We start from the raw sequence: 115,343 nt of genomic DNA on the forward strand, positions 1-115,343 counted from the left end.
CTCCCGGCTTCGAGATGCTGCTGGTCGCGCGCGTTGTTCAGGCGTCTGGCACCGCCATCATGATGCCGTTGCTGATGACCACCCTGATGACCGTGGTTCCAGCGCAGTCCCGTGGGCGCATGATGGGGCGCGTGAGCATTGTCATTGCGCTTGCACCGGCGATCGGCCCCAGCCTCTCGGGCCTCATCATCCAGACGGCCGGCTGGCGCTGGATCTTCGGCATGATCCTGCCTATTGCGCTCGTCGCGCTAGTGGTCGGAGCAATGTGGATTCGCAACATCGGAGAGAAGTCACACGCGCGCATCGACATTCCATCCGTGATTCTGTCGGCGTTCGGCTTCGGTGGCGTCGTGTACGGACTGAGCCTCATCGGCGGCGGCAGTCATGACACGAGCGCTGCAGCGCTCGCAACCAATGCCGAGATCGACCGGTCGCTGACGATCTCACTCGTCGTCGGAGTGGTTTCGCTCGCACTGTTCGCATGGCGCCAGATCCGTCTGCAAGCTACCGACTCCGCGCTGCTCGATCTTCGCGTCTTCAAGAGCACCAATTTCTCGCTATCGATCGCCCAGATGATGTTGATGTCGATGGTGTTCTTCGGTGCAATCACCCTGCTACCCCTTTACCTACAGCAAGTTCTACTGCTCGAGCCGCTTGATGCGGGCCTCATTCTTCTGCCCGGCGCATTGGCGATGGGCTTCGCCGGCCCGGTCATTGGGCGCATCTACGACCGATGGGGCACACGCGTGCTGATCGTGCCCGGGTCGATCCTCACCAGCGGCATGCTCTGGGCGAGTACGACCTACGACGAGAACACTGCCGTCTGGGTGGTAGTCGCGGTGCAGACGCTTCTTTCTGTTGGCCTTGCCCTCTCATTCACGCCACTGTTCACCGCATCGCTCGCGTCGGTTCGACCGAGGTTCTATTCGTACGGCAGCGCCATCGTCAGCACCGCTCAACAGGTTGCCGGAGCAGCCGGTATTGCGTTGATGATCGGCATCATGTCGTCGGTGAGCGCCATGCAGACGCACTCGGGCACTGCCGCGGTCACCGCTGAAGCCGCGGGCATTCACGCCGCCTACCTCGTCGGCGCGATCATCTCGCTGCTCACCATCGTCGGCGCGTTCTTCATTCGCAAGCCTGCCGACGACCTCGACGCTGCGCCAGTTGCTCATTGACGCAGCGACGTCGACACAGACAAATACAGCTCTGCCCCCGCTGTCTCAGCGGGGGCAGAGCTGTATTTCGTGCCTTAGTTGGTGCCGCAGGCGCTTCCACCGCAGCATCCACCCGCGGATTCTGCGGGGGCGAGAAGGTTCTTCTCGTCGTCAACGGGCTTGAGGGCAACGGTCTCTGGCTGTGAAGTCATGGCTCCATAGTACGACCATCGGCCAAGCGCGGGGCCGCCGCAACACCATGCGCGTGCAAACGACAAACGCCCGCAGAATGATCCGCGGGCGTCGTCGAACTTGCGTCGTGGCTAGACACGACGCATGTCAGAAACCATGGGGCAGTCGAAGGGGTCGCGTGCTGCGAGTCCGACGCGGTTGAGGTAGTCGATGACGATCGCGTACGAACGCCAGAGCGTGGTCTCGGTATACGGAACGTCGAGTGTTTCGCACTGCTCACGTACGATTTCGCGAGCCTTCGCGAGGTGCAGGCGCGACATGCTCGGAAAGAGGTGGTGCTCGACCTGGTAGTTGAGGCCGCCCATGAGCCAGGTGGCCCACCATCCGCCGCTGACATTGCGCGAGGTGCGAACCTGCTTGCTGAAGAAGTCGAGTCGAGCGTCGGGCGCGATGATCGGCATTCCCTTGTGGTTCGGTGCGAATGCCGCGCCCATGTAGACGCCGAAGACCGCGAGCTGAACGCCCATGAACGCAAAGGCCATGCCGAGCGGCAGCAGCAGAAAAACCGGCACGATGACGATCGCGAGGCGCGTGAGAATCAACGTGATTTCAAGCGCACGGCCTTTGACCTTGCCCTTGGTGAAGAACAGGTGCTTCAGACCGAGGTAGTGCAGGTTGATGCCCTCGAGCGTCAACAGTGGAAAGAACAACCAGCCCTGCTTGCGAGTGATCAGGCGAACGAATCCGCGTGACTGAGCCGCGTCCTCTTCGAGGAATGAGATCGTGTCGACCTCGATGTCGGGGTCTTTGCCCACCCGGTTGGGGTTGGCGTGGTGACGGCTGTGCTTGGCATCCCACCACGACAAACTCATGCCCACGAACCCTGCCGCGAGAACACGGGCGAGACGGTCATTGGCGCGGCCGCTGGTGAGGATCTGCTTGTGCGCTGCCTCGTGTCCGAGGAAGGCGAACTGGGTGACGATGATGCCGAGTGCGGCCGCCATCAGCAGCTGAAACCAGCTTTCGCCGAGCAGAATGAACCCGGTGATGACGCCGCCAAGGGCAAGAACCAGCACGGTCGCGACAGTGCCGTAAAACCACGGGGTGCGTGCGAGCAGACCGGTCTCTTTCGCGACCTGCGAGATGTTCGTGTACGCACGGGCCACAGGGGGGAACGTGGTCGCACTCGCGTACGTCTGTCTGATTGGCCCGAGAGTGGATGCTGGTGCAACGGATGCCATCGCGGCTCCTCTGGTCGGCAGCGGCGACCCTGGAGCCAAAGCTGGTTGGGGCGGCCCGAAAGAGCCGTTGCGGCGAGCCTACGCGGGGGGTGATGCCGCAAGAGGCATGTCTTTGGCGATCTCACCTCGATTGCCGAGCGGGGCAGCCCATGCGATCACCAGCGCTCAATCACTCCGTTGCGGATCAACTCCGCGCCGAGCTGTTCCTCGAACGCATCAACTTCGTCATAAAAGGGGTCATCAAGTCTTTCTTCATTCATGAGAGCTCCGTTGCCGATACGTTGCCGTTGCCCTGGATCCGACCAAGGGCGACAGCCGCCTATGGGAAAGGGCGCCGTTGCGGGGCGGACGACTCGACCGCCCCGCAGCGGCGCATGATCGCTACTGTTCGACGGGTTGTGACGCGTCAGACTCGTGCGCCTGAAGGGCTGCGACCGAATCTGCTGTCGCGACAGCGATGCGGCGCGGCTTGGCTTTCTCGCTGACCGGGATCGTCACCGACAGCACCCCATTGTCATAGGACGCACTGATCTGCTCGGTGTCGACGCCTTGGCCGAGGTTGAGTTGGCGTACAAAAGTCGCCGCCTCACGCTCTCGAGTGATCCACTTCACATCATCGCCCGATGCGAGAGTCCGTTCAGCGCGGATTGTCAGCAATTGACCGTCGACGTCGATGTCAACCGAGCCGGGGTCGATTCCGGGCAGATCCGCGGCGAGCACATAGTGGTCGCCGTCGCGGTAGAGGTCCATCGGCATGCGCCGCGGTCCACCGCGCGACTCGAGAAGGGTCGACGCAATACGGTCGAGGTCACGGAACGGGTCGTAGTTTGCCATAGTCATCTCCTTTTCTCTTCGCTCGAACGATGCGCTCGAGCGCCGATTCAAAGTTGAGCCCACATGACTCAACTGCTCAAATATTAGCACTCTCGGCAGTCGAGTGCCAGAAATCCGTAGTCACAACATCGGCCCCCAACCCCGCCCGAAACAGACGCACGACGCTCCCCCAGCTACCGTGGGGGGATGACCTCCGACCGCGCCACCCGCCGCATTGAACTGACGATGCACAAGCCGTGGTTTGCGCTCTATGGCGGAATTCGCCCGACGCTCATCATCGAAGGCAGAGGCCAACCCGTGCAGTGGGGCGTGGGCACATGGCAGCTCGCCGCCGACGAGTCGGTGACGCTGGGCGTGTTTCTGTTCAACCGAATGTGGCGATTTGGCGAAGCTCAGTTCACGCTCGCACCCGAGGACCCCGCGAAGCTGATCTACGAAGCGCCGATCTGGCCTTTCACACGCGGACGCATGCGGTTGGGCTAGCTCGCTACCGTTAAGTGATGTCGACACCGACCAGCGCGATCCGAGTGCCCATACGGTTGGGGGCGCGCGGGGTTGTGTCGATGACAGGGCTCGTCGTCGCAACGCTCGGGGCAACTCTGCCGCAGGCGATGACTGCCCCGGTGCTTGGAATTACGGCAGATGCTTTCGGTGTGACCACGGGGGACGCCACCTGGGCTCTCACAATCACATTGGTTGTCGCCGTCGCCACCACACCGGTCATCGGGCGAATGGGAGACGCCTACGGCGCTCGACGGACGCTGCTGATGGTACTGCCGCTGGTAGCACTCGGCCTGTTCATCACGGCGATCGCGCCCACCCTCGGGTGGCTTATCGCCGGCCGCGCCATTCTTGGGGTCGGCGGGGGCGTGTTTCCACTGGCCATCGCCGCTGTGCCACGACTCGTACCGGAACACAACCGCGCGGGCGCTGTAGGTCTGGTCACCGCGATGTTCGCCACCGGGATCGGGTTCGGCGTGCTGGTATCGGGGCTGCTGGTCGATCACATCGGCATCCGCGCCACTGCCTGGGTGCCGTTTGCAATCGTCGTGGCGAGCTGGGTTGTTCTCGCTTCCGCTCTCCCCCACATTCCCCGCCGCCGCAACGTCCACGTGGAGCTGCGAGCAGCACTGTCGCTTGCAGTTGGCGTGATCGCCGTTCTTCTCGCCTTCACCGAGGCACCACGCTGGCCCTCGCCGTGGTGGTGGATCATCGCACTTGTTCTCATCGCGACCGTTGCGCTTTGCTACTGGTTCTTTCGCGAGCGCGTGAGCCCCGATCCTCTCCTCGGCGCTCCCACTCTGCGTCTGCGCGGAGTGTGGGCCACGCAACTGACCGCATTCTTGCTCGGCGCAGCCCTGCTCGGCATCTACGTTCTCATTCCGGCGTTCGCCGAGGCGCCCTCTGGCGACGAAGCAGGACTCTCTGCGTCAGTGACGCTCGCTGCATTGCTCCTGTTGCCGGCGACGATCGCCATGCTCGTGGTCGGTCCGCTGTCAGGTGTGCTGCGTCGATGGATCGGCACACGCGCGCCCGTCATTCTGGGAGCAGCCACGGCCGCCGCCGGTGCGCTCGTGATGATTATCGCGCCGCGCGAACTCATCACCCTGCTGCTGGGTACCGTTCTGCTCGGCGCGGGTATCGCGGCGGCGTCTGCCGGGCTCGTGAACGTGCTGATCGACCACGTCGATGAGCAGCACGTCGGTGCGGCCACGGGCCTGACTGTCGTCGCTCGGCAACTCGGAGGTGCGGTCGGCGCATCGATGATCGCGGCGCTGATAGCCATTCAGTCGTCCGAGCCGGATGGCGATGTATACGCGGCGGCGTTCAGCGCTATCACGGCGATCACGGTGCTCGCGGTTCTCTCGGCGCTATTGATTCCGAGCGGCACGACTTCAACGCTGCGGCGAGTACGCAGCCGACTCGCACGTTGAACAGCCCCATAGATACAGCGTTTCCTTAATTCATGGTTTGCTGTATTCTCAAATGGTGCTCGCCACCACCGCCTCCGTGACCCACACCGCCGCTCTCGCAAGGCTCGGCTTTGCACTCTCGGATGCGACCCGAGTGGGCATTCTGCTTGCGCTTCGCGCAGGCTCGGCGTACCCCTCTGACCTGGCCGACTCGCTCGACGTCTCACGACAGGTGATGTCGAATCAACTGGCGTGTTTGCGCGGGTGTGGCCTCGTCACGGCTACGCCAGACGGTCGACGCACGCAATACCGTCTCGCAGACGCTCATCTCGCACCAGCACTCGACGAACTACTGCAAGTGGTATTGCACGTCGAACCGGGCTGCTGCTCCACTGACGTCTGCACCTGCTCATGACCGCGGCCACCGGAACGCTCTCGGCTCAGCGCAAAGCAACCCTGCAACGACGAATCCGCTGGATCGTGTCGGCGACTATCGTCTACAACCTGATCGAGGCTGTCATCGCGTTGACAGCGGGCAACCTTGCGAACTCGGCCGCCCTAGTGGCGTTCGGACTCGACTCAACAATCGAGGTGCTGTCGGCCGCAGCGGTCGCATGGCAATTCACGCGGCGAGATCCAGAGCGTTGGGAGCGAGGAACACTGCGGGTCATCGCCGTCGCCTTCTTCGCACTCGCCGCGTATGTCACCGCCAGTTCGCTGTTCGCGTTGATCACCCGCGTTGACGTCGAACACAGCTCGACCGGCATCGCGATCGCCGCGCTCAGCGTGGTGATCATGCCGTTCTTGTCGTTTGCAGAACGTCGCGCCGGTCGCGAGCTGGGGTCGGCGAGCGCGGTTGCCGACTCGAAGCAGACGCTGATCTGCACATACCTGTCGGCCGCGGTCTTGGTCGGGCTACTGCTGAACTCGGTGTTGGGCTGGTGGTGGGCCGACGCGATTGCCGGTCTCGTGATCGCCGCATTCGCGCTACGCGAGGGCATCGAAGCGTGGCGTGGTGACGCGTGCGCGACATCTGTAGGGATGCTACTTGAGGACGAGCACGACGATGATCGCCACGATCACGATCACCACTGAGCACGCACACCGTGCGATCTAGCTAGCGGCGACTTCTTCCCACGTACACGGTGTTAGATGACATCCCTTCAGTCACGGGGTTCGCAAAGTCCACGACATGCGCAGCCGTGTCGTCGAAAACCTGATCGAGCTGAACCATGAAGTCCGCGTCTGGCGGGTCGTCTGACCAAAGCGCGAACACGCCTCTCGATGCGAGATGCCGGTCAAGTGCGCGCAAGCCCTCCGCCTGGTAGAGGTCGGCGTGCGTCGAGTCGAGCTGATGGCGCGGGGAGTGATCGACGTCGAGCAAGATTGCATTCCACGCCCTCTGGTCATCACCCGGAGCGTTGCGCATGACCTCGAAGAAATCGTCGCAGACCAGCGTGGTGCGCGGATCGTCCACAAGCTCGGCTGAAACTGGCAACAGCTTGCGCTCATGCCAGCCGATCACGGTATCGAGACGATCGATCACGGCGAGCGCACCCACCCGACTGTCACGCAATGCCGCTACCGCGGTGTAGCCAAGACCAAGCCCGCCTACCAGCACGTTGAGGTCGTCGCCACCCACGACGGCGAGTCCGAGATCTGCGAGCGCGATCTCAGCGACAGTGAACAGACTCGACATCAAGTACTCTTCCCCGAGCTTTACCTCATAGATCTCGTGCCCCGCCGCAGGCTCCCACCGACGCCGCAGGGTGAGATCCCCCATCGGCGTCGGTTGCCAATCAAGTTCTTCGAACCGAGTGATCACGTGATTCCTTCTCGAGCGTGGCTTGCGTTCGAACGCAGCACTACTTCGCCTCCGGCAGCACGACAGTGCCCGTGCGCACACTTTCAACCGCGGTGTCGAACTCGCTCGAGATATCGTCGCTTGCGGTGTACGTGAATCGGCTGACTACGAAAGCCACGACGAGATTGAGCACAAAGCCAGGCACGATCTCATACATCACGCCCGAAAGCGCATCGATGTTGCCCCAGATCACCACGGTGATCGCTCCCGTGAGCATTCCGGCAATTGCTCCGGCACTCGTCAGCTTGCGCCAAAACAGCGATAGCAGCACAATCGGACCGAATGCGGCCCCGAAGCCCGCCCATGCGTAGGCAACGAGGTCGAGGATCGACGAATTTGGGTCCCATGCGAGAATCACGGCGATCACCGAGACGATCAGCACGCCCGTGCGACCGAGGATGACCTGTGCTTTGGGGGTCGCCTGCTTCTTAGCCACGATCTTGTAGAGATCCTCGACGAGTGCAGACGACGAGACGATGAGTTGCGACGAAATTGTGCTCATGATCGCGGCGAGCACTGCTGCGAGCACGAACCCTGCGATCAGGGGGTGGAAGAAGATCTGTGCGAGCTCAAGAAACACGCGCTCGGGGTTTTCGAGCGTGAGTTCAGGATGCTGCTGAAAATACGCGATTCCCACCAGCGCCGAAGCCATCGCGCCGAGAACTGAGAGAACCATCCAGCTGATCCCGATGCGCCGACCCGCGACGGCATCGCCGGGCGAGCGCAGGGCCATGAAACGCACCAGGATGTGGGGCTGGCCGAAGTACCCGAGCCCCCACGCCGCAGCGGAGATCGCCGCGAGAACTGTGCCGCCAGCGAAGAGGCTGAACATGTCAACTTCGGTACTCACCGCCCGAATGGACTCGATCGTGTTGGAGACTCCACCCGTCTGGGTGAGCCCGATGATCGGCACGGCAATAAGCGCACAGAAGATCATGATGCCCTGCACGACGTCGGTGTAAGTCGCTCCGATAAAGCCACCGAAGAGCGTGTACAGAACTGTCACGCCGCCCACAATCAGCATCCCGATCCAATACTCAGAGCCAAAGGCGCTCTGGAAGAACACGCCGCCGGCAACCATTCCAGATGAGACATAGAACGTGAAAAACACGAGGATGATGACGCCCGCCACCACTCGCAGTACTCGCGACTTGTCGCGGAGGCGGTTTTCGAAGAAGCTCGGCACGGTGATGGAGTTCTTCGAAACCTCGGTGTATGCACGAAGCCGGGGAGCCACGAACTTCCAATTGAGCCACGCTCCGATGGTGAGACCGATCGCGATCCAGCCTTGAAAGAGCCCGCCGATGTAGAAGGCGCCCGGGAGCCCGAGCAAAAGCCATCCCGACATGTCTGAAGCGCCAGCGCTGAGCGCGGCGACGCCGGGGCTGAGTTTTCGTCCGGCGAGCATATAGTCGTCGAGGTCGCTGGTGCGCTTGTACGCCCACCAGCCGATCCCGAGCATGGCGGCCATGTAAATGACCATTGCGATTACTTGGAAGACTCCATCATCCACGATTGCGCCTCTCAGTTGCGCGAGGCCACGAACCCTCGGATCCCAGCAAACCGCTGCGGCGGGAACAAGAGACTCTCGCGGTCCCGAGGCTAGCGCACAACCACGCCGGGAGGCAGGGCTGCGGTAGCGTGCACTCGTGAAGGTAACCAGACTGCGCGTGTATCCCGTCAAGTCATTGGCGGGTCTTGATGTCGATGCTGCCGATGTACACCCGTGGGGTCTCGCGGAAGACCGTCGGTGGGCAGTTGTTGCCCCTGACGGAAGCCCCGTGACCGCGCGAGAGGCAAACCACTTGCTGTCGTTGCGTGCGACGACGCTCGACAATGGCGGATTGCGTATAGACGGCGCCACCGACTCGTTGCACGTCGACGCACCGGTCCACGCTGAGTCAGTCACAGTCGGACATGCTGGGCAGGGCACGGCGTTGCTAGCTGACGCTGCCGCCAATGCCTGGTTGAGCGCGCAGCTCTCTCGGCCACTCCGGCTGGTGTGGCAGTCCGACCCGAAACGCCGCGCGATTGATCCGGCCGAGGGCGGGCTCGCGGGCGATCACGTCTCGCTCGCCGACGTCGCTCCCTTGCTGCTCACCAGCGAGTCGTCATTGACGCAGCTCGACGAGTGGACCGACGCCGAGGCCGCTCCGCTCGATATGGTGCGCTTTCGACCGAACATCGTTGTTGACGGCGACCCAGCGACGCCGTTCGCCGAGGACTCGTGGTCACGCATCCAACTCGGTGACGTGCGTTTTCGCGTGCTTGGTCCATGCGATCGATGCGTGATGACGACAATCGACCCCGCCACGCTCGAGCGGGGCAAAGAACCCATCCGCACCCTCGCCAAGCACCACCGCTGGGATGGCAAGACCTGGTTCGGCATCTGGCTTGTTCCCGAACTGCGCGGTTCTCGGGCATCTGCGATGATTGCGGTCGGCGAGAAGGCCGTGGCGCACTAAGACCACCCGCCCAGTCGCAACCCACCGTTGCTCGCCTCACCGGTCATCCATTCACACAACATGAAAGCTGATCAGTGAATCCCACCCAGCTCAAGCGATTCATTACGATCGTGGATCACGATTTGCACGTTCCGCGAGCCGCGGCATCCCTCGATATCCCGCTCGCATCGCTCTATACGACCATCGACAAACTCGAGGCCGAGACCGGGCAGCCCCTGTTCTCGCGTGCGAAGGCGGGCTGGACGCTCACTCCTGCGGGAGTTCTGCTGCGCGAAGACGCTCAACGCTTGATCGACGAATCACCGCCCGAGGTCGAGAAGCCGAAGGTTCCCGCGGGCGGTAAGGCCAAGGCTGCGAAGGGCAAAGGGCGCGCGCCTTCGGTCAAGGGCCAGCCGAAGCCTTTTAAGAAGCGCCAAGGGCGCTGATCCCGCTGTGGAATGAGCGCCCCTGACGTCGAATGATGGCTCAGTACTTGTAGAAGCCTTCACCGCTGGCGACTCCGAACTTGCCCTTGTCGAGAAACTCGGTTTTCAGAATCTCGGCGAACTTGATGCTGCTCGGGTTATCGCTCGCCGATGACACGTTGTAGGCCGTGCGCAATCCGATGACGTCGTACATCTGGAACGGACCCGACTGCGCGCCCGTTCCCTTGCGCCACGTGTGATCGATCGTTTCGACATCCGCAACACCGTTGACGTACAGCGCACTCGCTGCGTTGAGCAGCGGAACCAACAATGAGTTGAGAACGTAGCCCGGCTGCTCCTTCTTCACGAGGATCGGATCCATGCCGGTTTCTTCCGCGTAGGCGACGACCGCGTCGTAGGCCTCGTTCGAGGTGCGCTCCGTGCCCATGACCTCAGCGACGTTCTGCACCCAGATGTTGTTGGCGAAGTGCAACGCCAGGAAGCGGTCAGGGCGTCCCGCCTCGGCGGCATACTGGCTGGGCACCATTGTCGAGGAGTTGGTGGCAAAGATCGTCTTCTCGGGAGCGACCTTCGCCAGGTCGCTGAAGACCTTCTTCTTGAGATCAAGAATCTCTGGAACGGCTTCGATGACAAGATCTGCGTCGACAACTGCCTCGGCGAGGTCGGAAGACAGCGAAATCGATTCGGCTGCTTTGGCAGCCTGACCCTCCTCAGCATCGGGCATCGCTTCGACGTACACAGACACCAGCTTGTTGAAGCGCTCTCGTGCAGCCTCAAGGGCTTCGTCGTTGATGTCATACACGGTCACGTTCTTGCCGTGGAATGCTGCTTGATATGCGATCTGGGCGCCCAAGACGCCGCCGCCCAGAACAGTGACGTTGTTCAGTGTGTTCATTGATGTATTCCCTTCGACTTGCCAGCGCGAAAAACGCATGACGATAGTGCCGGTGGCAGATGCCATCGGAAACATCGAGGATGAGAATCGGGCTCATCCTCTGATCCGCAGGGCTTCGGTGAGGCATCGAAGCTGGTGCGAGTACAACCATGGAATGCAGAATGTGCATCTCTGTGATCGCTACATTTCCAGGCTATACCCGCGCAGATTCTGGGCCGCCGTCACGGGCAGAGTTTCGCCACGAGCGTCATCGTTCGGTGACAGTGCCCGCTTCAACCCGCCAATGACGATCAGTCTTCACAGTGGCGAGCATTCGCCGATCATGAGTGACGAGCAACAGTGTGCCGTCATAGGAGTCGAGCGCCTGCTCAAGCTGCTCGATTGCTGGCAGGTCGAGGTGGTTCGTCGGCTCATCGAGCACGAGCACGTTGACGCCGCGAGCCTGCAGCAGCGCGAGCCCTGCACGGGTGCGCTCCCCCGGCGAGAGCTCATCGACGGGGCGATTCACGTGATCGGCTTTGAGCCCGAACTTGGCTAGCAGGGTGCGCACGTCGCCCGATGCCATCTCAGGAGTCAGACCTGCGATCGCCGTAGCCAGCGCCTGCGAGCCGGCGAGAAGCGCACGCGCTTGATCGATCTGGCCGATCTGCACGTTAGCCCCCAGGCTGGCACTGCCTTCATCGGGCGGCTGCGTGCCCAGCAGGGCGCGCAACAGGGTCGATTTGCCGGCACCGTTCGGGCCGGTGATGCCGATGCGTTCGCCGGCGTTGACCTGAAGCGACACGGGCCCGAGTGTGAAATCGCCTTGTCGGAACACCGCTTTGCTCAGCGTCGTGACGACAGAACTTGAACGTGGCGCAGAACCGATCGTGAATTCAAGCTGCCACTCTTTGCGCGGCTCTTCGACTTCGTCGAGGCGGGCTATGCGGCTTTCCATCTGGCGGACTTTTTGTGCTTGCTTTTCGCTTGATTCGGTCGCCGCTTTGCGTCTGATCTTGTCGTTGTCCGGCGACTTTTTCATCGCGTTGCGCACTCCTTGGCTCGACCACTCGCGTTGAGTGCGTGCCCGCCCCACCAGATCTGATTTCTTCTCAGCGAAATCGTCGTATTTCTCTCTCGCTTGGCGTCGCAACGTCGCGCGCTCTTCGAGGTAGGAGTCGTAGCCGCCGCCGAATACGCGGTTGGAGTTCTGTGCGAGGTCCAACTCCAGCACCCGTGTCACACATCGCGCAAGAAACTCGCGGTCATGACTGACCAGCACCACGCCGCCGCGCAGCCCTCGCACGAATGCTTCGAGCCGTTCTAGCCCATCAAGGTCCAAGTCGTTGGTGGGCTCATCGAGCAGCACGATATCGAAGCGACTCAGCAGCAGGGCCGCCAACCCGACGCGAGCTGCTTGACCGCCCGAAAGTGAGGTCATCATCGTCTGCTCGGGCGCGTCGCCGAGATCAAGGCCAAGTTCTGCGAGCACAACCGGCAAGCGCTCGTCGAGATCAGCCGCGCCGCTCGCAAGCCAACGGTCAAGGGCAAGCGAGTAGACATCAGCGGGGTCGGTGCCCGGGGCGGCCAGCGATTCGTCGCCGAGCGCAGCAGCGGCAGCATCCATTTCTCTTGATGCTTCGGCACAACCCGTGCGACGCTCGACGTACTCTGCGACGCTTTCGCCTGCCACACGCTCGTGCTCTTGGGGCAGCCATCCGACGAACGCGTCAGACGGTGCGAGCGAGATCGAACCCGACTGCGGCTCATCAATGCCTGCGAGCAGGCGCAGCAAGGTGGACTTGCCCGCACCATTGGCCCCCACCACCCCTACGACATCGCCCGGGGCAACGGTCAATTCGAGGGCATCGAACAGCGTGCGATGGCCATGTCCGCCCGCAAGGCCCTGCGCGACAAGTGTTGCGGTCATTGATTGATCATTTCACCCGACGGCGCCCCGCGATGACCGCCGCGACATACAAAGCGCCGCGGCGGCGCAGCGTCAGGCGGCGGGCAGACTCGGGTAGTCTGTGTAGCCCTCAGCGCCGGGTGCATAGAACGTGGCTGGGTTGGGCTCGTTCTCGGGGTGACCACCCTGCCAGCGTGCAACCAGGTCGGGGTTCGCGATCGAGGCGCGACCGACCGCAACGGCATCAGCTTCGCGACGCTCGATGAGCCCGTTCGCCTCTTCTTTCGTGGTGAGCTTTCCAAAGCCGCTGTTCGCAATGAACACACCCTCGAAACGGGCGCGCAGCGCTTGAACGAAGGCCCCTGCAGGTTCTGCGTGCAACAGGCTCAGGTAGGCGAGCCCCAGCGGCGCGAGGCCCTCCATGAGTGCCCCGTACGTCGCGCGCACATCGTCATCATCGGTCTCGAGCACACCCTGGATATTGTGCGCCGGCGAGATCCGAATGCCGACGCGTCCTGCACCGACCGCCTCGGCCACCGCCGTCGCCACCTCGATGACGAATTTCGCCCGTGCCTCAGGAGAGCCCCCGTAAGCGTCCGTGCGGCGATTCGAGTCGGGTGACAGAAACTGGTGCAGCAGGTAGCCGTTCGCGCTGTGCAGCTCGACGCCATCCATCCCTGCGGCGATCGCCCGCGTGGCTGCGGCCACGAACTCTTCTCGCACCTGCGCAAGCTCGTCGGTGGTGAGCGCGTGCGGCACGGGGAACGGCTTCTTACCGTCGGGCGTGCGAACTTCGCCGTCGATCGCGATTGCGCTCGCAGAGACGATGCGGTCGGTGCCGGTGATGTCGGTGTGTGAGACACGTCCACTATGCATGAGCTGCATCACGATGAGACCATCCTGCGCATGAACCGCATCGGCGACTGCGCGCCAGCCCTCAACTTGCTCGTCGGTGACGATGCCCGGCTGGCCCATGTATGCACGTGACTCCGCGCTCGGAAAAACACCCTCGCTGATGATCATGCCGTGGCTCGCCCGCTGAGCGTAGTGCTCAGCGACGATTGCGCCTGGCACTGCGTCCATTCCCGAGCGCAGGCGTGTCAATGGCGCCATAACGACGCGGTTTGCAAGATCAAGGTCACCGACGGTGAGCGGGGAAAACAGATCCACAGATGAGGTCCTTTCAGCGAAAATCGGCGCCATCAGATGCGGGCCGACACGAGGGGAAACAACCGGCGATCACGGGCTATTCCTTGCGATGGATGCTGCACCGTTGCCAGGCGCAGGCTTGGGCGCCCGATGTCTGACCCCCCTGCCACAATTAGAACATGCATTCGAACGGAGTCATCGGTTTCACCGACGCAGACTCGGCAGAACTCGCCGCACTGATCGGTCAAGTTGAGCAGACTCAACGTGAGATTTCTGCAGCACAAGCTGCCCAGACGCGTGCGCTTGCGCGTGCCGGCAACCTTGCGCGAAAGCAATGCACACGCGCGAGCACAAAGGTGCGTGATCATGACATGGCGCTGCGTGCGATCGCCGCCGAGGTTGCTGGCGCGATGCATACAAGCGACCGATCAGTGCAACGCCAGATCGGCGACTCCATCGAGCTTGTCGAGGACTACCCAGCGACACTCGATGCCTGGGGTGACGGCATGATCACCCGAGCTCACGTGCGCGTGATTGCAGACACTGGCACAGTGCTCCCACCCGAGCGACGGGCAGAGTTCGAAATTGTGGCCCTGCGAACGTGCGAGGGCGAAACGGCCGGCCGAGTGCGGGCACAGCTCGAACTGCTGGCAGAGCAACTGCATCCGCGCACCCTCGCGGAGCGCCACCACGATGCGCGCGAGAACCGCAAAGTGCGCATCCTTCCACTCGCCGACGGTATGTCAGACCTGTGCGCGACACTGCCAACGCTCCTCGCCGACGCGATCTATGACCGGTTGACACAGCAAGCCCGAAGCATCGTCGATGAACGCGCACAGGCCGCCACGGAACTTCGAGCAACGTCGGCCGCGACAGCCGCTACCGGCGAGGTCAATGCGAACAGCGCGATTCCGCGCGAGTTCGTCGCCTCCGACAACCGCACCGTCGACCAGGTGCGATCGGATGTGCTCGCCGACATGCTGCTCACCGCAGCGCCTGCAGCCGACCCCACGCGCACTGACGATGGGCCGGGAACGCTAGGAGCGATTCGGGCGAAGGTGCAAGTGGTGGTGCCCGCACTCACGTTGCTCGGGTCTGATGCCAATCCCGCCGATCTCGTCGGGCGCTCCCCCGTCGACCCCGACACCGCTCGTCGACTCGCAGGCGCGACACGTTCGCCTTGGGAGCGAGTGCTGACGCATCCGGTGACGGGAATGGTGCTTCATGTCGATACTTACCAGCGCACCGCCGCAATCGATCGCTTCTTGCGGGCGCGCGACCAGCACTGCAGATTTCCGGGCTGCCGAATGCCTGCGGTGCGTTGTGAGGTCGACCACACGCTCGATCACGCACTTGGCGGCAAGACTCACGTGAAGAATCTGGCCCACTTGTGCCAACGGCATCACAGTATGAAGCAATTCACCGCTTGGCGGGTGAGGCAACTGGGCGACGGAGTGCTTGAGTGGACCTCGCCCCTTGGCCGGAGCTATGTAGAAGACCCGCCCCATCTGGGCGTGCATTTTCGTCCGTCACAGATTGACCACGAGGGTGAATCGGATCCACCCGATCAAGACACGCCCGCTATTGCGGGGCCTGACCATTGGTGGCCAGGCGACGACGCGCCCGGTACCCCGCCTGACGACGCGTCCGACGGTTCAGTCGGTAGTGCGCCGTTCTGATCAGTCCCAGTCCAGGTAGTCCTCGATCGCCCACGACGTCGCACCGATGTGCGTCGCGGGGAACATGTGGTTGCCGCCTTCAACCGGCACGACGCTCACTCGGTCAGATGCAGACGCCTGCAATGCCTCACCGTTTGCCGGTGGCGTCAGCTCGTCGTCAACACCCTGAATGATCAGCACTGGCAGGCCCTCTGCCAGTGGCACCGGACCGCCCGCTGCTTCACGTGCATCTCGCTGCATCGCCGCAACTTCAGCGTCGTGCATACGCGCGGGAATTCCGGGAAAGTCGAGGGAGCTCGCCGTCTGGTCCGAGGACTCCACACCCATCAACAGCACACCGTTCACGCGGTCATGGTGATCCGCCGCCACCGAGCGTGCCACTGAGCCACCGAACGCGTGGCCGCCAACCCACGCATTCTCAACGGACAGGTGGTCCATGACGTCAATGACGTCTTGGGCGAGGTCAGACATCGTCACAGCGGCATCCATAGAAGGTCGACGCGAACCGACACGGATCACGCGGAAGTCTTCTTCGGCGACCGAATGCGCAAGTGTTCCCAGGTACGAGATGTTCAGGCCTTGGCCAGCAATCAATACAACAGCGGGCCCGTTGCCTTCGACGGCGTATGGAATCGCACGTCCCTCGGGTTCGAACGTCTGGGTTTCAGTCACAGCGCGGAGTCCTCTCGAAAGCGGTTTCATGCCGGTCGACCACGGCTAGGGATGAAGAAATTGACCAGATTTGATCCGCCGACATTCTCTCACAGCGCTCTCACCAGTCCCGCTGAACCCCAGCGCCAGTCGTGGTCAGCCACAACGGAGCACGTGACTGAGCGAGCCGTTCGAGAGCGGCTGGTAGTGTCGGCGCCCATGAGACGCCAGACCCTATTCCTGCCGACGATCGTCGTGAGTGCAGCGCTGCTCGCGTCGTGCGCTGGTAGTTCGGAGCCTACGCAGAAAACGGTGAGCTCAGACTCGACAAGCAGTAGCGGCGACACCTCGAGCACTGCGGAGTCGCAGGAGTTTCCCGATGTAGTCGACGCGACGCTTTCTGCGAGCGGTGACGAGTTCACGATCGCAGTCACGATCTCGTCGCCCTACGATACGCCGCAACGCTACGCGGATGGTTGGCGGGTGCTCTCCCCCGGCGGTGACGTGCTCGCCGAGCATCAGCTGGGACACGATCACGCGAATGAACAGCCGTTCACCCGCACTGGCGGCACGTTCGCGATTCCCGAAGGCGTCGACGAGGTGACCGTCGAGGGGCGAGACCAAGACAATGGCTACGGCGGCGCGACCGTGACGATCGAAGTGCCGCGCTGACTCTCTGACGCTCGCTCACCCAGGCGATCTCGGCGCAACCGCCACCGCCGCGGATTCGCCACCGCGGCCAGCACCGCCTCCGCGCAACGAGGGTAAGGTGGCGGGAGCCCAACGAAGGAGACGTATGTGCCGCGTGCTCGCCTACCTCGGCCCTGAGACACCACTGGAGAACCTCCTACTCAGGCCGCAGAACAGCCTGATCAACCAGGCACTCGACCCCGAACGGCACCCAGAGCTCCAGTTGGCCGGATGGGGATTCGGGATCTGGGGCGAGCACCTGCTGAAGCCAGAAGAACCCTTCATCTACCGCCGGCCCATGGCGGCCTTTTACGACGACAACGCCAGCCGGATGATCCCCAGCCTTCAGGCCAGCACGATGCTGGCGCACGTGCGGGCCGCGGCGTACGACTCGAAGGTCGTGATGGCCGACGAGAACTGCCACCCGTTCTCTTTCGAGCAGACCCCGTGGATCGTCGCCCAGAATGGCTACCTGCCCAACTGGCAGCTCCTGCAACGCGAACTGTTGCAGCACTGCGAGGATCGGTATCTCAAACAGTTGCGCGGGAACACCGACACCGAGTTCATCTACGTGCTACTCCTCTCGCTGCTCGAGGGTGACAGCAACGAGGACGTCCAACGAGCGATCGAGAAGCTCATCGAACTGATCGCCCAGGCTATGAAGGACCTCGACCTCGGCGCTCTGACCAAGCTGAAGATGGCCCTCGTGTCGGCAGACCGCATCATCGGTGTCAACGTCGGCCTCGGTCACCACGGTGAGGCCAATCCCGCCGGCGACTCGAAGGAGCTGCGGAAGTCAGCCCCCGACAGCGACGATTTCGCGCTCTCTATGCTCCTCGAGCCGATGTACCTACTGATGGGACGCAACTTCGACCACGACGCGACGACCTACGACTTTGAGGAGTGCGGCGAGGATGACGCGACCGGTGTCATATTCGCCTCCGAACCCTTGACCGAGGCTGACTATTGGTCGCAACTTGAGTTCGGCGAGATCGTCTTCCTCGAGAAACACGGCGAGCGCATCACCAGAACCATCAACACGCTGAACGTCTGAACGCGCTAGGTGTTCTTCTCACGGAGATTGTGAACAGCCTGGCGCCAAAGTACTAGCGCTGGTGACCTCACACACGTCGTGCTTGGCCTTCGGGTGCTTCCTGAACCGACGAGCGAATCACGCCGCCAGTCGGAACTGCATGCGCCCCCGAGCCCCGGCCCGCATGCGCACAAGGCTACGTCTGCAGCCCCGGGACCGCGCCGGAGTGGTCACGCTCCGGTCCTAGGCGATCACAGAACGGACGATCTCGGCGATACGCTTCTCAGTTGCTTCGTCGAGCGAATCGAAGTACCACGCAGCGGGCATCAGCAATCCATCTGTGGCGCCCGCTGGTGTGAGTGCGACCTTTTCGGTGAGAGCAAGGTTAACGCGATCATCGTTGCGCAAGGTCACCAGAGCAGGCGTACTCGCGGATAGTGCGTAGGCAGGCATGCCGTACCAGATGCGCGGCTTGAGGGTGGGAGCGGCGTTCATGATGAGCTCGTGCGTTCGTCGCACGAGCAACCGCTCTGGCTCATCCATCTTTGCGATTTTTTCGATGACCTGAGCGAGATTCTTGTCGTCTTTCGATGCCATCTGATGTCCTCTCATCAACCGATGCTGACCATCGGCGGGTGAAGTCGGCGCAATGATGCGCCACACCTCATCCGGACATGCCCCGAGCTATACGGGCCTCTCCGCAATGGTTCAGACGATCCGCGTCTGGAAGTGCAGTCGGCAGGATCCACTGCCACGCAGAGAATAACGCAGACGCAGGGATTACGCGAGCGATTGCCGGGCGCCTGCTCCCGCTGCCGTGAGCACTCAACAACCTGACAACTAGTTGTTGAAGCGGAACTCCACCGAGTGCCGTCAGCGATAGGCATCTGGGCTGGAGGCCTATCCTTCCCTCATCGGGAGGCCGTCGAACGATGGAGATCGGTCCGACCTCAACCGACCGTAGGTATGGACGCCGATCCGTTGCCCCTCGACAAGGAACTTCGCGCGCTCCGTCCCCTCCTTGACGAACCCTGCATGCATGGCGATGGCTGCGGATGCGGGATTGTTCACTCGATGCCCCAGCTCCAAGCGTTCGAGCCTCCGCGTCGTCAGCGCCCACTCGGCAACGGTCGCAGCAGCACGAGCCGACCAGCCGCGGCCGCGCGCGGCATCCGCCATCCAATACCAGAACCAGCCACTCCGATTCGCTTCATCGACGGTAACGCCGACAAGGCCGACCAGCTTGTCGCCATCGACGATGGCCCACGCTTCGTGCGGCGACTCGGGCTCGATGAGCCGATTCACATAGGCCTCAGCTTCGGTGATCGTCGATACGTCACCCTGACGCGCCATGTCCGCGTTCGAGGCGAAAGCTTCACACACGGCGGGCGCATCCGACGTGCGAAGTCGACGGAGCGCCACCGATGACGCTCCGTTCACGCGACCTTCAAGGGCGTGATCGACGCGATCTGCTCCCCCGCGAGGTCCTCGGCGCGGTCGAGTTCGTAGTGACTCTGCAGATTGATCCAGAACTCAGCAGACGTGCCGAAGTACTTTGCTAGCCGCAGTGCCGTGTCCGCGCTGATCCCACGCTTGCCGTGAACGATCTCGTTGATCCGCCGTGGTGGCACCCCGATGGCCACCGCAAGGCGGTTCTGCGTGATGTCGAACCCGTTGATGAAGTCCTCTATGAGCACCTCACCCGGGTGAATCGGGGGAATCTTGTCAGTGATAGTCAACGATCTCCACCTCCTCTGGCCCAGCATCGGTCCACACGAAGCAGATCCGCCACTGGTCGTTGATCCTGATGCTGTATTGACCGACCCGATCGCCCTTGAGCGCTTCGAGCCGGTTGCCTGGGGGAACACGGAGATCATCGAGCGACTCCGCAGACCCCACCTGACGAAGCTTGCGCAGCGCCACCGAATGAACCCGAGGATCGATCGACGGCACCCGCTCACGACGCCACAATCGCTCGGTGTCCTTGCTCCCGAACGATCTGATCACGCGATCAGGATATAACGTAATGCGTTAATAACGCTAGACGTTAAAGCGGAACTCCACCACGTCACCGTCTTGCATGACGTAGTCCTTGCCCTCAAGACGCGCCTTGCCCTTCGAACGTGCCTCGAGAACCGAGCCGGTCTCGACGAGATCATCGAAGGAGATGACCTCCGCCTTGATGAAGCCCTTCTCGAAGTCCGTGTGGATCACGCCAGCCGCCTGGGGAGCCTTCGATCCCTTCGGAATCGTCCACGCACGCGCCTCTTTCGGCCCCGCGGTGAGGTAGGTCTGCAGACCGAGTGTGTCGAACCCGATACGCGCGAGTTGATCGAGACCCGACTCCTCTTGCCCCGTCGAAGACAACAGCTCTGCAGCATCCTCAGGATCAAGATCAATGAGCTCAGACTCGATCTTGGCGTCCAAGAAAACCGCCTGCGCCGGAGCAACAAGAGCGGCGAGTTCGGCTTTGCGGCTGTCATCTGTGAGCACTGCTTCGTCGACGTTGAAGACGAAGATGAACGGCTTGGAGGTGAGCAAGCCGAGTTCTTTGATCGGCTCGAGGTCGATCTTGGATGCTGAAAGCAACTCGCCGCGCTCGAGCGCGCCTTTCACCTCAACTGCTGTCGCCAGCACCGACGGATCGAGCTTCTTGCCCTTGACCTCTTTCTCGTAGCGCGTGATTGCCTTCTCGACGGTCTCGAGGTCGGCGAGCTGCAGCTCGGCGTTGATCGTCTCCATGTCGTTCTTCGGGTTGACCGAACCCTCTACGTGCACGACGTCGTCATCGTCGAACCCGCGTACGACCTGGGCGATAGCGTCAGCCTCACGGATGTTGGCCAAGAACTTGTTCCCGAGCCCCTCGCCCTCACTTGCGCCACGCACGATGCCGGCGATGTCGACGAACGAGACCGCGGCGGGCAGAATGCGCTCGCTGCTGAAGATGTCAGCAAGCGTGTTCAACCGCGGGTCAGGCAGGTTCACGACACCGATGTTCGGTTCGATCGTCGCGAACGGGTAGTTCGCTGCGAGAACCGAGTTCTTCGTCAGAGCGTTGAACAGGGTGGACTTGCCGACGTTGGGCAGGCCGACGATGCCGATAGTAAGAGCCACGGGAGTTCAGTCTACGCGGCGCCATCAGCAGAGTTGACGAGTGCTTTCAGTCTGCGATGACACGGCGCGCCTAGCTGTGCACCACCAGCGCGCGGGTGAAGGTAAGTGTGTGCCCCTGGACTTCACCGCGATCGACTTCGAGACGGCGAACTCCTCGAACGCTTCAGCATGCGCCGTGGGACTCGTGCGGGTACGCGATGGCATGGTGGTGGAGCAGACAGGGTGGTTGATTCAGCCGCCTCCTGGGCACGACGAGTTCTTCGAACTGAACACCCGCATTCACGGAATCTGCGCCGACGACGTCGCTGATGCGGCAACTTGGACATCGCAGCTCAGTGCGATCGTTGACTTCGTCGGTGATGACGTGATCGTCGCGCACAATGCGGGCTTCGATATGGCTGTGCTCAAGCGCGCGTGCGCCGCCACTGATGATGAGGTGCCTGCCTACCGCTACGTCTGCAGCCTGCAGGTTGCGCGAAAGGTCTACCAATTGGATTCGTACCGGTTGCCGTTCGTTGCAGCCGAAGCGGGTTTTGCCGAGTTCGCGCACCACAACGCCATCGCCGACGCGCTGGCGTGCGCTCATGTCATGATCGACGCGGCTCGACGCCAGAGTGCCGAAAGCATCGAATTGCTCGCTGAGGCTACTGCGGTGAAAGTGTCGCAGATCACGGTCGCCGCAGCTCCCGCGAAAACAGTCTTCGCCGCCTAGCCGCAGCAGGGTCGTGTCGCAGCACATACTGCACATTTCGGTTTGGGCATGTCGGTTTGGCCTGGTTCTGGGCAGACTCAGACCATTGCGGCCAGCCGCGCGTGCGTTGTCTGAGGCGAGAGACACCATGGAGGCATGGACACACTCGCCGTATTGCTGATCGCCGTCGTGATGCTCGCTCTCGGCGCGACCGTTGGCGTCTGGGTCGGCAACATGCGCTCTTCTGCACGCGCGGCGACCGTGAATGCCGACCTGCACGCACGGATCGCAACTGCTGAGACCGCCAAGCATGGTGTGCTGGCACAGCTCGAACAGCAACAGCACCTGTACCGAGAGCTGTCGTTGCAGACTCGGCAAGATCAGGCCGCGCGAGAAGAACGCGAACGAAGAGACCAAACGGTGTTGCGCGCCCTCGCTCCCGTTCAAGAAACGCTCACTGCGATGCAGGGAAAGGTGAACGATCTCGAACGAGACCGCCAGGAGCAGTTCGGCACGCTGGCCGAGCAGCTAAGGCGCGCGCACGAGTCTGACGAAGCCTTACGCGCCACGACGGAATCGCTCGCGAGTGCGTTGCGTTCGGGCACCACCCGCGGCGTGTGGGGTGAGACTCAGTTGCGCCGAGTTGTCGAGGCGGCAGGACTCACCCGTTACGTTGACTTCGATCTGCAGACATCGATCTCGTCGGATGCCGGTGCGGGCCGTCCCGACATGATCATCCGACTTCCCGGTGGCAAAGCCATCGCGGTCGATGCCAAGGTGCCGCTCGACGCGTACATCGAAGCGAGTGCTATCGCCGCCACCGCCCAGGGCGCCGAGGGCGCTCAGCGCAAAGCACTGCTCGAAAAACACGTCAAAGCGGCTCGCAGTCACGTCGACGCGCTTGCGAAGAAGGCGTACTGGGCAGGGCTCGAGTCGAGCCCTGAATTCGTCATCTGCTTCATCCCGAGCGAATCGTTGCTCGCGGCCGCGCTCGAGGAAGATCCTTCGCTGCTCGACTACTCGTTCAGCAAACGGGTGGCGCTTGCTTCGCCAGTAAACCTTTGGGCGGTGCTCAAGACGGTCGCCTACACCTGGACGCAGCAAGACGTATCGCAAGAAGCTCGAGTGCTGTTCGATCTGGGTAATCAGCTGTACGAACGGCTAGGGTCACTTGCCACTCACGCCGACGATCTGCGCCGCGCAATCGAGCGCACAGTCACCAGCTACAACAACTTTGCTGGTTCGCTCGAGAAGCGCGTGCTGGTGACAGCCCGCAAGTTCCCCGGCATTGATCAGACCAAGCTTGATTCCGTGCCAACCCCATCGACAATAGAAGCCGCTCCCAGGCGTATGACGCAGCCAGAGTTGCTCGATGGGCTTGAACAGCTGGACGAGGCGACCACTGCGGTCTCGCGCTCAGCAGCGAGCGCGGAACTCGGCGATATTCGAGAGCGCCTGGCGCAAGCCAACGAGCAATAACGCATCTCTGCCGCGCCCTAGAGTCGAACCGGCGGCGCGAAGACTGTTCGGCGAAGACTGCGCCAGACTGCGCGGCGCGAGAAAGTGTGTCTATGCGCCGCCGGGCACGAAGCTCATCACGACGATGACCACTGCAGAGACGCCGACAAAGGCACCGATCATCCACCATGCGCTGGCTTCGTGGCCTTCTTCGCGGCGAACGCGAAGGAGCACATCGGGCCGACGCGCGGGGTCTGCGGCGCTCGCGATTACAGCCTGCGCGCCCGTTTGGGGTGCAGGACCACCGGTAGGTGTAGACATAGACGAACCCCCTCGAGTCACGAGATCAGTGGCGCAGCATCATCGATGCCTCTGCGATTCTGCCAGAGTTGTCGCGTCGATGAAGGATCGAACCGCGACGCAGGCCTAAAGCCACTTCGAGGTGAGGTGCTCCGAAGAGATGCGGCGAAGGGTTCCTGAGGCACCGCGCAGCACGACAGACTCGGTATAGACGTACCCTCCATCGCGGCGAACTCCGGCCACGAGCTGACCGTCGGTCACACCCGTTGCCACGAAGATCGTGTTGCTTCCGCGCACCAGGTCGTCCGCTTCATACACGTGATCGTCGAGTTTGAGTCCCGCATCGATGCCGCGTTGCTTCTCGTCGTCATCTCGCGCCCACAGCCGCCCTTGAATATGGCCGCCGAGAGACTTGATCGCACAAGCGGTGACAATGCCTTCTGGGCTGCCGCCGATGCCCACACACATATCGGTGCGTGCGTTGTGACGTGCGGCGTTGATACCGCCGGCAACGTCGCCGTCGCTCATCAGTCGTGTGCCCGCACCAGCCTGACGAATCTCTTCAATCAGCTGTTCATGACGCGGACGATGCAACACCGACACGACGAGCTCATCGACAGGCTTGCCGAGTGCTTTCGCCAGCAGACGGATGTTCTCACCGATGGGCAAGCGAATGTCTACCACGCCCACGCCGGCCGGACCGGTGACGAGCTTGTCCATGTAGAACACGCTCGAGGCGTCGAGCATCGTGCCGTGGTCGGATACCGCGATGACCGACAGGGCGTTGTTACGGCCGGCGGCAGTCAACGACGTGCCGTCGATCGGGTCAACCGCCACGTCGCAACGAGGGCCGCGGCCATTGCCGACTCGTTCGCCGTTGAACAGCATGGGCGCTTCGTCTTTCTCGCCCTCGCCGATCACGATCGTGCCGTCGAAGTTCACGGTGGTGAAGAACGCGCGCATTGCGTCGACGGCGGCACCGTCAGCATCCTCTTTTCGTCCCCGGCCGATAAAAGGAACCGCTCGAATCGACGCAGCTTCGGTGGCACGAACAAGTTCGAGTGCCAGATTTCGGTCGGGATGCAGCGGGCTCATGTCCGCGGTAAGACTCACCATGTGCCTCAGCATAGAGTTCCGCGCAACGATTATGGCCACCTTTAGCACCCGGACAGGCGAAGGAATTGCGATTCTTTCGCCCACGGCAGAAGTGGCGGATGCAGGCAATGAATCCACGAGCACGCGGGTACTTCGATAGAGTTCTTGTGCACCTGCCATCACGACCAAGGAGCCTTCATGCCCGTCGCAACCCCTGAGCAATATGCCGAGATGCTTGACCGCGCGAAGGCTGGTGGCTTTGCCTATCCGGCCATCAACGCGGCCAGTTCGCAGTCCGTCAACGCCGTCCTGCAGGGACTCACAGAAGCCGGATCAGACGGCATTCTCCAGGTCACCACCGGCGGCGCCGACTACTTCGCCGGTCACACCGTCAAGGGCCGCGCCACCGGCGCGCTCGCCTTCGCGAAGTTCGTGACCGAGGTCGCCAAGAACTATCCGATCACGGTGGCGCTGCACACCGACCACTGCCCGAAAGACGCACTTCCTGGCTTCGTGCTTCCTCTCATCGAAGCATCCGAAGAAGAAGTTCGCGCCGGTCGCAACCCGATCTTCCAGTCGCACATGTGGGATGGCTCAGCGGTTCCCCTCGACGAGAACATCGAAATCGCCAAAGACCTGCTTCCCCGCATGAAGAACATCAGCGCCATCCTCGAGGTCGAAATCGGCGTCGTCGGCGGCGAAGAAGACGGTGTGCAGCACGAGGGATCGAACGACGCCCTCTACACCACCGTGGCTGACGTGACGAAGGCCGTCGAGGCTCTCGGCCTCGGCGATCAGGGTCGCTACATTTCAGCCCTCACGTTCGGCAACGTGCACGGTGTCTACAAGCCGGGCAACGTCAAGTTGCGCCCCGAGCTTCTCGGCGAGATCCAGGCTGGTATCGCTGAGCGCTTCGGAACCGGCGAGAAGCCCCTCGACCTCGTCTTCCACGGTGGCAGCGGCTCCACGTCTGAAGAGATTGCACTTGCGGTCGCCAACGGCGTCATCAAGATGAACATCGACACCGACACGCAGTACGCGTTCACACGCTCGGTGGCTGGCTTCATGTTCGAAAACTACGAGGGTGTCCTCAAGGTAGACGGCGAAGTCGGCAACAAGAAGAAGTACGACCCCCGCGCCTGGGGCAAGATCGCAGAATCGGCGATGGCGGCTCGGGTCGTCGAAGCGACACAGCAGCTCGGCTCAGCGGGCAAGAGCCTCAGCGTCTAAGGCGACTGTCTCACAGGAATAAGACGAGGGCCGGATGCTGCAACGCAGCATCCGGCCCTCGTCTTTGCGTGTTTTCGAGCTACCCCACCGAGTCGAGAATCGCCTGCCAAACTCCCGGCGTGTTCATCAGGGGCACGAGCATGAGGAGCGCTGAGACACCGGTGAACACGAACGCTCCCACGAGCGGAATCCACCACGAGACGCGGCCGCGCGACATCGACATCCACGAGAGCACTGCCGTGACGAACCAGCCGAAAACCAACACCAAAGCAGCTGCGATACCCCACGACTGCCCGACGATGGTCGCGGCGAGATCGGTGTCGACGCCCATCATCGAGAGCATCTGCTCGGCGTACGGGTTGTACTCGACGAGCTCGGTGAACGAAGTTATTACCGTGATGAGTCCGTACACCAGCAAGCCGATGGTCGCCGCGCGGTCAAACGGGCGCCGACGGACCTCTCGCTTCGCGCCGCTATTCCCCGCTACCGGCGTTTCAGCGGGTACGACGTCGGGCGAGAGCTGCCCCTCGGGCACGTCGGCGACAACACCGGTGTCAAGCGCCTGGGTGATGTCTGGTTGCTTGATACGCGCCTGCTGCTCTTCGACCGTGGCGTATTCGCCATACTGTGGTCGAGGCCGAGGGTCGATGGCGTCGTTCATCAGCTGATCCGCCCGCCGAGGGCACGGTCGTCGCGCTTGCCTTCATTGGTGGAGCGCAATTCCTTGGGCAGCGAGAACAGCAGATCTTCCTCTGCGGTCTTCACTTCTTCAACGTCGTTGAAGCCCGCGTTGGCGAGGTCATCCATCACCTGCTGCACGAGCACCTCAGGCACGGAGGCGCCGCTGGTGACGCCCACGGTTTCAACGCCCTCGAGCCACGCCTGTTCGATCTCGTCGGCGTAGTCGACCCGATATGCCGCCTTGGCTCCGTACTCGAGTGCTACCTCAACCAGGCGCACGCTGTTGGAAGAGTTCGATGACCCCACGACGATCACGAGATCAGCATCCTTCGCGACCTTCTTGATCGCGACCTGGCGATTCTGAGTCGCATAGCAGATGTCGTCAGACGGCGGATCTTGCAACTGAGGAAAACGCACGCGCAGCCGACGAACGGTCTCCATGGTCTCGTCGACGGAGAGTGTGGTCTGCGAAAGCCAGACGACCTTAGAAGGGTCGCGCACTTCGATGCGGTCGGCGTCTTCGGGAGAATTCACGATCGTGACGTGGTCGGGGGCTTCGCCCGCGGTTCCCTCAACTTCTTCGTGTCCCTCGTGGCCGATCAGCAGGATCTCAAAGTCGTCACGGGCGAATCGCACTGCCTCGCGGTGCACTTTGGTCACCAACGGACAGGTGGCGTCGATAGCCAGCAGCCCCCGGTCCGAAGCGCTGTTGACGACGGCGGGCGACACGCCATGGGCGCTGAAGACCACATGCGCGCCAGCGGGCACTTCGTCGACTTCTTCGACGAAAATTGCGCCCTTCTGCTCCAATTCGGTCACCACATGAATGTTGTGAACGATCTGTTTGCGAACGTAAACGGGGGCGCCGAAACGTTCCAGAGCCTTCTCTACGGCGATGACTGCGCGATCAACGCCAGCGCAGTAGCCGCGGGGAGCGGCGAGCAGCACCCGCTTGGGTCCGGGCACGGCGATATCCTGAAGTGGTTCACGCCGGCGCGGAACACGAGGAATGGGCATGCTGATAGTCACCCCCCGAGTCTACGGCCGGTACCGAGCGCCAGCCTGAAAGGTGCCATGACGAGCTTCGAGCCCGGCCATATCGTCGGCGAACCGCCTCCCGCAGATTCGGTGCGCCCGAAAGACTCCACTAACGACGCTCCCACCTCGGTGTCGCGGCTCAACGAGACGATTCGCGGCTTCATCGCGAGCTGGGGATCGGTGTGGGTCGAGGGCGAGATCACGCAGTGGAACGTGCGCGGTGGCAGCGTATTCGGCCGGCTGAAAGATCTCGTGACCGATGCTGAGATCTCGATCCGAATCTGGTCTAGCACCCTGAATCGCCTTCCCGCCGATCTCAAGGTCGGCGACCACGTCGTCGCCTCGGTGAAAGCCGACTACTTTCCTAAGCGCGGCGATCTGTCCTTCGGCGTGAACGCGATGCGCCATGTCGGCTTGGGCGATCAGCTTGAGAGACTCGAGCGGCTTCGCGTGCAGTTGCGCGCCGAAGGGCTGTTCGACGACTCGCGCAAGAGACCGATCCCCTTCCTCCCTCACGTGATCGGTCTCATCACCGGCGAGCGCTCTGACGCAGAAAAAGACGTGCACCGCAACGCCGAGTTGCGGTGGCCTCAGGTGCGCTTTCGCACCCAGCACGTCGCTGTGCAGGGCGAGCGCTGCGTGCCCGAGACGATCGCCGCGCTCAAACTATTGGATGCTGATCCCGACGTCGACGTCATCGTGATCGCGCGTGGCGGTGGCGACGTTCAGTCACTGCTCGGCTTCAGCGACGAGAGGCTCCTGCGGGCGGTGGCGTCAGCATCCACCCCCGTCGTGAGTGCCATCGGCCACGAGAACGACCGACCGCTGCTTGACGACGTAGCAGACCTGCGGGCCTCGACACCCACCGACGCAGCAAAACGCGTCGTTCCTGACGTCGTCGAGCAGCGCACGCTTGTCGGCCAACTGCGGTCACGGCTCGCCATGCGATTGTCACAACGCGTCAATCACGACATCGCACAGCTTGAACAGCTGCGCAGTCGCCCGGTGCTGCGACAGCCGGAAGCTCTCGTGCATACGCGTGCCCAAGATGTGGAGATCATCACATCGCGGGGCCGCGAGCACGTCGCGCGCGCCCTGGAGACATCTGCTCGCCGCACCTCGGAGCTGCGAGCATCGCTGCGTGCGCTTTCACCAGCCGCGACACTTGAGCGCGGCTACGCGATCGCGCACTTGAACGATGGAGCGATCGTTCGCGATGTCAACCAGGTGCCGGAGTCGACAGCGTTCGTCGTCACCGTCGCCCGCGGCGCGTTTGCGGCGCGGTCTGCGGGAGAAACCGTGGCGTCGTCGGCGACACCGTGACCGAGCAGAAGCGCGAGCGCGCCGAAGTAGGATGGACAGCATGACCGAAGCGAATGGACCCGTCACCGACGTCACGGATCTTTCGTTCGAGCAGGCCCGCGACGAACTCGTGCGTGTTGTGGCGGAACTCGAGCAGGGTGCCCCCACGCTCGAGCACTCCCTTGCCCTCTGGGAACGCGGCGAGGCTCTCGCGGCGCGTTGCGAGCAATGGCTGGTCGGCGCGAAGCAGCGCCTCGATGCGGCTCGCTCTGGCGCGCTGGCCGAGGACGATCAGAAGTAATGGCGAATCAGCAGCGAATCGTCGCGGAGCTCGGCCGTCCCGAGACTCCGCAAGAAACGGCGAATCGCAAGGCAGCGTCGTCGCACGCGTATCGCTCAAGCCAGACCGCGCGCAACCTCATCGCCGCGTTGCTCATCACCCTCGTGCTCGTCGCCATTGTGATCTTCGGCGTTCCCCGCGGCAGCGCACCCGAGTCGGAGCCGATCGATGTCGCGGCGGTGGCTGAAAGCGTCGAAGCGGCCGAAGGCCAGCTGGTTGTCGTGCCTGACGCGCCGGACTCGTGGCGGGTGAACCGCGCGTACGTTGACCGCAACGATCTGAGCGCCTGGACTGTCGTATACGCGCCGACAGCTGGTTTTGTGCGCATCGCGCAGGGTTTTGACGCAGACGCGGCATGGACGACCCGCGTGCTGGGCGGCGCTAACTCCGGCGACACCGTCACCATCGACGGCATCGTCTGGACGCAGTACGACATCTCAGACCCCGACCGTGCCGGCGGCATCACCGCCGCGATGTCGACCCAGGTCGGCGACGACACCGTTCTCATCTACGGGGTTGCCGACGACGAGCTGCTCGTTCAGGCGGCCGAGTCGGTGTCAGAGTCCATCCACCAGCTTGAAACGGAGACCGAGTGAGCGAACACCCCAGCCCCGCACAGGTGTGGAGCGAGATGGAACGAGGCAACGAGCGCTTCATCTCGGGAGCGCCACAGCACCCGCGCCAGAATGTCGAGCGTCGCCACGAACTCGCAAGTGGTCAGCGCCCACGAGCTGCACTCTTCGGCTGTTCGGACTCGCGCCTCGCTGCTGAGATCATCTTCGACAAAGGTCTCGGTGATCTCTTCGTCATTCGCAACGCGGGTCAAGTGATCTCAGAGTCAGTGATCGGCAGCCTCGAGTATGCCGTTGCCGTGCTTGAAGTTCCGCTCATTGTCGTGCTCGGCCATGACGAATGCGGCGCGGTCAGAGCCGCGATCGACAGCGCGAACATGGACTCCGCTCCCCTGCCCCCGCACATCTGGCGGCTGATTGCTCCGATCGTGCCGGCCGTGCGTCGCGTGGTGCAAACCACCGGTGCTGACAAAGCGAACCCCGACACGATAGATGCCGAGCACGTTGGCCGCGAGCATCTTCGCGACACCGTCAAAGAGATCCTCCACTCGTCTGAACTCATCACAGACGCAATCGCTTCCGGGCGCCTCGCGATCGTGGGCGCGAACTATCAACTCGGCGAGGGAAAGGCCGTGGCCGATATCGCCGTCGGTCTTGAACTTGTCGCATCCTGACCACGCATTCACAAAGGAACAACGAAGTGACTGACATCGAATACCGCATCGAACACGACACCATGGGCGAAGTACGCGTGCCGAAAGACGCACTGTATTCCGCACAGACACAACGTGCTGTCGAGAATTTCCCGATCTCGGGTTCGGGTCTCGAGTCGACGCAGATTGCCGCGCTCGCGCGCATCAAGAAGGCTGCTGCTCTCGCCAATAAAGACCTGGGCACGCTCGACGGTGCCATCGCTGACGCCATCGCTGCTGCAGCCGACGACGTCATCACTGGTGCGTTCGACGCTCACTTCCCTGTCGACACCTACCAGACCGGCAGCGGCACCTCGTCGAACATGAACATGAATGAGGTGCTGGCCAACCTCGCTTCGCAGAAGCTCGGCGCACCGGTGCACCCGAACGACCATGTGAACGCCTCGCAGTCGTCGAACGATGTTTTTCCGACCTCGGTGCACATCGCTGTCACCCAGGCGCTGATCGACGACCTGATCCCGGCGCTTGACCACCTCGCCGTCTCACTCGAGGCCAAGGCAGAACTGTGGAAGACCGTCGTGAAGTCGGGTCGCACACACCTGATGGATGCGACCCCGGTCACGCTCGGCCAGGAATTCGGCGGCTACTCGAGGCAGATGCGACTCGGTATCGAGCGCGTGCAGGCCGTGATTCCGCACGTCAGCGAGGTGCCTCTCGGCGGCACCGCAGTCGGTACCGGAATCAACACCCCTCCGGGATTCCCGCAGAAGGTTATCGAGCTGCTCGCCGCTGAGACCGAGTTGCCGATCACCGAGGCCAAAGACCACTTCGAAGCTCAGGCGAACCGCGACGGTCTCGTCGAGACCTCTGGCGCGCTGCGCACCATTGCCGTATCGCTGACGAAGATCAACAACGACCTGCGCTGGATGGGCTCTGGACCGAACACCGGCCTCGGAGAACTGCACATCCCCGACCTGCAGCCGGGTTCGTCAATCATGCCTGGCAAGGTCAACCCGGTCGTCCCCGAGGCCACGCTCATGGTGTGCGCACGCGTGATCGGCAACGACGCGGCCGTCGCATGGGCGGGCGCCTCAGGCTCGTTCGAGCTGAACGTGGCGATACCCGTCATGGGCACCGCACTGCTTGAGTCCATTCGCCTGCTTTCGAACGCCATGCGGGTGCTCGCTGACAAGACGGTCGACGGCCTCGAGGCTAACGTCGACCGTGCAGCCGCCTACGCGGGCATGTCACCGTCGATTGTTACTCCGCTGAACAAGCTCATCGGCTACGAGGCAGCAGCGAAGATCGCGAAGCACTCGGTCGCCAAGGGCATCACCGTGCGCGAAGCCGTCCTTGATCTGGGATTCGTGGACCGCGGCGAACTTACGATCGAGCAGCTTGACGAGAAACTAGACCTGCTTTCTATGACGCACCCTGGATAATCAAGGGGTGAGCCGTACTAGACGGCCGATCTCGGCGCGCGTCAGAATTCTGGGAGCAATCCTCGGTGTGACGTGCGTCGGGCTCGCGATCGTCGGCAGCGTGACCTTCGTCGTACAGCGTGAACGCGTGTTCGACGAAGTCAACATCCGCTTGCAATCGCAGGTCGATCGCCTGACTACCGTCGCCGACCAGGCCATCCCCGCACCCGAGGAGACACTGGCGGATTCAGCGGACGAAGGCACTCAGCCAGTGGATGAGAACTTCACGCCGCAGTCTTTCGACGACCTTCGCTCGTACATGCGCTCTGTGGTCGCGCGCTTGGTCCCCGCGCGGAACGAAGCCGCGATGGCCATCATCGACGGCGAGGTAGCGTTCGTGCCGTCGACCCTGTCAGGTTTCACTCTGCCCGACGACGGTGAGTTCATCGATCGAATCGTCACCGAGACCGCTGACGGTCAGATCATGATCGGCACCGCGACGACAGGTGATCGCATAGTTCGATACATCGCGATTCCCACCGAGGTAGAGGGCGACCCGAGTTCCGGCATCTATGTGCGCGCGAGCGACCTGGGGGCCGAATTGCAGCCAGTCACCGCCTCTCTCACCACCTACGTGCTCGCCGCTCTGGTGCTGCTGGTGGCCACCGGCGTGGTCGGCTGGTTCGTGACCGGACGGCTGCTCAGACCAATTCGCGACATGCGCGTCACCGCAGACGCCATCTCGCTCTCCGACCTTTCTCCACGCTTGCTCCCCCGGGGCGACGACGACATCTCAGATATGTCTCGTACGGTGAACTCCATGCTGGATCGCATTCAAGGCTCGGTGTCTGTGCAACAGCAGCTGCTCGACGACGTGCGTCACGAGCTGAAGACGCCCCTCACCATCGTGCGTGGACACCTCGAGCTGATGGATGCTCATGATGCGACCGACGTCGAACTCGCGCGTCAGATCGGAATCGCTGAGCTCGATCGTCTTGCGCGCCTGGTTGAAGACATTGACCTGCTGGCAGCGGTTGAAGGTGAGGCATACACGCCGACCGAGGTCGACGTCGCCGCTCTGACCGCGCGGATCAGCGAGCTGGTAACGGTCATTCCTGGTCATACTTGGAGCGTCGAGAACGTTGGCGACGGCACAGTTCTCGGCGAGGAAGACCGTCTGCTTCAAGCATGGCTGCAGCTCGCCGATAACGCTGCGAAGTACACGCCGGCTGGCTCTCCGATCGAGGTCGGGAGTTCTGCGACCGCCGAGGGGACGCAGCTCTGGGTGCGCGACCATGGGCCCGGCATACCTCCAGCTTCGCGACACCGCGTCTTCCGCCGCTTCGATCGCGGAGGCGGAAAACGCTCAGTGGGAGGCTCCGGTCTCGGGCTTGCTATCGTCGACGCGATCGTCAAGGGCCACGGCGGTAGTTGCACCGTCGATGACACTCCCAGCGGCGGCGCTACTCTCACTATCCACCTTCCCCCGACCTCAACTCCCCTACCGCAACCTGTGCGTGCCGGTGATGTTGTCATCCAGCGAGAGGCATTCGAATGACGCACATACTCATCGTCGAAGACGAGCCGCAGATCGCCTCGTTCGTATGTCGAGGCCTGGGCAATGCCGGCTACGAGACAACCATCATCGAAGACGGTGCCACGGCGCTAGAAGCGATTGTCGGCGGCGGCTACGACCTGGTGCTGCTTGACGTCGGTCTGCCCACTCTCGACGGCTTCGAGGTACTGCGTCTCGTGCGCGCGCAGGGCTCCACGGTGCCCATCATCATGCTGACCGCACGAACCAGCACTCGCGACACCGTCGAAGGGCTCGACGCGGGCGCTAGCGACTACGTGCCCAAGCCATTCACTTTCGAGGAACTGCTCGCCCGCGTGCGCTCTCGGCTGCGCGAATCCACGGCAGCTGCCGCAATGATCATCACCCAGGGCGACGTTGAGCTAGACATCTTGGCTCGCCGCGCCACGGTGTCAGGTCAGGAAGTCGAACTCTCCGCACGGGAGTTCGCACTCGCCGAGCAATTCCTTCGCAATCCGGGTCGAGTTCTCAGTCGCGAGGTGCTTCTCAGCCAAGTCTGGGGGTTGGACTTCGACCCAGGCTCGAACGTGGTGGATGTGTACGTGCGCTACCTTCGGGGAAAACTAGGCGCCGAACATATCGTGACGATCCGCGGCACCGGCTATCGCTGGGAATAGCCACCGGCAACAGCGGGAGAAGCGCGCAAAGAGAAGCCCCCGGTGCTGGGGGACACCGGGGGCAGGAGGCCGGGCTGGGGAAGCCGGCCTCATTATCAATCGCGACGATCTGGGGAAACGTGCGATTGAGCCTTGTGGTCGGGTCGGTCTTTGTCAGACTCACTCGACGTGGGAGCGGTGGACTCTTCTGAGCTCTCTTGCTCGTGAGCTGCATCAGAGTGTGAATCTTCAACCTTGGCCACGATGTGCTCGACGATCTCAATCGTCTTCTCCGAGAGAGCACGGTCATCTGATCGGCTCTTCTGAGCAGAGGCAGCGTGGCTGGAATGCTTGACCTTGAGTGCAGCAAGAGCGCCGTTGGACTCGACTCTCGGCGCCTGTGCGGAGGGAGTCTCCGCCGCTTGTGGGGTGAGATCTGAGACGACAGCAATCTCGGTCGCGGCAATCTCGGTCGCGGCAATCTGCGTGACCGCTATCTCGGGGGCGGCGACAATGTCGCTGGGCGCGCCCGCTTCGGCCACAGCTTCTTGGCTCTTGGGAGCTGAAGCAGCAGCGTCGCGGGGCGTCGCTGCAACGATGACGGTTCCGCTTCCCACGGCGGTGCCGCGGACGTCTGCCAATGCTGCCGAGTTCGACATGGCAACGGCAACCACGAGCCCGACGCTTGCCGCCACACTGGCGATACCGCCAGCTGCGTACTTCGCGCGAGTTTCCATGGTGCCATCCTCATCGAACAAGATTTGATCTGTTCAATTTTCGCACGCACTCAAGTCGAGTCCGAACAGTGAAGATGAGACTATTCTCATGACCGCGAACACCCGCGAGCAGGAGGGCCGAGCCTGTGCCCGGCCCTCCTGATTGCATGATCAGGCGCGTTCGCCAGCCTCCAGGAGCTCTGTGACCAGAGCCGCGATCGCGGAGCGTTCTGACCGCGTGAGAGTGATGTGCGCGAATAGCCCATGGCCCTTGAGCGTTTCGATCACCGAGGCGACGCCGTCGTGTCGACCGACCCTCAGGTTGTCTCGCTGACCGACATCGTGTGTCAGCACGACGCGTGAGTTCTGACCCATGCGGCTCAGCACGGTCAAGAGCACGTTTCGCTCGAGGGACTGCGCTTCGTCGACGATGACGAATGCATCATGCAACGAACGCCCGCGAATGTGGGTCAGTGGCAGCACTTCGAGCAATCCGCGCTCAACGACCTCTTCAAGAACATTGCCCGAGACAACAGAACCCAGAGTGTCGAAGACCGCTTGCCCCCACGGATTCATCTTCTCTTGCGCGTCGCCGGGGAGATATCCCAGTTCTTGCCCGCCGACGGCGAAGAGAGGACGGAACACGATGATCTTCTTCTGTTGTTGCCGCTCGAGAACGGCTTCGAGTCCAGCACACAGCGCAAGAGCTGACTTGCCTGTACCCGCTCGGCCGCCGAGCGAGACGATGCCGACTTCGGGGTCAGTCAGCAGATCGATCGCAATGCGTTGTTCCGCAGAACGGCCGTGGAGACCGAAAACGTCGCGGTCGCCTCGCACCAGCCGGTATGAGGTGTCCCCCGTTACTCGGCCCAACGCCGACCCACGCTCGGAATGAACGATCAGCCCTGTGTTGATGGGAAGACCTCGAACATCTTCGCTGGTCGCCACTTCGCTCTCGTATAGATCGCTGATGTCATCGCCGGCGACGTCGAGCGTTGCGATTCCCGTCCATCCCGAATCCACTGCCTGTTCGGCAAGGTATTCCTCGGCGCTGATGCCCAACGACGCCGCCTTGACACGCATCGGCAGGTCTTTGGAGACCACGGTGACTTCCTGACCATCCTGGGCTAGGTTCATCGCGACCGCCAGAATGCGGCTGTCGTTGTCTCCGAGTCTCATGCCGGCCGGAAGAACAGACGCGTCGGTGTTGGTGAGTTCGACCCGCAGGGTGCCGCCTTCTCCCACCGAGACGGGAAAGTCGAGGCGGCCATGTTCGACGCGGAGTTCGTCGAGGTGGCGAAGCGCCTGACGTGCGAAATAGCCGATCTCGGGGTCGTGCCGTTTGCCTTCAAGTTCGGTGACCACCACGACAGGAATCACGACATTGTGTTCGGCAAAACGAAAATACGCCCGAGGATCGCTCAGTAGAACCGAGGTATCCAGCACGTAGGTACGCAGATCCTGATCCTGATCGTCGATGTGCTCGACGCTCTGACTGCGCTGATTGTGTGGTGCTCTTATGGTCACAACCCACTCCCGACCCGGGTAGGAACCCGGCAGTCACGAGTCGACCAAGGTCACGAGTCGCGATCTTTCAGGCCGACTCGAACGGACTCTTTGTCCGTTGAGATGACCGTACGACTGCTAGAGACCGCCACGCCAGGCCGACACGCGGGAAGCTGGTTACGGCTAGGTAAATTTCAAAAGCCGGCTGTTCACCACACGCGCGCCGACGAAAACGCGGCAAGCGCATCGCCGAACAGACGCAGCGTGTTGGCACCGGTTCCGACGTGGGGCGACACGCGCACGAGTCCCGAGCGCACCGTCACTGTCAGCCCGTGGTTCGACAGCGAAGCTACGAGCGGTGCAACATCTTGCGGTGCGGGCGCGAGCGTGACGATGCCGGCTCGGCGGCGGTCGTCGCGTGGCGTCACCACGGGCAGCTCGTATCGATCCGCGAAGAAGATCACGTCTCTCGTGCGCTCAGCGAGCTCCGCTTGCAGTGTGGCAACGCCGATGTCTCGAACCTCGCCAAGCCCCGTTGCAAGGCGCGCCGCAGCGAGGTTGTCGCCGCCGCTGATGGTGAACGCGCGCGCAGACGTCGACGGAAGCGGAACGACATCCAGCGGAAGGTCGCCGTCAGTGCCAGAGAAACCCGACAACACGGGAGAAATCCGCTCGAGCGCACGATCGCTGAAGGCCGCGAACCCGGTGCCACGACCTGAGCGCAACCATTTGTAGCCATTGGCGCACACCACGTCAGCGGCACCAAAGTCGGCATCAACGATGCCGAATCCTTGAATGGCGTCGACGATGAGCAGTCGATCGCCGATCACATCGCGCAGGGCCGAGAGGTCAGTGCGATAGCCGGTACGAAAATCGACGAGGCTTACAGCGACCGCGCGAGTGTCGTCGGTGAGGTTGTCGCGCACCAACTCGGGGGTGATGAAACCATCATCTGGCTCAAGCCATTGCAACTCGATGTGTCCGAGGGCGTCAGCTGCGCGAGTGGCCGCGACCGTGAGCGAGGGAAACTCGCCTCTGCCCAACAGGAGCCCACCGGTGAGCCCATACATCGCCTGCATCAATCCGTGAGTGGTCGACGGCTGGAGTACTACACGGCTCGCATCAACGTGGAGCAGCTCGCCGATGAGCGACACCGCGGCAGTGGCATGTTCGTTCACAAGGCCAATGCTCGACGGCCGCCCTGAGCCGAGCAGTTCGGTATCAGCTTGCGCCTCCGCGCGAACCGCAGGCGAAAGCGGTCCGAACGCGGCCCAGTCCAAATAGCCCGGCTCACCATCGAACGTGGCTAGAAATGCATCCAGATCCGTCACTTTGTCATTCTGGCATGCCAAACCCGCCAACACGGGCGCATTGCATCTGGGCTCTCAGCTGCCGAAGCGGCGGTTGCGCGTCCCGAAGTCACGGATCGCACGAAGGAAGTCGACCTCGCGCAGATCGGGACCAAGAGCCTCGACGAAGTAGAACTCGCTATGGGCGGACTGCCAGAGCAGAAAGTCACTCAACCGCTGTTCACCCGAAGTGCGGATGACAAGATCAGGGTCCGGCTGCCCTCCGGTATACAGATGCTCGCCGATCTGTTCTGGAGTGAGGCTGGCAGCGAGCTCCTCGAGAGACCCGCCGTCTTTATGGTGTTGCGAGATGATGCTGCGCACCGCGTCGACTATTTCGCCGCGGCCTCCGTAGCCAACGGCCAGATTGACGTGCAGTCCGGTGTTGCCTCGAGTGCGCTCGGCGGCCGAGGCGAGCACGCGCGCCAGTTCAGGCGGCAGCAGGTCGGAACGCCCGACGGGCTGCACTCGCCAGTCCCGCTGATGCGATAGCTCATCGGCGAGTTCAGCGATGATCTCGATGAGGTCTTCGATCTCTTTGGTGTCGCGCTTTTGCAGATTGTCCATCGAAAGCAGATACAGCGAAACCACGCCGACACCGACGTCATCACACCAGCCCAAAAACTCGTGCATCTTTGCGGCACCTGCGCGATGGCCGTGAGCAACGGACTCAAGGCCGAGCTGCTTGGCCCAGCGACGGTTGCCGTCGATCATCATGGCGACGTGGTGCGGCACCCGTCCTCGACCGAGCTGCCGCCGCAGTCGCTGAATATAGAGGCGATAGAGCGGGCCGCGCCCTGCATTCTCCGAACCTCGTATCACGCTCCTACGCTACCGCGATACGCGTGCGAACTTTGGAGACTAGGTGCCACAATCGGCGGCACTCAGTATGTACGACCGATGGCATAGGCGTGGGCCTACCCTGGGATCATGAATCGACGTAGCGAGGAATCCCGCCTACCCGAGGTCCCCGAGCTTCCGTTGATGGATGCGGCGGCTGTCGATGCCACGCTTCCCGAGATCAAACCTTCGTGGCGTGGTTGGATACACGCAGCCACCTTCCCGGTGACTATCGTCGCGGGAATCGTGCTGATCGTCGCTGCCGAGGGATCGGCAGCCAAGTGGGCGTGTGCGGTTTTTGTCGCAACCTCGATGTTGCTCTTCGGCAACTCGGCGCTGTATCACCGCTTCAACTGGGGCCCGAAAACCAAGGGCGTCCTCAAACGCATTGACCACGCCAACATCATGTTGCTCATCGCGGGCACATACACTCCGCTGGCAGTGCTCGCTCTTGAGCCGCCCAAGGGGTGGATCCTGCTCGCTGTGGTCTGGGGTGGTGCACTCCTGGGCATTCTCTTTCGCATCTTCTGGATCAACGCCCCGCGCTGGCTCTACGTCGCGCTCTACCTCGCGCTGGGCTGGGCTGCCGTGATGTACATGCCCGATCTGTTCCGCGCGAACGCGGCGATGATGGTTCTGGTGATCATCGGCGGACTGCTGTACACCGGTGGGGCGATCGTCTACGCAATGAAAAAGCCGAATCCGTGGCCCGGCCACTTCGGGTTCCACGAAATCTTCCACGTGTGCACGGTGCTGGCCTTCTTGTGCCACTGGACCGCGTGCTTGCTGATCGCGATCAACCCGCCCTACAACGGGTAGCGATCCGGTCTCAGCTGCGCGGCGGTTCGCTCTCAGGATCCGTCGCGGACGACTCGTCCTCGACGGCGCTGGGCAACCCCTCGGCTTCTGCGGCGAGTCTCGCCTGTTCTGCATCCAACTCATCGTTGACGTCAGCGCGCACGCGACCACGCCGAATTCGACGCATCATGTCGGCGACGAGCAGGAAAACCGCGACCACAATCAACGCGATGACGAAGAACCCCTCGGGGCCCGGAGTCACCGAGTCCGGATCGAGCGTCGGCGTAGGGCTCGGCGTCACGGTTGTGGTCAGCCATACGTGCGCGGCAAGCGATTGCATATCGTCCTTTGGTCTGCGGGCTCAGCTTGCGGTGCACCGCGAGGGCGCCGAACCGCATAACCTTGACCTACAGCCTAATCTCCGAGCGGAAACGAAAAGCGACAAGGCATGACCACTGAACAGATGCTCGACGAACGCTATGGGCGCGCCACGTCGGGGCGAAAGCGGCTGGGATTGGGCATCGCCATCGCTTTGGGCGCAGTCGCCACGCTGTTGCTCGGCTGGGCGGTCTACGGCAATACCGTCGACTCCGTCGATTCCGACAGCACGGGGTTTGAAGTCATTGACGAACACGCGGTGACCCTGCGATTTCAAGTGACGGCGGTTCCCGGTCGCGATATCTCTTGCGTGATCGAAGCGCAGGACGAGGACTTCGGCATTGTGGGGTGGCGGGTGGTCAGTTTCGCTGGATCCGACGCGACGAGTCGCGAGTTCGAAGAGTCCATCCCGACCACCGCGCTGGCGACGACAGGTTTTGTCAACTCCTGCTGGGTGTCGTAGTCTGGGCCGAACGCCGTCACCGCGCGCCCTGGCTGAATGCCGGGGCGTTTGACTTATATGCGCGCCCCCGACTGAAGGAGTCAAACGTGTCCAACGATGCCCCAGTGACCTTCCTCACCCAGGATGCCTACGACCGACTCGCCACCGAGCTCGAGCAGTTGTCGACCACCGGACGCGAAGAGATCGCCAAGCGCATCGAAGCCGCGCGCGAAGAGGGCGACCTCAAAGAGAATGGCGGCTACCACGCAGCCAAAGACGAGCAGGGCAAGCAAGAGGCACGAATTCGCACCCTGCAGCACCTGCTGAAGACCGCAACCGTCAGCGAAGCGCCGCAGAGCACCGGCGTCGTGGAGTCGGGAACCGTGGTCACAGCGATTGTCGCCGGCGGCGAAGAGATCTTCCTCCTCGGCAACCGCGAGATCGCTGTCGGCTCAGAGCTCGACGTGTACAGCGAAGCATCCCCCCTGGGTTCAGCCATTCTTGGCCTGAACGAGGGAGACAAGACCAGCTACACCGCGCCCAACGGTCGTGAGATCAGCGTCGAGATCGTCAAGGTCGCAACCTACACCGGCCAGTAGCCTGCGACTCAGTCCGACGCTACCCGCGCGGTGAAGCCAGCCTGCTCGAGAACATCGATCACGTGCGCTCGATGTTCTTGCCCGCGCGTCTCAACGCTCAACTGCAGGATCACTTCACTGATCTGCAGTCCTTGACCGTGTCGGGTGTGCAGCACTTCGATGACGTTTGCCCCCGCCTGCGACAGCAGTTCAGACACACGAGCAAGCTGGCCGGGCCGATCTGGCAGCGGAATCTGCAGAGTCATATAGCGACCGGATGCTGAGAGGCCGTGAGCAACGACGCGCTGCAGCAGCAGCGGGTCGATGTTTCCCCCCGAGAGCACAGTGACAGTGGGGCCGTTGGCCTGAATCTTGCCGGCGAGGATCGCGGCTACACCGACGGCTCCGGCGGGCTCCACGACCTGTTTGGCACGTTCGAGCAGCACCAGCAAAGCGCGAGCGATGTCATCTTCGGTGACGGTCACGACTTCGTCGACAAGCTCGCGAATGATCTCGAACGGCAAGTCTCCGGGGCGAGCGACCGCGATGCCGTCTGCGATGGTCGGGCGAGTCTCCACCGTCAGGGGCATGCCCTCGCGCAATGACGAGGGGTAGGCAGCGGCGTTCTCTGCCTGCACCCCGATCACTCGCACAGTGCGACCCGCGGCAGCAGCGCGAGCCTTCACCGCGGCTGCCACGCCCGCGATGAGTCCACCGCCGCCGATGCCCAGAACCACCGTATCGAGGTCGGGGATCGCATCAATGAGCTCAAGTCCGAGCGTTCCCTGGCCAGCAATGACATCAGGATGATCAAACGGGTGGATGAATATCGCTCCCGTGCGCTCAGCGAACTCGGCGGCAAGACGCAGCGGAGTCTCCACCGTGGCACCTTCGAGCACGACGTCGGCTCCGTAGCCTCGCGTTGCCAAGAGCTTCGGCACGGGTACGCCAAGCGGCATGAATATCGTCGCGGGAATGCCAAGCGTCTTCGCGGCCAGAGCCACACCCTGCGCATGGTTTCCGGCGGAAGCTGCGACAACGCCGCGCGCTCGTTCTTCTTCTGTCAGCCGCGAGAGCCGATGCGTCGCACCTCGAATCTTGAATGATCCAGTGCGTTGCAGGTTCTCAAGCTTCAGGTAGACAGGTGCTCCTACAAGCTCCGAAAGAAAGTCAGAGACATCGAGGGGCGTCTCGCGAATCACGCCTTCAAGCGAGGCCGCGGCGTCTTCGAAGTCGGCAATCGATGGCGCACGAGACTTCTGGTGCACCAGCGACTCGGACGGGGTGTGTACGCTCACGAACGGGTCCTCCTCGGACGCGGGACGGTGTCCCATATCAAATCTCCCGTGGGCTTCAGCCCGGTCTCCCAGGCACGTGCCCCCAAATACACCACCACCACGTTCACAAACGCGGCCACCGGTACGGCGAACAGCGCACCGGGGATGCCAGCGATCATGGCGCCACCGGCGACGACCAGCACGACCGCGATCGGGTGAACCTTGACGGCTGATCCCATCAGCAACGGCTGCAAGATGTGACCTTCAATCTGCTGCACGCCCAACACCACCACGAGCATCCATAGTGCAATCCACGGCCCGTTGTACACGAGTGCCAAAAAGACCGCGACCGTACCGGTGAGCACTGCTCCCACGATCGGAATGAACGCGCCCAGGAAGACCAAAACGCCGATGGGGATCGCTAGCGGAACACCCAGCAGGTAGGCGCCGAGGCCGATGCCGACTGCATCTACCGTTGCTACCAGAAGTTGAGTGCGGGAGTAGTTGACGATCGTCACCCACCCCGCACGCCCTGCGCCATCGGCTGCTGCTCTCGCGCGTCGGGGGAAGATTCTTACTGTCCAGCGCCAGATTCCGGCACCATCGGCGAGCAGAGCAATCAGAATGAACAGGGCCAGCAGAGTGCCGGCGGCGACGTGCCCGACGGTGGTGCCCAGTGCGAGCGCGCCACTCCAGAGCAGCTCTGCCTGCTGCTGAATCAACTGCCAGGACTGAATGAGAACCTCATCGAGCTGAGTGGGCGTGAGATGCAAGGGACCATCGATCAGGTACTGGCGAAACTGCTGCAGCGCCTCCACGGTGCTGGCCTGTACCGACGTCCATTGTTCACCTACCTGCCATGCAACCAGCCACACGAGACCGGCGACAATCGCGAGCAGCCCGACCACAGCGATCACAATGGCTAACCAGCGAGGAACGCGGCGGCGCACCAGATACGAGAATGCCGGCCACACCAGCGCGGTAATGAGAATCGAGACCATCAGCGGTATGACCAGCAGCTTGAGCTGAATCACCAGCCAGATGGCGAGTCCGATCGCTGCTGAGATCACCAAAAAACGCCAGGAGAACGCGGTGGCGACGCGTAGACCGTGCGGCACAACCTCCGACATGTCGGAGGTGACTACCCGGTTGCGATCGCGAAGCGCGTCAAACAGCGAGCCTTTGGGCTTTTCGTCAGGGCCGCTCATCCCGCCAGTTTAGGCCCGCCACATGCCTGCGACGTTATGCGGCGCTGTCTGCGGTGCCCCTTAGCCTGGCGTTGTGAAGACATCTCTCAGCGCGGCCGAGGCACGACGCATCGCGCTTGCCGCCCAGGGATTCGCCCGCGCCCCTTCGCGAAGCGTCGGAACACGGCAGTTGAATCTCGCCCTGGCACGCATGTCGACATTGCAGATCGACTCTGTCAACGTGTTCGCGCGATCTCACTACATGCCGTTGTTCTCCCGCCTCGGCCCATACGACACTGCGCAACTCGACAAGCTCCTTTTCGAACGACGCTCCCCGTACGTGGAGTACTGGGCTCACGTGGCCGCGTTCATTCCGGCCGAAGACTGGTCGCTCTTCGGCTTTCGCATGGACAGTATGCGGCAGAAGTACGGCTCAGACCCAGACGGTTGGTTCTTACGAAACTCAGCCACCGTCGACTGGGTGCGCGCTGAACTGCGACAGCGCGGCCCGCTGCGGCCAGCGCAGATCGAGCACGATAGTAAGCGCGCTACGCGCGGACCGTGGTGGGATTGGGATGCTGTCAAGCGATCCCTCGAGCATCTTTGGCTATTCGGCGAGGTGGCCATTGCCGGCCGACGGGGTTTCGAGCGCACCTATGCGCTGGCAGAAGACGTCATCACCCCAGAGACCCTGGCGCGTTCGGTGTCACGCCCCGATGCGATCCGTGAACTCGTCAGGCGCGCATCGCGCGCCTATGGGGTCGCCACAGCAGCTGATCTCGCCGATTATTGGCGCATCAACGACCGTGGCGCGGTGCTCGCTGCTGTTGCAGAGTTGGGCGACCTCGGCGAATTGCAGCAAGTGAGCGTCGAAGGCTGGTCTCGCAATGGCCGGCCGCTCCCCACATGGCTGCACCGTGACGCTGTGCTCCCCCGCCGAGTCGATACTGCAGCGGTCCTCACCCCGTTCGACCCAACGGTGTGGTTTCGCGATCGCGCCAAGCGGTTGTTCGACTTCGACTATCGAATCGAAATCTATACTCCCGCGAGCAAGCGGCAATTCGGCTACTACTCGCTCCCTGTGCTTGTCGGCGACGACGTAGTTGGTCGCGTCGATTTGAAAGCCGAGCGCACAGCGTCGCGGCTACTCGTGCAATCGGCATGGTGGGAGCGCGATGCGCCCGTTCACGCCGCCGCGCGGCTCGCCGAAGTAATAGAGGATGCAGCACAGTGGCAAGGCCTCGAGACCATTTCGGTATCGCGCTGGGGTGACGCAACCGATGACCTCGCGGGTGCATTGCCGCGCGCGCAGCGACACGAGGTGCGAACCGGGCCGGTCAGACCCGTCGCTATCGCCAGCGACGCGATCACCGAGGCTTGACACGACTAGCGTATAAAGGGTGAAGCGTGCCGCAGTCGTCGCCATCGTTGCAGGAGCAGTCGTTCTTGCTGGCGCTGCCGTTGGCGTCGTTTTCCTCGCAAACAGCGCGGACGGGCCAGCAGAAGCTGCGCAGTCGTATCTGAGCGCTCTTGCCTCTGGCGACGGCGAATCGGCCGCAGATCTGATCGTTGGCTCTCCGCGCGACGCATCGGAGCTCGCGTCAGCACTTGACTCCGCTGCCTCCCTCATCACCTCCCCAGAGGTAATGAGTGTTGACGTGGCCGATGCGCAAGCCACTGCAGCTTTCGCTTTCTCGCTGGAGGGTGAAATCGTCGAAGGCACGTTCACCCTGGTGAAGACTGCCGATGGATGGGGTCTTGCCGACGATGCTGTCGGCGTCATCGTGCCGACAGCTCAACAGGGCGACTCTGTGATGATCGCGGGCACACTCGTGTCATCAGACACCACCGTGGTGTTGCTGCCCGCGACGTATTCGGTGACAGCTGCACCCGTAGGGCTTCTCGAGGGCACCGTGACGGCGCGCGTCACCCCGGGCGCCACGGTTGATGCTGCAACGCCCGCGGAGCTGTCTGCCGAGGCGGTAGCAACTGTTCAAAGGCAGCTGGATGCCTATGCCGATGTGTGCGCGGCTTCAGTCGACAGTGTTCCTGACGAGTGTGGCATCCGCGTGCCGTGGGGCGTTGATCTCGCTTCGCTGCACCGCATCGCCTTCCAGATCAGCTCGTACCCCATCGTGGATCTCAGCGACGACGAGAGTTTTCGCTCCTCCGACGGTGTGATCACCGCGACTGCGACGGGAATCACCCGCGATGGCGAGGAGCGATCCTTCACTTATCGAGCGGATGATTGGGCGATGCAGGGAACAGTGCAGTTCATCGGCAATGAGATGGTGCTCTCGGTCTTCTAAGACCTCGCCGGTCAGAACTGAACGCGCGGTGGTTCTGCGATGCCAGCTCCGTCTACAACTTCGAAGAAATCGCGCTCGTGGAAACCGAGATTGCGGGCAAAGAGGTTGTTCGGGAACACCTTGATCTTGGTGTTGAGCTCTCGGACTCCCCCGTTGTAGAAACGGCGCGAGGCCTGAATCTTGTCTTCGGTGTCGACGATTGAGTGCTGCAACTGAAGATAGTTCTGACTCGCCTGAAGCTGCGGGTACGCCTCTGCCACTGCGAACAGCGACTTCAACGCCTGTTGCAGGTGCCCCTCGGCAAGGCCCGCCTCAGCGGGTCCCGACGCGGCGAGCGTTTCTGCTCGCGCACGCGTGACGTTTTCGAACACTGCCTTCTCGTGCGCAGCGTATCCCTTCACCGTCTCGATCAGGTTGGGCAGCAGATCTGCGCGGCGCTTCAGCTGAACCGTGATGTCGCTCCACGCTTCGTCGACGCGTACGTTCAACTGCACCAACGAGTTGTAGGTTGCCCAGAGGTAAATACCGACTGCAGCAACCAGCACTACGACGATAAGAACCGGGATCAGCCATTCCCACATGCGCACGACTCCGTTCTAAGTATGAGTTCATCCTAATCAACGGCGTCACCTGTGGCGACGACACTGCCCGTACTCTCAGCGGTCACTCACCAAGAACGCGCTCCAGGTAAGGGTTGTGGAACATACGATCGGGATCAAGTCGGTCGCGTACCGCAACGAAGTCATCGAAGCGCGGGTAACGCTCCCGCAAGACGGACGCGTCAAGAGTGTGCATCTTGCCCCAGTGCGGCCGACCGCCGAACTCGGTCATGATCTGCTCGACGGCGTCAAAATACTCCGCAGGGTCGTCTCGCCAATATCGGTGTACCGCAATGTAGCCCGATGCTCTGCCGTGAGCGGTCGACATCCATAGCTCATCGCCCTGTGTGAAACGCACCTCGACGGGAAACGAGATGCGCCAGCGACGCTCGCGTACGAGCGCCTGCACCGCCTCGAATGCCGCGCGCACGTTCTCAATGGGAAGTGCGTACTCCATCTCACGAAATCGCACTGAACGAGTTGTCGCGAACACGCTGTCCGAGGAATCGGTGAACTCGCGGTCACCCCACAGCTTCACCGAGAGTCGATTTATCGCCGGTGCCGTCGACGGAGCCAGGTGTGTCAGACTGCACGCCACCTGGTGCAGCGCGGTGCCCACCAGCACGTCATCGACCCACTTGCCGATCCGCGGGAGCGGATGCTTGGGAGCGTCCGCCGGCAGACGCGTGTTGGTCTTCGTCATGGCCCTGTCGGTGTGAGGAAACCAGTAGAACTCAAAGTGGTCTGTCGCTGCCACTCGGGCATCGATTTCATCGAGCACGTGTTCGAGGGACTCGGGTTGCTCGATCGCGTGCAAAACGAACGCCGGCACGCAACGGACTGTGACATCAACGATGACCCCCAGCGCTCCCAGCCCGAGCGCTGCTGCGGGGAGGAGCTCAGTGTTTTCTTGTTCGTTCACAACGAGAACCTCGCCGTCGGCGGTAACGAGGGTGACGCCCACCACCTGGGTGGCGATTCCACCGAACCGTGTGCCGGTGCCGTGCGTGCCGGTCGAAATCGCGCCCGAGATCGACTGGCTATCTATGTCACCGAGATTCTCCATCGCAAGGCCGTAAGGGGCAAGCAGCTGCGGAATCTGGTGAAGTCTGGTTCCCGCGAGCAGCGTGACATATGAGCGATCTGCATCGACGCTCACCAGTCCCGAAAGATATACGAGCTCGAGCAACACGCCCGGGGCGACCGCAATGCCCGTGAAGCTGTGACTCGCGCCAATAGCTTTCACTCGCAACCCACGGGCACCCGCGGCCACGACGGATCGCTGGACTGCCTCGGCTGTTCGCGGGTACTCGACGGCCTGCGGGCGAACCTTCTCGCTACGACCCCAGTTCTGCCAAACGCCGCCCATGCGCATCATAGGAAGGCTCTCTGTTCACCGCGATACGTTGCGCTCTCCCCGACGAGTCGATCCCCATCGACGAGGTGATACGACGCGACGCGCTCTGCCAGCTCCCCGCTCTTCGAGTGTCGAAACCAGACGCGGTCTCCAACCTTCAGCGTGCGGGCAGCCTCGCCTTGCAACGGCGTCTGCACCTCTCCCGCGCCTTCGCGGCCGAGAGTGGCGAGCCCCTGGGGCCAAACCAGTCTGGGTTGGCGCGACTCATCAGCCGGTCCAGAAGCAATCCAACCACCGCCCAGCACAGTTGCAATATCGGCGGTTGGCTTGCGCACAACCTCGAGCGAGAACGCAGCAGCCGGAGCGGGAGCGAAGGAGCGATACCCGTCGAACAGGTGACCCGCGAGCAAACCGCTACCGGCAGTGACTTCGGTGACCGACTGGTCCGAGGCGGTGAGCTCAAGTGAGCCAGTCCCGCCGCCATTCACGAACTCGATCGGAGCAATGTCGCGCAACAGCCGCACAATCGCGGCGCGCCGCTGGAGCAACTCGGCACCGGATCGGCGTTGCATCCACCTGATGGCGACATCACCGCGGCCTGTCGAGTTTCCCTGGCCGGCGATCTGAGCCTCGTACATCATCAAGCCGACCAGCTCGAAACCGGGGCGGGCGACGATCGCGCGGGCGAGCGACGCAGCTTCTTCAGGCTCGTGCACCGGCGACCTGCGCACGCCGATGTGTCCGAGTCCCCGAGCTCGCCACGAGGCGTCAGCATCGATGCACAGCCGAATCGCAGGCCGTTTGCCCGGCTCAACCACTGAGTCAATCAGGTCGAGATGCGAAACATCATCGACCATGAGTGTGACGCGGGCGGCAGCACGCTCATCCGCGGCGAGTGCTGCAATCGCGTGACGATCGGCCGTCGGGTATCCCACCACCACGTCGCCATGCCGCTCAGCTAGCCACAGCGCTTCGGGGAGAGTGAAGGCGAGGATGCCACGGTATCCGGGTAGAGCGAGCGTGGCATCCATCACTTCTCGCACGCGAATCGACTTGCTGGCAACTCGGATCGGCAGACCGCTGGCGCGCACTACGAGGTCGAGCGCGTTGTATCGCAGGGCTGCAACGTTAATCGCGGCGATCGGCCCCGAGAGGTTTTGAGTGGCGCGAGTCATCGCACCCCAGTAGGCCGCTGGATCGCTCCAAGGCGACTCCGTCGTCGGGGTGGACAGCATGGTGAGGCTCATACGGCCCGCTTCGGGTGCGCGCACATATCAACAGCCTAAGCCTGCCGCACGCCCGCGACCCATTTGTTTGGTACCCCCGCTGGGGCTCGAACCCAGACTGGAGCGATTTTAAGTCGCCTGCCTCTGCCAATTGGGCTACGGGGGCACGACAGATGCGCCTCGAAACGCATGTCTGTCTGGATCAGCGTACGACGAAGTCGCCGGCTCCGTGGTGAAGCCTAGCTGCCTCAGCCTCCGGTAGGAGCCTTCTCTGCGGGCTTCGCGCCAGCGTCGGGCTTCGGCGGAGTTTCCGCTGAAGCCGCTGGGCGCGGCCGGGCAGCGAACTCTTCGAACACGTAGCGCGGGTGCTGAACAGTCTGCAACGACACGTTGTCGCGGCCGAGCCAGAAGTTGTGCCACCAGTCGCCGATGACGCGCCACTTGCGTTCCCACGACGGCATTGCGAGACCGTGGTAGCCACGGTGCGCGACCCACGCGATGAAGCCCTTGAGCGCGATGTTGCCCGACTGGAAAACACCGTTGTACAGCCCGAGCCCTGCAACCGCGCCGAGGTTCTTGTGAATGTACTCGCGTGGCAGTTCTCCGCGCAGCACTGCCACGAGGTTCTTGGCAAGAAGCTTGGCCTGTCGCACTGCGTGCTGCGCATTCGGCACGCAGTAGCCGCCGGGCCCAGCTCCGGTGAGGTCGGGAACCGCCGAAATATCGCCAGCTGCCCAGGCGCCCTCAACGATCTCGTCGGCCGTGCCCACGCGCAGATCAGCGCGAGTCGCAATGCGCCCCCGCTCTTCGACGAGCAAGTCGCTGCCGCGCACCACCGTCGGGTTGGCCATAACTCCCGCGGTCCACACGATGATGTCGGTCGGGATGATCTCGCCGGTCGACAATTCGACGTTGCCGTCCACGGCGCCAGTCAGCTGGGTGTCGAGGTGCACGTTCGCGCCGCGCTTTGCCAGCGACTTGAGCACCCATTCGCTCGTCTTGAGCGAAACCTCGGGCATGATGCGCCCCATGGCCTCGATCAAGTGGAAGTGAGTGTCTTCGAAGCTGAGCGTCGGGTAGTCCTTGATGAGCGATGATGCCAGGGCACGAAGCTCGGCAAAGATCTCAATTCCTGCGAAACCACCGCCGACGACGACGACCGTCAGCAGTCGGTCACGCTCGGGACCGGCGGGCAGGTTCGATGCGCGCTCGAAGTTCGTCAGCACACGGTCGCGAATAGCGACAGCTTCTTCAATCGTCTTCAGACCAATTGCGTTGTCTGCGATGCCCGGAATCGGGAACGTACGCGACACGGCACCAGCGGTGACGACGATCTGATCGTAGGTCTCCTCCCACGCGTCGCCCACCGCCGGGGTGATTGTCGCGGTCTTGTTCGCGTGGTCGATGCCCGTCACCTTGGCGGTGACAATGCGCGTCTTCTTGAGGTGTCGGCGGTGTCCGACGATGACGTGGCGGGCTTCGATCTCTCCAGCGGCAACTTCGGGAAGAAACGGCTGGTAGGTCATGTAGGGCAGCGGGTCAACCATGGTGACCTCGGCTTCGCCCTTGCGAAGGTGCTTTTCGAGCTTCCAGGCGGTATAAAAGCCTGCGTATCCGCCACCGACAATGAGAATCTTGGGCACGGTGTTCGTCACGGGGGAATTACTCCTGAGTATCAGCGGCTCGGCGAGGACCTCGCCGATCGGATGCGTCGGACAGCAGCAGTGACGCCGAGCGCCACCAGTATAGCGCTGGCAGTGCCGAGCATGAGCGGGACCGAGCCGTAGACAAGAGTTGAGTAGCTCGGAAGCAGGGGCGAAGCCACCGTGGTGACGTCTTCGACGGGCGGAAGCGCGGGCACGACGACCGGCTCTTGGGTCTGCACAGGAGCCGGTGCGCTGTCGGCGCGGCGATACAGCCGAATCCAGTCGCTGAGACTCCCCATCGGGTTGCTCTGCACGGTAGGAATGCTGGCCGTCACGGCCGCACCCGCGTTGACCAGCCCGTAGCCGTAGAGCGGATCAGGATCTGCTGTCGCGGCTGCCGCAGGCTCGGCCGTCTGGATGATCCGATTGATAACATTCTGTGCATCGAGGTCAGGGTGGGCCGATCGCACGAGTGCCGCGATGCCCGCGACGATGGGCGCGGCACCGCTCGTGCCGTCCCACTGCACGAGCCGTCCGTCAGCCGACACACCGATGAGTCGTTCGCTCGGTGCCGAAACTCCTATCGTGATTCCCTGCGTCGACGCATCGACGCTCGCCACACCGTTGGGGTCGACGCCGCCTACCGTCAGCACACCCGGGATCGTGGCCGGGGCACCGACTTTCGTTGTTCCACTCCCCCGGTTGCCCGCTGCGACAACGACGACGACGTCGTTGTCGAATGCGTACATGAACGCGTCATCCCAGCTTTCGTCCCAGGTCGACTCGTTCGTGGTGAGCGACATGTTGATGACGTCTGCACCATTGTCGACAGACCAGCGGATCGCTTCGGCAATCTGCTCTGTGAACGGTTTCTGAGCGGCAGCGCCAAACCCGACCGAGACCGAGAGCAGTTCGGCCTCTGGCGCCACGCCGACCATACCTTCCTCTGCACCGGTGCCGCGGGCAGCTGCCAATGAGCCAACCCAGCTGCCGTGGTCTGCATCGACGGCACCCACCGGAGTGCGACCGTCGGAAGTGCCGAGACCCGATACATCGGTGCCCGCAACGACAGCCCCCTCAAATTCGGCCGGTCCTCTCCCGATGCCAGTGTCAATGATGGCGACACGCACGCCTTCGCCGCGTGTGACCTCCCAGGCGTCGTAGACGCCGTAATCCTCGAGCCAGTACTCCGCGCGTCGAACCGGATCGACGTCGTCGGCTTCGGGCGTCGCGGTGGGAGTCGCTGCCGTCGTGGCTGCGGTTGTCGCTGCGGGCAACGCTGCGGTTGTCGCTGCGGGCAACGCTGCTATCGACTGCGCCGAGCCCGCCGCGGCCGTCAACGGCAGAGCGGCAACCAGCACTCCGACTGCCGCGAGCGAGGCAAACGAGCGGCGGATCATCCGCCGTTTCCGGGATCGGCGCACACACAACGATCTGGTGACCAGACCGACATCTCGAGCGCTCGGTCGCCGATGGGGTTCACACCCGGTCCGGCAGCCAACGCATGACCGGCCAAGGCGTGGAGGCACTTGACGCGCGTGGGCATTCCCCCGGCCGAGATCCCCTCGATCTCAGTGACCTCGCCGTACTGCGCGCGATCAGCGAGGTATGCCTGATGAGCGCGCTCATAGCTGGCCGAGAGCTCCTCGTCTTCTGCCAGCTCTTCGGCGAAGACGTTCATCACGTGGTCTGCCTCGAGCTTGGACATCGCGATCGTCGCCCCCGGATGGGTGAGGTAGTAAAAAGTCGGGAACGGGGTTCCATCCGGCAGCCTCGGCACGGTGGCGACCACCGTCGGATTCCCGCACACGCAGCGCGCCGCTACTCCGAGCACGCCCCGCGCGGGGCGTCCGAGCTGCGCCTGCAGAACGGCGAGATCAGCATCATTGACAGGGGCGAAAGGCGGGGTCGTCACGACCGCTACGCTACCGGGTACGGCTGAGACACCGCTGGATTACTCGGTCGGCGTGGGCGTCGGCGCGTCGTCTGGAATGCCGATCGTCGGCGCGACGACAGTCTGTGCGAGTCCCGCTTCAGTCACCGAAGAGACAAGTTGCGCCATCCAGTCGGTCCGCGTGACCTCCAGGGTTTTACTCACTTCGCGCTGCTCGACGGGAAGGTCTTCCGGCGGCAGATCATTGTCTACCAGGTAGACGACCTCGCCTGGCTTGACGTAGTACAGCCGCTCGCGCGCTTGCGTGGTGATGTAAGCCGCGTCCGACCATCGGTCACGTTCCTGCTCGAGCGCTGTGACTTCTTCTTGGCTCAGTTGCACCGCGGCTTCAAGAGCGGCGATCTGCTGGCGCTGATTCACGTAGGTGCCGATGGTCGGCACGAGCACGAACGCGGCAAGCACCACGAGCGACAGCATGATGACCATGAATCCCGATAGGCGAATGCCGCCGAGCCAGCCGCGCACATCGATCTGCCCCCGCCCCGCCGAGCGGGGGGTACGAGAAGGGGGAGCCGTCTTCTTGACCACGGCTCCCCCTCTCACTTGCGGTGTGTTGAGCGCTATCCCTTGAAACGGGGGAACGCGGCGCGGCCGATAAAGCTACCGGCGTCACCGAGCTCTTCTTCGATGCGCAGAAGTTGATTGTATTTCGCTACGCGCTCGCTGCGTGCGGGCGCGCCGCTCTTGATCTGACCTGCGTTCGTCGCCACGACCAGGTCGGCGATCGTCGTGTCTTCAGTTTCACCGGAACGGTGCGAGAACATCGAGGTGTAGCCGGCACGGTGTGCCATATCAACAGCGTCGAGCGTTTCGCTGAGCGTGCCGATCTGGTTCACCTTCACAAGCAGCGAGTTGGCAACGCCAAGGTCGATGCCCTGCTTCAGGCGCTCGGGGTTCGTGACGAAGAGGTCGTCGCCGACGAGCTGCGTCTTGACACCCAGCTTCTCGGTAAGTGCCTTCCAGTCTTCCCACGAGTCTTCTGCCAAAGCGTCTTCAATAGTGACGATCGGGTAGTTGTCGACGAGGTCAACGTAGTAGTCAGTGAGCTCGGCTGCGGTCCATGGCTTGCCCTCGAAGTGATACTTGCCCTCGGAGTAGAACTCCGTTGCCGCGACGTCCATGCCGAGCGCGATGTCAGTGCCAACGGTGAAGCCAGCCTTCTCGATCGCCTTGACCAAGAAGTCCAGGCCCTCACGGTTGCTGCCGAGGTCGGGCGCGAATCCGCCCTCGTCGCCAAGACCGGTCGTGTATCCGGCTGCCTTCAGCTCGCTGTGCAGCACGTGGTAGGTCTCAGCACCCCAACGCAGCGCCTCAGAGAAGCTGGCCGCGCCGATGGGCGCGAGGAAGAACTCCTGGCAGTCAATGCCGTTGTCTGCGTGCGAGCCACCGTTGATCACGTTGAACAGCGGCACGGGAAGAACGTGCGCGTTGGGGCCGCCAAGGTAGCGGAACAACGGAAGATCCGCGGAGTCTGCTGCGGCCTTGGCGACGGCGAGAGACACGCCCAAGATCGCGTTCGCGCCCGCGCGCGACTTGTTGTCGGTGCCGTCGGTCTCGATCAGAATCTCGTCGATGATGCGCTGCTCGCTCGCCTCGACTCCTTCAATTGCCGGGCCGAGCTCGTCAACAACCGCGGCGACGGCCTTGAGGACGCCCTTGCCGTTGTATCGACTCTTGTCGCCATCGCGAAGCTCATATGCTTCGAACGCGCCGGTCGACGCACCTGAGGGAACGGCCGCGCGCTGAACGATGCCATCGTCGAGCAAGACCTCCACCTCTACGGTCGGGTTGCCGCGTGAATCCAGAATCTCGCGTGCGCCTACTGCCTCGATAAGTGCCACTTAGGTACTCCTTGTGTCGTGGAGGGGTGGATCTGCGGAGCGTCTTTGGTCCGTTCACGAGTCTAGTGACCGTGAACGAACTTGCCAGTGTCATATTTCGTTGCGCGCCGCACCCGGAATCGCCGCGCTCAGATCACTACCGCCACGGCGACTCCGTCATAGCCCTTTCGGTCGAGAGTCTGCAGCGCCGTCGCATCGAAGCGTGGATCACGCGCGAGCATCTCGAGTCCTCGTTGCGTCCCGATCACCTGAGAGTTGGTGGTCGCCGGGTCAGCGATCTCGCCTCCTCGCCCAATATTGTCGACAACCACGACGGTGCCCGCTCGTCCCAGACGCGCAGCCCAGTCAAGGTAGACGGTGTTGGACTCTTTGTCTGCGTCAATGAAAACGAGGTCAAAGGGCGAATCGCCCTCAAGCGTGGGAAGCACATCGGCGGCGCGTCCAACCCGAATGTCGACTTTCGCCCCCACGCCCGCGCGGTCGAGGTTGGTGCGCGCAACGCGGGCATTGGCAGGTTCGGCTTCGATCGTGATCACGTGACCGTCGTCAGGAATGGCGCGCGCCAGCCAGATCGTCGAATAGCCCGCTAGCGTTCCGATCTCAAGCACCCGGCGAGCACCCGAGATGCGAGCGAGCAGATTCAAGAACTTGCCGTTCACCGGTGCGACCTCGATCGCAGGCATCCCGGCCGCATGCTGTTCGCGCACGGCCGCGTCCAACACGGGATCCGCTCCCACGAGAAGCTCGGTCAGATAGCTGTCGACGCGGCGCCATGCGTCTGGAGAGGGCTCGGGCATAGGCCCAGCCAACCGCGGCGCTGGCGTGACGTCAAGTGTCTGGCAGATGTGTAGTGATGGTCTCGACAATGCTGCAGATTGCCTGCGTCAGTTGCTATCAGGTGGTTGCAGCGTTCGCGCGCTCGGCTAGAGCAGAGAGCAATGACGCGCCGGTTTCGGCATCGTCAGTCGTGACTACGAAGTGCCGCCCGTCGTTTCGGGTGACCTCGATCGCTTGACCTGCCCGAAGCACCACGCCAAACCGGCCCGGAGCCATTCGCACGCCCCAACCCCCGAACTCGCCCATCGGCATGACGTCTGCCACTTCGACAGCCGCGATGTCGCTCAGCGGCACCGAAAAACGCGGCACTCCCCATACCGACCGCACCGTCAGCCCAGCGTGATTCACCACGACAGTGAATGCCGTTGTCGCGCCTACCGCGATCAGCAGAACTAGTCCGGTCGTCGCGAGAATCCATCCCGAAGCTCCGGAATCCGCGGCAACGGCGATGATGCCGGCGCCGGTCAGAACGATCGACACCCCCCAGAGCACCCACATGACGGCCGGCGTCATGGCAGCTCCGTGCACCCAGACGACGCGTTCGCCCGAGGCGAGCGCAAGATCTTGGGGAGCTCGCGAGAGCGAGCGCACTGTCTCGGTCGCTGGCTGCAAGAACCACGCCACCAGCGCCAGCCCCGTCGCGACGACCAGCGCCACGACGAGTGGCAGAAAGATCCCAGTGGCTTCCGCCGACGATTCCGCGCCCTTCTGCATGACGAACGTCCACGTGAACAACACAACGATGAGCGCCGAAACCCATGTGCCGGTCGCGCCGAGGAAGCGATAGGTCACTCCCCTGTCGCCGCGCCGAAGGCCGGGAGCGGCAAACAGCGCCAGCAAAGCCGGAACACCCAAACCAAGCAGCAACGTCGTCAGCGGAACCAACCATGCTGGCGCGAAACCGTCTGGCTGACCTGCGGCATTCCAGTGGGTGGCCACGGTCGCGGGCACGTGGGGCAACGCGATGAGCTGGATGACGATGCCGATGAGGGTGATCACGGCCGGAATGACAACGGCAACCAGAACGAAGCGGCGAGCCACCAGAGAGGATTCAACGGTCATGAGCGATCTCCTTTACGAGAGAGGTCAACAGTTCGGGTGAGACGCCGAGGTGGCGAGACCTCGCCACCAGCTCGTCGATCTCGTTGCGCAGATCTGCGAGTGCAACCACTGCATCGGTGATGATCGCGCCTCGGCCACGCCGCATGTCGACCAGGCCCTCGTCGCGCAGGTCTTGGTATGCGCGCAGGACGGTGTGCAGATTGACGTCGAGCGCGGCTGCCACGTCGCGAGCGGTCGGCAAACGGTCGCCGGCGCGCAGTCGCCCCGCTGCGGCATCCGATCGGATCGACGCTGCGATCTGCTCGAACAGCGGCGCGTCGCTGGTGGGTTCGATTCTGACTAGCACGAGATTATTCTATATCAAATAGAACAAGCCGGTTCCATTCCTGCGGCAGCCTCACCCGAGTCGAGCGGATCAGGTGTCGTGAACGATCGGCGCGTCGTCTTCGCGGTGATCGTCGATCCCGCCGGCGGGATAGCGCTCGACTTCGGGGCGCGACCTCAGCGCGAGAGCGCTGACGATCAACCCGCCCCACACCAGCACGAGGGCGAGAATCAGAAACGTGATGGCAACAGCGGTCATCGCACTACCTCCTCGGTGTACTCGGGCCACACATCGAAGTCATCGACCGGACGCTTCCACTTCAACAACGGCATCACCACAGCGCCGATGACCAAAAGCAGCACTGCACCCCAACCAACCGCCAGAAGGTAGCTGACCGGATAGCCTTCGTATCCCTCAAAGACAAGCACAACGATGCGCTGAATCAGCATGTACCCCAGCACCACGGGCGCAAGCAGGCCAACGAAGAAGAGCCAAGAACGCCCCACCCGAAAAGTGGAGACGCTGTTGAGATGAAAACGCAGTTCCTTGCCCTTGCGCAGCATCCACAGAACAAAGACGACTGTCAGAATCGCCGAGCTCACAATGCCGATGTTGTTGACCCAATGATCGATGGTGTCGAGGGCGATGAGTCCGGTGGTGGTTGAGAACAGCAGCACCGAAAGCACTCCCGAAACGACCCCGATCGTGGCGGCAGATCGGCGCGGTGACAGGTTGAACTTCTCTTGAAAAGCTGCCGAGACCACCTGGAGCACCGACAGCAGCGAGGTGAATCCCGCAACGACGAGCGATCCGAAGAACAATGCGCCGAACAGCGGTCCCCCTGGCATCTCTGAAACGATCGCGGGGAACGTGACGAATGACAGCAACACTCCGGTGATGTCGTTCAGTTCGCTCACTGCAATTCCTTGCTCGAACGCGAAGAACCCGAGGGTGGCGAACACGCCGATGCCGGCGAGAATCTCGAACGACGAATTCGAAAAAGCCACCACGAGACCTGGAGCAGTCAGATTCGACCGGCGCTTGCGATACGACGAGTACGTGATCATGATGCCGAAGGCGATCGAAAGTGAGAAGAAGATCTGACTGTATGCGGCGATCCACACATTCGGGTCGGCGAGTGCTTCCCATTGCGGTGTGAACAACGCGTTGAGGCCATCCGCAGCCCCCGGCAGGAAGAGGGCCCGCACAACAAGAATCAGAAAGGCCACCACCAGCAGCGGCAAGAAGATGAAGTTCGCTCGCTGAATTCCACGGGCGATGCCTGCTCCGAGCACCACGATTGCTGCGATCCAAACGATCACAAGCGGTATGAGCACTCCTGGCACGAACTGCATGCTCAAGCCCGGGTCACCGAGCTGCAGATAGTCGTTGATCAAGAACCCGGCAGCGTCGTCGCCCCAACGCAGATCGAATGAGAAAACGAAGAAGCTCAGCGACCAGGCGATCACCACGGTGTAGTACAGCCCGATGACGAAAGCGATCGTCACTTGAAACCAACCGAGGCCTTCAAGCCACCGCCCGTTTCGCTGCCCGCCGAGCCGGCGAAACGCAGTCGGTGCCGAACCCCGAAACCGATGCCCGATCGCATAGTCGAGAAACAGAATCGGGATTCCCGCCGTGATCAGCGCGATGAGGTAGGGGATCAGAAACGCGCCGCCGCCGTTCTCGTACGCGACGCCGGGAAACCGCCAGATGTTTCCCAGCCCGACCGCTGAACCGATCGCCGACAGAATGAATCCGGCTTGGCCGGTCCATTGCTCGCGCTGCGGTGCGACGCCAGCTGATGCCGACGCGGGGGTGGATGCTGACACTGGCGCCTCCTCGTTACTGGGCCACGTGAGCCCGTTGAGCGCACGCTACCAGCGTCACCGTGCTGAGCGCACCTGGTTGTTTACGCGGACGCGTTCTGCTCTTTACGCGGACTCGTTCTGCTCTGTGACCGCCGGGCTGGTCACCTCGTGCGTGGCAGCCTCGACAGCAGCTTGTCGTTCAGCCACGGCCGTTGCGACAGCGGGAAGCAACGCATCAGCAGTGCGGCGATATCCAAGGGCGCTCGGGTGAAAACGGTCGAGGCTGAACATCTCATCGGGTTCAGAGATGAAGAACTGCCCCACGGTGTGGCGCAACGACACCGCATGTGCGCCCGCGCGACGCGCAACCGCGGCCTGTTCGGCCGCCAACTGTCGCGAAAGTCGCGAGCCGAGTATTCGCAGCGGCTGCGGAACAGGACGCAGGGCGCCAAGGTCTGGACAAGTGCCAACAACGACGCGTGTTCCTCGAATGTGCAGACGCTCGAGAGCGCCCGCCAAATGGCCCGCTGAGATGGTGACGGGAATGCGATGCGTGATGTCGTTGCCACCGACGATGATGACCGCGACGTCTGCAACGTATCCGTCAGCGAGGCCGTCGAGCTGCACGCCAAGCTGTGACGACTCCGAGCCCACCACCGCCGCGGTCGTCAGGCGCACGGGGCGCTGCATCTGCGATGCCAGCGCTTTCGCAAGCCTGCCGCCGAGGGTGTCTTTGCGTCGGTGTGCACCCAGTCCCGCGGCGATCGAGTCGCCGAGCAGGAGGAGCTCGATCGGTGTTCCCTCGAGTGACCGCTGCCAGATGCGGTCGGCATCGATAGCGTCTTCGCCCAGCGGCTTGCCAATTCGACGCCGCGCGATGGCCGCTTGTCGATGCAGCGCGGTGCGTGCGCTGAGCACTGCAGCCATGAGCACCCCGACCGTCAGCAATGCGCGCTGCAGCTTCCAGACGCTCTCCCACTTCCAGAGGCTCTGCCACTTCCATACGCTCTGCGACTTCGCCATGCGCCCCATGAGCAGAGTCCACATCTACGAGCTGAACACAATGCGTCCGGGTGGTTACCAGCGGTGTACACCGCCCCGCGGCTCGATCCACGTAAGATGCCACCGTGACAGCCCCCTCACTCGAGCGACGTCTGGGCCTGGGCGACGCCGTGTTCATCGGTCTGGGATCGATGATCGGCGCAGGAGTATTTGCGGCTTTTGCCCCCGCGGCCGCCGCTGCCGGCTCCGGCCTGCTCGTCGGTCTTGCGATCGCTGCTGTCGTGGCGTTCGGAAACGCTACCTCCACCGCACAGCTCGCCGCAGTGCACCCGACATCGGGCGGCACCTACGCCTACGGGCGCACTGAACTGGGTCCCTGGTGGGGATTCACCGCGGGCTGGGGGTTCATCATCGGCAAGACCGCAAGTTGCGCGGCGATGGCGTTGACCTTCGCCGCATACGCTGCGCCGGCTGGATGGGAACGCCCCGTCGCGATCATCGCTGTGATGGGGCTGATCACGGTCAACTGGTTCGGTATCACCCGCACCGCTCAGCTCACTCGAGTGATCGTCGCCGTGGTGCTGATCAGCCTGAGCATCGGTGTCGCCGCGGCCGGTTCCGCTCCCACCTCCCCCGGTTGGCTCACGGGCGAGCCGGCCGGTGACTTCGGTTGGTACGGCATTCTTCAGTCTGGCGGGCTGCTGTTCTTCGCATTCGCTGGCTATGCCCGCATCGCCACCATGGGCGAAGAAGTACGCGACCCCTCGCGAACAATCCCCCGCGCGATCCTCATCGCGTTCACCCTCGCGCTCGTCGTCTACTTCGTTGTGGCCACCGCGGTGCTTTCAACCCTCGGACCCGAAGGCACCGCCGCGTCGACAGCCCCGCTCGCCGACGCCGCGGCGGCTTCCGGTATCGCGTGGACAACCGCTGTCGTAACTGTCGGTGCTGCAGCAGCGTCGCTCGGCGCCCTACTGGCGCTGATCGCGGGAATCGGTCGCACCAGCTTCGCGATGGCACGCGAGGGTGACCTGCCCCGCTTTCTGGCTGCGGTGCACCCGCGATGGAAGGTGCCGCACCGTGCCGAGCTGACGCTCGGCCTCATCGTGATCGTGCTTGTCGCCACCCTCGACCTGCGCGGGGCAATCGGCTTCTCGTCGTTCGGCGTACTGCTTTACTACTTTGTCGCGAATGTTGCTGCGTTTCGGCAACGCGTCGACGTGCGGCGCTATCCCCGAATACTGCAGGTCATTGGAGGCGTAGGGTGCATCGTCCTTGCGATCACCTTGCCTTGGCAAGCACTGGTCGCTGGTCTCGCCGTCGTCGCTGCGGGAGTGATCTACCGCGGGGTTCGCCTGCTGGCTATGTAAGCGGCTTGATCTCGAGCGAGGCGCTGGTCGCTCCAGCCGAAACGATCGCAAACGATGAGTAGCCGTCAGCTGAAGCGCGCTCCAGTAGCGCCTTGAGGTTCTTCGTTCGCACCTCGAGCCGCACGCGTAGGCCCTCAGCCACCAGAGATGCTTTGATCGCAAGCAGTTCAGCTACCGCGACGTCACGGTCGTGAACGAGCACTATCGAGCGGGATGCTTCGTCTTCGGCATCCTTCACCAGATCAACGATTCGCTCGAAACCGATCGAGAAACCGACGGCGGGCACGTCCCCACCGAGGAAGCGGCCGATCATGCCGTCGTATCGGCCACCACCGCCGAGCGAATAGTCGACCGACGGGTGAGCCAGCTCGAAGATCGTGCCGGTGTAGTACCCCATGCCCCGAACGAGGAAGGGATCGAAAACCAGCGGAATGTCGCCAGGAACGATGGTTGAAGTCGTTCGCGCTGCGCTCACCGCAGCGCCGATACCCACAAGGTGCGCAACGATCTCGTCTGGCACCGCGTCAGGAAGCAGCTTGCGCACTTGCCGCTCACCGAAGGGGCTGTACTCGAGCGTGACGGGGCGGCGCATGAAGGACTCAAATGCATCAACCGCAGCCTCGCTCGCGCCTCGCTCACGCAGTTCAGCAACGACACCCTCGGCTCGAATCTTGTCGAGTTTGTCGATCGTGATCAGCACGCCGGGGCGCTCAGCTTCGCTGAACCCGAAGTGCCCCAGCATCCAATCGAGAACTCGGCGATCGTTGATTCGCACGCTGGCACCTTCAAGGCCCAATGCGTCAAGCGTGTCGAGGCTGGCGACGATCAGTTCCGCCTCGGCACGCGAACTCGCGTCGCCCATGATGTCGATGTCGCACTGCATGAACTGCCGGTAGCGGCCCTTCTGCGGGCGCTCCGCGCGCCAGACCGGAGCGATCTGCACGGAACGAAAGACACTCGGCAACTCGCCCCGGTGGCTCGCGTAGAAACGCGCGAGGGGCACGGTCAGATCGTAGCGCAGCCCGAGATCGGTGAGATCTGCCGGGCTGTCAGCCGCAGCCGTGATCGCCGCGCCATCGAGACCGCGTTTGAGCACGTTGTAGGCGAGCTTTTCGTTGTCTCCGCCGATGCCCGAGTGCAGGCGTGCGTACTCCTCCATAACGGGAGTCTCGATCTCGTCGAAGCCGTGCGCGCGGTAGCGCTCACGAATGACGGCGAGCACACGCTCGCGACGAGCTTTGTCTGCGGGAAGAAAGTCGCGCATTCCGCGCGGAGGATTGACCGTTGCCACGCTTCTATCTTTGTCTATCGACGGGTGTGACCTGTGCAGCGCGGCGGGCTTCGACCTCGCGGACGTCAGTGGTCAGCGCGCGCAGGCGTTCTCGAAGCGCGCGTTCGGCATCCCAGCCCTCGCGCTTAGCAAGCGCGGTCAGCGCGAGCAGCTGTTCGCCGAGTTGCTGTTCGGATGCTGGTGTTTGCGAAGCAATCGCGGAGTCGGGCTCGATGCCGACCACCTGCGCCTTGCCAATCAGCTTCTGCGCGAGGGCGAGGGTGGGCATTCTCTCGCTGACGCCATCGAGCACACTGCTGCGAGAACTCTTCTCTTCGGCCTTCGCTGCGTTCCAGTGCACCAGCACCTCTTCGGGTGTCGCTGCGACCGCGTCGGCAAACACGTGCGGGTGACGCCGAACCATCTTGTCGGTGAGACCGCGCGCCACGTCGTCAATATCGAACGGCGACCGAGCGTCTCTCGACGCGATCTCAGCGTGAAACAGCACCTGCCACAGCAGGTCTCCCAGCTCTTCACGCAGGTCGTCGCGGGTTCCCGCCTCGATCGCGTCGATCAGCTCGGCGCTCTCTTCCTCGAGATAGGGCACCAGCGCGTGGTGGTCGATCTGCTGTGTCCAAACACAGCGATCACGCACCGCACGCATGGTTTCGGCCGCCTCGCGAAGAGAATCGCCCTGAGGATCGCTCACGACAACATCACGCCGTGGCACTCTTATCGTCCGCAGTGGTGCCGGCCTCGACGCGATCCAGCATGCGGTAGTGCCGCGCGCGCCAAGACACCAGAATGCCCGCAAGCAAGAGCGAGATCATTGAGCCGGCGAGAACACCGAGTGTTGCCTCGTCACGAAGCTCATCGTTGCTCGCGAAGGCAAGCTCAGAGAGCAACAGTGACACCGTGAAACCGATGCCGCCGAGTGCTCCTGCGGCCAGCAGATCGGTGAACGCGAGGGCGGGTTTCTCTGCGGTTTTGTCGCGCCCCACTCGAAGTGAGATCCAGCCGAACAGCGAGATTCCGACAATCTTTCCCACCGGCAGTGCGACAACAATGCCCCAGAACGCCGGAGTGAGTTCGCGCAGCGGCACCTGAGGGATGACCACGAGCGCGGCAGCGAACGCGAACACGGGCACCACTACGCCGTTCACCCACGGCTCCATTGCGTGCCGGGTGCGCAGAGCCGGCTGTTGCGCCATCGCAAGCCCCAGCGCCACACCCGCGATGGTCGCGTGAACACCCGATTGGTAGGTGAACACCCACGCGGCGATAGCGAGCAGCACCAGAACGATGGAGATCGCGATGCGCGCGCGGCCATCGAGCTGCCGACTGAGAACACCGAAGAGCACCACGCAGACAGCGGCGGCGGCGAGCATGCCGAAGTTCACATCGGTGGTGAACAGCACCGCGATGAAAATGATGCCGACGATGTCGTCGAGAATCGCCAAGGCGAGCAAGAAGATGCGCAGTGCTGACGGCAGTCCTCGCCCAAACACCGCGAGAACGCCGAGCGCGAACGCGATGTCTGTGGCCGTAGGAATCGGCCAGCCGTCTGCCGAATCGGTGCCAGCGGTGAACGCGAAGAACACCATGATCGGCACGATCACTCCGCCGGTGGCGGCAATTGCGGGCTGCAGCGCCTTCTTCGCTGAGTTGAGTTGGCCGTTGGTCAACTCAAACTGCAGCTCGACGGCGACAACGAAGAAGAACAGCACCAGCAGACCGTCTTTGATCCAATGATCAACGGAGAGCTCGAAAACATCGGGAATGCCAACGTAGGCGTGCATGATGTCGTCGGCGGCCGCGCCCAGAGGGGAATTGGCCACAATGAGGCCGAGCGCGGCAGCGCAAAGCAGCACAATCGCGGGGAAACGTGCGGAACGAAGCAGGGACATAGGGTCCTTTCAGAGTGCCAGTCGGTGGTTCTCTACCGACGCCGACCAGACTTCCCGGCACTCCGCAGAAGAGTCTATCGACGTTCAACGTCATAAGTGCCGCCCGCGTGACCAACGCGAAACACAGCGACGCTACCGTTAGAGGATGCGCGAACTGACTCACACCGAAGCGATCGACCTTGTCGGACGATTCGAAGCCGGCCAGGAGATTCCGGAGCAGATGCGCTCCGACGTCCGAATGCTCGGCTCTCTCCTTGGCAAAGTACTCCGCGAGAGCGGGTCGAAGGGACTGTACGACGATGTCGAGCGCCTGCGTGTTGCGACCATCCACGCCTACACGGACGAGTCCCCCGAAGCCTTCGAACGGGCGGCCAGCATCGCGGACTCTCTCACCGTCGAGCGGGCAGACGAAGTCGCCCGAGCGTTCACCACCTACTTCCACCTCGTGAACCTGGTCGAAGAGCATCAGCGAGTGCGAGTGCTGCGCCAGCGCGACGGGCGGCCCGCCCGCGAAAGCGCGACCGATTCGGTAGCCGCCGCGTTCGTTCGGCTGGCCGAAGAAGTCGGCGACGATTCGGCGCTCCAGCGTCTGCAGGCAATGCGATTCCACCCCGTGTTCACCGCACACCCCACCGAAGCGCGACGCCGTGCCGTTTCGCAGAGCATCCGTCGCCTGTCGGAGCTGCTCGAAGAGCACGACCTGGCGCTCCGCAACGGCGCCGACCAGCGCCGCGCCGAGCGGCGGATGCTCGAAGAGATCGACACCCTGTGGCGAACGGCGCCGTTGCGGCCGCAGAAGCCGTCACCCACCGACGAAGTGCGCGCTGTCATGGCGGTGTTCGACGAAACGCTTTTCACCGCCGTCCCCCACGTGTATCGCCGCGTTGACGACGCGCTGCAGGGCCCCGCGGCCGGCGACCGTGCACCTGTGGTGCGCCCGTTCGTGAGAGTGGGTTCGTGGGTCGGTGGCGACCGCGACGGCAACCCGTTTGTGACCGCCTCGGTTACGCGCAAAGCCGCGGCAATCGCCAGCGAGCACGTGCTGCTCGGCCTTGAACGCACCGCCAACCGCATCGGCCGAACGCTCACGCTCGACGCCACATCTACCCCGCCCAGCGACGCGGCCGGGGCACTATGGCGACGATTGAAGGCTGCGGATGAAGACGCGGCCGCCGAGATCGCCGAACGCTCGCCGAACGAGCCATACCGGCGAATCATGCTGCTGATCGCCCGCAAGCTGACGGCCACGCACGCACGCAATGCTGATCTCGCCTACCGCGATCCCGAGCACCTGCTCGCCGACCTGCGCGTCATCCAGGACTCGCTCGTCGCTGCGGGCGCGTCGCGCCAGGCGTACGGCCATCTGCAGCAGCTGATCTGGCAGGTCGAGACCTACGGCTTTCACCTCAGCGAGCTCGAAGTGCGCCAGCACTCCGCCGTTCACGCGAAGGTGCTCGCTGAACTTGATGCTGGCGGTGCGCTCAGCGAGCAAGCCGAGGAAGTCCTCGACGTCTTTCGCTCGGTCGGCTTCATCCAGGAGCGCTTCGGACCACGTGCCGCCGGGCGCTACATCGTGTCATTCACGCAATCAGCTGAAGACCTCGCCAACGTGCACCGGCTTGCAGCCTTCGCTGCCGGGCCGGACGGCAACACCCCTGTGCTCGATGTCATTCCGCTCTTCGAGACTTTCGCCGACCTGCAGGCCGCGCCAGGCATTCTCGCCGAGATCGTCAACCATCCTGAGTTCGCTGCCAGGCTCGAGGCGACCGGGCGCCGCCTTGAGGTGATGCTCGGCTATTCCGATTCATCGAAAGACGTCGGCCCGGTTGCTGCCAACCTCGCACTGTACGAAGCCCAGGCGAAGATCTCGGCGTGGGCCCAGGAAGAGGGCATCGAGCTCACCCTCTTCCACGGTCGCGGCGGTGCGCTCGGCCGCGGTGGCGGGCCCGCGAACTCGGCGATTCTCGCTCAGCCGCAGCACTCTGTCGACGGCCGATTCAAGCTCACCGAGCAGGGCGAGGTGATCTTCGCACGCTACGGTGACCCGGCAATTGCGATGCGGCACATCGACCAAGTCGCTGCGGCGATACTCTTGGCCTCGTCACCGTCGAACGAGAAGCGCAACTTCGATGCGGCGGAGAAGTACGCCGAAGTCGCAGCGACCATGGACACCGCTTCGCGTGAACGCTTCTTCTCGCTCGTCAAGGCACCAGGATTCGCCCCCTGGTTCGCCACCGTGACCCCGATGGAAGAGATCGGTCTGCTGGCGCTCGGCTCACGCCCCGCCCGCCGTGGACTGTCAGTGGAGTCGCTCGAAGACCTGCGTGCCATCCCATGGGTGTTCGCTTGGACTCAAGCCCGCATCAACCTCGCAGGATGGTTCGGGCTGGGAACGGCTCTTGATGCGGTCGCCGACGAAGCTCTGCTCACGCAGGCCTACGCTGATTGGCCGTTGTTCCAGACGATGATCGACAACGTCGCGATGAGCCTCGCCAAGGCCGACGACCGCATCGCGCAGCGCTACCTCGATCTGGGCGATCGTGACGACCTCGCCACGCTTGTGCGCGATGAAATGGCGCTCACTCGCTCCTGGGTGACCCGCATCACGGGCGGGAGCGAACTGCTAGGCAATAAGCCTGTTCTGCAGCGGGCCGTCAAGATGCGCAGCCCTTACGTCGATGCGCTCTCGTTGCTGCAGCTGCGCGCGCTGCGCGCCCTGCGCGATGCCGATGAGAGCGCTCCGGTGGATGCTGCGCAGCAACGGCTGTTGCTGCTCTCGGTCAGCGGTGTCGCGGCCGGGCTGCAGAACACCGGGTGACACCATGCCACGCAGACGATCACTGCGAGAGGTGATCGTCTGCGTGCGGCACGAAGACTACTGTGCGGCGGCGGGTTTCGCGGGCGCGGGCCAGAGCTGATCGATCAGCTGACCAACCCACGCGATCAAGTCGGCGTCACTGACTGGTTCCGAATCCACCCGCGGCAGCGGCACAACCAGGGCATCTCCGCCAGCGAGTAGCTTCGCCTTCGGATAGAGCCTCTGCAACCGCACGCGCATCGAGTCCGGCAGATGAGCGGGTGCGACGCGCAGGTTCGGCCCCATCGCAACCACATCGGTCAGTCCGGCCTGCGTGGCGCGCCGGCGCAACCGAGCGATGGACAGCAGTCCTTCAACATCTGCGGGCGGCTCGCCATAGCGATCACGAAGCTCGTCGATCACCGCATCGAGCGAATCGTCTTTCGCCTGCGCGGCAGACGCCGCTGAGAGCTTTTGGTACGCCTCGAGTCGCAGCCGTTCACTGTCGATATAAGCCTCAGGAATACGAGCCTGCACGGGCAGCTCGAGCCGCAACTCGACAGGGCCTTCGACGTCGTCGCCTCGGAAAGTCGCGACAGCTTCGCCGATCATTCGCAGATAGAGATCAAAGCCGACGCCAGCGATGTGCCCCGCCTGCTCGGCGCCCAGCATGTTTCCCGCACCACGGATCTCGAGGTCTTTCAGTGCCACCTGCATGCCGGATCCGAGGTCGTTGTTGACCGCGATAGTCTCCAGACGGTCGGCAGCGGTTTCAGAGAGCGGCTTCATCTCGTCGTACATGAAGTAGGCGTAGGCACGCTCGCGTGCGCGACCGACTCGCCCGCGCAGCTGGTGCAACTGGCTCAGCCCATACTTGTCTGCGCGGTCGATGATGATGGTGTTCGCATTCGCGATATCGAGGCCGGTCTCGATGATCGTGGTCGACACCAGCACGTCTGCTTTTCGCTCCCAGAAATCGTCGACGACCTGCTCGAGCTGGTGCTCCCCCATCTGACCGTGCGCCACGACAACCCGCGCCTCTGGAATGAGCTCGGCGAGTTCAGACGCCACACGCTGAATCGACTGCACTCTGTTGTGCACGAAGAACACCTGGCCTTCGCGCAACATTTCACGACGTATGGCAGCCGCAATCTGCTTGTCATTGCGAGGTCCGACGTACGACAGAATCGGGTGCCGATCCTCGGGTGGAGTCTGCAACGTCGACATCTCGCGAATGCCGGTGACTGCCATCTCGAGCGTGCGCGGAATGGGTGTGGCGCTCATCGCGAGAATGTCGACGTTCGTCTTGAGCTTCTTCAACGCGTCTTTGTGCTCTACGCCGAATCGCTGCTCTTCGTCGATGATCATCAGGCCGAGATCTTTGAAAACCACCTTTTCGGTGAGAATGCGATGCGTTCCGATAACCATGTCGACAGTGCCGTCGGTGATGCCGGCGAGAACCTCGCGGGCCTGTTTATCGGTCTGAAAGCGCGAGAGCGCTCGCACTTTCACGGGGAATCCGGCGAAGCGCTCGGCAAACGTCTCGATGTGCTGCTTGACCAATAGCGTGGTCGGCACCAGCATTGCGACCTGCTTGCCATCCTGAATGGCCTTGAACGCCGCGCGCACTGCCACCTCGGTCTTACCGAATCCGACGTCGCCCGACAGCAGTCGATCCATGGGAATCGGCTTCTCCATGTCGGCTTTGATCTCATCGATCGTCTGCAGCTGGTCAGGGGTCTCGGCGAACGGGAATGCCTCTTCGAGCTCACGCTGCCACGGCGTATCAGGGCCGAAGGCGTGCCCCTTGGCTGCCATGCGCGCAGAGTAGAGCTTCACCAGTTCGACCGCGATGTCTCGCACCGCGCGGCGTGCTTTGCCCTTCGCTTGGGCCCAATCGCTACCGCCCATCTTCGACAGCACGGGCGTCTCGCCCCCGACATAGCGAGACAGCAGGTCGAGCTGGTCCGTCGGCACGAACAGTTTGTCGCCCGGGTAGCCCCGCTTGGACGGCGCGTACTCGATCACGAGATACTCGCGGGTGCTCTTGATCGCGTTGCGACCGCCGCTCGAGACCTCGCGCTGGGTGAGCTCAACGAACTTTCCGATGCCGTGGGTGACGTGCACGACCGCATCGCCCGCCTTCAGCTGCAACGGGTCAACCACATTGCGACGCCGCGATGCCAGTTTCTTGACCACGCGCTGGTCGCCACCGATCGTGCGGCCGTAGAACTCAGACTCGGTGAGAACCGCGAGCTTGGCCTCGGCTGATTCGAATCCGCGCTCCAGAACAGACAGCACCACGTGCGCGACGCCCGGCTCAGGAATGGCGAGAACCTCATCGACCATGCGCGCGGCGATTCCACGCTCGGCCATCACATCGCGCGCGCGCTCGACCAAGCCAGCTCCGGAGGCGGTGACGATCACACGCCACCCTGCTTGCAGCAGCTCGGCAATGTGTGCTGTTGCACCGTCGACGTTTCCCTGGAACGAGGGCACCGCGTTGCCCGGCACGCGCACGACTCGCGCTGCCTCGAGGGCTGCGTCGATGTCGAGCAGCCCCTCCGCCGAGGCATCTGCCTCGCCCGAGTCGAATGAACTCAAAGTCCACCAGACATCGCCGCGTGATTCTGCGGCTTCGCGCAATGCGGGCAACGGCACGAAATCGCCCGTGCCAAGGTCTACGGGAGTGTCGGCGCCCGCTGTCGCGGCGCTCCACGCAGCATCCAGAAACTCGCGATTGGTATCACTCAGCGTGATCGCGCGACTCACGGCGCGTTCGGGGTCAACCAAGCCGACCGCTGCGCCCTGTGGCAGATAGTCGACGAGCGTCACGAGCCGATCGACCAGAGCGGGCAGCAGTGACTCCATGCCCTCGACGGGAATTCCCTCGGTCATCTTCTCGAGCATGTTGCGAAGACCGGGGAACGTCTCGTGCAGCGCGGCGGCACGTTCGCGGACGTCCTGCGTGAGCAGAAGTTCACGGCTAGGCAGAAGTGACACTGTTCGCACGTCCTCAGGCAGCGAGCGCTGGTCAGCGACGGAGAACTCTCGAATCTGGTCGACCTCGTCGCCGAAGAACTCGATGCGGAAGGGATGGGCAGCGGTGGGAGGAAACACGTCGAGGATGCCGCCGCGCACAGCGAACTCACCGCGGCGCGACACCATGTCGACGCGCGAGTAGGCACGTTCGACGAGCCCGAGCACCACATCGCCCAGTTCGTTGCCTCGGCTGCCCATCGACAGCTCGATCGGTCCAACGTCGGTGAGGCCTGCTGCGATCGGCTGAATTGCCCCGCGCACGGACGACGTGATGACAAGTGGCGTCTTGCCCTGCCACTTCGCCACGTGCGCGAGAATCTCGAGCCGCTTGCCGACAGTCTCTGCACTCGGGCTCAGACGCTCATGAGGCAGGGTCTCCCACGCAGGAAAGTGAAACACCTCGGCACCGGGCAAAAGCGCACCGAGCGCGGGCCCGAGCGACTCAGCGCGTCGCCCGGTGGGTGCGATCAGCAGCACCACCGGCGGCTTTCCGGCTGCGCGGCGGCGCTCGATAAGAGCGGCAAGAAGCGGGGCGTCAAGCCCTTCGACGAGAGAAAAGTCGGCGTTTACAGGCGCCACAGAAACGGCGTCCTGAAAGGGCTCCGCCTGCTCGAGGGCGCGCACTATCCCGGGAACTGTCACCTTAGAAGTGTACGGCGCACAGCCGACACCCCGGCAGTCGCGCTCGTACGCAAGACAAGCACGCTTCTAGGATGAAGGCGTGAGCGATTCCACACCTGGTCAACCCCCCGTGCCGCAGTCCGCGCCCGCAACGAGCGGGTGGGCGGCGCCGAGCGCACGTCCTTTTGCTCCGCCCGCAGGTTATTCGATGCCTCCGGGCTATTCCGCGCCCGCACAACAACGCGGTGCCGGCGCTCCCCCGGCACAGAAGCGTAGCGCCGCGCTCGGCGTTGTCCCGCTGCTGCTCTCGCTTTTTGCGGCCATTGTCGTACCCGTGGCGCTGGGGCTCGCCGCCTTCGAAATCGGCCAGGGTGCGCTTACGCAAAATGTGCTCACTTCTGCGCAGTTCAGTCCCGCGACCCTGACTCCGGTGCGCGAGTGGGTGCTGTTTGCCGAGATCGCCTTCTGGGTCGGCACCGTGTGCGGCACCTGGGCTCTCATCCAGGGCATCGTCGCGATTGTGCGCCGACGCGGGCGTGGTGCCGGAATCGCCGCGGTTGTGCTGGCAAGCGCTGGGCCGCTCATCGCGCTGGTCGTCATACCGAGCGCCCTCGCGGTCGGCGCGACGATGAATGCGAGCGGATCTCTCTGAGCCCGCGCCTCACCCGCCGCTAGCCTCGCGGTGCGTGATGCTTCTGCTGAGCCGCGACCAGGCCTTCGGCAATCAGCTGTTCCACCGCGTCGGCAGCATCCGACACCAAGATCGGGAGGGTTTTTCGCTCGACAGCTCCGAATGGATCAAGCACCCAATCGGATGTCTCTTGCCGTCCGGGCGGACGGCCGATGCCCACCCGCACTCGGGGAAACTCGGGGGTGGCCAGCGCTTTTGCGACGTCGCGCACCCCATTGTGCCCACCGTGTCCGCCGCCGATTTTTAGCTTGATCGTGTCGAACGGGATGTCGAGCTCGTCGTGCACGACGACGACATGGCCCGGATCCACGGAGTAGAAGTTCGCCAGAGCTGCGACGGGACCGCCCGAAACATTCATGAAGCTGTTCGGTTTGGCGAGAATGAGTTTGTCGCCGCCCGGGCGCAACCAGGTCTCAACCGTTCGCGAGTTCGTCTTGTGCGCGCGGAACGTTTCGCTGCGGCGAGCCGCAAGTTCGTCCACGACCAGCTGCCCCACGTTGTGGCGGGTGGTCTCATAGCGCGGCCCCGGATTGCCCAGGCCCACGATCAACCAAGACTGTGCCATGTCTTCCATCCTGTCTGACGGCGCGTACAAACCGAAACGAGGGGGCGCGGAATCCGCACCCCCTCGCTATCAGTGAGAGTCTTACTCGGCTGCTTCCTCGGCCTGCGTGTCAAGAGCTTCGCCCTCAGCAGGCGTGGCGTCTGTTTCTTCAGCAGCAGCAGACGGCGCCGAGATCGCCACGATGAGCAGTTCGGGGTCAGCGGCCAGCGACGCACCCTTAGGCAGCGACAGGTCGGCTGCGGTGATGTGAGCGCCCTCTTCAAGACCCTCAACGTCAGCCTCAACGCCCTGCGGGATGTGCGTTGCCTCAACCTCGAGCAGAACCGACACTGCGTGCTGGTTCACGTTCATGCCGGCAGCAGGCTCGCCGACGACCGTGACCGGAATGTCAACCTGGACCTTCTCGCCCTTCTTCACGACGATGAGGTCGATGTGCTCGATGATCTGGTGCACAGGGTCCTTCTGCACGTCCTTGACCAGGGTGAGCTGGTCCTTGCCATCGATGACGATCGTGAGCAGCGCGTTTGCGCGGCGGATGAGCAGCGCAACCTGGTGACCGGGCAGGGCTACGTGCACGGGCTCGGTGCCGTGCCCGTAGATCACGGCAGGAATCTTGCCAGCGGCGCGAAGGCGGCGGGCGAAGCCCTTGCCGAAGTTCTCACGGACGTCTGCGATGACCTTGTGGTCGGGCTCGTTCGACATTGTTGCTCCTTGCGGGCGCTCAGGCCCGTTCTGTCAGCGGGCCAACCTGCGAAGGCCCAGGGTATGTGGGGTTGTTTCGACTCAAACGCGAGCGCGTGAGGAAAGCCGGGGCCTAGATCACCGCGTCGATTACGGATGCCGATTGCTGCTGTAGAGCGAAATCGGGGCATCCCTCGCCGAAGTACAAGCACATAGTCTAGCAGTGACCCGGCTACGATGAAGACTCACCCGATCAGCACCCGGAGGTTTTGCATGGAGTACGGATTCTTGACACACGTGTTGCTGTGGGTGGTCGGCGCTGTCGCGCTGATCGGTGCAGTCGGAACGACGTTGGCTTTCTGGTCTATGGGCCGCTCCTACGACAACAACTGAGCTATCCGCCCTCCGGCCACATCGAAACGATGACCTTGCCGGATTGCTCCGAGTCGCGAGCGATCTGGAACGCCTCTTCGATGGACTCAGCGGATACCTCGTGGGTGATGACTCTCTCGATGCTCGGGTGCGAATCGAGTAGGGCAACCGCCCGATCAATCTCGTCCTTGAAACGAAATGTGCCTACCCATCGCACCTCTTTTGAGATGAATGGCGCGATATTCAGCGGTCGGTTCTCGTTGGGAACCATCCCGACTTGAACCACGGTGCCTCGAGCGCGAACCGCTCGCAGGGCGCTCGATATCGACGGTGCGACGCCCGAGCATTCGAGCACGATGTCGTAGGCACTCTCGGGAACCTCGTCTGCAGCCACGTTGATCACCGTGTCGGCGCCAAGTGCGCTGGCGCGGGCCAGCGGTCCGGGCAGAACGTCTGTGGCGCAGATGCTGCTCGCACCTGCGGCGGCAGCAGCAGCAACAGCCAGCAGGCCAATGGGCCCAGCGCCCGTGACGAGCACGCGCGCACCTGCGACGCCACCCGCCTGCGCGATGCCATGAAGCGCTACCGCGAGCGGTTCGGCGAGCACCGCGCGACGCACGGGCAACGACTCCGGCAGGGGGCGAATCATGTCACGCTCGACCAAGATGTATTCCGCCAGAGCACCCTGGGTGTGCGGTGTTGTCGAAGCGCTTCCCAGATACGCCCCGCCCGGCCAAAGGTGTGGCTCGTCGATGATTTCGGGGAGCGGAGTCCCGAAGGTTGCGGGATGCACGGTGACCGGCCTGCCGCACTCCCAGACTCCCAGCGGGTCATCGTCGACACGACCCGACAGTTCGTGTCCGGGAATGAGCGGTTCTCGCACGACGAACGCACCGTTGGCACCAGTGAAGTAGTAGTGGAGATCCGATCCGCAAATTCCCACGTAGTCCACTCGTACTCGTACTTGATCGGGGCCCGGCTGCGGGATGGATGTCTCGCGCACGACGAGATTCTGCGTGGCTTCGATATAGGCAGCGCGCATCATCTGTTCCTTTCCGATGGTCATACGACGGCGGTCATTCCACCGTCGACGAAGATGTTCTGACCCGAGATGAAGCTCGATGCATCTGAGGCGAGCAGAATAAGCGCACCGTCTAGCTCTGCGAAGTCACCCCAGCGCTGAGCCGGGGTTCGGGCCTTCAGCCAACCCGTGAAATCCGGGTCATCGACGAGATCCTTGTTCATCTCTGTCGCGAAGTACCCAGGAGAAATCGCGTTCACCTGCACGCCATGTCGCGCCAAATCCGCGGCCATGCCCTTGGTCAGCTGCACAACACCCCCCTTGGAGGCCGAGTATGGGGCAATGGTCTGGCGCGCGAGCAATGACTGCACCGAGGCCACGTTGATGATCTTTCCGGAGCCCCGCTCAACCATGGCAGGCGCCACAAATCGAGATACATAGAAGAGCCCGTTGAGGTTCGCCGCGATGATGTCGTCCCAGTCCTGGACAGAGAACTCTGTGAACGGGCCACGCCGTTGCACGCCGGCGTTGTTGACGAGAATGTCAGGCACGCCGACCTCCTCGAAGAGCTTGGCGATGCCAGCCTCGACGCCGGCAGCATCAGTCACATCAAAAGTGACAGCCGCCGCCGGTCGTCCTGAGAGACGTTCAGCCTCGGCACGAGTGCTTTCCACTGCCTGCGCATTTCGCCCATGAACGACGACACGGGCCCCTTCTCGCGCGAGGGCGAGGGCGAGCGACCGGCCGAGTCCTCGGGATGAACCGGTGACCAGCGCGAGACGGTCAGCGACAGTGAAAAGTTCAGACATGAGCAGAGGTGCCTTTCAGTTGCGGTCAGACGAGGGTGGCAACGCCGTATACAGCGAGAACGAGCACGAATGCCAGTACGGACTCGATCGCCTGCTGCACGGTCCACGTCTTCAGGGTGGTCTTGACGTCCATGCCCATGAGTCGCCCGACGAGCCAGAATCCGGAGTCGTTCACATGCCCGGCGAAGACGGAGCCGGCAGCGGTTGCGAGCGTGATCGCTGCTATCTGAAGCGGATTGAAGTCGCCTGCGAGCACCGCCGGCGCCGCGAGTCCTGCGGCAGTCACCAGTGCGACGGTCGCAGATCCCTGTGCAAGGCGAATGACAACCGCGATGATGTAGGCGGCGACGATGACGGGCAGGCCCAGGTCACTCAGCGTGTCTGCCAATGCATCACCGATTCCTGACGCGCGCAAGACGCCACCGAACATTCCGCCAGCGCCGGTGATCAAGATGACCGAAGCAACCGGACCGAACGAAGAATCAAGCGTCTTCTCCAGAGCGGTGCCGTTCTCGCCGCGGCGAGTGCCGAGAACATACGTCGCCACCAGAACGGTGATCAGCAGCGCGACAAACGAGTTGCCGAGCAAGGTCAGAACCTGTACCCACAGCGAGTCGCTGGCGACGAGACCTTCGCTCGCGAGGGTCGTGAGGCCAGTGTTCAGGAAGATGAGGAACATCGGCAGCAGCAGTATCAGCACGATCGTCATCGGCTTGGGCGGGTTAGCCGGCTGGTCGTCGTCGATCGAACCGAAAAGCGCGGGAACAGGCAGCTTGATGCGCGCAGAGATGAACTTCGCCCACAGGTAGCCCGAGACGTACCACACCGGGAATGCGATCAGCAGGCCGAGCAATAGGACGATTCCCAAGTTGGCGCCATACAGACCTGCGGCGGTGACCGGGCCCGGGTGGGGCGGAAGGAATACGTGCATGACCGAGAATGCGGCCGCGGCGGGCAGGCCGAACAGCAGCACATTGTTCTTTGACACGCGCCGCGCCACGGCGAAGACGATGGGGAGCATCATCACGAGGCCCGCATCGAAGAACATCGGGAAACCAAGGATCAGCGATGCAACGCCGAGCGCAAAAGGAGCGCGCTTCTCACCGAAGATTTCGACGAAGCGATCCGCCAGCGCCTTAGCGCCGCCGGAATGCTCTATGAGTCTTCCGAGCATCGCTCCCAGGCCTACGAGCAACGCAACGCTCGCCAAGGTTGCACCGAATCCGCCCAGCAGAGTCGTCGCGATCTCCGACACCGGCACTTGCGCAACCAGTGCGGTCAGCAACGAGACGATAATCAGCGTCAAGAAGGCATGCACCTTGAAGACGATGATGAGCACAAGAATGAGCGCGATCGCGCCCGCAGCTATGGCCAGAAGCGGCCCGGTACCCAGCGTTTGGGTCCAATCTTCCATCTGAATCTCCATTGATGTGAGGAATGAGAACTCGGGGACACCCCGGCTCCCGCGTTAGGATTCGTGCGACGCGCTCTATGAATTTCAGCGCGTGCAGTGATCTTGCCACAATGATCATATTTTTGGCAAGCTTTGATCATATTTATTGGAGGCCCTCGTGGCGCAGGCAGCTCACGGACCGTTGCTCGATGCGCTCGGCGAGCGCATCGCATCGGGCGAACTGCAGCCCGGCGTCGTTCTCACCCTCGCCGGACTCGAATCCGAGTACGGAGTCTCGCGAACGGTGGTACGAGAGACCGTTCGGGTGCTCGAGGCCATGGGGATGCTCGAATCGCGCCGTCGAGTTGGCCTCACCGTCCGGCCGGTGAATCAGTGGAACGCCCTGGACTCCCAGCTGATCGCCTGGCAGCTCACGGGCCCGCGGCGAGATCAGCAGCTGGTAGTCGTGACCGAGCTGCGCGCGGCGATCGAGCCGGTCGCCGCCCGCCTCAGCGCTACGCGTGCGAGTGATGTGGAGCGAGCCGAACTCACCAGATTGGCTGACCAGCTCAACGAACTGGGAAGCCAGGGCAGGGGCGACTCCGAGGAGTACCTGCGTGCCGACATCGCCTTCCACGATCTGATCCTCGACTCGAGCGGCAACCTGATGCTTGCCGCGACCAAGTCTGCGATCGCGGCAGTGATCAGTGGGCGTTCACGCGAGGGGCTCACTCCCCCGACGCCTCACCACGAAGCGCTGCACAACCACCTTCAGACCGCAGCGGCGATCGCTCGCGGCGACGCCGAAGCGGCCGAACACCACACCCGTCGCTACGTCGACGCTGTTCTGTCAGAGGTGCGGTCGCTGAGCTGAAGCCGGTCAGCCGCTTCGTGCCGCGTCAGCTCTTCGACGGGGCAACAGGCACTGTTCGTGAGTAGTGATCCAAATACCGCGTGAAGCCGGCGTCATACTGCGCGCGCCGCTCTGGTCGAGGTCGAACGATCCGGCGTTCGACCGAGTCAAGTGCCGGATGCTGCATGGGCAGCTGCAGCGCGGCGAGCCCCATGCGAATGGCACCCACCGTCGAGCTGTGCTGCTGCGTCGACACTTCCATCTCGACGCCGAAGACATCGACGGTCAGCTGCGTCCAAAACGGGGAGGAAAGCACGCCACCCGAGAGAATGACGCGCCTGGGGGAACCGCTTAGCGCGGTCAGCTCTTTGAAGCAGTGAAACAGCGAGTAGACAATGCCCTCGAGCACGGCTTGGTACATGTCAGCGCGGGTGTGATGCGGTTGCAGTGCGAGCAGTCCCCCCTGTCGCTGGTCTTGCCATCCTGGACTGCGCTCGCCAAACAGGAAGGGCATGAACACTGGTGTGTCGAGCCTGTCCGCAGAAAGCAGCGGTTCGATCTCGGCATAGTCGGTAGACATTCCAAAGAGTCGCTCGCGTGCCCAATCGACGCAGTTTCCACACCCCGAGGTTGCCGCACCGCTCAGCGAACCCATCGGCGAGCGGTACGACCAGGTACTGAGTGTGGGCGAAAAGGCAGGATGCCGGGAGGCGAGACGCAACGCCCCGCTCGTGCCCATCGAAAAGGTCATGTCTCCCGGTTCGGTCGCAAGGTCGCCAACTTGGCTGAGCCCGCCATCAGGACCGGGGACAAGCACTGGCACGCCGGAGCGAATGCCAAGCAAAGTTGCCGCTTCGGGCAGAAGGGACGCCGTCTGCGTAGACGCTCGAAGCTCGGGAAGCTGCACGTGCTCGAGCCCGAAGCGTGCAATGACCTCGTGGTCCCAATCTGCGGTCGTGGCATTGAGCAGGCCGGTACCCGAAGCGAGCGACGGAGTCGTCCAGCACTCGCCCGTCAGCCGGGCGAACACGAGGCTCGGCTGATCCATGGCGACAACCGATGTGAGGTCATGGCCCTGTTGCGCGAGATGCATCAGCTTGAACACGGGGTAGACCGCATTGACCATGCAACCTGTGCGCTCGTAGAACCACCACGTGAGCTCCGCGTCGTCTCGCAACGTCGCACACAGATCCTGAGCGCCGGTGTACGGCCACTCCATCACCGGGGTGACTGCCTCAAACGCGGGTGTCTGCAGGGTGAGACCGTGCCAGGTCCCGCTGAGCACGATTAGATCAACTTCATGACCGTGCGCGCTTTCGCGCCCGAGCGCGAACAGCTGAGTGCAGATCGCGTCACCGTCGCGCACAGCGGCGTCTGGCCCGTCGGTCTCGAAGCGCCGCGATTTAACAGCGATTTCGCCGCTGTCAGTATCGAAGAGCATCGTCTTGGCAGACGTCGTGCTGGCTTCCAGCGCAAGGATGATCATGAATTGTTGTCCATCGTCGGAGGGAGACGGCGACGACAACATCGTCCCGCATAGCCCCAATGATATGATCATTAGGCGGGAATCGTCTATCCCCATCCACTGAACCGACGAAGCGCACCTACCGTCACACAACCTGCGAGGCAGAGCGGTGGCGCGCTACGCTGAAACCGCCAGCCCTGCCGCTTACCACGCAGCGGTGCGAGAGCTCGGCTCTGACTGAGGAGAAAAATGAGCGGAACCGCCAATATCGGCGTTGTTGGACTCGCGGTAATGGGATCGAATCTCGCCCGCAACCTCGCAAGCCGCGAGGGCAACACGGTCGCGATCTATAACCGCAGCCATGACAAGACCGAGACCCTTGTTGCTGAGCACCCCGAGGCGAAGTTCGTTCCCGCTTACTCGTACGACGAGTTCGCAGCCAGCCTGCAGAAACCCCGTACCGCAATCATCATGGTCAAGGCTGGCGGCGCCACCGACGCCGTCATCAATGCTCTCGTTGAGGCCTTCGAGCCCGGTGACATCATTGTCGACGGCGGCAACGCGCTCTTCACCGATACGATCCGTCGCGAGAAGGCCGTCCGCGAAACGGGAATCAACTTCGTCGGAGCTGGCATCTCAGGCGGCGAGGAGGGCGCCCTGCTGGGACCGTCGATCATGCCTGGCGGTTCAGACGAATCTTGGGTGACGCTCGGGCCCATCCTCAAGTCCATCGCAGCCGTCGCCGAAGGCGAACCCTGCGTGACACACATCGGTCACGATGGCGCCGGTCATTTCGTCAAGATGGTGCACAACGGCATTGAGTATGCCGACATGCAGCTCATCGCCGAAGCCTACGATTTGATCCGACGCGCGACGGGAAAGTCCCCCGCCGAGATCGCCGACGTCTTCGCGGAATGGAACAAGGGTGAGCTTGAGAGCTACCTGATTGAGATCACGGCCGAGGTGCTTCGGCAGATGGATGCCGACACCGGCAAGCCTCTCGTTGATGTGATTCTCGACCAGGCAGGCGCCAAGGGCACCGGCGCATGGACGGTGCAAACTGCGCTGAACCTGGGCGTTCCAGTGTCTGGCATCGCTGAGGCAGTGTTCGCGCGCTCGCTGTCGAGCCACCCCGAGCAGCGATCGGTGTCGGGTGAACTTCCCGGTCCGAGCGAGGGCCTGTCGGTAGAAGACACCGACGAGTTCATTGAACAGGTGCGCCTGGCACTGTACGCCTCGAAGATCGTCGCTTACTCGCAGGGCTTCGACGAGATTCGCGCGGGAGCCGCCGAATACAACTGGACGATCGACCTCGGCGCAGTATCGAAGATCTGGCGCGGCGGTTGCATCATCCGAGCGCAGTTCCTCAACCGCATTGCTGATGCGTATGCCGAAAGCCCCGAGCTGTCAGTGCTGCTCACCGCTCCATACTTCGTCGACGCCTTGGGCCCGGCGCAGGCAGCGTGGCGTCACATTGTTGCCACGGCGGCCACCGCCGGCATCCCCGCGCCCGCGTTCGCCTCTTCGCTGGCCTATTACGACGGTCTGCGCGCAGACCGCCTGCCGGCAGCCCTCGTTCAGGGCCAGCGTGACTTCTTCGGAGCACACACGTACAAGCGTGTCGACAAAGAAGGCACTTTTCACACACTGTGGTCGGGAGATCGCAGTGAAGTCGAGGCAGAAGACACTCACTAGCATCCGCTAGCGCGCCACGCGCGAAAACGCGAGCCCCGGTCGAACTGGGGCTCGCGTTTTGCTTTCTCACTATCTATTTGCGCGTGATGTCACGCACGGTGCCGCGTTCAAGCCGCAGTCGCCGCTTGGCGCGCTTGGCGACAGCCGAGTCGTGGGTGACGACGATGAGGGTCAGTCCCTCGGCGCAAAGCTCCTCAAGCACCACGAGGATCTCATCTCGCATGCTTTCATCGAGGTTGCCGGTCGGCTCATCTGCCAGCAGCACCTTTGGCTGCTTGACGATTGCTCGGGCGATCGCCACACGCTGTTGCTGCCCGCCCGACAATTCACCCGGAAGATGATCGGCGCGCTCTGCCAGACCGACTCGCGCGAGCGCTTCTTCAACACGCTGCGTGCGTTCCTGTTTGGTCACTCCCAGCGGCTCAAGGGCCATATCGACGTTCTCGGCCGCGGTGAGCGTCGGGATCAGGTTGAACCCCTGAAAGACGAAGCCGATCTCGTGGGCGCGCACCTTGGTGAGCTGCGCATTCGAGGCCTTGGCGAGATCAGTATCGCCCAGCATCACCGAGCCGGCGCTCGGGCGATCAAGCGCACCCAGCAGCTGAAGAAGCGTTGACTTGCCTCCCCCGGTTGGGCCCTGGATGGTGACAAAGTCACCTCGGGTGATCTCGAGATCGACGCCGGCCAGCGCTTTCACAACCCGGTCTTTCTGACGGTATGTGCGCGTGACTCCAGAGAGCCGATAGAGCGCGACGGGTGCAGCATCCAGACCCTGCTCTGTATGGGTAGCGATTAGCGTCATCTCGGTATCTCCTTCAGAATGAGTGCCCGCCGGTCGGGTCGGGGCGGTGTTTTCGGTGTGCATTGCCACTAGCCCACCGATCGCAGTGCTTCGGCCGGACTCAATCGCGCGGCACGCCAGCCGCCGAAGATCCCGGCGAGACCACCGCCCAGAACAGCGATCCCGATCGCCAACGCGATCACGGTGGGTGAGAACGGCGCATTGAGCACGATCTCGGTCGAGGTTTCAGTGACCGCGCCGAAGGCTTGGCCGCCCTGCACACCCGGCGCTCCCGCACCCCCGGGTCCTGTCGTGGCCGTTTCGGTCACCGAAATCGTCGGAGCGATGAGGTTTACGGCGATGATGCCCGCGAGACCGATGATCAGCCCTGCCGCTCCGCCGATGAGTCCCTGCACCACGGATTCTCCCGCGACCTGTCCCACGACTCGATTGTTCGACCACCCGATCGCCTTCAGCGTGCCGAACTCGCGAGTGCGGCGGGATACGCCCGAGATCGTAAAGAGCACGGCGAGCGCAAGCGCGACCCCGAGGACGATGATCGACAGCCAGGTGCCGAGGTTGGTGATGAGAGTGGATGCTGAAGAAAGCGATCCAGACACGGTGGCGGCAAGATCTGACTGTGAGCTCACGGTCGCGTCAGGAAGCTCGTCTGCGATTGCAGCCTGCACGGCGTCGATGTCGCCCGCATTGGCAGCCTGCACGTAGACGGTCGATACGACGTCTTCAAGCCCGGCAAGCGTCTGAGCGGTGTCAAGCGGCAGATACACGTTGGCTGCCGTGTCGGCCTCGTTCGTAGTAGACGCGACGATTCCGACAACCTCGACGGCATTGCCGCCCACGTCGATGGTGTCGCCCAGTGCGATCTCGGCCGTTGCGGCGTAGGTGGCGTCAACGAGCGCCACAAGCTGCTCGGAGTCAGCGGCATCGAGCGCGCGGCCTTCAGCAACTTCCATCGCCGAGAGTGGTCCCGATGTTGTCGCCGCAGGGTCGATGCCCAGCACCGTGAAGGTGTCGAGGTCGAACGCGCTGCCGCCGGCGCCGTCGGCGCCGCCCTGGCGAGGAGCCTGTCCCCCCGCGCTCTCGCCTTCGGTTGCCTGGCCGGGGTCGATCTGCTCGGACTCGGCGAAGTCGGGAAGCTCTCCTGAGAAAGTCGTGTTGGTCAGCGAAAGCGCGCCTGATGCCGCAGCGACGCCATCCACCGCCGCTACCGTCTCGATTGTCGAGGAGTCGAGCGTGCCACGAAGAAAGTCTGTCGTGAGCCGCGACTGACTGAGCGCCGTCGTGCCATCGGTCGTTTCGCCCGCTTCGGCACCGAATTCGAACCGCTGTCCGCGCTCACCGGGCTCGGCGCTTGCGCCGGTGACGGTGAGGTCGGTGCCCACTCCGTACACCGATTCGAGAGCCTGCGCCTGAGCGTCTTTGACGCCTGTCGCGAGCGAATTCACAATGATGACAAGCGCAATCGCAACAGCGAGTCCTGCCGCGACGATGATCGTCTGTTTCTTTCTTCCGGCGAGTTCTCGCCGTAGGTACGTTCCGTACATCAATTCTCCTCAAGCCGAGCCAGGTACCCGTCGATGAGAAAACGCTAGAGACGCGGCTCATGCGAACTGTTAGAGAAAGTTAAGAGTTGCCTATGATTCGCCGCCTGACCGATTCACAGCTGACGCAAATACCGGCGCATAGCAAGCTCATAGGAAACTGCGCACAATAGAAGACATGACTACCCCGCAAACTGCCCTCACCCGCCCCGACGGTTCAGCCCTGCGCGTGCTCGTGGTTGACGATGAGGCCATGCTCACTGACCTGCTGTCGATGGCGCTGCGCATGGAGGGGTGGGACGTGAAGACCGCCAGCTCAGGGTTCGAAGCGCTGCAGGTCGCCCGCGAGTTCGCCCCCGACGCCATGGTGCTCGACATCATGATGCCCGATCTTGACGGCATGGCGGTATTGCAGCGACTGCGTCAGTCGGGCGATGATGTGCCCGTTCTCTTTCTCACTGCCAAGGATGCTGTCGGCGACCGCGTCGCAGGCCTCACCGCCGGCGGCGACGACTATGTCACCAAGCCCTTCAGCCTCGAAGAGGTGGTCGCCCGACTGCGCGGACTGATGCGGCGTTCTGGCACCGCACACGCGAGCGGCGCTGAACCGATCTTGCGCGTAGCCGACCTCACCCTCAACGAAGACAGCCACGAAGTTACTCGCGGCACCAGTGAGATCGAACTCACCGCTACCGAGTTTGAGCTGCTGCGATTCTTGATGCGCAATCAGCGCCGCGTTGTGTCGAAGGCTCAGATTCTCGACCGCGTCTGGGACTACGACTTCGGCGGCCGCTCGAGCGTCGTGGAGCTTTACATCTCTTACCTTCGCAAGAAGATCGACCATGGCCACGACGAGGCCCTGATTCACACTGTGCGCGGCGTCGGATACATGATCAAGGCACCCCAGTGACAGCCGAGCCAGCGCAGCCAGCCGAACCCGCGACCGGGCAGACAGCTCGAGCGCGGCATGGTCGTGCTCCCTGGACGCTTCAACGACGTCTGATTGTCACCGTCGTGTCGATCGTTTCGCTGATTCTGGTGTTCGTTGCGGTGGCAATGAGCGCAATACTCGGCCAGGTGCTCGAAGGACGCCTAGACAGCGAGCTCAAGGCGACGACGCAGCGCACCGCTTCATGGATACAGCCACAGATTCTGGCTGGGCAGACTGCCGAAGAGATTCTCGCCACTCAACAAGCGCAACCAGGGCTGCTTCTCGCCATCGCGACTCCGTTCGGCGGGCCATCTGCCGCTTTTATGAACGACGATGGCGAAGTCGTCGCTCTCGATGATGATCAGATCGATGAACTCGACCAAGGGCTCCAGGGCGAAGGACCGCTCGTGGTGACTATCGATGGTGCAGACACTTTTCGAGTGACCGGTTTCGGTGTGGGACAGTCCGCAGTCGTCGTCGGCCTCTCACGCGCCGATGTGGTCACCACCCTCAGCCAGATGTTCATCACCATCGGCCTGCTCACGGCCGGAGGACTCATCGTTCTCGCCGTCGCCACGGCGTGGACTATTCGCGCTGGCCTCGCACCGCTGCGCGCGGTCGCAGCCACGGCCGAGCGTGTGGCTCAACTTCCGCTCGATCAGGGCGAAGTGCTGCTAGCCGACCGCGTGCCCGAGGCCGAAGCCGATCCGCGCACCGAAGTCGGACGCGTGGGGGCCTCGTTGAACACCTTGCTCGACCACGTTGATGACTCACTCACCGCACGCCAGCGCAATGAAGAACGCATGCGCCGGTTTGTCGCAGATGCGAGCCACGAACTGCGCACTCCGCTCGCATCGATCCGCGGATACTCCGAGCTTTCGCTTCGCGCGCTCAGCCGCAAACCGGTGGCGGATTCCGACCCGAACGATCCGACGACGCAGTCGCTCGAGCGCATTCAGGCGCAGTCGCTGCGCATGACGACGCTCGTCGAAGACCTGTTGCTCTTGGCGCGTCTCGACGAAGGGCAAGAGCTGGTGTACGGCAGTGTCGATTTGACCAGACTCGCGCTTGAAGCGGTGGGTGACGCGCGACCGGCTGGCCCTGATCACACTTGGACGGTCGACGTACCCGACGAGCCCGTCATGATTGCCGCTGACGCAGGCAGGCTGCATCAGATTGCGGCCAATCTGCTCGCGAACGCACGCACTCATACGCCTGCAGGAACCGAAGTCAATGTGCAGATCGAACGCAGCGCGGATGATGCGATATTGCGGGTGCACGACAACGGGCCAGGCATTGATCCCGGGGTCAAAGACGAGCTTTTCGAGCGCTTCTCACGGGCCGACCGTTCGCGCGCGCGCCAAACCGGTGGCACTGGACTCGGGTTGTCGATCGTTCGCGCCATCGTGGAGGCCCATCAAGGCACCATCACGGTGGAGAGCGAACCCGGCGACACAACGTTCGAAGTTCGCCTGCCGTTGCAGCCCGAAGCCGTCGACCCCGCCGAGGACTCCGAGATCAGTAGCCGCTGAACGCGTCTGTGGTGATCGAACGCGCGCGCTCCAGCGCCGGCGTCAGGTCTGCGATGAGCCCTGGCGGCCCCGACGCGTACGCATGACGTCGTGCAATGTCAGGCACGAAGCCCAGCAGACCGGCTGCATCGAGGCGCTGACCGCGAGCCCACGTCCAGTGCGAGGGCATGTCTGAAGGTTCGTCGCGCGTGAAGACGATCACATGAACCCCGGATGCTGCCAGCTCGTCGCGAAATGCGAGCTCGGCAGCCTCCGAGGCGACGTAGACCACGACGATGTCGCGCAGTTCTCCCGTCAGCCGAAGGTGGTTCAGCTGCGAGATGAACGGTGTCACGCCGATGCCCGCCGCGACGAGAAGAATCGGCTCTTCGCGATGCGATGGAAGCACGAAATCGCCCCACACTCCGGTCACTGGCAACGCGCCGCCGGGCTCGAGCAGTGCGAGTGCACGCTTGTAGGAGCTTTGGGACCCTTCCTTGAATGCGACCCGCAAACTGGGCAGCTCCTCAGGCGACGACACGATTGAGAACTCGCGCCGAGTGCCGCGCGCATCGGGATGGCGGTGCGGCACCTCAAGTTCGATGTACTGTCCGGCTGTGAACCGAAAGCCGCGCGGTGCACGGAAGGTGAGTTGCTTGGCCGTCGGGGTGAGCGCAGCGCGTGATTGAAGGGTGAGGCGAACTGCAGTGCGCACGGCGAACGCGAACGCGACCAGGTTGCCGACGAGCAGTGCTCGTTCCTGTCCGAGCGATATGGGGCCCAGATCGATCGGCCAGGCTGCGAGCACGCCGACGACGGTCGCCACGAGATACTGCTGCCACCGTCGCGGCGGCAGGGTGAGCGGTTCGGACAGCATGAATGCGCCTAGGAACAAGAACGGCGACGACCACAGCACGGCCGCAGCAATCGTTGCGAAGTCAACGCTCTGCCCGAGCGCTTGATATTGCAGCACAGTGCGCGTCGTGCCGACGACGACGGCCACAAGCAAGAAGAGCGCGATGACACGAATCTTCTCGGTGCGCCACAGCACGATAAGGCCACACAAGATCACCGGCGCGGCCATCGCTGGTGTGCCCACCCACCACGAGGAAGCGCCGAGCGCGGGCGCGGCGATGCTCACGAGAGTCAGCACGGTGGCCCCGACCGCCGCGGGATTGAATATGTGGCGACCTCGCCACGCCAGCACGTACTTCGACAGCGAAGCGGCTGTCGCTGCGAGGGCGATTCCCCCCAGCGCCGCGACGTCGAGGGTCGGGCGCAACACGAAGAGCAAGATGTGGGCTGTGATCAGAGACGACTCGACGCGCCAAGGAAGCGAGAGCGCCCGCTGCGCTGCGGCGTCGACGAGTACACACACCAGCGACAGCACGAGCAGGGTGATCACTAGCTCAAGCGGAGCCGGACCGACCAGCCCGAAGAAAGAGAGCAGCAAGGCGGTGCCCGCGAGGACCGCGAGCAGCACATAGACCAACCGGTACATCGACACGCGACCGAGCACCGCGAACACGCGGTTCCAGACGGTGCTGAGAGCAGCCATCATCGCTAAACCGGCAACAGAGGTTCGTGCACGTCAGGAACGATGACCCGAATGCCATCTCCCGCACGCACCTCTCCCCCGTTGATGACGACCGACATCACACCCACCAGCCGAACGGTGTCGCCCCGCTCGTCAACATAGATCAGCTCCTTCATCAGACCGGGTGAGAACCCGTTGATCTGCGCGCAGGGGTTCCGCAGACCTGTCAGTTCTACGATTGCGCCGCTACCGAATTCGAGCCGCGTGCCTCGCCCCATTGCGAGCAGATCAAGGCCACGCGTTGTGATGTTCTCGCCAAGGTCGCCGGGGTTCACCGAATGACCGCGCGCTGCAGTGTGTTCGAAGAGTTCCTCGTGAATGAGGTGCACCTGACGTACGTTCTGTCGTTCGGGGTGTCTCGCCATCGGTGCCAGATGCTGCACGGTCGCTCCCGCGTGCGCATCGCCCGCGATGCCGAGCCCTGCCACCAGCGTGACGGAATCTCTCGTAGGTTTACTGAAGCGATGAGCGTCGTCTGCTGCAACAGCCACCACTTGTCCCGAAGTTTCACTCACCGCTCCACGCTATCGCCCGCTGAAGAGCTCTGCGTCGCATCCGGGCGACCATTGCACCTGGCCGTCCGTGAACATTCTGACCCATCGTGCGTCCCAGTCCCGTGCGAGCTTCGGTCCGCCATCGAAGAACAGCGCGGTCGCAATTCCGTCGGCAGCCATGGCACGAGGAGCGACAGCCCAGGTGGCAGCAACTGTCCGCACGGGTTCCCCGGTGCGCGCATCGAGCACATGGTGCAGCCCCTCGCCCCAAGCTCGCCGGCTGGTCGACGATGCACACAATGCTGCATCCGATACCTCCCACACGCCGATAGCGCGACGGGGATCGAAGGGATGCTCGAGCGCAACACGCTGACGTGAGCCGCGCACCGACAGATCACCGCTGGCATCCACCACCATGTCTCCGCCCACATCGGCGAGCAGGTCGGCGATGAGGTCGACGAGTCGCCCCTTTCCCAGCGCACCCACGTCAAGGACTGCTGGCGGCACCACGCTGAGCCGCCCCTCATTCCACCTCACTATGCTCTGCCACTCAGCCGGAGCCGGCTGGGCACCGCGATCAGTGAACGAGTACGAGGCGTCATAGCCGCGCGCAGAAAGCGGCTCGCCGATGAGCGGATTCACCGCTGCCGACGTTGACTCACTCAGCGCGACGTATGCGTCAAGCATGGCGCTGGCGTCGACCGGGAGCGGCACTGAGTTCGCACCACGTGCGAGATGCGCAACCACTGAGTCGCCGCGAAACCGAGACCAGGTTCGATCAAAACCATCGATGATGACGGCAACTTGTCGTTGACGCTCCTCGCTCAGCGGCTCGTCGGTCTCTATCTCCCACCGCGTGCCGATGGCATCGAAGCTCCAGCGAGAGCGTTCGCTCGCCATCTCACGCGGCAGCTTCGGCCTTGATCGCGTCGATCGCCTGATTGAATCCACCGCTCGTGAGCGATGAGCCCGCTACTCGGGACACTGAGATCTCGTCGATGTCTTGGCCGACGACGACGACGCTGATCCCGCCGATGAAGTCGCTCTGGTACTGCTGCGATTCTTGCGCCTGCGCGTCGCCGACCACCTGCACCTCGGTGATCACGTCATCCGAGAGGGTCACGGTGACCGAGATACTCTCTACCGACTCCGGTGTGGCGTACGAGCCATCTGCGCTGTACGTTCCGTCGACATAGGTGCCATCACCCGCTGGCACGCTGCCGGCGTCTGATTCGGCCGCCTCGGTGCTGGGGCTGCATCCTGCGAGTGCGACGATCCCGGCCGTCGCCGCCATAGCGGCGGTAGCACGCGCGGGGCGAGAAACAACGTTGCGTATCAAAGGGTTCCTCCAGAGTCGACGGGTGCTCGCGTACCGACACGATAAGACTGACGTCAGTGTGACAACGAAGTCTTTGAGAGCGCTATGCGAAACCTACGCGGCGCCGTCGAACATGCTGGTGACCGATCCGTCTTGGAAGACTTCTTCAATCGCACGCGCGAGCAGGGGTGCGATCGGCAGCACGGTCAGCGATTCGAACCGCTTCTCTTCGGGGATCGGCACGGTATCGGTCACCACGACCTCGTCGATTGCGACGTTCTGCAGGCGTTCCACCGCAGGGTGGCTGAAGATGGCGTGTGTTGCGGCAACGATGACCCGCTTGGCGCCGCTGCGCTTCAGCGCTTCAGCAGCCTTCACGATCGTGCCGCCCGTGTCGATCATGTCGTCGACCAGCAAGCACACTCGCCCGTCGACGTCACCGACGATCTCATTGACGGTGATCTGGTTGGCCACGTTCGGGTCGCGGCGCTTGTGGATGATCGCAAGCGGTGCACCGAGACTGTCCGACCAGGTGTCGGCAACGCGCACTCGGCCCGTGTCGGGCGACACGACGGTCAGCAGTTCGCGATCATCTTGGCTCAGTGTGCTCTTGAAGTATTCCAACAGCACCGGCTTGGCGAAGAGATGGTCGACGGGGCCGTCGAAGAAACCCTGAATCTGAGCGGCGTGCAGGTCGACGCTCATGACGCGGTCAGCGCCCGCCGTCTTAAGCAGGTCAGCGACCAGTCGGGCGCTGATGGGCTCACGCCCACGACCCTTCTTGTCTTGTCGCGAATAGGGGTAATACGGCGCGACCACCGTGATTCGCTTCGCCGACGCGCGCTTGGCAGCGTCGAGCATGATGAGCGTCTCCATGAGCCACTCGTTGACCGGCGGGCCAAAGCTCTGAATGAGAAAAAGGTCGCAACCACGAATCGACACTTCGAACCGGGTGAGGATCTCTCCCGAGGCGAAGGTGCGGTACTCGGTGGGAACAAGCTCGGTGCCGAGCGCACCAGCTACGTCGAAGGCGAGTTCGGGATGGGAGCTGCCGCGTGCGACGACAAGACGCTTCTTCGTCTTGGCTACGAGGCCAGGCGCGATGTCATTGTCACGGTCAAGATCAACGGTCTTCTTCTTCGTTCGCGCCATCGTCCGCTTTCTGTGCCGCTCGTGCCTTGGCTACGGCTTCTGCCGCGCCCGTTCCTGGTCTGTTCTGCTCGACCCACCCCTCGACGTTTCGCTGAGGAGCCACGCTGAGGGCGAGTGCACCGGGGGGAACATCCTTGCGGATGACCGCCCCCGCGCCAGTCTTTGCGCCTGCGCCAATCCTAACGGGCGCGACGAAGACGTTGTGCGACCCCGAGTGCACTTCGTCACCGATTTCGGTGCGGTGCTTGGCGAGATCGTCATAGTTGGCCGTGATGGCGCCCGCGCCGAGGTTCACGCCGTTGCCGATGGTGGTGTCGCCAATGTAGGAAAGATGAGGAACCTTGCTGCGCTCACCAATCGTCGAATTCTTCGTCTCGACGAACGTGCCGATCTTGCCGCTGTCTCCGAGCACGGTACCCGGTCGCAAATAGGCGAACGGCCCAACGGTGGCGCCAGCGCCAATCACTGCAAGGGTGGCATCCGTGCGGGTGAGAATTGCGTTCTCGCCAACCTCGCAGTCGACCAAGCTCGTGTCTGGCCCGATCGTCGCGCCTGTGGCAACCGTGGTCGCTCGCAGAATGTGGCAACCGGGCAGCACTGTCACGTCAGGAGCAAGAGACGCGGTGGCGTCAATCCATGTGGTGGCAGGATCGAGAATCGTGGCGCCTTCAAGCTGCCAATGGCGCACGATGCGCGCGTTCAGCACGCGTGCTGCCTCAGCGAGCTGCACTCGGTCATTCACCCCGAGGGCCGTCGCTGCGTCAGGCGCGATATGCGCGCCGACGGCCAGCCCGGCCTGGCGCATCAGCGCGACCACGTCGGTGAGGTACATCTCGCCCTGCGCGTTGGCGGTGGTGATGTTTGCGAGGTGAGTGCGCAGCGCACGTGCGTTGAAAGCGTAGACGCCAGCGTTGATCTCGCTGACCGATGCTTCGTCGGCCGTCGCGTCTTTCTGCTCGACGATTCGTGCGACACCGCCCTGAGCGTCGCGAATGATGCGACCGTATCCGGTGGCGTCCTCGAGCGTCGCGCTCAGCAGAGTCGCGGATGCCTGCGCCTCACGGTGCTGCGCGAGCAGAGCGCCGAGAGCATCGGACTCGAGCAGCGGCACGTCGCCGCTGAGCACGAGAATGTCACCATCGAAGTCAGTCAGCGCGTCCAGCGCGACCTGCACTGCCCGGCCGGTGCCAGCGATCTCATCCTGATCGACGACAACTGCCCCGGGCACAGCCTCTCGCACAGCAGTCGCCACCAACTCGCGCTCATGACGAACAACAACGCACACCGTATCGGGCTCGAGCACAAGCGCGGTATCGAGCACGTGCCCCACCAGAGTGCGACCGCCGATGCGGTGCAGCATCTTCGGCAGCGAAGATTTCATGCGGGTGCCCTGGCCTGCGGCCAGAACGATCACTGCGAGCGAATTGCCAGACATGCTCCGCCGCCAGGACTCGAACCTAGACCTAACAGCTCCAAAGGCTGTCGTGCTGCCATTACACCACGGCGGAACGGCCACCAAGAGGCGACCGTCTACCAGTCTGCCAGAGGTTGGCGGTGCGTCCCCACCGCGACGGACATGTCACAGTCGATAATGAGGGAATGCCCCCTGAAGCCGACGAAGTTGACCGCATCGTTGAAGCCTGGGTCGCGCAGCGTCCCGACCTCGACTTTTCACCGCTCGGTGTGCTCTCGCGGGTCGATCGGCTCTCACGGCACCTCGACCGTGCGCGCCGTGATGCCTTTCGCCGCAGCGATCTGGAACCCTGGGAATGGGATGTGCTTTCCGCGCTGCGCCGGGCGGGCGAGCCGTTTCAGCTCAGCCCGAAGCAGTTGCTTCAGCAGACGCTGGTCTCGAGCGGCACGATGACCAACCGCATCGATCGCCTCGTCGGTCGCCGACTCGTGAAGCGAGAATCAGATCCCGGTGATGGCCGCAGCGTGCTGGTGACCATCACCGAAGAAGGCCGAACGCGGGTGGATGCGGCGATCACGCGCCTCGTAGACGCCGAAGCACTGCTGCTGAGCACACTTTCACGACCCGACCGCGAACGACTAGCCGCGCTGCTGCGAAAGCTCAGCATCGGTTTCGACGGCTGAGTCTCTGCCGAGATTGACCGTGGTGGTCACTCCAGCACTTCACTCAACTCGAACCAGCGAGCCTCCGCCACTTCGCGTTCTGATTCAAGAGCGCCAATTCGAGACATTTCGGCACCGAGGCCGGCAAAATCGGTCTGATCATGGTCTGCCATAGCCGTGCGCGCTGCCACGATCTGGGATTCCAGCTTGCTCATTCGACGTTCGAGAGCGGCCAATTCTTTCTGCGCATTGCGCAGCTCCGCGCCCGCGAGCTTTGGCTTCGAACTGGTCGTATCAAGCGCAGCGGACTTCTCGGGTCCGTTGCGCTCCCGCTCGCGCAGCCGAAGGTACTCATCGACGCCGCCGGGCAAGTGGCGCAGGTGCCCACTCAGGATGGCGTACTGCTGGTCGGTGACACGCTCGAGGAAGTAGCGATCGTGCGAGACCACCAACAGTGTGCCTGGCCAGGTGTCGAGGAGATCTTCCATCGCCGCGAGCATGTCGGTGTCGAGATCATTCGTCGGCTCGTCGAGAATCAGTACGTTGGGTTGCTCGAGCAAGATCATCAGCAGCTGCAGTCGTCGCTTCTGGCCACCAGAGAGGTCTTTCACGGGGGTCGACAGCTGCGCGCCGGCAAATCCCATGCGCTCGAGCAACTGGCCGGGTGTGAGCTCCGCCGATTTGCTGCCGCTACCGAAGGTGTAGGTCGTACGCAAGCCAGCGATGACCACGCGCACGGGCTTATCCAGGTGCGCTTCGAGCTCGTCGAGGCGCTGCGTGAGAGTCGCTACCTGCACGGTCGTTCCGCGCTTGACGCGACCGGTCGTCGGTTCGACTTCGCCCGAGACCAACCCGAGCAGGGTCGACTTGCCGACGCCGTTGACACCGAGAATTCCGGTGCGCTCGCCGGGAGCAATTCGCCACTCGAAAGGGTGAAGAACTTCACGGTCGCCGTAGGTGACGCCGGCGTCCAGCAGGTCTACAACATCTTTGCCTAGACGCGATACGGCCAGGGACTGCAGCGCGACCGGGTCGCGAATCTCGGGCACGTCGGCGATCAGCTCGTTTGCGGCATCGATGCGAAACTTGGGTTTCGTTGAGCGGGCGGGCGCTCCGCGACGCAGCCATGCGAGTTCTTTCCGCGCGAGATTCTTGCGGCGTTGCTCGATCACGGCGCTCTGGCGGTCGCGTTCAACCCGCTGCAAGATGTACGCAGCATAGCCACCCTCGAACGGCTCGACGATGCGGTCGTGAACCTCCCAGGTCTTGGTGCAGATCTCGTCGAGAAACCACCTGTCGTGTGTGACGACGAGCAAGCCACCGCTAGCAGCAGACCAGCGTCGCTTGAGGTGCTGCGCGAGCCAGGCGATGGCTTCGACGTCGAGGTGGTTCGTCGGCTCGTCCAGAAAGAGCACATCGTCGTCACCGGTCAACAGAGCCGCAAGCGCGACACGTCGACGTTGCCCACCCGAAAGGCCTTCGATGGGGCCGTCCCAGTCGAGTCCAGACAGGAGACCAGCGATCACGTCGCGTACGTTCGCATCGCCGGCCCACTCGTATTCGGGCATATCGCCTACGACTGCCTGCGCGATAGTCATCGTGCCATCAAGAGTGTCCGCTTGGTCGAGCACACCGACGCGCACTCCCCCGCGAACCGTTACGCGCCCAGAATCGGGTTGCAGACGACCGGCGAGCATCGCCATGAGAGACGATTTACCGTCGCCGTTTCGACCGACGATTCCGATGCGATCCCCCTCGTCGATGCCGAGAGAAACGCCGTCGAAAACGACTTTGGTGGGAAATTCTAGGTGGAGGCCTTCAGCCCCGAGCAGATGTGCCATGTCTCCTCAAGGCTATGCGACAAAGCGGTGACGAACTGCGAGCAAGCGCTCGCGGCCCGTCACCGCCTTGCAGAGCCGATGGGATCAGAGAAGACCGTTCTCAGTCAACCAGTCCGTGGCTGCGGTGGCAGCCGATGCCTGCTCGTCTCCCTCAACGCGATCGCGAAGCGCGATCAGATCGTCGGTAGTGAGCGCGGCAGAGATCTCGTTGAGCACTGCCGCGAGCTCTTCCGAGTCAATCGCAGTGCTGGCCAGCGGAATGATGTTCTGCGCGGCAATGAGGTTCTCTGGATCCTCAAGCACGACAAGGTCCTCAGCGACGAGAGCGGGTGAAGTCGTGTAGATGTCGGCCACCTGCACCGTGTCGTCGACGAGCTGCTTCACAGTGTCAGGCCCGCCGAAGTCTTCAATCGGCACGAATTCGACGTCTGTGACGCCGTAGACCGATGCCAGGCCCGGAATGCCGTAGCCGAGCTCGCCGAACTGCGGGTTCGCGCCGAGCACGAACGGCTGCACTCCGGCAAGGTCACCTATCTCGGTGAGATCGTTCGCCTCGGCAAACTCGCTCGTCACGACGTACGCATCCTTGTCTTCGGCCGCGGCGGAGTCGTAGACCACGAGATCGTCGGCCGCGACTGCGTCGACCAGCGCGGCGTCGACATCCTCAGTGGTGCGCTCTTCAAACTCGGTGTCGTAGTACGCAAGCAGGTTGCCGTTGTACTCGGGTATCAGATTGATCGACCCATCTTGCAGGGCAGGGATCGTCTGCTGACGCGGTCCGATGTTGAACTGAGTGTCGACATCGAATCCCGCTGCTTCAAGCGCCTGGGCGTAGATCTCACCCAAAATTTCGCTCTCAGGAAACGCGAAAGATCCTACGACGATCGTGTCTGACATCGCATTTGTATCGCCGTCGGTCTCGGGAGCTGTGGGGTCGGACTGCGTGCACCCTGCCAGAGCTACGACAGCTCCGACCGCGATGAGGCTTGCGGCCACCCGGCCCTTCTTTGAAAATCTCATGCTGTGACATTCCCTTCTCGGATTGGTGTTTCCACCGCCGCCGACGAGCGGGTCGCTCGTCGGCGAAGCTTTGTTTCCTTGGCGCGTACGGCATGATTGCCAGCGCCCGGCACTCGAGTGAGTCGTTGGACAATGGCAAACGCACCGTCGATGACTAGCGCAACAACGGTTACGAGAATCGCGCCGCCAAGTATTCGGTCGTAGTCGTTGAGGCCGATCCCGCTCGAGATGACACGACCTATGCCGCCGAGTCCCGCGTAGGACGCGATCACCGCTGTCGCTATGACTTGAAGGACTCCGGAACGCAGTCCGCCGATGATCAGCGGCAACGCGAGTGGAATCTCTACCCGTGTCAGAATCTGCATCTCAGTCATGCCGTTTGCCCGCGCTGCATCGATCGTCTGTCGAGACACCGATTCCAGTCCGGCGTACGCACCCGCAAGAATCGACGGGATAGCCAGAATCACAAGAGCGATCATGGTTCCCCAAAACACCCCGGCGGTGCCCCTCACCATCGATCCCAAGACCATGGTGAGAAAGAACAGCACCCCAAGTGTCGGCAACGCACGCATGGCACCGGTGAAGCTGATCACAAACTGCCTGCCTCGACCAGTGTGGCCAATGTAGAAGCCCGCGGGCAACGCGATCAGCGCCGCGATGGCGACCGCCAGGAACGTGTATAGCAAGTGCTCAGCAATTCGGTCTTGCAAGGGCAACGGCGACTGGGAGCCCGGCTGCCAATTGGCCGGATCGAACAACCAGGCGAACGCATCAATGAAGAGATTCATGCGGGCTCACTCGCCTTGATCGGCGCGGCCATGCTGGCAATATCCGCGCGGCGAGCGGACGCTTTGTCGTTCCGATTCCATGGCAATAGCAGGCGTCCTGCCGCGACCAGAATCATGTCAAAAATGAGGGCGATCAACAGACTCGCGACGATGCCGACCACGACTTCTTCGAGATTGTTTCGTGCTTTGCCGTTGACAAACAGGTATCCGAGGTTCTGCGAGCCGATGAGCACACCCACCGAGACCAACGCGATCGTTGACACCGAGACGATCCGCAAGCCGGCAAGTAGCACGGGCCCCGCGAGCGGGAACTCAACCCTCCAGAATCTGCTCCAGCGCGAGAAACCCATCGCTGTAGCTGACTGTTTGGTATCGACCGAGACAGACGCAAAGGCGTCTGCAGATGACCGAACCATGATCGCAACGGCATAGATGGTGAGCGCCACGATGAGGTTGATATCGCTCAGCACACGAGTGCCGAGTATCGCGGGCAAGATCACGAACAGTGGGAGTGACGGAATCGTGTAAAGCAGGCTTGTGATCGTGACGATCGTCCCGCGCGCAGCGCGGCCAGCCAGAGTCGCGCGGCCAAGCGGCACTGCAATGACAAAGCCGAGCACGATCGGAATGATGCTCAACCGGATGTGGTTGAGACTCAGCTCCCAAACGAGCTCGAAGTTGGCGAACAGCCAGCTCACGAGCTACTTTCGACGATCGCGCCTTGTGTGCGACCTGCGCTATCGACCACAACAGTGCCATGAGGTGTCTTTTTGAGCCGGAGCGCGCGCTTACCTCGATCGGCGCCGATAAAGTCTGCGACGAAGTCAGATGCCGGCCGCTCGATGATCTCGCTCGGCGCGCCCACTTGCGCGATCTGGGCACCTTTTTGCAGGATCACGACCTGGTCTCCGAGGAGGAATGCTTCGTCAATGTCGTGTGTGACGAAAACCACGGTCTTACCCAGCCCCTGCTGAAGTCGGAGCAGTTCTTGTTGAAGATCGGCCCGCACAATCGGGTCCACGGCGCCGAACGGCTCGTCCATGAGCAGTATGTTCGGATTTGCGGCAAGTCCTCTTGCAACCCCGACCCGCTGTTGTTGCCCGCCAGATAGCTGGCGTGGGTAGCGCTTGGCGAGTGCCCGGTCAAGGCCGACCGTGTCGAGTAACTCCATTGCCTGCGCACGCGCTTGTTTGCGAGCGACGCCCCGAAGCACGGGAACAGTGGCGATGTTGTCGATCACCGTGAAGTGCGGCATCAAGCCCGAGTTCTGCATGACGTAGCCGATGCTGCGGCGAAGTTTCACGGGCTCACGGGTGGCGATGTCATCGCCATCGATCGAGATGGTGCCGCTGGTGGCATCCACCATGCGATTGATCATTCGCAGCAGCGTGGTCTTGCCGCACCCTGACGAGCCAACCAGAACGGTTGTCTTGTGCGGTGGCATGAGGAGACTGAAGTCGTCTACCGCGGTGGTGCCGTCAGGGAACTGCTTGGTGACGTGTTCGAACTCAATCATGGCGATAACCCCCACTGGGTGGAGTTTCGAGCGTATCGGACGCCCCACCCCCTAGGGCGGGGAGCAGAAGAATTGCTCTCAGGCGTGTAATATCCTCGCGCCCGCCACCGGGCCATGAACATGAAGTGCGTGATACCCGGCGGCCGCCAGGCTGATCTGAAGATCAAGCGCCGATTCACGATCGCCGGCGAGGAACGCAGTCGTCGGGCCAGAACCTGACACCACGCTCGCCAGGGCCCCGGCTCGATCGCCCAGTTCAAGGGTGTCACGAAGCTCCGGCCTGATCGCAAGAGCTGCCGCCTGCATATCGTTTCGCACGTGCTCGGCTAGTGCGCTGGGGTCTCCTGCTCGCAACGCGTGAAGCACGCCCGGTGCAACGTCACGCACTTGCGAGCGGGCGAACGCAATGGCCCCGTTATCACGCAACTCGTCCAACTTGCCGTAGACCTCGGGGGTCGACAGCCCCGCCTCGCTGGTGACCAAGACCCAATCGAAGCGCCCCTTGGCCAGCGCCGGACTGAGCTCGTCACCACGGCCGGTACCGATCGCCGTGCCTCCCATGAGCGCGAAAGGCACGTCGGCTCCCAGCCGCGCTCCGAGGCGCTGCAATTCAGCGTGGCTCAGGTCGCTGCCCCACAGCGCATCACAAGCGACAAGGGCCGCCGCAGCGTCGGCAGACCCACCACCCATCCCGCCGGCAACCGGCACGTGTTTCACGATGTCAAGGTGCACGCCCCCGGTATGACCAATGGTCTTGGCAAGCAATCTCGCGGCTCGAACAGCGAGATTTCGGTCATCGGCGGGCACGGTGGAAACATCTACCGTGCCCGAAATCGCGATGGTGAACTCGTCCGCGTCTTCGGCCCAAAGGTCTTCATAGAGCGAAACTGCTTGATACGCCGACGCGACGTCATGAAAGCCATCGTCTTTGAGCGGGCCAACCTCGAAGAACACATTGAGCTTGCCGGGCGCACGCACGCGGACACCCGGCGTGGTCATCGCCTCGCTCACTCCTGCTCCGGCTCCGCCCACATACCTTCACCCATGTCTTGCGACAGCGCGTCGATCTGCTCGAGCTCTTCGGCCGTGAAGGCGGGGCCGTCCAACGCCGCCAGATTCTCGTCGATCTGAGCGGGCCGCGAGGCTCCGATGAGCGCTGAGGCGACGACAGAGTCGCGCAGCACCCACTGCAGGGCCAGCTGCGCCAGCGACTGCCCGCGTTCGCGCGCGATGGTGTCGAGTCCGCGAAGACGCGTCGCCCCTTTCTCGCTCACCTGCTTGCCCGGCAGCGAAGAACGCTGTTGTGCACGATCGGCGGGACCCCCGGCGAGGTACTTGTCTGTGAGCAGCCCCTGCGCGAGCGGGGTGAAGACGATCGCACCCATGTTCTCTTGCTTGAGCGCCGCAGTCAGACCATCTTCGATCCACCTGTTCGCGATCGAGTACGACGGCTGATGAATCACCAACGGTGTGCCCATCGAGCGCGCGATAGCGGCAGCTTCAACCGACTGCTGCGCGGAGTACGACGAGATGCCCACGTAGAGCGCCTTACCCTGCCGCACGAGCGTGTCGAGCGCGCCAATGGTCTCCTCCATCGGAACGTCGGCGTCGAAGCGATGGGAGTAGAAGATATCGACGTAGTCGATGCTCATGTTCTTGAGCGAACGCTCGGCGCTCGCGAGGACGTATTTGCGCGAACCCCCGTTGCCGTATGGCCCGGGCCACATGTCGTAGCCCGCCTTCGACGAGATGATGAGCTCATCACGATAGGGCGCGAAGTCCTCGCGCATCATGCGCCCGAAGTTGATCTCAGCAGTTCCGTACGGCGGGCCGTAGTTATTGGCAAGGTCGAAGTGCGTGATGCCGCGGTCGAAGGCGTGGCGCAACAGTGCCCGCTGGTTGTCGAATGGAATGTTGTCGCCGAAGTTCCACCACAGGCCAAGCGAAATGGCGGGAAGAACAAGCCCTGAATTGCCCACGCGGCGAAAGTCGGGCGCGTCGTAGCGCTCGGTGGCAGCCAGGTACGGACGGTTCAGGTCGCCGCCACGGGAAAGGTATCGCGATTGTTCAGTCACACGCTTAGGCTACCGGCGCAACACGGGCGATTCGCACGAAGTCTTCGATCGACAGTTGCTCACCGCGTGCGGTTGGGGCGACTCCCGCACTTTCCAAAATGGCGGATGCTGCCGCGGCTGAGCCGCCAAGAACGCTAGCGAGCGCCTGACGCAGCATTTTTCGACGCTGACCAAAGGCAGCATCCACGATTTCGAACGTTCTTCGCCGCTCGGCTTCGCTCCCGCGCGGGTCGGAGTCTCGATCAAACGCCACCAAGACGCTGTCAACATTGGGCACGGGCCAGAACACCTGCCGCGATACCGTGCCGGCAAGACGCCAACAGCCGTACCACGCGGCCTTCACACTCGGTGAGCCATACACCTTCGATCCGGGTGGGGCCGCAAGGCGCTCCCCCACCTCGGACTGCACCATAACCACGCCCCGCTCGATGAAATCGAAGTGCTCGAGGAAGTGCAGCAACACCGGCACCGACACGTTGTACGGCAAATTTGCCACGAGCACAGTCGGTCTTCCGTCAAGCTCAGTGATTCGCAGCGCATCAGCATCCACCACTGTGAGAGCGCCGGGCTCTACCCCGTGAGAAGCCGCCGTGGAGGGCAACTTCTCAGCGAGGCGATGGTCGATCTCGACCGCCGTGACACGAGCACCCGTCTCGAGGATCGCGAGCGTGAGCGAGCCGAGGCCAGGCCCCACCTCGACGACACGCTCGTGCGGTTGCACCTTGGCCACGTGAACGATCTTTCTCACCGAGTTCGCATCGACCACGAAGTTCTGACCGAGCTTCTTCGTGGGAGTGACATCAAGCTCAGCGGCAAGTGCGCGAATCTCCGCGGCACCCAGAAGTGTTACGGGCATGCGTTTACTGTAACCAGTAGCGCATCGTAACGCGGCGCACGCCCGGCCGCATGACGCGCTTTCGCGCGCTAACGTGACGTCTATGAACTCCAGCGATGCCCTTCCTGCGGATACATTTTCGATCCGCAGCCCCTATGGAAAACGTGCGATCGGCCTTGCTGTCGCCGCCGCGGTCGGAGGGTTTCTGTTCGGCTTCGATTCGTCGGTCGTCAATGGCGCCGTCGAGTCAATTCAGAGCGACTTCGCACTCAACGACTTCGTTACCGGCCTCGTGGTTGCCGTCGCACTTCTCGGCTGCGCTGCGGGAGCAATGCTGGCAGGAAGCCTCGCCGACCGGTGGGGTCGACTCAAAGTCATGTGGCTGGGCGCAATTCTCTTCTTCGTCAACTCGGTGGGCGCCGCTCTGGCATTCAGCGTGTGGGATCTGGCGCTGTGGCGCGTGGTCGGCGGACTCGGCATCGGCATCGCCTCCGTCATCGCGCCGGCCTACATCGCTGAGGTCGCACCGCGTCAGATTCGCGGTGGTCTGGCCTCGCTGCAGCAACTCGCCATCACGCTCGGCATCTTCACCGCGTTGCTGAGCGACTATTGGCTTGAAGACATCGCCGGCGGCGCCGACAACGTGCTGTGGCTCGGCCTCGAGGCGTGGCGATGGATGTTCCTCGTCGGAGTGTTCCCCGCTGCCGTGTACGGTGTGCTCTCGTTCACGCTGCCCGAGTCACCTCGCTATCTGATCGCCAAGGGACGAAGCGACGAAGCACGAAAGATCTATTCGCGTCTCGTGCCTGAGGTTGACCTCGACAAGACGATGAACGAGCTGATCGCAGCCATCGAAACCGATCAGAAGAACGCGAACGTCTCGCTGCGTGGAAAAGCGTTCGGTCTGCAGCCGATCGTCTGGATCGGCATCATCTTGTCGGTGTTCCAGCAGTTCGTTGGCATCAACGTCATCTTCTACTATTCGACGAGTCTGTGGAACTCGGTCGGCCTGACCAACGCACCGCTGATCAGCGTGGTGACGAGCGTCACAAACGTGCTTGTGACGCTGGTGGCGATCTTCCTCGTTGACCGCGTGGGGCGAAAGCCGATTCTTCTCACCGGCTCGGTCATCATGGCGATATCGCTGGGGGCGATGGCATTGTCATTTGCGTTCGCGGAGGGATCGGGCGACGATCTGAGCCTTCCCGGCGTGTGGGCACCGATCGCCATCGTGGCTGCCAACCTGTTCGTCGTGGGCTTTGGCGCTTCGTGGGGGCCGCTGGTATGGGTGCTTCTGGGCGAGATCTTCCCCAACCGCATCCGTGCCAAAGCGCTCGGCGTCGCTGCCGGCGCACAGTGGCTCGCGAACTTCACGATCACCATGACCTTCCCCGCGATGTCGACATGGTCGCTGCCGTTCACGTACGGGATGTACGCCATGTTCGCGGCGCTGTCGTTCTTCTTCGTGCTGCTGCGCATTCCCGAAACCAAGGGGATGGAGCTAGAACAGTCTGAGACCCTGTTTGCACGCAAGCGCAAAGACTGACGCACGCGGCACCGGCGGCCACCTGCGTCGCCGCCGGTGCGCACCGCTCGGCCCGACTACTGCGAGAACGAGCCGTAGACGTCGATCGTGTTGACAGCGATCTGCGCGCAAAGCTCGTTGACGTCAACGCCGAGCTCAGCAGCCATGAAGCGAACAGTCACGGGAATCAGATAGGGCGCGTTCGGTCGTCCGCGATGCGGAGTTGGAGTGAGAAACGGCGCGTCGGTCTCGACGAGAATGCGCTCCAACGGGGTGACCGCGAGGGCATCGCGCAAGTTCTGTGCGTTCTTGAACGTGACGTTGCCCGCGAACGAAAGGTAGTATCCGCGGTGCGCTGAGTACCGCGCCATCTCGGCGTCACCCGAGAAGCAATGAAAGACGGTTCGTTCGGGCGCTCCGACCCGCTCAAGGGTTTCGAGTACGGCATCGTGCGCGTCACGATCGTGAATCTGCATGGCGATGTCGTGCTTCTTGGCCAGCGCAATGTGTGCTTCGAAGCTCTCGAACTGGGCGGGAAGGCGCTCAGGCTCGGTCCGAAAAAAGTCGAGACCGGTTTCACCGATCGCGCGAACTCGCGGTTGCGCAGCGAGCGCATCGATCGCCTCAAGCGCTTCATCGAGTCGTCCTGCTTCGGCGTACACCGGCGCTTCGTTCGGATGGATCGCTACGGCCGCAAGCACCCGCGGATCCGACTGAGCTGCCCATGCCGACCACTGGCTGGATTCAATGTCGCCCCCAGCCTGAACGACGCCGATCACCCCGACCTCAGCCGCGCGATCAAGCTGCTCGCCGAGCGTGCGCGGTTCGTCGCCATCCGCGATCTCGAGATGACAGTGATTGTCGTACAGCACGACGGCGAGCGGGTCAGGAGCCGCAGGCCAGCGAACATCTCTCGAGCCGTCGTTGTGACGCTCACGCACGTAGTTGCTCGGGTCGCTCATCGCGTGCAGGCCTACTGCTCCACTCGCGGGAACAACGGCACCAAAGCGGCGACGCTCGTGCCCGACTGCAGAATGCCCCACGAACCGGCCTCTCGAACCGGCTGGTTCTGAAGGGAACCTAACGAACTGTCTGCACCGAGGGCAGTCCACAGCTTCGCGGTAGCAATGGGCATCACCGGTGACAGCAACACCGCGAGCGCACGCAGCCCCTCTGCAGCGGTGTACAAGACCGTAGCCAGCCGATCGCGCTGTGCTTCGTCTTTCGACAGTGCCCACGGTTCGTTCTCGGTGATGTACAGGTTCAGCGCGTCGACGATCGTCCAGATCGACGAAATCGCTTCATCGATGCGGAAGCGTTCGATGGCCGCATCGGCAGCCACGGCGGCATCTGAGACCGTCTTTTGAATGCGCACGTCGCCGTCGCTGTAGTCAACAGCTTCAGGAACCACACCGTCGAAGTAGCGCTCGATCATTGCAATCGTGCGCGAGGCCAGGTTGCCGAAGCCATTGGCGAGTTCGGCCTGGTAGCGAGCGGAGAGGTCTTCCCATGAGAATGAGCCGTCTTGGCCGAACGCGATTGCCGAGAGAAAGTAGAAGCGGTACGCATCTGAGCCGAACACATCGGTGATCTCGCTCGGCGCGATGCCGGTGAGCTTGGACTTCGACATCTTCTCGCCGCCGACCAACAACCAGCCGTGGGCGAAGACTCCTCGGGGCACTTCGAGGCCTGCGGCCATCAGCATCGCCGGCCAGATGACGGCGTGGAAGCGAAGAATGTCTTTTCCGACGACGTGGTAGGCCGGCCAGCGGCGCGCGAACTCTTCGGGCTCCGCCCCGTAGCCCACGGCCGTGGCGTAGTTGAGGAGCGCATCGACCCACACGTAGATGACGTGGCTCTCATCCCACGGAACCTGGATGCCCCAGTCAAAGGTCGAGCGCGAGATCGACAGGTCTTTGAGGCCCTGCTTGACGAACGACGCGACCTCGTTTCGCGCCGAGTCTGGGCGAATGAAATCGGGGGCGCTGGAATACAGCTCGAGCAGTCGGTCTTGAAACTCGCTGAGCTTGAAGAAATAGTTCTTCTCTTGCAGAAGTTCCAGCGGTTTCGAGTGGATCGCGCAGACCTTCAGGCCCTCGAAGGGACCGGCGCCGTCGACGATCTCAGACTCCGTCTTGAATTCCTCACACCCAACGCAGTAGAGCGCCTCGAACTCGCCCGCGTAGATGTAGCCGCGGTCATAGATCGCCTGCACGAAAGCCTTGACGCGATCTTCGTGTCGCGGCTGCGTGGTTCGAATGAAGTCATCGTTGGCGACGTCAAGCGTCTCGAGCAGCGGAAACCACTCTTGCGTCACAAGCCGATCGACCCACTCCTGTGGAGTGGCGCCGTTCGCCGACGCAGCGCGCATCATCTTCTGACCGTGCTCGTCGGTGCCCGTGAGCATCCACGTGTCGTCGCCTGCCTGGCGATGCCAGCGCGCGAGTGTATCGACAGCCACGGTCGTGTACCCGTGACCGATGTGCGGAACATCGCTCGGGTAGTAGATCGGCGTCGTGATGTAGAAAGAACTGCCGGAAGTCACTTGAAGATTCTAGTTCGAGTGGATGCTGCGCATCACCGTGTGACAAGAACAGTCGAGGTTGCCGGCAATTGCTAGAGCTTCGCCGAGCTCTTTGTGCGCGCGGCGAGCGAAGCCTGATAGAGCTCCCGCGACGAATGCCCGGTGTGCTGCGAGACCTCTGAGGAGGCATCCTTGAGGCGCGTACCCGAGGCAACGAGAGAAAGCACCTGCGCGACAGCGTCGTCGAATGCGATTTCCTGAGGCTCGGCTCCGGCAACGACGATGACGAGTTCACCGCGAACGCCAGCATCTGCCCAGGTGACGAGTTCTGCCAGTGTTCCTCGCGCCGTCTCTTCGTAGAACTTCGTGAGTTCTCGGCACACCGCTGCCCTTCGAGCAGCACCGAAGACCTCTGCCATGTCGCTCAGCGTGGCGGCGACGCGTGTTGGCGCGTCGAAGAAGACCATCGTGCGCGACTCAGCACCAAGCGCTCGAAAGGCCGAGACCCGCTCGCCATGCTTGCGCGCAACGAAGCCTTCGAAGGTGAATCGATCGGTCGGCAGCCCTGACACAGCGAGCGCGGTCAGCACCGCGCTCGGACCGGGTATCGCGGTGACTCCCACTCCCGCAGCAGCAGCCGCCGCCACAAGCCCGTAGCCGGGGTCGCTCACCGTCGGCATGCCCGCGTCACTCAGCACCAGCACATCTCGTTCGCGCGCGAGTTCGACGATCTCGGGCGAACGTTCTTTCTCGTTGTGGTCGTGCAAAGCGATCAAACGCGGGCGGTTGGCCACGTTGAGCGCTGCAAGCAGTCGTTGCGTGGTGCGGGTATCTTCGGCAGCGATCACCGTGATCTCTTCAAGTGTTTCGACGAGCCGGCGAGACGCGTCGCCCAGGTTTCCGATGGGCGTCGCAGCAAGAATGATCACGCCCCCAGCCTAGACTTGGGCGGGTGACCGATGCCTCTACGCCTGCCGCCGGGTTGCTCCCCGACGCTCGCCCGAGCATCTACGACCGCTTCGTCGGTCGCATGCGCGACGACGAGCGGGCACGCCGAACGTACTCGTGGCTCGCTCCGTTGCTGGTGACCCTGCTCGCGGGCATTCTGCGATTCTGGAACCTCGCGCATCCTCACGATCTGATGAATCAGTTCGATGAGACCTACTACGTCAAAGATGGGTGGACGCTCACCCAGCTGGGGTACGAGGCCGCGTGGCCTGAAGGAGCCAATGAGAGCTTTCTCGCGGGCAACACCGGAATCTTCTTGACCGATCCGTCGTTTGTGATTCATCCTCCTCTGGGCAAATGGATCATCGGCGTCGGCATGCTGCTGTTCGGCTCCGACAACGGGTGGGGCTGGCGTTTCACCACCGCACTGCTCGGCACGGCTGCGGTGCTTGTGCTGATGCTGCTCGCCAAACGGATGACCCGCTCAACGACGTTCGCCGTTGTCGCAGGGTTGCTGATGGCGACCGACGGCCTCGCAATCTCGATGAGCCGCGTCGCGCTGCTCGATATGACGCTGACGTTCTTCGTGCTGCTCGCCTTTCTGTTCGTAGTCATCGACCGGCAACGAACGATGGAACGCATCGCACTGACCGTCTCGGCGCGATTCGACGGCGATGAGCCGCCCGCTTGGGGGCCAATACTGTGGAACCGCCCCTGGATCATTGCTGCTGGCGCGACACTCGGTGCGGCGAGCGCGGTCAAATGGTCGGGTGCGTGGGTGCTTGCTGGCATCGGCATCTATCTGGTCGTCACCGACGCTCTCGCCCGCCGCCGCGCAGGCGTGCTGTTCTGGCCGACGGACGCCGTGCGGCAGGGGCTCGCCTCGTTCGTGCTGCTCGTGCCGGTCGCTCTCGTGACCTACGTCGCGTCGTGGTCGGGGTGGCTGCTGACCGACGGTGGCTATGACCGCCACGCCGCAGACGCGAATCCCGCTACCGGGCTGTTCTCGTGGGTGCCACTGTCGTTTCAGAGCCTGTGGCTCGACCACGTCGCGATATACAACTCCGCCGCGGGGATTTCTTCAGCGCATTCCTACGCGAGTCCAGCCTGGCAGTGGCCGCTGCTTCTTCGACCTACCTCGATGTACTACCACCAAGACGCTCTGGGTGAGGCGGGGTGCACGAGTGCGAGTGGTTGCTCGCAGGCCATCCTCAGCAATCCAAATCCCCTGGTCTGGTACGCAGGTGTGGTTGCTGTCATCTACCTCGTCTATCGCTTCGTGATGCGTCGAGAATGGCAAGACGCCTTGGTGCTCGCCGGGCTCGTGATGACCTACGTGCCGTGGCTGTTTTATCCCGAGCGAACGATCTTTCAGTTCTATACGGTGCTGATGTTGCCGTTCATGCTGATCGCCCTCACCACGGCGCTGCGAGATATTCGAGGGCCCTGGGATGCCGATCGGTATCGGCGTCTGACCGGGCAACGCCTGGTATGGGTGTTCCTCTGGGTGGTCGTCGCACTTGCGATTTTCTGGTACCCGCTTGCTACTGCAATGTCAGTCCCCTACGACTTTTGGCGACTCCACACCGATTCATTGTTCAGTTGGGTCTAGGACTGCGTCGGTGAGGTGGGTGTGAATGCGCGCACCCTCGGTGTTGAAGATGCTGATGATCTGGGCGGGTTTGGCTCCGTCTGCTGACAGCGAGTGCGGCACCCGCGTGTCGAACTCTGCGGCCTCTCCGCGCGTCAGCACCAAATCCTGGTCGCCGAGCCTCAACCGCAGCTTGCCCGCGAGCACGTAGAGCCACTCGAAACCGTCGTGAGTGCGAAGCTCGGGTAATGCGGCGCCGCCCGGGTAGGTGACTTTGAAGGTCTGCACCGGAGAGTCCTCGAGCGTGAGGGGTGCCACGATGTGGCCATGCTCGCGAATCTCAGGGCGACGAACCCGCGGATCGCGAGCTTCGTCGGGCAGCAGATCATCGACACGAATGCCTAATTGCCTGGTGAGCGGAAGCAGCAGTTCCAGGGTTGCCTGCCGTTTTCCCGATTCCAGGCGCGAGAGAGTGCTCGGCGAGACCCGCGCACGTTTGGCTAGGTCGTCGAGAGTCCACCCCCGCGCTTTGCGGACCGCTCTTAGTCGAGGGCCTACCTGATCTAGCTCGCTCATAAGACACTCCTTGCTGTTTCTGCAAGTTAGCTTGCCATACTCGCTAGATCAGGTGAAGCTCTGATCATGAAGACTTCGACGTGGGACACCATTGTGATTGGCGGCGGCCCGGCAGGACTCAGCGCCGCTCTGATGCTGGGTCGCTCGAGAAGACGAGTACTCGTGCTCGACACTTCAGAGCCACGCAATCGCTTCGCTGACCACATGCACGGCGTGCTCGGCCACGAAGGCGCCGCACCCTGGGAACTCGCAGCACGCGGGCGCGCCGAGGTGGAGCAGTATGGCGTGACCGTTCACAGTGACGCCGCTGAGCATGTGCGCTCGACCGAGCGGCAAGTCGAAGTCAGCCTTCGCGATGGCGAGACGCAACGCGCCCGCTCTCTCGTCATCGCATCCGGAGCGTCCGACGAGCTGCCGCAGATTCCCGGACTGGCCGAGCACTGGGGCTCCTCTGTCTTGCACTGCCCCTACTGCCACGGCTGGGAAGTGAAGGATCGTCGAATCGGTGTGCTGATGGTGTCATCCGCGGGATTGCACCACGCGCAGCTCGTGAGGCAGCTCAGCGAGAGCGTCACCGTTTTTCTCAGCGCCGGGGTCGAACTCGACGCAGATTCGCTGAGCCGATTCAACGCCCGCGGCGTGGTCGTCGTCACCAGCGAGGTCATCGAGGTGCTCGGCGAGACACCGGAGCTGAGGGGAGTGAAGACCGCTGACGGCGCGACTGTCGAGCTCGACGCACTCTTTGTCGCCGCACCGGCACGTGCGCGCGATGCATTCCTGAGCGATGTCGAACTCGACGTCTCGGAAGGCCCGATGGGAACTTTCATCGAAGCTGACGCGATGGGCCAGACGAGTGATGCGCGCATCTGGGCGGTCGGCAACGTCGTGACCCCCTACGCAAACGTGCCGTTGTCAATGGGAATGGGGTCGATGACGGGCGCAGCCGTGAACGCGTTCCTCACGAATGCGGATTTCGACAACGCCACGGCGAAAGGCCCAGCATCCGACCCTCAGCCCGAGATCGAACCGGTCACGTTCTGAAACAAGAGCTATAGCGACAACGCCCAGCGTCTGGTTAGGCAAGCCGACCAGACGCTGGGCGAAGCGCATGTACGTTCGCAGACCTCGCGACGCGGGTGCTCATCGCCGAGGTGCGCTCACGCGAAGCGACAAGCCCTTCGGGTGAGCCAGCACTCCTCGACGACAGCGTGCTGCTGCGGCGCTGCTAGTTGAGCTCGGTTGGGTGCGCGCCGACTCGACCGGAACCGTCACCGGGATCCAGCGCGTCGATCGCTGCCATCTCATCTGCGCTGAGTTCGAAGTCGACGACGTTGAGGTTCTCTGCGAGCCGCTCGCGACGCACTGACTTCGGGAAGACGATGAAGCCGCGCTGCAGGTGCCAGCGAATAATCGCCTGCGCAGGAGTCTTTTCGTGCGCAGCCGCTGCGGCGGCAACCGGCTCTGCACCAAAGAGGTCATACTTGCCCTGCCCGAGAGGGCCCCAGGACTCGATGCGCACGTCGTGCTTATCGGCCCAGGCCGTGATATCGCTCTGCTGGTACGCGGGGTGCAGTTCGATCTGGTTCACCGCCGGAACCACGCCGGTCGCAGACACAATCTCGTCGAGGTGCGACACGAGGTGATTGGAGACACCGATGCTGGTGGCCAAACCTGCCTCGCGAATCTCAATCATCTTCTCCCACGCGTGCACGTACTTGTTGTTGGCAGGGGCTGGCCAGTGCACCAGATAGAGATCTACGCGATCGAGACCCAGCTTTTCGAGACTTTCCGCGATCGCCGCGTGCGGCTGTTCGCCGTCATGGCGGTCGTTCCACAGCTTTGTCGTGATGAAGAGCTCGTCGCGAGGAATACCTGAGGCGGCAATGGCTGCGCCTACGCCGGCTTCATTGCCGTAGATCGCCGCGGTGTCGATGTGGCGGTAGCCCAATTCGAGCGCTTCGCTCACAGCCCGCGCGGTGTCGTCTTCGGGCACCAAGAAGACGCCGTAGCCGAGTTGTGGAATCGAGTTGCCGTCATTGAGCATCACGTGAGGAATTGTCATAGATCAAGCCTAGCGCGCAAGAGTACATGTGCATACAGGGCGACGCTGGGAGAGCATTCTCGCGATACGATCAAAGGCTATGTCTGCCATCGAGCCCGTGATCGTCTACCCGCCGGAGCTGCCTGTCAGCGCGGCGCGCGACGACATTGCGCGCGCGATCGCCGAGAACCAGGTCGTAATCGTTGCAGGAGCAACCGGCTCAGGCAAGACCACCCAGCTTCCCAAGATCTGCCTCGAACTGGGTCGCACCGCGATCGCCCACACGCAACCTCGACGCATCGCCGCCCGCACCATCGCTGAGCGCATCGCCGAAGAGCTACAGGTTCCGCTCGGCACCACCGTCGGCTACAAGGTGCGATTCACCGACAAAGTCACCGCAGAGACCAAGGTCGCCCTGGTCACCGACGGGATTCTGCTGAACGAGATCCACCGTGATCGATTGCTGCGCCGCTACGACACGATCATCGTCGATGAGGCACACGAACGCTCCTTGAACGTTGATTTTCTGCTGGGTTATCTCGCCCGCATTCTGCCGAAGCGTCCCGATCTCAAAGTGATCATCACCAGCGCAACGATCGATCCCGAGAGCTTCGCCAAGCATTTTGGGTCGGATGCAGCCCCCGCGCCCATCATCGAAGTCTCTGGGCGCACGTACCCGGTTGAGGTGCGCTACCGACCGCACGACGCGAACGCTGAAGACGACGTCGACGGCATCACCGCCGCACTGCGCGAGCTGGATCGCGAAGCCGGTGGCGACGTGCTCGTGTTCTTGCCTGGCGAAGCAGAGATCCGCGATGCCATGGACTCCATTCGCGGCATGTACGCGAAAGACGCTTCGCCGACCGAGGTGCTGCCGCTGTACGGGCGGTTGTCCTCGGCCGAGCAACATCGAGTATTCGAACGCTCGGGCACGGCCGGCGTACGACGGCGCATAGTCCTTGCGACGAACGTCGCCGAAACCAGCCTGACCGTGCCCGGCATCCGCTATGTGATCGACACCGGCACGGCACGAATCTCCCGCTACAGCAGCCGCAGCAAGATTCAGCGCCTCCCCATCGAACCCATTTCGCAGGCGTCTGCGCAGCAACGCTCCGGTCGTGCCGGCCGCACTAGCCCTGGCATCGCCATCCGTCTGTACTCCGAGGCGGACTTCACCAGTCGCGATGAGTTCACCGAGCCCGAGATCCTGCGCACATCGCTGGCGTCGGTCATTCTGCAGATGCTGTCGCTGGGTTTTGGCGACGTCACCGCATTCCCCTTTCTCACGCCACCCGACTCGCGCGGCGTCAAGGCCGCTTTCGATCTTCTGCTTGAACTGCAAGCCGTCAAGCCTGGCGCAGCACCTGGAAAGCATGCAACGCTCACAGACCTCGGGCGCGAGATCTCACGCCTTCCGATCGATCCACGCTTCGCACGCATGCTCGTCGAGGCTGGCCGCACCGGGGTGCAGCAGGAAGTGCTCGCCATCGTTGCGGGGATGTCGATTCAAGACGTCCGCGAGCGGCCAGAAGAACGCCGCGAAGAAGCCGACCGAATGCATGCCCGCTTCGTGGATCCCACGAGCGACTTTCTCACCCTGCTTGCGCTGTGGAACTACCTGCAGGAAAAGCAGGCAGAACTCGGTTCCAGTGCCTTTCGACGACTGTGCCGCGCGGAGCATTTGAACTACGTCCGCGTGCGGGAATGGTCAGACGTACACCGCCAGTTGAGCACCCTGGTGCGGGCAAAGCGGCGCGACGGTGCGCGCAGGACAGTTTCAGATGCCCCCACCGCGAGCGAACAGGACACGATCCACAAGGCGATCATGTCGGGCCTGCTCTCGCATCTGGGCATCATCGACGACCGCGCACCAGCGAAAACGCAGGGCGGGCGCCCACCCTCTGCTCGCATCGAGGCACGTCGGGGTGCTGAATACATCGGCGCACGAAACGCACGTTTCGCCATCTTTCCCGGTTCCGGCCTGAAGAAGAAGCGCCCGTCGGCGGTTATGGCAGCCGAGCTTGTCGAGACATCGAGGCTCTTTGCGCGCACGGTCGCTGCGATCGACCCGGAGTGGGCCGAAGCACTCGCGGGCGATCTCACGAGACGACAGTTGAGCGAGCCGCACTGGTCGAAAGCGACTGGCGCAGCATCCGTCTATGAAAAGGTCACTCTCTTCGGCGTCGAGATCATTCCTCGGCGACGCGTTCAGCTCGCACGATTCGACCAGCCCCTGGCGCGAGAGATGTTCGTGCGCAACGCGCTCGTCGACGGCGACTGGGACTCCTCGCACCTCGATAAGAGGTTCACGGCGTTCGAACGTCGAAACCTCGAGCTGCGGCGCAAGCTGGAGAAGATCGAGGAGCGGGAGCGCCGTCGTGACATTCTCGTGGGCGATGAAGCCGTGTATCGCTTCTACGAGGCGCGCCTGCCTCGCGAAGTCTTCGATGCGCGTTCGTTCGAGAAGTGGTGGCGCGATGCGTCCACCCGCACCCCGCGCTTGCTCGACATGGCGCAGAGCGATCTCGTCGAAGACACCTCGCGTGGCGACGAGGGCGACTTTCCCGCGCGATGGCACCAGGGCGATCAGGTGCTCTCGCTGGCCTATCGGTTCGAGCCAGGCGCCGCCGATGATGGCGTGACCGCTGTCGTGCCGCTTGCTCTGCTCGCTCAGCTCAAGCCAGCCGGCTTCGACTGGCAAGTGCCAGGCATGCGCGACGAGCTCATCACCGCTCTGTTGCGGTCGTTGCCCAAATCGCTCCGCAGGCATGTCGTGCCAGCTGCAGACTGGGCGACCAAATTCTCGGCTGAACTCGTGGGGCAGGGCCCCGAAGCCCACGGCGGATTTCCACCGCAGTCGCTGCGTGAGGCCCTCGCGGCACGAATTCAGCGACTGGCGAGCCAGCAGGTTGACGCGTCGGCCTTCGAGATGCAAAGAGTGCCTGGGCACCTTCAAGTGTCATTCCGCGCCGTCGACGAACGCGGCCGCGCAGTCGGCTCTGACCGCGACTTGGCGGCGTTGCAAGAGCGACTATCTCATCGCGCCCGCGCCTCGGTCGCGAAGTCGCTGAGCCCGAAGCAAGCCCGAAGTGCCCGCGGGCCGGCTGCCGTCGCGGGGCCGAGTGCAGGCGCTCCCACGGCCGGCAGCTCGGACTTCGCGGAGCGCTCCGGGGTCACCGAGTGGAACTTCGGTGACGTGCCGGCGGTCGTGGACACGCGTGTCGCGGGCGGAATCGTGCGCGGCTATCCGGCGGTGATCGACGATGGCGCGTCGGTCTCGCTGCGAATCGAAGCCACGCCTGAAGCTGCCGCCAGAGCGACCCTCTCGGGCGTGCGCCGCTTGCTGTTGCTGTCGGTGCCGTCACCCACGTCTTACGTGCTCGAACATCTCACTGCGCCCGAGAAACTGGCACTCGCCGCATCCCCCTATCCGTCGGCGAAAGCGCTCATCGAAGACTGTCGCGCGGCAGTAGCCGACGCCGTGATCGAGAGAGTGTCAGCGGATAACCCCATTCGTACTGCTGCGGCATTCGCCACGGCGCGCGATGCACTGTCATCGGTTGTCGTGGATGAACTGTTTCGAACCACCTCGCTGGCCGCAAAAATTCTGACTGCGTCACGCGATGTCGAACGTGCGGTGCGCGAACAGAATTCACTGACGCTGCTGGGCGCGCTGGGCGACGTCAAGGGTCAACTCGCTGGCCTCATCTATCCCGGCTTCGTGTCGCGGACCGGCCTGGCGCGCTTGAGCCAGTTGCCTCGCTACCTGCGAGGCGCGTTGGATCGGGTGCGGGCGCTGCCAGAGAACCCGGGGCGGGACCGGCAGCGAATGAGCGAGATGGAGCGTGCCGTCGCTATCTTCGCCGAAGCGGGTGGCGTGATCCCTCCCCCGCCGCACGCCGCGCCCGCCCTCGAACATACGCGCTGGCTGCTGGAGGAGTTTCGCATCAGTCTCTTCGCTCAGCAGCTGGGAACTGCCGAGCCCGCCTCACTGCAAAGAATTCAAAAAGCGCTGAAGGAATAGCTTCACTGTCGAACCGATTGGAACCCACATGGCCGAAGCGATTGTCTACAACGAGTTCGGTGGACCCGAGGTTCTCGAACTGGTCCACATTCCCGACGCTCAGGCGATGCCGGGAGAGCTTCTGATTCGAGTAGAAGCGGTCGGTGTGAACCCGATCGATTGGAAACTTCGCTCGGCGCTGCGTCCGTCAGCGCCGATCACCGAGCCGCGCCGCATCGGCGGTGACGGAGCCGGCGTGATCACCGCCGTAGGAGAAGGCGTCATCGGCTTTCGCATCGGAGACCCGGTGGCATTCTTCGGGGCGACCGGTTCGTATGCGTCGTCGGTGAGCATCCCCGCCTCGCAGGTACACCCTCGACCCGCGGGCGTGAGCGCGTCGCAGGGTGCCGCGTTGGGTATACCGGCTGGCACGGCGTGGCAAGCGCTCCGCTCGCTTGCCGTAGGTGAGTCAGACACCCTGTTGGTACACGGCGGCTCTGGCGCAGTCGGCCAGGCGATCATCCAGTTCGCAACGCTCTCGGGCGCTCGCGTTATCGCTACTTCCTCTCCTCGGCGTTTTGATCGCGTGCGGTCACTCGGCGCAATTGCCATCGAGTACGGCGACGGCCTAGCAGATCGTGTTCGCGCGGTCGCGCCCGATGGCGTCACGGTCGCCATCGACGCCGCCGGTACCGACGAAGCGATTGCGGTTTCGCTTGAGCTCGTGAGTGACCGCAGCCGCATCGCCACCATCGTCAGAGGTCGGGATGCTGCCGGGTTCGGCATCCGCGCATTTCAAGGCGGTGCGCCCGATCCGTTGTCTGCGGCGGAGATCCGCTGGCGCGAGGAGGCGTTCCCCCTCGCCCTCGCGCTGATGGCTGCGGACCGATTCTCTGTGGAACTCGGGCCCTCGTTCGCGCTCGCCGACGCTGCCGAAGCTCATCGCATGCTTGAGTCCGGTGTGCAGGGGAAGATCGTGCTCCTTCCCCAGCGCCCGCAATAGTTCGACACACATCAGGCACGATTGGCGGCCTCGCCGACACAATGGAGGCATGTCCGAGACTACGCGCGGCTTCGCCACGGCTCAGGTGCAGTCGGGTTACGTTCCCAGCGCGGCTGAGAATACCGCGATTGTGCCCATCCACCAGTCGAACGCGTTTGAGTTCTCATCGCTGAGCCATGCACGCGACTTGTTCGCGCTCAAGCGCGACGGCAACATCTACAGTCGCACCGCTAACCCCACGGTTCAGGTGTTTGAGCGCCGCGTTGCGGAACTCGAAAATGGCATCGCCGCAGCAGGCGTGGCATCGGGTCAGGCTGCTGTCGCCGTCGCATTGCTCGCCCTCGCCAAGAGTGGCGAGCACATCGTCGCGGCTCGCCAGCTCTATGGCGGCACCGTCGATCTGTTGCAAGACACTTTCGCCGACTGGGGGATCTCAGTCACTTTTGTCGACCAAGATGCTCACGACGAGTGGCGGGCGGCGGTTCGCCCCGAAACCCGGGCGTTCTTTGCCGAGTCAGTCACCAATCCAATCGCGCAGGTGCTGGACGTTCCCGCTGTCTCCGAGATCGCTCACCGCGCAGGCGTGCCTCTCGTGATTGACAACACGGTAGCCACGCCCTATCTGCAGCGGGCGAAAGATGTCGGCGCCGACATCGTCGTTCACTCGGCGACGAAATTTCTCGGCGGCCACGGCACATCTCTGGGCGGCGTCGTCGTCGACCTCGGCACCTACGATTTCGGTGCAGATCCTGAGCGGTGGCCCCAACTCAACGAGCCGTACGCTCGAGTGCACGGCGCCAGCCTGCTGGAACGTTTCGGCGCGACCGGCTCACCGTACATCACACTCGTGAAGACCAAGTACGTGCACGATCTCGGCCCTTCGCTGTCGGCCTTCAACGCATTCCAACTGCTGCAAGGCATTGAAACGCTCGATCTGCGGATGGCTCGGCACACTTCGAGCGCGCTCGAAGTGGCTCGGTACCTCGATGCTCACCCCTCGGTTGCGCGCGTTCATCATCCTGGGTTGCAGAACAGCCCGTGGCACGACAACGCGGCACGGTATCTGCCGCGCGGAACCGGAGCGGTGTTCTCCTTTGACCTTCACACGAGTGGCGATACCGAAGAAGATTTCCTTCTGGTCGAAGGCTTCATCGCGCGACTGCAGGTCGTTCATCTGGTCGCCAACATCGGCGATGCCCGCAGCCTCACCGCTCATCCTGCATCAATGACGCATAGCCATCTCTCTGCCGAGCAGCTGCTCGAAGCGCGCATCTGCTGGACTACCGTGCGGCTATCAATAGGTCTTGAAGATCCGTCAGATATCATCGACGACCTCGCGCAGGCGCTGGCGTCGGTGCCGGTTTTCGAGGGTGCGACAGCCAGCTAGCGAGGCGTTCTAGCTCGCCTCGATGAGTGCGCGATAGAAACCGATCCCTCGCAGCCATACCTCCACGCGAATGCGTTCGTTGTGGGAGTGCAGTGCGTCGCGCTCGGCGCGCGTGAGATGGAACGGCGTGAAGCGGTAGACGTGGTCGCTGATGGCGGTAAACCAGCGACTGTCGCTCGCACCCAACTGCAGGTAAGGGGTAGTGACGATCTCGTCTCCCAACGAGATCGATACTGCCGAAGAGATGCGTCGCCACGCCTCACCGCGCCACGGCGACACCGGAGACGGGTCGGAGCCATGGCGAACCGTTACGTCCACGTTGGGGTCGTTTATGACACGGCGAACGCGCTGCGTTGCGCTGGCGACGCTATCGCCCGTGAGAAGCCGCACATTGACAGACGCTCGTGCTGATGTAGCCAGCACATTCTCGCCTGGCGCCCCGCTGAGTTCCGTGGCGACGGCCGTGGTGCGTACGATCGCGTTCATCTCGGGACC

The 115,343-nt window shown here is 62.9% G+C and carries 109 protein-coding genes and 2 tRNA genes (2 of these 111 cut by a window edge); 39 read left to right on the forward strand and 72 right to left on the reverse strand.

Features of this window, described 5'->3' with window-relative positions:
- On the forward strand, positions 1-1,178 hold the 3' portion of the coding sequence (locus WDU96_RS09730) for an MDR family MFS transporter (protein WP_337338281.1). The gene continues 331 nt to the left of window position 1, outside the view; the window shows 1,178 of its 1,509 coding nt (coding positions 332-1,509); its start codon lies beyond the left edge, outside the window; it ends in the stop codon at positions 1,176-1,178.
- Between the two features lie 302 nt (positions 1,179-1,480).
- Here WDU96_RS09730 and WDU96_RS09735 read toward each other — a convergent pair whose 3' ends face one another.
- Positions 1,481-2,590 (reverse strand): fatty acid desaturase family protein, encoded by a 1,110-nt coding sequence (locus tag WDU96_RS09735; RefSeq protein ID WP_337338282.1) that lies wholly within the window; start codon positions 2,588-2,590, stop codon positions 1,481-1,483.
- Positions 2,591-2,971: 381 nt separating this feature from the next.
- Entirely contained in the window at positions 2,972-3,424 is a 453-nt protein-coding gene (locus tag WDU96_RS09740) for an Hsp20/alpha crystallin family protein (RefSeq protein ID WP_337338283.1), read from the reverse strand.
- Positions 3,425-3,610: 186 nt separating this feature from the next.
- Between WDU96_RS09740 and WDU96_RS09745 the strand changes: the two genes are divergently transcribed.
- From WDU96_RS09745 to WDU96_RS09760, 4 genes are read left to right on the forward strand one after another with little or no spacing between them, the layout of a single operon-like run.
- Complete coding sequence (locus WDU96_RS09745; protein ID WP_337338284.1) at positions 3,611-3,907, forward strand: hypothetical protein; 297 nt, start codon at positions 3,611-3,613, stop codon at positions 3,905-3,907.
- Positions 3,908-3,924: 17 nt separating this feature from the next.
- Positions 3,925-5,358 (forward strand): MFS transporter, encoded by a 1,434-nt coding sequence (locus WDU96_RS09750; RefSeq protein WP_337338285.1) that lies wholly within the window; start codon positions 3,925-3,927, stop codon positions 5,356-5,358.
- Between the two features lie 52 nt (positions 5,359-5,410).
- Positions 5,411-5,752 (forward strand): ArsR/SmtB family transcription factor, encoded by a 342-nt coding sequence (locus WDU96_RS09755; RefSeq protein ID WP_337338286.1) that lies wholly within the window; start codon positions 5,411-5,413, stop codon positions 5,750-5,752.
- Positions 5,749-6,432 (forward strand): cation diffusion facilitator family transporter, encoded by a 684-nt coding sequence (locus WDU96_RS09760; protein ID WP_337338287.1) that lies wholly within the window; start codon positions 5,749-5,751, stop codon positions 6,430-6,432. Before WDU96_RS09755 ends, WDU96_RS09760 begins: the two co-directional genes overlap by 4 nt.
- 22 nt (positions 6,433-6,454) lie before the next feature.
- Here the strand turns inward: WDU96_RS09760 and WDU96_RS09765 are convergent, their stop codons facing one another.
- Complete coding sequence (locus tag WDU96_RS09765) at positions 6,455-7,162, reverse strand: polyamine aminopropyltransferase (protein ID WP_337338288.1); 708 nt, start codon at positions 7,160-7,162, stop codon at positions 6,455-6,457.
- A 40-nt stretch (positions 7,163-7,202) separates the two neighbouring features.
- The gene (gene putP / locus WDU96_RS09770; protein ID WP_337338289.1) at positions 7,203-8,714 is read right to left on the reverse strand and encodes a sodium/proline symporter PutP; all 1,512 of its coding nucleotides are present in this window, start codon (positions 8,712-8,714) and stop codon (positions 7,203-7,205) included.
- A gap of 136 nt (positions 8,715-8,850) precedes the next feature.
- Here putP and WDU96_RS09775 point away from each other — a divergent pair, with 136 nt between their 5' ends.
- The gene (locus WDU96_RS09775; protein ID WP_337338290.1) at positions 8,851-9,666 is read left to right on the forward strand and encodes an MOSC domain-containing protein; all 816 of its coding nucleotides are present in this window, start codon (positions 8,851-8,853) and stop codon (positions 9,664-9,666) included.
- Between the two features lie 74 nt (positions 9,667-9,740).
- The gene (locus tag WDU96_RS09780) at positions 9,741-10,091 is read left to right on the forward strand and encodes a LysR family transcriptional regulator (RefSeq protein ID WP_337338291.1); all 351 of its coding nucleotides are present in this window, start codon (positions 9,741-9,743) and stop codon (positions 10,089-10,091) included.
- 40 nt (positions 10,092-10,131) lie between these two features.
- Here the strand turns inward: WDU96_RS09780 and WDU96_RS09785 are convergent, their stop codons facing one another.
- The 3 genes from WDU96_RS09785 to WDU96_RS09795 all read right to left on the reverse strand — a co-directional run bounded on the left by WDU96_RS09785 (position 10,132) and on the right by WDU96_RS09795 (position 14,044).
- Complete coding sequence (locus WDU96_RS09785) at positions 10,132-10,986, reverse strand: 3-hydroxyacyl-CoA dehydrogenase (protein WP_337338292.1); 855 nt, start codon at positions 10,984-10,986, stop codon at positions 10,132-10,134.
- A 247-nt stretch (positions 10,987-11,233) separates the two neighbouring features.
- A complete protein-coding gene (locus WDU96_RS09790) occupies positions 11,234-12,895 on the reverse strand; it encodes an ABC-F family ATP-binding cassette domain-containing protein (protein ID WP_337338293.1) in 1,662 nt (553 codons plus the stop codon).
- Positions 12,896-12,967: 72 nt separating this feature from the next.
- Positions 12,968-14,044 (reverse strand): alkene reductase, encoded by a 1,077-nt coding sequence (locus WDU96_RS09795; protein WP_337338294.1) that lies wholly within the window; start codon positions 14,042-14,044, stop codon positions 12,968-12,970.
- A 158-nt stretch (positions 14,045-14,202) separates the two neighbouring features.
- Here WDU96_RS09795 and WDU96_RS09800 point away from each other — a divergent pair, with 158 nt between their 5' ends.
- Complete coding sequence (locus WDU96_RS09800; protein WP_337338295.1) at positions 14,203-15,702, forward strand: HNH endonuclease; 1,500 nt, start codon at positions 14,203-14,205, stop codon at positions 15,700-15,702.
- Here the strand turns inward: WDU96_RS09800 and WDU96_RS09805 are convergent, their stop codons facing one another.
- Positions 15,703-16,374 carry an alpha/beta fold hydrolase gene (locus WDU96_RS09805; protein WP_337338296.1) on the reverse strand — a complete coding sequence of 224 codons (672 nt, stop codon included), beginning with the start codon at positions 16,372-16,374 and terminating at the stop codon, positions 15,703-15,705. It abuts the gene before it with no gap.
- Between the two features lie 198 nt (positions 16,375-16,572).
- Here WDU96_RS09805 and WDU96_RS09810 point away from each other — a divergent pair, with 198 nt between their 5' ends.
- Together WDU96_RS09810 and WDU96_RS09815 are read left to right on the forward strand one after the other, a co-directional pair.
- Positions 16,573-17,025: a hypothetical protein gene (locus WDU96_RS09810; RefSeq protein WP_337338297.1), complete on the forward strand. Its 453-nt coding sequence runs from the start codon at positions 16,573-16,575 to the stop codon at positions 17,023-17,025.
- A 124-nt stretch (positions 17,026-17,149) separates the two neighbouring features.
- The gene (locus WDU96_RS09815; RefSeq protein ID WP_337338298.1) at positions 17,150-18,097 is read left to right on the forward strand and encodes a class II glutamine amidotransferase; all 948 of its coding nucleotides are present in this window, start codon (positions 17,150-17,152) and stop codon (positions 18,095-18,097) included.
- A gap of 222 nt (positions 18,098-18,319) precedes the next feature.
- On the opposite strand, the gene WDU96_RS09820 is transcribed toward WDU96_RS09815, so the two are convergent.
- The 5 genes from WDU96_RS09820 to ychF form a co-directional block, all read right to left on the reverse strand.
- Complete coding sequence (locus WDU96_RS09820) at positions 18,320-18,673, reverse strand: DUF1801 domain-containing protein (protein ID WP_337338299.1); 354 nt, start codon at positions 18,671-18,673, stop codon at positions 18,320-18,322.
- 303 nt (positions 18,674-18,976) lie between these two features.
- Positions 18,977-19,498: a GNAT family N-acetyltransferase gene (locus WDU96_RS09825; protein WP_337338300.1), complete on the reverse strand. Its 522-nt coding sequence runs from the start codon at positions 19,496-19,498 to the stop codon at positions 18,977-18,979.
- Positions 19,499-19,512: 14 nt separating this feature from the next.
- Positions 19,513-19,815, reverse strand: a complete 303-nt coding sequence (locus WDU96_RS09830) for a HigA family addiction module antitoxin (RefSeq protein WP_337338301.1) — start codon at positions 19,813-19,815, stop codon at positions 19,513-19,515.
- Entirely contained in the window at positions 19,802-20,083 is a 282-nt protein-coding gene (locus tag WDU96_RS09835) for a type II toxin-antitoxin system RelE/ParE family toxin (protein ID WP_337338302.1), read from the reverse strand. The genes WDU96_RS09830 and WDU96_RS09835 overlap by 14 nt, the downstream gene beginning before the upstream one ends.
- Before the next feature lie 33 nt (positions 20,084-20,116).
- Positions 20,117-21,190: a redox-regulated ATPase YchF gene (ychF, locus tag WDU96_RS09840; protein ID WP_337338303.1), complete on the reverse strand. Its 1,074-nt coding sequence runs from the start codon at positions 21,188-21,190 to the stop codon at positions 20,117-20,119.
- A gap of 109 nt (positions 21,191-21,299) precedes the next feature.
- Here ychF and WDU96_RS09845 point away from each other — a divergent pair, with 109 nt between their 5' ends.
- Complete coding sequence (locus tag WDU96_RS09845) at positions 21,300-21,902, forward strand: exonuclease domain-containing protein (RefSeq protein ID WP_337338304.1); 603 nt, start codon at positions 21,300-21,302, stop codon at positions 21,900-21,902.
- A 135-nt stretch (positions 21,903-22,037) separates the two neighbouring features.
- Entirely contained in the window at positions 22,038-23,360 is a 1,323-nt protein-coding gene (locus tag WDU96_RS09850; protein WP_337338305.1) for a DNA recombination protein RmuC, read from the forward strand.
- A 90-nt stretch (positions 23,361-23,450) separates the two neighbouring features.
- On the opposite strand, the gene WDU96_RS09855 is transcribed toward WDU96_RS09850, so the two are convergent.
- Positions 23,451-23,660 carry a UDP-N-acetylmuramyl pentapeptide phosphotransferase gene (locus tag WDU96_RS09855; RefSeq protein ID WP_337338306.1) on the reverse strand — a complete coding sequence of 70 codons (210 nt, stop codon included), beginning with the start codon at positions 23,658-23,660 and terminating at the stop codon, positions 23,451-23,453.
- 105 nt (positions 23,661-23,765) lie between these two features.
- Positions 23,766-24,755, reverse strand: a complete 990-nt coding sequence (gene glpX, locus WDU96_RS09860) for a class II fructose-bisphosphatase (protein ID WP_337338307.1) — start codon at positions 24,753-24,755, stop codon at positions 23,766-23,768.
- A gap of 177 nt (positions 24,756-24,932) precedes the next feature.
- On the opposite strand from glpX, the gene fbaA reads away from it, so the two are divergent.
- The gene (gene fbaA / locus WDU96_RS09865) at positions 24,933-25,964 is read left to right on the forward strand and encodes a class II fructose-bisphosphate aldolase (RefSeq protein ID WP_337338308.1); all 1,032 of its coding nucleotides are present in this window, start codon (positions 24,933-24,935) and stop codon (positions 25,962-25,964) included.
- A gap of 79 nt (positions 25,965-26,043) precedes the next feature.
- Here fbaA and WDU96_RS09870 read toward each other — a convergent pair whose 3' ends face one another.
- Positions 26,044-26,625 carry a DUF6264 family protein gene (locus WDU96_RS09870; protein ID WP_337338309.1) on the reverse strand — a complete coding sequence of 194 codons (582 nt, stop codon included), beginning with the start codon at positions 26,623-26,625 and terminating at the stop codon, positions 26,044-26,046.
- Entirely contained in the window at positions 26,625-27,662 is a 1,038-nt protein-coding gene (locus tag WDU96_RS09875; RefSeq protein ID WP_337338435.1) for a 4-hydroxy-3-methylbut-2-enyl diphosphate reductase, read from the reverse strand. Before WDU96_RS09875 ends, WDU96_RS09870 begins: the two co-directional genes overlap by 1 nt.
- Before the next feature lie 57 nt (positions 27,663-27,719).
- Between WDU96_RS09875 and xseA the strand changes: the two genes are divergently transcribed.
- Genes xseA through WDU96_RS09910 form a run of 7 tightly spaced genes read left to right on the forward strand, consistent with a single transcriptional unit; the run spans position 27,720 to position 34,182 of the window.
- Positions 27,720-29,006, forward strand: coding sequence for an exodeoxyribonuclease VII large subunit (gene xseA / locus WDU96_RS09880; protein ID WP_337338310.1), 1,287 nt, complete (start codon positions 27,720-27,722; stop codon positions 29,004-29,006).
- A 40-nt stretch (positions 29,007-29,046) separates the two neighbouring features.
- Positions 29,047-29,286, forward strand: a complete 240-nt coding sequence (locus tag WDU96_RS09885; protein ID WP_420063952.1) for an exodeoxyribonuclease VII small subunit — start codon at positions 29,047-29,049, stop codon at positions 29,284-29,286.
- A complete protein-coding gene (locus WDU96_RS09890) occupies positions 29,286-29,921 on the forward strand; it encodes a DUF4245 family protein (protein ID WP_337338312.1) in 636 nt (211 codons plus the stop codon). Before WDU96_RS09885 ends, WDU96_RS09890 begins: the two co-directional genes overlap by 1 nt.
- Positions 29,922-29,956: 35 nt before the next feature.
- On the forward strand, positions 29,957-30,571 hold the full coding sequence (locus WDU96_RS09895; RefSeq protein WP_337338436.1) for a carbonic anhydrase: 615 nt from the start codon (positions 29,957-29,959) through the stop codon (positions 30,569-30,571).
- Positions 30,572-30,597: 26 nt separating this feature from the next.
- On the forward strand, positions 30,598-31,992 hold the full coding sequence (locus WDU96_RS09900) for a class II fumarate hydratase (protein ID WP_337338313.1): 1,395 nt from the start codon (positions 30,598-30,600) through the stop codon (positions 31,990-31,992).
- A gap of 7 nt (positions 31,993-31,999) precedes the next feature.
- Complete coding sequence (locus WDU96_RS09905) at positions 32,000-33,529, forward strand: sensor histidine kinase (RefSeq protein WP_337338314.1); 1,530 nt, start codon at positions 32,000-32,002, stop codon at positions 33,527-33,529.
- The gene (locus WDU96_RS09910; RefSeq protein ID WP_337338315.1) at positions 33,526-34,182 is read left to right on the forward strand and encodes a response regulator transcription factor; all 657 of its coding nucleotides are present in this window, start codon (positions 33,526-33,528) and stop codon (positions 34,180-34,182) included. Before WDU96_RS09905 ends, WDU96_RS09910 begins: the two co-directional genes overlap by 4 nt.
- 95 nt (positions 34,183-34,277) lie before the next feature.
- On the opposite strand, the gene WDU96_RS09915 is transcribed toward WDU96_RS09910, so the two are convergent.
- From WDU96_RS09915 to WDU96_RS09930, 4 genes are all read right to left on the reverse strand, one after another.
- Entirely contained in the window at positions 34,278-34,898 is a 621-nt protein-coding gene (locus WDU96_RS09915; protein ID WP_337338316.1) for a prolipoprotein diacylglyceryl transferase, read from the reverse strand.
- A gap of 150 nt (positions 34,899-35,048) precedes the next feature.
- Entirely contained in the window at positions 35,049-36,404 is a 1,356-nt protein-coding gene (locus tag WDU96_RS09920) for a PhoH family protein (protein ID WP_396668038.1), read from the reverse strand.
- A gap of 188 nt (positions 36,405-36,592) precedes the next feature.
- Positions 36,593-37,714, reverse strand: coding sequence for an aminotransferase class V-fold PLP-dependent enzyme (locus WDU96_RS09925; RefSeq protein ID WP_337338317.1), 1,122 nt, complete (start codon positions 37,712-37,714; stop codon positions 36,593-36,595).
- Between the two features lie 54 nt (positions 37,715-37,768).
- Positions 37,769-38,554 (reverse strand): isoprenyl transferase, encoded by a 786-nt coding sequence (locus WDU96_RS09930; RefSeq protein ID WP_337338318.1) that lies wholly within the window; start codon positions 38,552-38,554, stop codon positions 37,769-37,771.
- Between the two features lie 108 nt (positions 38,555-38,662).
- On the opposite strand from WDU96_RS09930, the gene trhA reads away from it, so the two are divergent.
- Positions 38,663-39,391: a PAQR family membrane homeostasis protein TrhA gene (gene trhA, locus WDU96_RS09935; RefSeq protein ID WP_337338319.1), complete on the forward strand. Its 729-nt coding sequence runs from the start codon at positions 38,663-38,665 to the stop codon at positions 39,389-39,391.
- A gap of 10 nt (positions 39,392-39,401) precedes the next feature.
- Here the strand turns inward: trhA and WDU96_RS09940 are convergent, their stop codons facing one another.
- Complete coding sequence (locus WDU96_RS09940; protein WP_337338320.1) at positions 39,402-39,710, reverse strand: hypothetical protein; 309 nt, start codon at positions 39,708-39,710, stop codon at positions 39,402-39,404.
- A 108-nt stretch (positions 39,711-39,818) separates the two neighbouring features.
- On the opposite strand from WDU96_RS09940, the gene WDU96_RS09945 reads away from it, so the two are divergent.
- Both WDU96_RS09945 and greA read left to right on the forward strand, forming a co-directional pair.
- Complete coding sequence (locus WDU96_RS09945; RefSeq protein ID WP_337338321.1) at positions 39,819-40,211, forward strand: DUF4307 domain-containing protein; 393 nt, start codon at positions 39,819-39,821, stop codon at positions 40,209-40,211.
- 86 nt (positions 40,212-40,297) lie between these two features.
- Complete coding sequence (gene greA, locus WDU96_RS09950) at positions 40,298-40,789, forward strand: transcription elongation factor GreA (RefSeq protein ID WP_337338322.1); 492 nt, start codon at positions 40,298-40,300, stop codon at positions 40,787-40,789.
- An 8-nt stretch (positions 40,790-40,797) separates the two neighbouring features.
- Here greA and ilvA read toward each other — a convergent pair whose 3' ends face one another.
- Both ilvA and WDU96_RS09960 read right to left on the reverse strand, forming a co-directional pair.
- Positions 40,798-42,066 (reverse strand): threonine ammonia-lyase, encoded by a 1,269-nt coding sequence (ilvA, locus tag WDU96_RS09955; protein WP_337338323.1) that lies wholly within the window; start codon positions 42,064-42,066, stop codon positions 40,798-40,800.
- Positions 42,063-43,253 carry an AI-2E family transporter gene (locus tag WDU96_RS09960; RefSeq protein WP_337338324.1) on the reverse strand — a complete coding sequence of 397 codons (1,191 nt, stop codon included), beginning with the start codon at positions 43,251-43,253 and terminating at the stop codon, positions 42,063-42,065. The genes ilvA and WDU96_RS09960 overlap by 4 nt, the downstream gene beginning before the upstream one ends.
- A 73-nt stretch (positions 43,254-43,326) precedes the next feature.
- Here WDU96_RS09960 and WDU96_RS09965 point away from each other — a divergent pair, with 73 nt between their 5' ends.
- Positions 43,327-44,613 (forward strand): winged helix-turn-helix domain-containing protein, encoded by a 1,287-nt coding sequence (locus WDU96_RS09965; protein WP_337338325.1) that lies wholly within the window; start codon positions 43,327-43,329, stop codon positions 44,611-44,613.
- A 19-nt stretch (positions 44,614-44,632) separates the two neighbouring features.
- Positions 44,633-45,541 (forward strand): hypothetical protein, encoded by a 909-nt coding sequence (locus tag WDU96_RS09970; RefSeq protein ID WP_337338326.1) that lies wholly within the window; start codon positions 44,633-44,635, stop codon positions 45,539-45,541.
- 11 nt (positions 45,542-45,552) lie between these two features.
- Here the strand turns inward: WDU96_RS09970 and WDU96_RS09975 are convergent, their stop codons facing one another.
- From WDU96_RS09975 to WDU96_RS10045, 15 genes are all read right to left on the reverse strand, one after another.
- Positions 45,553-46,122: a LemA family protein gene (locus WDU96_RS09975; protein WP_337338438.1), complete on the reverse strand. Its 570-nt coding sequence runs from the start codon at positions 46,120-46,122 to the stop codon at positions 45,553-45,555.
- 82 nt (positions 46,123-46,204) lie between these two features.
- Positions 46,205-47,518, reverse strand: coding sequence for a D-arabinono-1,4-lactone oxidase (locus WDU96_RS09980; protein ID WP_337338327.1), 1,314 nt, complete (start codon positions 47,516-47,518; stop codon positions 46,205-46,207).
- Positions 47,515-48,744: an alanine racemase gene (locus tag WDU96_RS09985; RefSeq protein ID WP_337338439.1), complete on the reverse strand. Its 1,230-nt coding sequence runs from the start codon at positions 48,742-48,744 to the stop codon at positions 47,515-47,517. The genes WDU96_RS09980 and WDU96_RS09985 overlap by 4 nt, the downstream gene beginning before the upstream one ends.
- Positions 48,745-48,812: 68 nt before the next feature.
- Positions 48,813-48,889, reverse strand: a tRNA-Leu gene (locus tag WDU96_RS09990).
- An 82-nt stretch (positions 48,890-48,971) separates the two neighbouring features.
- Positions 48,972-50,366 (reverse strand): NAD(P)/FAD-dependent oxidoreductase, encoded by a 1,395-nt coding sequence (locus tag WDU96_RS09995; RefSeq protein ID WP_337338440.1) that lies wholly within the window; start codon positions 50,364-50,366, stop codon positions 48,972-48,974.
- Between the two features lie 32 nt (positions 50,367-50,398).
- On the reverse strand, positions 50,399-51,769 hold the full coding sequence (locus WDU96_RS10000; RefSeq protein WP_337338328.1) for a S8 family serine peptidase: 1,371 nt from the start codon (positions 51,767-51,769) through the stop codon (positions 50,399-50,401).
- Positions 51,766-52,284 (reverse strand): DUF501 domain-containing protein, encoded by a 519-nt coding sequence (locus WDU96_RS10005; protein ID WP_337338329.1) that lies wholly within the window; start codon positions 52,282-52,284, stop codon positions 51,766-51,768. The genes WDU96_RS10000 and WDU96_RS10005 overlap by 4 nt, the downstream gene beginning before the upstream one ends.
- Positions 52,285-52,323: 39 nt before the next feature.
- Entirely contained in the window at positions 52,324-52,851 is a 528-nt protein-coding gene (locus WDU96_RS10010) for an FtsB family cell division protein (RefSeq protein ID WP_337338330.1), read from the reverse strand.
- 32 nt (positions 52,852-52,883) lie between these two features.
- Positions 52,884-54,164 carry a phosphopyruvate hydratase gene (gene eno, locus WDU96_RS10015; RefSeq protein WP_337338331.1) on the reverse strand — a complete coding sequence of 427 codons (1,281 nt, stop codon included), beginning with the start codon at positions 54,162-54,164 and terminating at the stop codon, positions 52,884-52,886.
- A 128-nt stretch (positions 54,165-54,292) separates the two neighbouring features.
- Positions 54,293-54,961, reverse strand: coding sequence for an O-methyltransferase (locus WDU96_RS10020; protein WP_337338332.1), 669 nt, complete (start codon positions 54,959-54,961; stop codon positions 54,293-54,295).
- Between the two features lie 97 nt (positions 54,962-55,058).
- Entirely contained in the window at positions 55,059-56,063 is a 1,005-nt protein-coding gene (locus WDU96_RS10025; protein WP_337338333.1) for a DUF1648 domain-containing protein, read from the reverse strand.
- Positions 56,053-56,409 carry a GntR family transcriptional regulator gene (locus WDU96_RS10030; RefSeq protein ID WP_337338334.1) on the reverse strand — a complete coding sequence of 119 codons (357 nt, stop codon included), beginning with the start codon at positions 56,407-56,409 and terminating at the stop codon, positions 56,053-56,055. The genes WDU96_RS10025 and WDU96_RS10030 overlap by 11 nt, the downstream gene beginning before the upstream one ends.
- A gap of 69 nt (positions 56,410-56,478) precedes the next feature.
- Entirely contained in the window at positions 56,479-56,646 is a 168-nt protein-coding gene (locus WDU96_RS10035) for a methionine/alanine import family NSS transporter small subunit (RefSeq protein ID WP_337338335.1), read from the reverse strand.
- Entirely contained in the window at positions 56,643-58,220 is a 1,578-nt protein-coding gene (locus WDU96_RS10040) for a sodium-dependent transporter (RefSeq protein WP_337338336.1), read from the reverse strand. Before WDU96_RS10040 ends, WDU96_RS10035 begins: the two co-directional genes overlap by 4 nt.
- Positions 58,221-58,322: 102 nt before the next feature.
- Positions 58,323-59,246 (reverse strand): SGNH/GDSL hydrolase family protein, encoded by a 924-nt coding sequence (locus WDU96_RS10045; protein WP_337338337.1) that lies wholly within the window; start codon positions 59,244-59,246, stop codon positions 58,323-58,325.
- 80 nt (positions 59,247-59,326) lie between these two features.
- Between WDU96_RS10045 and WDU96_RS10050 the strand changes: the two genes are divergently transcribed.
- Positions 59,327-60,571: an APC family permease gene (locus WDU96_RS10050; protein ID WP_337338338.1), complete on the forward strand. Its 1,245-nt coding sequence runs from the start codon at positions 59,327-59,329 to the stop codon at positions 60,569-60,571.
- Here WDU96_RS10050 and hisS read toward each other — a convergent pair.
- The 3 genes from hisS to nhaA are packed head-to-tail and all read right to left on the reverse strand — an operon-like array spanning position 60,564 to position 63,748.
- Entirely contained in the window at positions 60,564-61,835 is a 1,272-nt protein-coding gene (gene hisS / locus WDU96_RS10055) for a histidine--tRNA ligase (protein WP_337338441.1), read from the reverse strand. The two genes, WDU96_RS10050 and hisS, sit on opposite strands and share 8 nt — an antisense overlap.
- A 31-nt stretch (positions 61,836-61,866) precedes the next feature.
- Positions 61,867-62,505 (reverse strand): nucleoside triphosphate pyrophosphohydrolase, encoded by a 639-nt coding sequence (locus tag WDU96_RS10060; RefSeq protein ID WP_337338442.1) that lies wholly within the window; start codon positions 62,503-62,505, stop codon positions 61,867-61,869.
- A 52-nt stretch (positions 62,506-62,557) separates the two neighbouring features.
- A complete protein-coding gene (gene nhaA / locus WDU96_RS10065) occupies positions 62,558-63,748 on the reverse strand; it encodes a Na+/H+ antiporter NhaA (protein ID WP_337338339.1) in 1,191 nt (396 codons plus the stop codon).
- 145 nt (positions 63,749-63,893) lie between these two features.
- Between nhaA and WDU96_RS10070 the strand changes: the two genes are divergently transcribed.
- A complete protein-coding gene (locus tag WDU96_RS10070) occupies positions 63,894-66,566 on the forward strand; it encodes a phosphoenolpyruvate carboxylase (protein ID WP_337338340.1) in 2,673 nt (890 codons plus the stop codon).
- Positions 66,567-66,623: 57 nt separating this feature from the next.
- Here the strand turns inward: WDU96_RS10070 and mfd are convergent, their stop codons facing one another.
- Positions 66,624-70,229, reverse strand: coding sequence for a transcription-repair coupling factor (gene mfd / locus WDU96_RS10075; protein WP_337338341.1), 3,606 nt, complete (start codon positions 70,227-70,229; stop codon positions 66,624-66,626).
- A 79-nt stretch (positions 70,230-70,308) separates the two neighbouring features.
- Between mfd and WDU96_RS10080 the strand changes: the two genes are divergently transcribed.
- Positions 70,309-70,860: a hypothetical protein gene (locus WDU96_RS10080; RefSeq protein ID WP_337338342.1), complete on the forward strand. Its 552-nt coding sequence runs from the start codon at positions 70,309-70,311 to the stop codon at positions 70,858-70,860.
- A 19-nt stretch (positions 70,861-70,879) separates the two neighbouring features.
- On the opposite strand, the gene pth is transcribed toward WDU96_RS10080, so the two are convergent.
- The 5 genes from pth to WDU96_RS10105 form a co-directional block, all read right to left on the reverse strand.
- On the reverse strand, positions 70,880-71,464 hold the full coding sequence (pth, locus tag WDU96_RS10085) for an aminoacyl-tRNA hydrolase (protein WP_337338343.1): 585 nt from the start codon (positions 71,462-71,464) through the stop codon (positions 70,880-70,882).
- A gap of 81 nt (positions 71,465-71,545) precedes the next feature.
- Positions 71,546-72,166, reverse strand: a complete 621-nt coding sequence (locus tag WDU96_RS10090) for a 50S ribosomal protein L25/general stress protein Ctc (RefSeq protein ID WP_337338344.1) — start codon at positions 72,164-72,166, stop codon at positions 71,546-71,548.
- A 373-nt stretch (positions 72,167-72,539) separates the two neighbouring features.
- Positions 72,540-73,559 (reverse strand): zinc-binding dehydrogenase, encoded by a 1,020-nt coding sequence (locus WDU96_RS10095; RefSeq protein ID WP_337338345.1) that lies wholly within the window; start codon positions 73,557-73,559, stop codon positions 72,540-72,542.
- A 20-nt stretch (positions 73,560-73,579) separates the two neighbouring features.
- Positions 73,580-74,347, reverse strand: coding sequence for an SDR family oxidoreductase (locus tag WDU96_RS10100; RefSeq protein WP_337338346.1), 768 nt, complete (start codon positions 74,345-74,347; stop codon positions 73,580-73,582).
- Between the two features lie 25 nt (positions 74,348-74,372).
- The gene (locus WDU96_RS10105; protein WP_337338347.1) at positions 74,373-75,761 is read right to left on the reverse strand and encodes a GntP family permease; all 1,389 of its coding nucleotides are present in this window, start codon (positions 75,759-75,761) and stop codon (positions 74,373-74,375) included.
- 157 nt (positions 75,762-75,918) lie between these two features.
- Here WDU96_RS10105 and WDU96_RS10110 point away from each other — a divergent pair, with 157 nt between their 5' ends.
- Complete coding sequence (locus WDU96_RS10110) at positions 75,919-76,614, forward strand: FadR/GntR family transcriptional regulator (protein ID WP_337338348.1); 696 nt, start codon at positions 75,919-75,921, stop codon at positions 76,612-76,614.
- A gap of 25 nt (positions 76,615-76,639) precedes the next feature.
- On the opposite strand, the gene WDU96_RS10115 is transcribed toward WDU96_RS10110, so the two are convergent.
- Positions 76,640-78,079 (reverse strand): gluconokinase, encoded by a 1,440-nt coding sequence (locus tag WDU96_RS10115; protein WP_337338349.1) that lies wholly within the window; start codon positions 78,077-78,079, stop codon positions 76,640-76,642.
- 228 nt (positions 78,080-78,307) lie between these two features.
- Between WDU96_RS10115 and gndA the strand changes: the two genes are divergently transcribed.
- Positions 78,308-79,753 carry an NADP-dependent phosphogluconate dehydrogenase gene (gene gndA, locus WDU96_RS10120; protein ID WP_337338350.1) on the forward strand — a complete coding sequence of 482 codons (1,446 nt, stop codon included), beginning with the start codon at positions 78,308-78,310 and terminating at the stop codon, positions 79,751-79,753.
- A gap of 73 nt (positions 79,754-79,826) precedes the next feature.
- Here gndA and WDU96_RS10125 read toward each other — a convergent pair whose 3' ends face one another.
- Complete coding sequence (locus tag WDU96_RS10125) at positions 79,827-80,555, reverse strand: ABC transporter ATP-binding protein (protein WP_337338351.1); 729 nt, start codon at positions 80,553-80,555, stop codon at positions 79,827-79,829.
- 68 nt (positions 80,556-80,623) lie between these two features.
- The gene (locus WDU96_RS10130; RefSeq protein ID WP_337338352.1) at positions 80,624-82,099 is read right to left on the reverse strand and encodes an ABC transporter permease; all 1,476 of its coding nucleotides are present in this window, start codon (positions 82,097-82,099) and stop codon (positions 80,624-80,626) included.
- A 175-nt stretch (positions 82,100-82,274) separates the two neighbouring features.
- On the opposite strand from WDU96_RS10130, the gene WDU96_RS10135 reads away from it, so the two are divergent.
- Both WDU96_RS10135 and WDU96_RS10140 read left to right on the forward strand, forming a co-directional pair.
- Positions 82,275-83,006, forward strand: a complete 732-nt coding sequence (locus WDU96_RS10135) for a response regulator transcription factor (RefSeq protein WP_337338353.1) — start codon at positions 82,275-82,277, stop codon at positions 83,004-83,006.
- Complete coding sequence (locus WDU96_RS10140; RefSeq protein ID WP_337338354.1) at positions 83,003-84,559, forward strand: sensor histidine kinase; 1,557 nt, start codon at positions 83,003-83,005, stop codon at positions 84,557-84,559. Before WDU96_RS10135 ends, WDU96_RS10140 begins: the two co-directional genes overlap by 4 nt.
- Here the strand turns inward: WDU96_RS10140 and WDU96_RS10145 are convergent.
- From WDU96_RS10145 to WDU96_RS10175, 7 genes are all read right to left on the reverse strand, one after another.
- On the reverse strand, positions 84,546-86,099 hold the full coding sequence (locus WDU96_RS10145) for an FAD-dependent oxidoreductase (protein ID WP_337338355.1): 1,554 nt from the start codon (positions 86,097-86,099) through the stop codon (positions 84,546-84,548). The two genes, WDU96_RS10140 and WDU96_RS10145, sit on opposite strands and share 14 nt — an antisense overlap.
- 2 nt (positions 86,100-86,101) lie before the next feature.
- Positions 86,102-86,650 (reverse strand): MOSC domain-containing protein, encoded by a 549-nt coding sequence (locus tag WDU96_RS10150; RefSeq protein WP_337338356.1) that lies wholly within the window; start codon positions 86,648-86,650, stop codon positions 86,102-86,104.
- 9 nt (positions 86,651-86,659) lie between these two features.
- Complete coding sequence (locus tag WDU96_RS10155) at positions 86,660-87,529, reverse strand: FAD:protein FMN transferase (RefSeq protein ID WP_337338357.1); 870 nt, start codon at positions 87,527-87,529, stop codon at positions 86,660-86,662.
- Between the two features lies 1 nt (position 87,530).
- Positions 87,531-87,968 carry a hypothetical protein gene (locus WDU96_RS10160; protein ID WP_337338358.1) on the reverse strand — a complete coding sequence of 146 codons (438 nt, stop codon included), beginning with the start codon at positions 87,966-87,968 and terminating at the stop codon, positions 87,531-87,533.
- Positions 87,969-88,061: 93 nt separating this feature from the next.
- Positions 88,062-89,099: a ribose-phosphate diphosphokinase gene (locus WDU96_RS10165; protein WP_337338359.1), complete on the reverse strand. Its 1,038-nt coding sequence runs from the start codon at positions 89,097-89,099 to the stop codon at positions 88,062-88,064.
- Entirely contained in the window at positions 89,071-90,534 is a 1,464-nt protein-coding gene (gene glmU, locus WDU96_RS10170; RefSeq protein WP_337338360.1) for a bifunctional UDP-N-acetylglucosamine diphosphorylase/glucosamine-1-phosphate N-acetyltransferase GlmU, read from the reverse strand. The genes WDU96_RS10165 and glmU overlap by 29 nt, the downstream gene beginning before the upstream one ends.
- Before the next feature lies 1 nt (position 90,535).
- Positions 90,536-90,607, reverse strand: a tRNA-Gln gene (locus tag WDU96_RS10175).
- 91 nt (positions 90,608-90,698) lie between these two features.
- Here WDU96_RS10175 and WDU96_RS10180 point away from each other — a divergent pair.
- On the forward strand, positions 90,699-91,196 hold the full coding sequence (locus WDU96_RS10180) for a MarR family winged helix-turn-helix transcriptional regulator (protein ID WP_337338361.1): 498 nt from the start codon (positions 90,699-90,701) through the stop codon (positions 91,194-91,196).
- A gap of 26 nt (positions 91,197-91,222) precedes the next feature.
- On the opposite strand, the gene WDU96_RS10185 is transcribed toward WDU96_RS10180, so the two are convergent.
- From WDU96_RS10185 to rsmA, 8 genes are all read right to left on the reverse strand, one after another.
- Complete coding sequence (locus tag WDU96_RS10185) at positions 91,223-93,016, reverse strand: ABC-F family ATP-binding cassette domain-containing protein (RefSeq protein WP_337338362.1); 1,794 nt, start codon at positions 93,014-93,016, stop codon at positions 91,223-91,225.
- An 84-nt stretch (positions 93,017-93,100) separates the two neighbouring features.
- Positions 93,101-94,036, reverse strand: coding sequence for an ABC transporter substrate-binding protein (locus tag WDU96_RS10190; protein ID WP_337338363.1), 936 nt, complete (start codon positions 94,034-94,036; stop codon positions 93,101-93,103).
- The gene (locus WDU96_RS10195; protein WP_337338364.1) at positions 94,033-94,824 is read right to left on the reverse strand and encodes an ABC transporter permease; all 792 of its coding nucleotides are present in this window, start codon (positions 94,822-94,824) and stop codon (positions 94,033-94,035) included. The genes WDU96_RS10190 and WDU96_RS10195 overlap by 4 nt, the downstream gene beginning before the upstream one ends.
- The gene (locus WDU96_RS10200) at positions 94,821-95,522 is read right to left on the reverse strand and encodes an ABC transporter permease (protein WP_337338365.1); all 702 of its coding nucleotides are present in this window, start codon (positions 95,520-95,522) and stop codon (positions 94,821-94,823) included. The genes WDU96_RS10195 and WDU96_RS10200 overlap by 4 nt, the downstream gene beginning before the upstream one ends.
- On the reverse strand, positions 95,519-96,340 hold the full coding sequence (locus tag WDU96_RS10205) for an ABC transporter ATP-binding protein (protein ID WP_337338366.1): 822 nt from the start codon (positions 96,338-96,340) through the stop codon (positions 95,519-95,521). The genes WDU96_RS10200 and WDU96_RS10205 overlap by 4 nt, the downstream gene beginning before the upstream one ends.
- Before the next feature lie 78 nt (positions 96,341-96,418).
- Positions 96,419-97,339 (reverse strand): 4-(cytidine 5'-diphospho)-2-C-methyl-D-erythritol kinase, encoded by a 921-nt coding sequence (locus WDU96_RS10210; protein ID WP_337338367.1) that lies wholly within the window; start codon positions 97,337-97,339, stop codon positions 96,419-96,421.
- 8 nt (positions 97,340-97,347) lie between these two features.
- Complete coding sequence (locus tag WDU96_RS10215) at positions 97,348-98,415, reverse strand: aldo/keto reductase (protein ID WP_337338368.1); 1,068 nt, start codon at positions 98,413-98,415, stop codon at positions 97,348-97,350.
- Between the two features lie 4 nt (positions 98,416-98,419).
- Entirely contained in the window at positions 98,420-99,271 is an 852-nt protein-coding gene (gene rsmA / locus WDU96_RS10220; RefSeq protein WP_337338369.1) for a 16S rRNA (adenine(1518)-N(6)/adenine(1519)-N(6))-dimethyltransferase RsmA, read from the reverse strand.
- 82 nt (positions 99,272-99,353) lie between these two features.
- Here rsmA and WDU96_RS10225 point away from each other — a divergent pair, with 82 nt between their 5' ends.
- Entirely contained in the window at positions 99,354-100,796 is a 1,443-nt protein-coding gene (locus tag WDU96_RS10225) for a sugar porter family MFS transporter (RefSeq protein ID WP_337338370.1), read from the forward strand.
- 56 nt (positions 100,797-100,852) lie between these two features.
- On the opposite strand, the gene WDU96_RS10230 is transcribed toward WDU96_RS10225, so the two are convergent.
- The 3 genes from WDU96_RS10230 to rsmI form a co-directional block, all read right to left on the reverse strand.
- Positions 100,853-101,737: a TatD family hydrolase gene (locus WDU96_RS10230; protein ID WP_337338371.1), complete on the reverse strand. Its 885-nt coding sequence runs from the start codon at positions 101,735-101,737 to the stop codon at positions 100,853-100,855.
- An 11-nt stretch (positions 101,738-101,748) separates the two neighbouring features.
- Positions 101,749-103,320: a methionine--tRNA ligase gene (metG, locus tag WDU96_RS10235; RefSeq protein ID WP_337338372.1), complete on the reverse strand. Its 1,572-nt coding sequence runs from the start codon at positions 103,318-103,320 to the stop codon at positions 101,749-101,751.
- A gap of 71 nt (positions 103,321-103,391) precedes the next feature.
- Positions 103,392-104,228 (reverse strand): 16S rRNA (cytidine(1402)-2'-O)-methyltransferase, encoded by an 837-nt coding sequence (rsmI, locus tag WDU96_RS10240; RefSeq protein WP_337338373.1) that lies wholly within the window; start codon positions 104,226-104,228, stop codon positions 103,392-103,394.
- Positions 104,229-104,251: 23 nt separating this feature from the next.
- On the opposite strand from rsmI, the gene WDU96_RS10245 reads away from it, so the two are divergent.
- On the forward strand, positions 104,252-105,859 hold the full coding sequence (locus WDU96_RS10245) for a dolichyl-phosphate-mannose--protein mannosyltransferase (protein ID WP_337338374.1): 1,608 nt from the start codon (positions 104,252-104,254) through the stop codon (positions 105,857-105,859).
- On the opposite strand, the gene WDU96_RS10250 is transcribed toward WDU96_RS10245, so the two are convergent.
- Positions 105,839-106,414: a helix-turn-helix domain-containing protein gene (locus WDU96_RS10250; protein ID WP_337338375.1), complete on the reverse strand. Its 576-nt coding sequence runs from the start codon at positions 106,412-106,414 to the stop codon at positions 105,839-105,841. The genes WDU96_RS10245 and WDU96_RS10250 overlap by 21 nt on opposite strands.
- 66 nt (positions 106,415-106,480) lie before the next feature.
- On the opposite strand from WDU96_RS10250, the gene WDU96_RS10255 reads away from it, so the two are divergent.
- A complete protein-coding gene (locus WDU96_RS10255; RefSeq protein WP_337338376.1) occupies positions 106,481-107,455 on the forward strand; it encodes an NAD(P)/FAD-dependent oxidoreductase in 975 nt (324 codons plus the stop codon).
- Between the two features lie 184 nt (positions 107,456-107,639).
- Here WDU96_RS10255 and WDU96_RS10260 read toward each other — a convergent pair whose 3' ends face one another.
- Positions 107,640-108,476, reverse strand: coding sequence for an aldo/keto reductase (locus tag WDU96_RS10260; RefSeq protein WP_337338377.1), 837 nt, complete (start codon positions 108,474-108,476; stop codon positions 107,640-107,642).
- Between the two features lie 79 nt (positions 108,477-108,555).
- Between WDU96_RS10260 and hrpA the strand changes: the two genes are divergently transcribed.
- The 3 genes from hrpA to WDU96_RS10275 are packed head-to-tail and all read left to right on the forward strand — an operon-like array spanning position 108,556 to position 114,848.
- Positions 108,556-112,479: an ATP-dependent RNA helicase HrpA gene (hrpA, locus tag WDU96_RS10265; protein ID WP_337338378.1), complete on the forward strand. Its 3,924-nt coding sequence runs from the start codon at positions 108,556-108,558 to the stop codon at positions 112,477-112,479.
- Positions 112,480-112,507: 28 nt separating this feature from the next.
- A complete protein-coding gene (locus WDU96_RS10270) occupies positions 112,508-113,461 on the forward strand; it encodes a quinone oxidoreductase family protein (RefSeq protein ID WP_337338379.1) in 954 nt (317 codons plus the stop codon).
- A gap of 49 nt (positions 113,462-113,510) precedes the next feature.
- Positions 113,511-114,848 carry an O-acetylhomoserine aminocarboxypropyltransferase/cysteine synthase family protein gene (locus WDU96_RS10275; RefSeq protein ID WP_337338380.1) on the forward strand — a complete coding sequence of 446 codons (1,338 nt, stop codon included), beginning with the start codon at positions 113,511-113,513 and terminating at the stop codon, positions 114,846-114,848.
- Positions 114,849-114,857: 9 nt separating this feature from the next.
- On the opposite strand, the gene WDU96_RS10280 is transcribed toward WDU96_RS10275, so the two are convergent.
- On the reverse strand, positions 114,858-115,343 hold the end of the coding sequence (locus WDU96_RS10280; RefSeq protein WP_337338381.1) for a M20/M25/M40 family metallo-hydrolase. Its footprint extends 843 nt past the window's final position; only the last 486 of its 1,329 coding nucleotides appear in the window; its start codon lies beyond the right edge, outside the window — the gene reads right to left on this strand; the stop codon is at positions 114,858-114,860.

Source organism: Microbacterium marmarense (assembly GCF_037204165.1).
Taxonomy (GTDB): Bacteria; Actinomycetota; Actinomycetes; order Actinomycetales; family Microbacteriaceae; genus Microbacterium; species Microbacterium marmarense.

What these genes read in the sequence shown, in the direction of transcription:
- WDU96_RS09735 (WP_337338282.1), bottom strand. Translation starts at nt 2,590, where the DNA reads ATGGCATCCGTTGCACCAGCATCCACTCTCGGGCCAATCAGACAGACG.
- WDU96_RS09740 (WP_337338283.1), bottom strand. Translation starts at nt 3,424, where the DNA reads ATGGCAAACTACGACCCGTTCCGTGACCTCGACCGTATTGCGTCGACC.
- WDU96_RS09745 (WP_337338284.1), top strand. Translation starts at nt 3,611, where the DNA reads ATGACCTCCGACCGCGCCACCCGCCGCATTGAACTGACGATGCACAAG.
- WDU96_RS09750 (WP_337338285.1), top strand. Translation starts at nt 3,925, where the DNA reads ATGTCGACACCGACCAGCGCGATCCGAGTGCCCATACGGTTGGGGGCG.
- WDU96_RS09755 (WP_337338286.1), top strand. Translation starts at nt 5,411, where the DNA reads ATGGTGCTCGCCACCACCGCCTCCGTGACCCACACCGCCGCTCTCGCA.
- WDU96_RS09760 (WP_337338287.1), top strand. Translation starts at nt 5,749, where the DNA reads ATGACCGCGGCCACCGGAACGCTCTCGGCTCAGCGCAAAGCAACCCTG.
- WDU96_RS09785 (WP_337338292.1), bottom strand. Translation starts at nt 10,986, where the DNA reads ATGAACACACTGAACAACGTCACTGTTCTGGGCGGCGGCGTCTTGGGC.
- WDU96_RS09790 (WP_337338293.1), bottom strand. Translation starts at nt 12,895, where the DNA reads ATGACCGCAACACTTGTCGCGCAGGGCCTTGCGGGCGGACATGGCCAT.
- WDU96_RS09800 (WP_337338295.1), top strand. Translation starts at nt 14,203, where the DNA reads ATGCATTCGAACGGAGTCATCGGTTTCACCGACGCAGACTCGGCAGAA.
- WDU96_RS09810 (WP_337338297.1), top strand. Translation starts at nt 16,573, where the DNA reads ATGAGACGCCAGACCCTATTCCTGCCGACGATCGTCGTGAGTGCAGCG.
- WDU96_RS09815 (WP_337338298.1), top strand. Translation starts at nt 17,150, where the DNA reads ATGTGCCGCGTGCTCGCCTACCTCGGCCCTGAGACACCACTGGAGAAC.
- WDU96_RS09820 (WP_337338299.1), bottom strand. Translation starts at nt 18,673, where the DNA reads ATGGCATCGAAAGACGACAAGAATCTCGCTCAGGTCATCGAAAAAATC.
- WDU96_RS09850 (WP_337338305.1), top strand. Translation starts at nt 22,038, where the DNA reads ATGGACACACTCGCCGTATTGCTGATCGCCGTCGTGATGCTCGCTCTC.
- WDU96_RS09855 (WP_337338306.1), bottom strand. Translation starts at nt 23,660, where the DNA reads ATGTCTACACCTACCGGTGGTCCTGCACCCCAAACGGGCGCGCAGGCT.
- glpX (WP_337338307.1), bottom strand. Translation starts at nt 24,755, where the DNA reads ATGGTGAGTCTTACCGCGGACATGAGCCCGCTGCATCCCGACCGAAAT.
- fbaA (WP_337338308.1), top strand. Translation starts at nt 24,933, where the DNA reads ATGCCCGTCGCAACCCCTGAGCAATATGCCGAGATGCTTGACCGCGCG.
- WDU96_RS09870 (WP_337338309.1), bottom strand. Translation starts at nt 26,625, where the DNA reads ATGAACGACGCCATCGACCCTCGGCCTCGACCACAGTATGGCGAATAC.
- WDU96_RS09875 (WP_337338435.1), bottom strand. Translation starts at nt 27,662, where the DNA reads ATGCCCATTCCTCGTGTTCCGCGCCGGCGTGAACCACTTCAGGATATC.
- xseA (WP_337338310.1), top strand. Translation starts at nt 27,720, where the DNA reads ATGACGAGCTTCGAGCCCGGCCATATCGTCGGCGAACCGCCTCCCGCA.
- WDU96_RS09885 (WP_420063952.1), top strand. Translation starts at nt 29,047, where the DNA reads ATGACCGAAGCGAATGGACCCGTCACCGACGTCACGGATCTTTCGTTC.
- WDU96_RS09890 (WP_337338312.1), top strand. Translation starts at nt 29,286, where the DNA reads ATGGCGAATCAGCAGCGAATCGTCGCGGAGCTCGGCCGTCCCGAGACT.
- WDU96_RS09895 (WP_337338436.1), top strand. Translation starts at nt 29,957, where the DNA reads ATGGAACGAGGCAACGAGCGCTTCATCTCGGGAGCGCCACAGCACCCG.
- WDU96_RS09910 (WP_337338315.1), top strand. Translation starts at nt 33,526, where the DNA reads ATGACGCACATACTCATCGTCGAAGACGAGCCGCAGATCGCCTCGTTC.
- WDU96_RS09915 (WP_337338316.1), bottom strand. Translation starts at nt 34,898, where the DNA reads ATGGAAACTCGCGCGAAGTACGCAGCTGGCGGTATCGCCAGTGTGGCG.
- trhA (WP_337338319.1), top strand. Translation starts at nt 38,663, where the DNA reads ATGAATCGACGTAGCGAGGAATCCCGCCTACCCGAGGTCCCCGAGCTT.
- WDU96_RS09940 (WP_337338320.1), bottom strand. Translation starts at nt 39,710, where the DNA reads ATGCAATCGCTTGCCGCGCACGTATGGCTGACCACAACCGTGACGCCG.
- WDU96_RS09945 (WP_337338321.1), top strand. Translation starts at nt 39,819, where the DNA reads ATGACCACTGAACAGATGCTCGACGAACGCTATGGGCGCGCCACGTCG.
- WDU96_RS09960 (WP_337338324.1), bottom strand. Translation starts at nt 43,253, where the DNA reads ATGAGCGGCCCTGACGAAAAGCCCAAAGGCTCGCTGTTTGACGCGCTT.
- WDU96_RS09975 (WP_337338438.1), bottom strand. Translation starts at nt 46,122, where the DNA reads ATGTGGGAATGGCTGATCCCGGTTCTTATCGTCGTAGTGCTGGTTGCT.
- WDU96_RS09980 (WP_337338327.1), bottom strand. Translation starts at nt 47,518, where the DNA reads ATGATGCGCATGGGCGGCGTTTGGCAGAACTGGGGTCGTAGCGAGAAG.
- WDU96_RS09985 (WP_337338439.1), bottom strand. Translation starts at nt 48,744, where the DNA reads ATGAGCCTCACCATGCTGTCCACCCCGACGACGGAGTCGCCTTGGAGC.
- WDU96_RS10000 (WP_337338328.1), bottom strand. Translation starts at nt 51,769, where the DNA reads ATGATCCGCCGCTCGTTTGCCTCGCTCGCGGCAGTCGGAGTGCTGGTT.
- WDU96_RS10020 (WP_337338332.1), bottom strand. Translation starts at nt 54,961, where the DNA reads ATGCCCGAGCCCTCTCCAGACGCATGGCGCCGCGTCGACAGCTATCTG.
- WDU96_RS10025 (WP_337338333.1), bottom strand. Translation starts at nt 56,063, where the DNA reads ATGACCGTTGAATCCTCTCTGGTGGCTCGCCGCTTCGTTCTGGTTGCC.
- WDU96_RS10035 (WP_337338335.1), bottom strand. Translation starts at nt 56,646, where the DNA reads ATGACCGCTGTTGCCATCACGTTTCTGATTCTCGCCCTCGTGCTGGTG.
- WDU96_RS10045 (WP_337338337.1), bottom strand. Translation starts at nt 59,246, where the DNA reads ATGTGGACTCTGCTCATGGGGCGCATGGCGAAGTCGCAGAGCGTATGG.
- hisS (WP_337338441.1), bottom strand. Translation starts at nt 61,835, where the DNA reads ATGCGCGACTTTCTTCCCGCAGACAAAGCTCGTCGCGAGCGTGTGCTC.
- WDU96_RS10060 (WP_337338442.1), bottom strand. Translation starts at nt 62,505, where the DNA reads ATGCGTGCGGTGCGTGATCGCTGTGTTTGGACACAGCAGATCGACCAC.
- nhaA (WP_337338339.1), bottom strand. Translation starts at nt 63,748, where the DNA reads ATGTCCCTGCTTCGTTCCGCACGTTTCCCCGCGATTGTGCTGCTTTGC.
- WDU96_RS10070 (WP_337338340.1), top strand. Translation starts at nt 63,894, where the DNA reads ATGCGCGAACTGACTCACACCGAAGCGATCGACCTTGTCGGACGATTC.
- pth (WP_337338343.1), bottom strand. Translation starts at nt 71,464, where the DNA reads ATGGCACAGTCTTGGTTGATCGTGGGCCTGGGCAATCCGGGGCCGCGC.
- WDU96_RS10090 (WP_337338344.1), bottom strand. Translation starts at nt 72,166, where the DNA reads ATGTCGAACGAGCCCGACCACAAGGTCATCGCAGACGTCCGTGAGAAC.
- WDU96_RS10095 (WP_337338345.1), bottom strand. Translation starts at nt 73,559, where the DNA reads ATGCGCGCTGCCTATATCGAAGCCACGCAGAATCTCGTCGTGCGCGAG.
- WDU96_RS10100 (WP_337338346.1), bottom strand. Translation starts at nt 74,347, where the DNA reads ATGTCTGAACTTTTCACTGTCGCTGACCGTCTCGCGCTGGTCACCGGT.
- WDU96_RS10105 (WP_337338347.1), bottom strand. Translation starts at nt 75,761, where the DNA reads ATGGAAGATTGGACCCAAACGCTGGGTACCGGGCCGCTTCTGGCCATA.
- WDU96_RS10115 (WP_337338349.1), bottom strand. Translation starts at nt 78,079, where the DNA reads ATGATCATCCTTGCGCTGGAAGCCAGCACGACGTCTGCCAAGACGATG.
- gndA (WP_337338350.1), top strand. Translation starts at nt 78,308, where the DNA reads ATGAGCGGAACCGCCAATATCGGCGTTGTTGGACTCGCGGTAATGGGA.
- WDU96_RS10125 (WP_337338351.1), bottom strand. Translation starts at nt 80,555, where the DNA reads ATGACGCTAATCGCTACCCATACAGAGCAGGGTCTGGATGCTGCACCC.
- WDU96_RS10130 (WP_337338352.1), bottom strand. Translation starts at nt 82,099, where the DNA reads ATGTACGGAACGTACCTACGGCGAGAACTCGCCGGAAGAAAGAAACAG.
- WDU96_RS10135 (WP_337338353.1), top strand. Translation starts at nt 82,275, where the DNA reads ATGACTACCCCGCAAACTGCCCTCACCCGCCCCGACGGTTCAGCCCTG.
- WDU96_RS10145 (WP_337338355.1), bottom strand. Translation starts at nt 86,099, where the DNA reads ATGATGGCTGCTCTCAGCACCGTCTGGAACCGCGTGTTCGCGGTGCTC.
- WDU96_RS10155 (WP_337338357.1), bottom strand. Translation starts at nt 87,529, where the DNA reads ATGGCGAGCGAACGCTCTCGCTGGAGCTTCGATGCCATCGGCACGCGG.
- WDU96_RS10165 (WP_337338359.1), bottom strand. Translation starts at nt 89,099, where the DNA reads ATGGCGCGAACGAAGAAGAAGACCGTTGATCTTGACCGTGACAATGAC.
- glmU (WP_337338360.1), bottom strand. Translation starts at nt 90,534, where the DNA reads ATGTCTGGCAATTCGCTCGCAGTGATCGTTCTGGCCGCAGGCCAGGGC.
- WDU96_RS10180 (WP_337338361.1), top strand. Translation starts at nt 90,699, where the DNA reads ATGCCCCCTGAAGCCGACGAAGTTGACCGCATCGTTGAAGCCTGGGTC.
- WDU96_RS10185 (WP_337338362.1), bottom strand. Translation starts at nt 93,016, where the DNA reads ATGGCACATCTGCTCGGGGCTGAAGGCCTCCACCTAGAATTTCCCACC.
- WDU96_RS10190 (WP_337338363.1), bottom strand. Translation starts at nt 94,036, where the DNA reads ATGAGATTTTCAAAGAAGGGCCGGGTGGCCGCAAGCCTCATCGCGGTC.
- WDU96_RS10195 (WP_337338364.1), bottom strand. Translation starts at nt 94,824, where the DNA reads ATGAATCTCTTCATTGATGCGTTCGCCTGGTTGTTCGATCCGGCCAAT.
- WDU96_RS10205 (WP_337338366.1), bottom strand. Translation starts at nt 96,340, where the DNA reads ATGATTGAGTTCGAACACGTCACCAAGCAGTTCCCTGACGGCACCACC.
- WDU96_RS10210 (WP_337338367.1), bottom strand. Translation starts at nt 97,339, where the DNA reads ATGACCACGCCGGGTGTCCGCGTGCGTGCGCCCGGCAAGCTCAATGTG.
- rsmA (WP_337338369.1), bottom strand. Translation starts at nt 99,271, where the DNA reads ATGCCCGTAACACTTCTGGGTGCCGCGGAGATTCGCGCACTTGCCGCT.
- WDU96_RS10225 (WP_337338370.1), top strand. Translation starts at nt 99,354, where the DNA reads ATGAACTCCAGCGATGCCCTTCCTGCGGATACATTTTCGATCCGCAGC.
- WDU96_RS10230 (WP_337338371.1), bottom strand. Translation starts at nt 101,737, where the DNA reads ATGAGCGACCCGAGCAACTACGTGCGTGAGCGTCACAACGACGGCTCG.
- WDU96_RS10250 (WP_337338375.1), bottom strand. Translation starts at nt 106,414, where the DNA reads ATGAGCGAGCTAGATCAGGTAGGCCCTCGACTAAGAGCGGTCCGCAAA.
- WDU96_RS10255 (WP_337338376.1), top strand. Translation starts at nt 106,481, where the DNA reads ATGAAGACTTCGACGTGGGACACCATTGTGATTGGCGGCGGCCCGGCA.
- WDU96_RS10260 (WP_337338377.1), bottom strand. Translation starts at nt 108,476, where the DNA reads ATGACAATTCCTCACGTGATGCTCAATGACGGCAACTCGATTCCACAA.
- hrpA (WP_337338378.1), top strand. Translation starts at nt 108,556, where the DNA reads ATGTCTGCCATCGAGCCCGTGATCGTCTACCCGCCGGAGCTGCCTGTC.
- WDU96_RS10270 (WP_337338379.1), top strand. Translation starts at nt 112,508, where the DNA reads ATGGCCGAAGCGATTGTCTACAACGAGTTCGGTGGACCCGAGGTTCTC.
- WDU96_RS10275 (WP_337338380.1), top strand. Translation starts at nt 113,511, where the DNA reads ATGTCCGAGACTACGCGCGGCTTCGCCACGGCTCAGGTGCAGTCGGGT.